Below are 115,343 nucleotides of genomic sequence, written 5' to 3' on the forward strand. Positions count from 1 at the left end.
ACTCTTGCAGCGCCCACTGCTCATAAAAAGGGAATTGATTTAATTCCTATAACCGATGTCAATGTACCCAAAATTATTTTAGGCGATCCTTTTAGGATCAAGCAATTTATTACTAATTTGGTGACCAATGCGGTTAAATTTACCGATCATGGTTATGTGTTAGTTCGCACAAAAGTAGAGCAAGAAACAGATAAGGATTACACTTTAAGTATCACAATTACCGATACAGGTCTGGGTATTTCTCCTGAGGATCAAAGTAAACTATTTACAGCCTTTAACCAGGCAGATACAAGCATTACGCGTCGATATGGCGGCTCGGGTCTTGGTTTGGTCATTTGCAAAAAACTTTGTGAAGAAATGCATGGCCGTATTTCTTTTACCAGTGAACTCAATAAAGGCTCAAGCTTTACTGCTCAGGTCAAAGTTGAAAAGCTGGCTGCTTATGAAATAGAAAAGAATCAAATACACCCCTTCGCTCAGTTTAAAATGTTGTGCTTTGATGATAATTCACTGCATTTAGAAGCGCTTTGTAATGGTTTAGGTTATTGGGGAATACAATGTGTCGCGGTCAACTCCTTTAATCGTCTTGCGAAGGCTCTCGAGAATAACAAAGACTGTAAAATTGCATTTCTCAATATTAACAAAGGCTATGAACAAAAAATTGGCAAACTAATCTCAGAACATAATTATTTCCCCTATGTATTGGTTTCTAAATGGCTTATTAATGATTATACCGCGCTTGGAGCTCAAGGATTTTTATATAAGCCAATTAGTATTCAAAAACTTCAAGATGTAATTGAATCGCTTACCAGCTTAGAAAATGTTGAAAAACCAACAAATCATGAATTGGATAGCCTAAGGGAGCAACTACGTTTTATGCGGCTTAATTTGCTCATTGCAGAAGATAATCCAGTGAACAAAATGCTTCTTAACTCGCTATTAGGTACTCATGCAAACATGACTGCGGTAGACGACGGTGAGATGGCTGTCTCGGCTTGTAATGACAAAAAGTATGATCTCATTTTACTTGACTTACAAATGCCTAAAATAAATGGATTAGAAGCGTCTCGGCTCATTCGTCAAAAATCACAACTTAATCGGCATACCCCCATTGTTTTAATCAGTGCAAATGGAAGAGATGTGAATAGTATTGACTTGAAAAAATCGGGCGTCGATTTTTGCTTGCAAAAACCTATTGATGAAAAACAATTACTCACCCAAATCATTCGAATCGCTGATAAAGCAAAACATGCTGCGATTGATTGGCAATTATGCGTACAGAAAGTTTCAGGAAATCAAGCGTTGGCAGAAGAGTTTCTTGCGCGTTTTGTGGAAGAATTACATCAGAACCGAGAAGAATTCATTCAATTAATGCATGATAAAAACATTAAAAAATTAGGAGAAGCGGCTCATAAACTTCATGGAGCATGTTGTTTTTCGGGCGTGCCAACATTACAGAAAAAAGTAGTTCATGTAGAAAAACTGGCTGCACATGCTGCTTCAATTGAAGAGTTGGCTACTCCTTTTGCAGAATTAATTCAAAGCATTGATGCAGTGATAAATGAATATGAAAATCAAAAAATAAGAATTTAAAAGTTTACTTGTCTCATTTGAACGTACATAGAAGTAAATGGAGATAAGCAATGACCTTTAACCAGGAGAAAGAATGACTATAAAAAATGCGATATATGCTCAATCTGGTGGTGTAACAGCTGTGATTAATGCCTCTGCATGTGGTGTGCTGCAAACTGCTCGGTTATATCCTCAACACATAGGCAAAGTATACGCCGCTAAAAATGGAATTATCGGTGCCTTACACGAAGAACTTATTGATACATCCCTTGAGAGTGATGCCGATATTGCCAAATTATTGCAAACACCTTCTGGAGCATTCGGTTCCTGTCGTTACAAACTTAAAGATGAAGGTGCAGAATATGAGCGTCTGATTGAAGTATTTAAAGCTCATAATATAGGTTATTTTTTCTATAATGGTGGTGGGGATTCACAGGATACAGCCCATAAGATATCGCAATTAGGGACAAAAATGGGATACCCAATTACGTGCATTGGAATACCCAAAACCGTTGATAATGATCTTCCTTATACCGATGCTTGCCCAGGGTTCGGTTCGGTCGCCAAATATGTAGCTATTTCAACCAAAGAGGCAGGTTTTGATGTGGCTTCTATGGCTGCCTCATCGACCAAAGTTTTTATTCTTGAAGTGATGGGACGTCATGCAGGATGGATTGCCGCAGCAAGCGGATTGGCCAGCCAACAACCTGATGAGCCTCCCCACATTATTTTATTGCCTGAAGTCCCTTTCCAACAGGCAAAATTCCTGAGTAAGGTTGATGAATGTGTCAAAACATATGGTTATTGTGTCATTGTCGTGTCAGAAGGAATTCGTAACACAGAAGGTAAATTCTTAAGTGATGCAGGACTTCGTGATGCATTCGGACATGCTCAATTAGGTGGTGTAGCACCAGTCATTGCTCAGCTCATCAAAACTGAACTCAATTATAAATACCACTGGGCCGTTGCAGATTATTTACAACGTGCTGCTCGTCATATCGCTTCAAAAGTGGATCTAGAACAAGCCTATGCGCTTGGCAAAGCTGCAGTAGAATATGCAATAAAAGGTGATAATGCCATCATGCCCATCATTATCCGTGAGCAAGATGAGCCCTACAAATGGTCTATTGGACAAGTACCATTGGCTAAGGTCGCAAACCAAGAAAAAGCGATGCCAGCAGAATATATCGGAACTGATGGTATGAGTATTACTGATGCGTGTAGAAAATACTTGTCTCCCTTAATTCAAGGAGAAGCATACCCGGACTACATTAATGGGTTACCTGATTATGTTCGTTTGAAAAATCAATTAGTCCCCAAAGTACTTAAATAAATTAAAAGAAAGCCTGGGTGTAGCGGCAGCTAAGTCCAGGTTGTCTTATGTTTGAATTGATCCGCTTTACAATCCCGTGCCCTATCTAATAATTTATTAAAAAGTCTCATTCTTAAATTAAGCAACCAACCATCACATCTGCTACAATTAAAATAAAGGCGAGTAAAGAGGACTTCCTTTTTTAGCCAGGGCAGGTTGTATTTGGCCTAAATGAGTTGTAAATTATTGATAAATGGCATTTTATTTGCATTTTTATCGTTGTACCAATCATTAGGAGCAGATAATGAAAGAAAAAGGCTTTACTTTAATTGAATTAATGATAGTGGTAGCAATAGTTGGTATTCTTGCAGCAATTGCTATCCCTGCATATCAGGATTACGTCGTTAGAGCTCGTGTGACAGAAGGATTAAGTCTCGCCTCCTCCGCAAAGACTACGATCTCTGAAAATGCTTCAACTGGTTCTGCTACCTTGGACTTAGGTTGGAGTGCACCCCCAGCTACAGCGAGTGTTGCAAGTGTTGCTGTTACACCAGCTACTGGTGTAATCACTGTCACTTATACAGCTCTAGCTAATAACGTTGTCTTAACTTTAACTCCCACAGCGAATGGGAACCCTCTGGTTGCCGGTACACCACCCACTGCACCAATTACCTGGGCTTGTGCGGTGAATAATGCCGCCAATAACCGATACGTTCCTGCAAACTGCAGAATTTAATCGTATCTTGTTTAAAAAGCCGCTTGATGGCGGCTTTTTTATTATAAATTAACTAAGAGTTGTATATGTCACGTAAGAATCGGATTGTAGAATTAGTAAATCAAGAATTCGTTCCTGTTTATTTAGATGTCGAAGATGAATCAGCGAATCATCATGTTCCTGAAGGGGCGCAAACTCATTTTAAGCTGACTGTTGTTTCTTCTCGATTTATTAATTTATCGCGAGTTGCACGACATAGAATGTTAAATCAATTGCTCAAAGAAGAATTTGATCATGGATTACATGCCTTAAGTATGCATTTATTTACTCCAGATGAATGGGAACGCAGAGGAAACATTGTTTTGATTTCCCCAGTATGTAAAGGTGGTTTAAATAAAGAAAATAAAAATCCGTAATTGTTTTAAGTACTCTTTAACGTCAAAATGAAAACGGCATATTTTTTGCTTTTTATTCATGAGGTTAGGAAACCTATTTTATAATCTAAAAGGATTGAAAATGAAAATAGAAGCATACAAAGCACAATTTTTCGAATTTACCGAACAAGCTATGAAATTACGCGATCATTGCAAATCAAAAAATGATTTACAACAAAAAATAACGAGGCTAAGCGGTAAAGCCGTGGAATTTTATAAAGAGAACAGCGATCACAGAGAATCCGATTATCAATTAAAAATAAAAATTTTTCTCGAATTCGATAATCTTTTAAAAACCATTAAAAGAGAGTGTTTATCTCCATCCAAAGAGAAAGGGAAATTCTTTGCATGTCCCAAACAAATAAAGGTGGATGAGTCTAATGAGAAAGTGTCCAGTTTGGATCACTCCATAACTCTATAATTTTAAAGATTATCGACAGGTTTTTAGCTATTGATACAACTTAAATTTTAACCGTCAAAAACCTGTCTATAGGAATATGATAAAAAAGATTCCACTTGTTCTGTGAAGATATAATATCTTCAGGAGTCGCTTACTTTACATAAAAGTAACAAAGGTTAACTCTTTATGATAAAATAAACAGTAACGTCCTTCACCAACTTCCTATATAATGCCTTGCATTTTAATAAGTCGTTTTAATTAATGAACAATTGGTCTTCTGAAAAAATATCTGTATTTGCTCTAATCTTACTCATTACGGGTGCAATTGACAGCATTAGAAATCTGCCGGGTACTGCCCTATTTGGCTCTTCATTAATTTTTTTCTTTATCTTTTCAGCAATTGTTTTTTTAATTCCTGTTGCGTTAGTAGCTGCTGAATTATCCTCTACATGGTCTGATGAAGAAGGTGGAATTTATAGTTGGGTAAAACATGCGTATGGCGAAAACTTAGCTTTTTTTACTATTTGGTTGCAATGGATCAATACATTAGTCTGGTACCCAACTATTTTATCCTTTATCGCAGGGGTGTTAGCTTATTTAATCAATCCTGAATTAGCCCAAAATAAATACTATCTCATCACAGTGATCTTAGTAATATTTTGGTCATTAACCCTAATCGCTTTATCTGGCTTACGCGCCTCAGCACACTTTGCTGGTCTTTGTGCCATATTGGGAATGATACTTCCTATGGGCTTTATTATTGTTTTAGCACTGATTTGGGTCCTTAAAGGAAATCCTATCGCAATAGATATGAGTTTTTCTCATTTAATACCGCACTGGAAAGACAGTCAATCCTGGGTATCGCTCACCGCAATTATGACTTCGTTCTTGGGTATGGAACTCGCTGCAGTCCATGTTCGTAACGTACATAAGCCACAAACTAATTTTCCGCGGGCAATGTTTTTCTCTGTGCTGCTCATTTTAACCACAATGATTTTTGGTTCTTTAGCTATCGCTTTCGTACTCCCAAAAGAAAAAATTAGTCTAATTGATGGGGTACTCCAAGCCTTTAATAACTTTTTTCAAGCTTATAATCTAGAATGGCTGTTGCCAATTCTTATCGCATTACTCCTCTTAGGAAGTTTAGGCAGTATGATTAATTGGATCATATCACCTGCTAAAGGTCTACTGATGGCAGCCAATCATAATTTTCTTCCCAAGTTTATGTGTCAATTAAATAAACGAGGCATGCCTTCGCGAATATTAATCATGCAGGCTATTTTAGTAACCCTTTTATGCAGTGGTTTTCTCCTATTTCCTAGTGTCAATGCCATCTATTGGTTATTTACTGCTCTAAGTACCGAACTCTACATCATGATGTATGTTCTCATGTTTATTGCAGCTTGGAAATTAAAAAGCAAGTACGCCCACCTTGAAAGACCTTTTGCGATCCCAGGGAAAAAATTAGGTTATTATTTGACATGTATTTTAGGCTTATGTGGATGTAGTATGACCCTAATCGTAGGTTTCATCCCGCCAATAGAATTTATGAACTTTGGTAGTGCCGCTCACTTTCGCCTGGTTTTTTCTTTAGGAATCCTCATGATGATGATCCCCGCATTTATACTGTACTGGCGTAAAAGATATCTCACTAATCATAAGACGGGCGTGGTTAAAGCGGAATCGGGTTTGAGATAGGATAAAAACCCACTCCGGTTCCGCTACGCTCCACCCATGCGACTTTATTCCTTTGTTATAGCTCATCCTTTTCTTCTAAGGGTATAACTCGAGCCTCATGCTCTAACATAACTGGAATATCATCGTGAATAGGAAAAGCCAGTCGATCAAATTTACAAATAAGTTCTTGCTTCTTTAGCAATAACTTTCCCTTACATAAAGGACACACTAATATTTCCAATAATTTTTTATCCACAAAATTTCTCCTATGAGCTTAAGTCACTTTATTCCGTACATATACAGGTTGCGCTTCAGCAGCTGAAAGCGGTTTTTGCCCAGAACTCTGAGCAAACTGAATCATGGCTGCTGCAGAAGGGTTGATGGTTATTTTATCACTGATGTGGGACTTAATTTCTGAAGTAAAATCATTCCAATATAGATCTATTCCCACTCCTGCAAGAATTACTGAGTGATTCTCAGGGAGGTGAAGCTCTTTAACTGGATTAACGTGCTCCCCTGCTTCCCACTGATTCTCAGCAAAATAAGCCCAATACACCTCATGCATACGTGCATCTAACACCGTCAATACCGATATATGGTTTGTTTGTTTTTGCTGGCGAACTGACCAAGCAATTGCGGCAAGGCTACTCACAGGAATCAATTGCAAGTCATTCGCATAAGCCAAACCTTTTGCAATACTGCATGCGATGCGTAAACCGGTAAAACTACCAGGGCCTCGACCAAATACTATGCCGTCTAGCTGATTCATTTGTAAACCAGCGTTCACCATCAACTTATCGATCATCGGTACAATAAATTGTGCATGTGTTTTTTGATTATTTTGTTCTTCACAAAATAACTCTTCCCCAGTAAACAAAGCCACGCTAGCAGTCTCTGTAGATGTATCAATCGCTAACAGTTTCATAATCCAGCTCTAATTCTTTAATAAAGTTAAGTACCTTTTGTTCATCGCGAGTTTTCGGTAATTGAGGTAAGCTGGCCAAAATACGACCACCGTAATCTCTACTGGTCAAGCGAGGGTCCGCAATCATTAGAACACCTTTATCTGTATTATCACGAATTAAACGTCCTACACCTTGCTTTAAAGCAATTACTGCTCCAGGTAAAGATAACTCGTCAAAACCCGACAGGCCTTTTTCCTTTAAATAAGCCATTCTCCCACGAACTACCGGATCCGCTGGGCTAGAAAAGGGTAATTTATCAATAATAACACATGAAAGAGCTTCACCTTTAACATCCACGCCTTCCCAAAAAGTAGCAGTCCCCAATAAAACGGCATTGCCCAATTGCCTAAAACGCTCAAGTAAAATGGGTTTTGCTTCGGTTCCCTGAATTAATAAGGGATATTTTAAAATATTGCCCATCATTTGAGCAACTTGTTTTAACGCTTTATGACTGGTAAACAGAACAAAGCAACGCCCGCCCAGAGCTTCAATTAGAGGAATAGCACGAGATACTAATAATTCATAATAAGTTGAATCCTTAGGATCAGGTAATCCTCTGGGTAAGTATAATAAGGCTTGTTGTCGATAATCAAAAGGACTCGGCAATAATAGAGTCTTGGCTTCAAACAATCCTAAAGGCTTACAAAAACAATCAAACGAATCTGCTATGGTTAAAGTTGCGGACGTAAATACATACGTACTGTCTTGGCGCTTGAGTAGCTCACTAAATGGTTCAGCCACATCATAAGGAGTAACATGAAAAACTAGCGTATGTTTAAAGCGCTCGAGCCAACGTATTTTATTATTACTATCTTGAGTAAAAAATAATAAGACCCGAGTTAACTCCAGCAAACGTTCTTTACAACGCGCAAGACCAGGGAATTCGGCAAGTGAGAGATCACTGAAGCACTCCAACACCTTGTCTTTTAATGCTAACCACTCATTCCACACACTCATAAATGATTTGTTATTTTTTAATTCTTCCCAGCTTATTCGATCATCTATTCCCGGCAAGCTAGTCAACAACTCATCCATTAACGTATCTGCTTTATGACTTAATGCTTTTAAAGGTTGATTTGCAAGATCTACAGCAGGCCATTCTTTAATAAGATCATCTAATAAATCACGAAATTGACGCGTGCCAATTCGCTCGCCATTAAAATGCGTGGCTATTTCAGCCAGCTGATGCGCCTCATCAAAAATAATTACATCCACACCCGGCAATAACTCTCCAAATCCCTCTTCTTTCAAGCGTGAATCAGCAAAAAAGAGATGATGATTTATAACGACTACATCCGCATCCAATGCACGTTTACGAGCCTTGAGCAAAAAACAGGTATCATGATTTGCGCATTCAATACCCAAACAATTATCTACAGTTGAAGTCACAAAAGGCCAAACCGGAGAGTCTTCACTTAACTCAGGTAATTCAGATCGATCACCGTTTTTCATTTGCGATAATTTACTGCGAACATGTGCGATTTCGTGGGCACATTGTGGGCTTTGAAATTGCCCTTCTTCAGAGTGCAACTCCACACGATATTGACATATATAATTCGATCGCCCTTTGAGATTTTGGATGCGCGCAGATAGGCCCAAAGCTCTTACTAAAGTGGGTAAATCTTTTTGATAGAGTTGATCTTGTAGTGTTTTGGTTGCTGTAGAAATTAGCGCTTTTTTTCCACTTAACAAACAAGGAAGTAGGTAGGCAAAAGTCTTACCAGTTCCAGTCCCTGCTTCAGCAATTAAAATTGACTTATCTTCAATTGCTGTAGCAATTGCTACAGCCAAATCGGACTGTGGCTTTCGCGCCACAAATCCAGGAATGGCAGTGGAAAGTCTTCCTTTTTCACTGAGATATTGCTGACAAGATTCAGCAAGCGAATTGATTTCTACCACTCTTTTTGTAAGTACTGAAGTTTATCCTTAACCTCTTCCCAATCCTTGGCGTCAGGCGGTCCATCTTTTTTAGCAGTAATATTAGGCCATGTTTTAGCCAGTTCCGCATTTAATTCTTTAAATTGCTGTTGTTCGGAAGTTAAATCATCTTCAGAAACAATTGCATTGACTGGACATTCAGGTTCGCACAACGCACAATCAATGCATTCATCAGGATGAATCACCAAAAAGTTCGGTCCCTCGTAAAAACAATCCACAGGACATACTTCAACACAATCAGTGTATTTGCACTTGATACAACTTTCTGTTACTACAAAAGTCATGATAACCCTTTCTTATACTGGAAATAGTCAATATTAAATCATAAAACAGACTATTTAAGATAGTAGTTTTCTTAGGAATTACATCCTCTCAAAGGCTTTTGATAAGCTAAAATACGGAACAACTTTTGTTATAAATTTTGAAAAGTCGAATTGATGCAATTATTGCCTGCCCTACTCATATTTCTTGAAAGACAAAGAGGACTATGTTGTAATTTTACGCAATTTTTCAAATTACTGGTGGGATTGATATTTAAAGTTTCAGTAATTTATTTCTGAACTTCTCAAAAAAGAAATGAATTTCTCATAGTAAAAAATATTAACTCTATCTTTTCTGATTTTTTGACGTTGGAGTACCCCCATGGGATTAAGAGTAGAACCAATTAGCGCGAAACACCGAAGGCTAAGAAGATTAATACAAGAATTTAATAAAATACCAGCCGAAGATGTAGTTCAACGTTTATTTCAATTACAGAAGATCAATTATTCCATCAATTCAACCCCTATATTTGAGGGTGAGTACAAGTGGCTCGCAGCAACCGATAAAGATAGTTGGCAAGCTCATCTGAAAGCTTTTGGAATAAATCCTGACGGCTCGTTTTTTTTTAAAGGATTTCAATTTGCAAAAGCAGTAGCACAGCAAATAGATGCATCTGAAATAAAGATGATGGAACCCCGAGAAGATCTCTATGAGCTGATGCAAAAACGTGACACATTATTAAAAAGTGGTGAACCGTTTTCTCAAGTAAAATCGCAATTTTTGGCCATAAGTTATCGTCTTAATCAATTGGCTGAAAGGGATACCATTCTGAAAAAAAGCCTGGATGAGCATAAGCAAATTTTACGCCTTGCCAAAAGAAAAATTAGTGCAATCAAAGGCGAAAGCGATCTGCAAAGCTCTGAGTATAAAACAGAACCTCTAGGCGAGAAACATGTCAATAATTACAATTTCAAATTCAAAATGAAACGTTGGAAAGATCTTGTGATTCGAGTAGAAGATAGAAACGATTTGGGTTTCGAACAAGATCTCCATTCTTTTCCTGTAGCAAAGTATTTCATCAATGATGCTGCTCTGTTTATGATGCAATTCAAAACAGAAGATAATAAAGAAATTGAATACAAACCTGTTGTAATAAGTCAATTTGCTGAACAGGGAAGTTTGGTTGACGTCGCGAAAAAATTAAAGGGACAGTCACAACAAACCATTGCGGCAATAACTAAATATTATTTCAGTCAGATTAATGACTTTTGCCTTAAACTTCAACAAGCCGGTGCTTATCATCCAGATATCAAATTAACTAATTTTTTGGTCCACAAGAACAAACTGCTGGTGAGCGATCGCAAAACTTTTGTTCGCTCTCCAAAACCACTTGCCAATGACCTGCGCAGCACTCCGCGATATGCTCCCCCGCAATATCTTGCCTGTCTCGATGATGAATGTGAAAATTACACACCTACAGCGCGGACGACACGAATTGACGTAAAACAATTAATGTCCTATCAGATAGGTAAAGCCCTCAAAGAATTTCTGATCGTGACCCAACTTGGTAGATTACCAGAGAAATCCCGTGAGGAAAAAAGTAATGTCCTTGCTCATTTTCATAAACCCTATCGTGCCATAACTAACTTGACCATCCTTGTTGACGAACTAACGCGTTTTGAAGAAGGGAAAAGGCTTACTATCGAACAGTTCCAAAGACTACTTCCCTATATTAATCATGAGACCGACTTTTTCTACCAACAACTTGAACAGGAACTGTCTGCGAAAAGTTTAGGTATTGAGCAAGAGTTACATGAGGTTAAAAAACTTCTATATTCCCATGAGTTTGAAGGTATAAACTATTTAGAACGAGCAAACGTAGTTTTTTCTGCCATTTCAGACCGTTATCCTAGCGAGCCGCGTTTAAACTATATTGCGGAAAAGTTAGCAACCAAATGTTATCAAAATTATTCGAAAAAATATTTCTCTGAAATTTCTCAAGAAATTGAAACCGCCCTTTTTACCCAGGATTGGAACTCTGCAAGTTGGTGGCGACAAATGATCCATACTCTCTCCTTTGGCTTTTTCAGGGTTGCAAGAGTAACCACAGCAGACAAGATCGAAATTTCACTCGATTTTAATGATCAAAACTTTCAAACTCATTTTATTCAATTTGAGTTCTTACCCGCAGAAGAACTCGATAGTTTGGGACTCACAGAAGCAAAAAACTTTAAAGAATACTTTAAAGTCCATTTGGATGAGATACGAGAATTAAATAACAAGGAATCAATTCGCGAGGAAGAGGAAGCTGTAGATGAAACCGAAGCAACCAAAGTTTCCCAATCCCATGTGCTTAAAAAAGAAAAGGAAGAGGCAGAGGAATCAGATGAGGATCTTTTACCCTCTGAAACTAGAATTATAAAGGATGTTGCTACGAAAAAGGATACTAAAAACTCAGAAGAAGACTCTACTTCCATACAAAGCTCTACTGCTGTACCTCCCACTGAACCCCAAAAGGTTGCGTCTCCAACTGAAGAAAAAACGCAGCATACCAGGAAGGATTCAGTTACTCTTGCAGAAAATTATAGATTTTTCCAGGCACTTGCAAAGGCCTATAAGGACGTAGACGACCCACAAAGAAAATCTGCCCACCGAGTCCCCTCCACGCTTTTTCGGGGCGAGATAGGCTCACGCCATCCAAGAGTTGAGGACATTTTTAAAACAAACAGCCAAGAACACGTAAGTGTTAATGCACGTAATTAAATAATAACAAGGGGCTCAAGGAAGAGCGCTTACTCTCCAAAACTTATTTTAAGATTTAAAACCCAATAAAAAGACCCTTCCACTAACTTATTGTAATTTAATATAGTTTTCATCTTTATTTGTATTGATTATTATACGTAAATCCCTAAAGTATTTTTTGACCAAAAATAAAAAAATTGTCTATATTATAAATAGGTCAAATTGGTTTTATAAGGATGTAACCAATGGAGTTGGAGCAAAAAAACAGGATTATTAAACGTTTTTTAAAAGAAAAAAGTGAAAATCCTGTTGCAGTAAAAATGCAAAATATGGATCGGACGCTGTATACCGATTTTGAAAAATTATTAGATCATATCGATCTTCATCATAATGGTTTATTCAACCTGCAAACCCTGGAAACAGACCCAGATCAGTGGCGTGAGTTTTGTGGCATCATTAAATATTCTACTACTTTTGAAAAAGGGGGATCCCCTCCTCTATTAAAAAGCGTGGACCTCAAAAAAGCTGAAGAAGGCATACGTTATACCCGGAATGCCCATGAAATTCTTCAATTACCCAAAGATGACTACTACGAACGCCCAACGTATATTCCTCAAAATGTAGATACTGAGTTAGAACATTTAATAGTTAGCTGTAGAGCAAATCTTTATACCTTGACCCAGACCTTTCCAGACGCTAAACCCTTTGACGCATCAAACTCAATACATATAACATCATTAATCCAACGGTATGAGGAAGAAATAGAGCGATTATCTAATGATAAATCACAAAGAGAAAAGTTAGAAAAAAAATTAAATATACTTTTGGATCTCAATAAAATAAACGAATTAAAGCGAATTAATATTCCGCAAGATAATGGAACAGAACTTTACTATTGCACCCTCCAAGAAAACGTAGGCGGTGTAACCGAAAAAATCTCATTAATTAGTCTTGGGACTGTAAAAGAACAGTTGCGTCGTCTTTGTGCGAAAGAGGACGGTTTCAGTATTGAGGATTATCACACTGAAAGAGAACTCTATAAGCTCAGCACCGAAGCCATTATAAAATTACCCAAACACGGTGATATTAAAGAAGTTCAACATGAGGCTATGGCACTAAATATTTCCCGATTACTTGAATTAGATACGACGGCCACAACTACAATTTTCCATAATGGACACCCTGCCTTATTTATCCCTTTTTCAGAGATTCGTTTACTTAGCGAGTTTTCTTTAGGAAAATCATTCTATGCATGGTTAGCAGGAAAAACTTATACACATTATTCAACGATTAAACCCCTAGGTGAAGGAATTCAATCGGATTGTTTTATTAATGATTTTGGGAACGCTCTTGGTTTGCTTTATCTATGTAGTGATACCGATACAATTGGTGGCAACTGTCAAAACAAGGCTTTAAAAACAGCAAAATCACTTTTTATTTTTGATCAATCCCTTATGGATACACACAAATTTATTCTTGATTCACGCTTGTGTTTGATACCCGTAGAATTTTTTAAAAAACATACTCGCCATGGTTTAGGACGCAATCGTACTATCATTGAAGATTCCTCAATGAGTTCCAAATTTCAAAGCATCATGCAATTACGCTCCATAGGCGAAAAACTGAGTCAATATCTCACTCATGTCGCATGGCAACATCAAAAACAACAAAACCGGATTAAACGCCAATTTAAAAAGCAATTAAGCCTCGAAAAACAAAGCCAATTAACAACTAATCTGAGCGACTTGATCGTGCTTGAAAAAGACGCAGAGATACTCCGAACTCGAATTATGGAGCGTCTTAAGTACATCGATGAAATGCTGCCGCAAACAAGCGGTAATGTAGGTATTTTAGAGATTAGACAAGTCTTAATTTTTGAAAAGTTACTGCATAATCCTATATTATTCAGTGATGATGGTCGTCCATTTAAATATCCATGGACTTACAGACAACTTAATAAAATTAAGAAAATAGAAGACCTAGGTGATAACTTAATCCAATTAACTTTTAGTGATAAGGTTTCTTCACTTCTGTTGGATTTTATTAAGCGACGTGGTGGGGGTGAATCTATTACGATTACCTCTTCTAAAACAATAACTCTAACTAAAGTTCATCTAGCAGCTTTAAGAGAGGATTTGCTTCATCCCGAACATAGACTGGTACTGGATCTTTCTACAAACTATTTGGATCCAGCGGATTTGGATCTCATCAAGGAAGCATATAAAGCCGGAAATAGAACTTACATTATGAACACGATTACAACGTATCGTGAAAAAATGAATTCTTCAATTCCTATTGATGAACAGTTGAAATGCATCACGGAGACCGAGAAACACCTCAAAGAACATATTGATAGGGCTTATGATAAAGGTTTTGGCATGCATGTCCTTAAAAAATTCTCTTTTGACGCGCAACAACAACTACAAAAGCTAATGATTGCTTCAAAAATCCCAAAAAATCTAAGTGCAGCATTTATCGCTGCATTGAAGCTGGATAGAGTATCTGAATTTAATGCTGTAGTATTAGAAGCAGTAAGGCAAGATAAAATAACAAATCAGGAATTTACTGACTTTCTGGACGAATGCATCCTTAGAGTGGAAACTGCAACCAATTACACTGAAGCACAGCATGAAAGTCGAATGCTCTCTGACTCTGCGAAAAAAGTGATATTGAAATTGGAAGCATTGTCAATGCCTTGGATGCACGTTTTAACAACAAATTTGTTTCAAAATGAATCGAATCAAACTGAATCCAATGAAATCAATGAAACAAAGGAAGAGAAGAAAGAAGATGAGTGGATAACACAATCATCATCAAACTCATCAGCATTGGATATGAGACAAGAAGAACAACTAAGTATGTCGTGTAATTGAAGTCAAGGAGACTTGTTTACTAAAATGCAGTTAATGGAGCTACTATGCCTATACATGAAAGACGTCAACATTTTCGGGTAGAAGATCATATTTATTTTAACTACCGAATTATGGAACCAGGGGAACTGTGTCCTGATCGCGCAGTTGTAGATCAACTTTTAGGAAAAAATGGACAGCGATATCTTGAGGCAGCACATTATTTTCAAGAAATTGATTATGAGTTGGCAGAGTTGACCCAAGTCATTGCCCTCAAAGAACCAACAGTAGCCCATTACCTGAACCTACTCAACGCCAAAATAGATTATTTATCACGACAAATGTTAATGACAAATACCATTCAACTGCGCAAAGTCAATATCAGTTTAGGTGGAATGGCATTTAAAACTCCAGATCTCATTAAAGAGAAAACTCTTTTAAAATTAGTCATCTATACAAAACCCAAAATGATACCCATAATCGTTGAAGGAACTGTAGTCTATAGTCAGTACCAAAACGAACATAATTATCGTACAGCAGTATGCTTTAATGGATTAACGAATGAACAGGAGCAAATTTTATCCCAACATATTTTACTGGCGCAGGCAAAACACCGGTCCGACTAAAAATATATATTTTTAACTACACAAATGCCGAATAATACGTAAACTATGCAACGTTTATATGTTGGAAATAAGAGGCAAAACATGACCAGAATAGTACATTGCTGTAAGTTAAAACAAGAATCCGAAGGTTTATTAAAACCCCCCTTCCCTGGTGCATTAGGAGAACGGATTTATAACGAAGTATCAAAACAAGCTTGGAATATGTGGTTATCCCATCAAACCATGATCATCAATGAATATCGTCTCAATTTAATGGAAGCTAAAGCCCGTGAGTTTTTAAAAGAAGAAATGCAAAAATATTTTTTTGGTGACGGCTCTGAAAAACCAGCAGGTTACACCCCTGAATAATTCAAAACGAATAAATATTAAAATCCCGTTATAAGGTCGGGCTGAATTATCCCACCAGCTACCCTGTTATTTGTTTTTTGGTTTTTGCTAATTGTTAATTCTATTCTTATTAAATTTCCTACGTCCTGCGGCTTGTCCGCGGGATCCAGAACTAAATGGATTTGTACTTTATCGATTAGCAAGCATATAAGTTTCCAAGAAAAAGCGTCAGAATAAATGATAGTGCTCTTAAAAAGTCCAAAGGCAAAAATAATTTTCAAAAACCTCCCTTTACTCCAAAACACTGAGCAAATACAACACAAATAAGAAGATCCCTCCCAACTTGATCGAGAATAATCCATAAAGCATTCATTTAGAACTTAAATAAGGACAACTATTAACCATAAATCGAACAAAAAACATAAAGTGTAAAATAAAGTATTCCTTAGTACTTAAATGTAAAACCTAATCCCAAAAAAAAATGATTTTTTTTAAAAAAAAATGCATTCAACACTTGACTCAAAACGCTTCTCGGAGTCTAATAGCAACCCTCGGGGCCAGATAGCTCAGTCGGTAGAGCAGAGGACTGAAAATCCTCGTGTCGGCAGTTCGATTCTGCCTCTGGCCACCATGAGACCCGAGTATAATCAATAAGTTATAATCGACTTACCTAATATGCAAAAATCACTTGCGTGACTATTGCGTGACCTAGTAGAAGTTTTAAAATTTTAAAGAACTATCACCTTCTCTTTATGAATGCTTCTATCTATGTTATTCCGATTTGCCTTACGAACTAAAGTGAGTACGACCCCACTTTGTTTCTTTGAGCAAACTTTATTTGCTGCTTCATATAAATTCTGCAACTCTGCTGAAGAATAGTGTGTGGTGATTCGTCCTGAACGATGGCCAAGTAAATCCTGTCTATCTTCAAAACTTACACCCTCTGCCCGCAATCTACGACCAAAAGTATGTTTCAAATCGTGTACACGAACATGCTCTAAATTAACTCTTACTCTTGCTTTTCTCCAAGCAGTTGCATTCATTCTACTTACTGGCTTACCCTGATATGTAAATACATATTGATTATGCACATTTCGTTGGCTTTCAATCACTGCCCGTGCAACATCGTTACATACAATCAATCTTTCCTCACCATTTTTTACCAACACACCAGGTATTATAAATACTAATATGTTCGGTAAGGAGGGTATTTTTACTTCCCAATCCCAACAAAGCTGACAAACTTCTTGCTCCCTACATCCTGAATTAACAGCAAATAATGCCATTCTCTCAAGATGTGTGGGCAATTCTTGAAAAAGCCGTTCCTGCTCTTCCCAATTTAAAGGACAGGGTTTTCGCAGGTCATTCTCTGGCAAAAGTTTTATCTTTGGAGCACTCGCAAGCCAGGTTAAACCAAAATCATCAATCCACTCAGTAGAAGCCAAGTTAAGAATACGTCGAACAACTTTTAAACCATGATTTATTGTTCGTGTTTTAATTCCATCTTTTCTTCTACTATCAATGAACGGTTGCAGTGTACCCGCATGAATCGCATCAATAGATATGTTACCAATATACTTAACTAAGACTCGTAAACGTCCCGCATCAGATCTCAGGCTTTTCTTATGCTGGTTTTCATTCAGAAACTTAGTAGCCGCTTCTATAAAAGAACGTTTTGGCCTAACCCCATAAACGGATGCTAAGCGTATCTCTTCAAGTCGTCTAGCTAAGTATTTTTCCGCTTCATCGAGACTGCCTGTTCCAGTGCTTTCACAAAGTCTTTTTCCAAAGATCTTTTTATCAATGTACCAGATACTCCCGCGTTTCTGCAGGCCTGGTGTTCTTTTTCGTCCCATTGTTCCAAACTCCTTTGCTTGGTTATCGCAGGACGACCACTACACTGCTTATAGTCGTCTACCCAAGCATCTAAATCAAGTCTATCGAAAGCTATTCCTTGTATCCCAATTGGTATCTCTGTTATAGTCGGTCTAACTTCTTCATTAAAGCGATGGCGATCCATTCCTAGATAAAATGGAGCATCCTTTAGACGAATAAGTCGAGGCAATACATTGACATTTAACATAAATTTACTCATGTATGGGAAATTAAAAACACGATTTGTTTTTTGAATTAAAACATTTTGTTTTATATAATGCAAGATAAACTATCCCTAATTTATCTTCAATCACAATCGCGCAATTGGAATGCGCTAGAAAACTAACTCATACAAATAATCTTAATAAACTAATAAATAGATCGTTAATTAACAAAAGAAAAAGAAATCGAGCACACCTTTCGCACAATAAATAATGCAACATATCTTTATGATTATTAAATTTTTTTAGTAAAATCTAAAGGTTTATAAGCAATAAATGACGGTGAATACAAGGTGAATTATATGGTGTAAGGAATTCATTATCTAATCATATTTTTTACCTTCTCTTCACCATATTTTCACCAACAACTCACTACAAATAATTAATTATCATATTATCTATTAGTGATTTTTTCATGATAGAGTTAAAAAATGCGGGTTTTGCGAACGTTATCGCTTTTGAGGCTAAAAAATCTATTTTCATGCATTTGTTCTATTTCGAAGTCACTACCTGCTTTAAGTCTACTATTCACAGTTATCATACTTAATAGTGAAAGTTACAAGGCGAAATTTATTATCAACCAATGAAATAGCATTGATTCAAATTCCCAAGATTTGCGATCCTGACTCTAGGAATACATATTAACCCCTGCCCTACTACTTCTGGAACAACATTATTGTCAAGAATATCAAGCAAAGTCTTTCCTAGAACTGGTTTCATTGCTGTTCTTTCTTCATTTTCCATCCAGTAAAGCTGGAGATAAACTTTTGTTGCCTTAGGATTGTCAAACCCAATGTAAGAAAAACTTTCTTGAATAACACCACTATGAGCAGTGTTTACATCCATATTAGGTACAACTAGCAGAGCTTTATGAATCTGCTCGAAAAGACTTTTGAAATTAATAAGATTAGCATTAATATTTTGAGAAATGGTGAGCGTCAACTGTGGCATTATTTAATTCTTATATTCAATCCATCCTTTCCAAATTCAGAAAATTAGCGTCTCTGTTTCACTAACAACTTGAATTTGACCTGTTTTACCTTTGTAAAGTGTGGTTTTACGATTAATCAATATATTAGATTGATCTTGCACTTGGTTGTAACTTCCTCTTCCAAGGCCTATTACAATCTATAATCACCAGTAGATGGACTAATCTAGTAATTTATTTAGTAAAGTCTCTAACTCATTTTGATTTAATCCATGATAAAGAATATTTTTAGATTTTTGATTTTGGAAACTTAGGTATGCAATAGTTTCTATCTCTTCTATTTTGTTCCTCACAATATTTAAAGAACTCATACAAATATTTCCTCGTCCCTTTTCATTAACCCTCTCTACATCTATGTAAGGCCTAATTTTACCTTTGATCAGATTTTATAATATTAGGAGTTTAATCCCAGCCCTTCCCTTTTAAAAAACCATAATATTAGTCCTCACGTAGTTAGAAAATATTTAATTCACCGTAGCTAATAGAATAAACATTACATAATATCATTCGAAGTGGCTATTGCTTTGGCAATAAAAATACCAATAACTTTTAAGGCCTTATCAATCTGATGAATTTTTATTTGTGCAGCTTTAAATGTTGTACCGGTAGTTAATACATCATCAAAAATAACAACACTTTTATTTTTAAGTTTATTGATAAAATTCTCGTCAATTCCTAAATTTAGTAGTTTTTTTTGCACATCTCTATCATTTGTCTTATGGCTTTCGTCCACCGATTTTTTAACATAAAGAGCATCAAAAAAAATAAATTCAGGAATAGCAGCACTAACCAAGTCTAATATTTTAACTAACCTATTATCATGATTTTCATCCCCAGGTGCTTTTGATGGAGGAGCAGGGATCCATAAAAAATTAGTTAATTCAGGATGTTTCTTAATTGTCTGTATTAACCACTCAGAAATAGTCGCTATACTCTTTGCTTTGTACTTTTCTCTCAGGGGACTCTTACGAATATCTTGGGGTGAAATTTTTAAATTCGAAACGATCTGCTTTTGTTCATTATCAAATATACTAGACCATGAATCGTATGTCATATAATAATAACATTTATCATTTTCTTCTAGGGCAAAGCGATTTCTCTCTAATTCCCAATTTTCTAAAGCAAGTATTTTATACATCAAAGTAAATGATTCAATATATCGTTTGTGCTTTTAACACGAATGGCGCCTAATTTCTCAAATTTTTCAGGCCATGTTAAGTTTTTATTTTCAAAATTATTGTTAAGAATAAATAATTTTCTTTTTTGTTTAATTGCTGCTGTTGCTTGTGTTAATGAGCCCGAAGTATTTCCCGCTTCTACAATGATTGTTGCCTCACTGATTGCAGACATAGTTTTATTTCTTTCTGGAAAATTAAAGCGATTACTTTTAGGATTTCCACTCTCATATCTAATAATTGGAACTTGCGAGATTAACAAATGATCCTGTGCAATCAATTGTTGAAGAGATCTATTTTCAGGGGGATAAAAATGAGTAATTGGTGTTCCTATTACAGCGATAGTTCTACCTTTTAACTCAATAGATGTTTTGTGTGCTGCAGTATCTATTCCCGAGGCCAATCCAGAAATTATTGTTAAATCCTGAGATACTAGCTCTTTAACTAATTTCTGTGTTCTTTTTATACCAGTCTCAGAGGGCTTTCTCGATCCTACAACGGCAACTCCCTTAGTATATAGATAATCAAGATTACCTTGATAATATAATAGAGGAAGAGGATATTCCGCATCATTCAATTTAGATAAATAATCTATAGTACCTCTAATAAATACGTTTAGATTAGGAATAGGGGCTTTATTAAATCTTTCCAAAACAAGATTTAAATACTTTTGTGCAATATCCTTTTCAACTAAATCACTCAAGCTAGTTGCATGTGATTTTTCAATTAAATCAACAAGTTGCTTATAGGAAGATACCTTCTCATTTAAAAGATATTCATAGGAGCCAATTTCCAGAGAAGGAGATAATGCGAACATAATTACTCTACGTTTCTTAGTATAGATATAAATATTTCCTAAATAGGAGAATCAAATTTATTGTTAAATGTATTAACATTTAATAATGAAGTGTACTAAAGAAATAGTCAAATAGCGATGAAATGAGAATTCATACTTAAATATATGACTTCGAAAATCTTTCAGTTACCTTTTATTTCTGCTTTTGGAGCAAAAGCTCGGACAAGTTTAGGACTGATTGCATTTCTGCAGCATAAGCTTTATAAATATCACTTAGTTTAGTCATTCTTTTTCCCTATGAAATTGGATAGCTTGCCAAGGTAGCTAACACATGTTCCGGATCATTCTTTATGGCTCTTAGTAAGCCCTTAGCAGGTCCTCTGCTCCCAATTTCTCAAGGTTCATGGCCCATAGCGTTAAGCATAATTAATATTTAATTTAATCATAATTAGCTAAATAATTGCCGCCCTTTTAAAGATCACAAGGTCATTCGCATAAAGACAAACCATCCTGAATAAAATTATCAGGCAGCGACATTTTAGAGCTTTCCAATCCAGGCTCCAAATTAGGTTTCCAAATTTCTTCGAGTTTTAAATATTTACGCGTGCTTTGTGCTATTCCATTTACTCCGTATTTTTTTCCATCATTGGTAATAAAAATAACTGCATTATGAGGCTCACACGCTAAGTAGCCTTCATTTACTGTAAAGGGCCATTTAGCTCCAAATTGTTCTTGAGAATAAAATTTAGTATTCTCAGCATAAGTAACAAGTGGAAAAAAACACAGAAATACGAAAGTATTTATTTTCATAATTTATTCCATTAATTTAATCTTCAAGATAAGTATATACTTAATGGGCATTATTTAAGTAGAAAAGCTACGTCATTAATCAAATGACGTACTATTTTTTATTATCACAGAAGTTATCAATCATTTATATTGGTAAATATTAATACAGATTTTATTATGCATTAATCAGGTATTTCGTGACATGGCGTTAGATAATTAGAGCTGACCTTAGTTTTAAGGATAATCAGACTTTTTAAACATTATTTACGCCTAATTTCCCTCCCCTCTTCCTATCCCTGGTTTTACGATTAATCTGAGCTACTCATTGCATTCTGAATTTCTGTTTTTATATTGTCTAAATATTTAAGTAAGAGTCTTGTTTGAAGAATAATTAAGCAATTGGGCGAACAACAACTAACCAATATTAGAGTTGAGGCTAACAGATATATATCGAACACTTTAGCGAGTATTTATAACTACTTGCAATATGGCAATAGAAGTATAAAAACAATAACAAAAAAGGATTTATTTAATGTAAAAAAAAATGAATATTTAAAAAAGCATGCAGTATTCTCTTTTATGAATGAGTTAAGACACTATACTCAACATTATGGGTTTGCTGCCCCAGCACTTGAAATATTTAGAGGAATTAAGGAGGATGATGGCAATCAATATTTGGAAACAAAACTAAAACCTTCTAGTTTAAAAGTGATTCTGACTTCTATGACCATTATAAACAGACGGGGAAGGAAAATCCCGAAATGGATAAAATTCGAAAAGATTCTATCAACAATCTTTTAGAAGAAAATGATTCAGATATGCGAGATATTACGACACTTTAGGACTTTCTTGGATCAGCTATGGAATATGCATAAACAAATCAGGGTTGAGCATCTGCAGAAAGGAAAAGAGATTCTGAATAAAGATACCCTCAGTTATTTTGATAGTTTTGAAGTGTCAAAAAGCATTGATGAAACAAATAGCTCATCAGCCATACCAGTCAGAATCATATATAAATATAGCTCTATAATTAAAAAATATAAATTATCGCATTTTCAAGAATGACCCCGTAAAAATACCTTATCCATCGCAAACTTCATTATTATTATTTGCTATCCCTGTAAATTCAATGGTAATTTTCTTTGACTTTTCTCGATACTACCCTGTAGGAGATAGATAAGGTACGTTATCTATCTCAAACAATTTTGTTTTATAAATACTAAACTCTATTAAGATATATTCCCTGCAAACTGGAAATGGTTGGAGCAGCAGTTTTTATTATTGGATCTATTATAGAATCTATGCTCATTAATTTTTAATACAGAGCATGCTACAACTAACTTGACCACGTGTCGCTTTAGATTTCATATACATTGTTACGCTACTAAAAACTGAACTCACATCACAAGACCATCCATTCATACTAATCCCAACTTGATCTCGTCCATCAATTGAAATACCTGAAAGCACACACATTTTATATTTGTCTTTAAATTGTGTTGGTAAGGGAATGTTACAATTTATTATTTTCTCGTCACCTCCGGAATTTCTGAATTCTCCTTCATATTTCTCATCATGGAATCCCTTTTTCATGAAACATAAGTGTTCTTCTTGATTGATTTCAGCATAAATAAAAAAACTATCTTGTTTATTATCACTTGAACATCCATTTAAAAACATTAGCGGAAAAATAATAGTTATTATTGCTACTTTTTTATATATCAACATAAAAATCCATTTTATGAATATTTCATTTGATTATAGCTTACAATTGAAGTCGCGCATCCATTGTCCATTTCGCACTTTTTCTTATCATCAAACGATTATCGATTGTTGGGTTAGCCTGAACCTACCTCGTCAAGAAGAAGGCCACCCTTCCATGAGAGCGTAAGATGTGCCGAGAGTTCACATTTCGACAAACAAGATTTGTTAAAAATCCAATGTACTGCTTTTCTAATATTAGTGGACGGAAATGTTCTAGTAGAAAAAGAACTTGGCTTGATATTGAAATTATAAACAAATACAAAAGGAAATCTCTTCCTCAAAACGATATCATTGATCGAAAAGTTTATTTTAATTGGGAAACACATGTTTCCTTATACTAAGGCAGATATCCAGAACTAAATTACATCTAACTAATAGAGATTTAAAATGCCTTTAGAGGCAACGAGGGACTTTTAATTTATTCCAGGATCCGACAATATCCTTGGATTTGAGAAGGCATTGGTCCAATAATTGGGGCATAGATATGACGGGAGGTGACGGCAATATAAGCTTTTTGAAAAAGAAAAGTATTTGATGGTTCAGAATTAATTCTTTTATTCCCCAAATAGAAGGGAAAGACAGTTGTATACATTAAATTTCCCACATCAGTAACTTCAGTAAATGTAATCCCACTAGGTGACCCAAAAGCTATAACATCAGTAGCACCCAAATTACCTATCATCCTAGCGTGCTTTTTATTTGAAAGATCAATATTGTCAAAATGAATCGCATTAGACATATGATCTTCCTCAAGTTTCATTGTTTTTCCCTGCCAATTTGCAATCATGCCTTGAGGAAAATAGCATTCTATAGTTTTTGCTGATTTAAGTTCATAGATAGCTGTTTCGTATTCTGGTGGACGTTTACCCAGGTCAGAGGGCTTAGATTGAGGAGATTGTGGAGGTGTATTATTAGCAGGGGTAGTTTGTATCTCCGTTATCGGCTCTTCACTATAATGAGTGACGCCAGAAGAGTCTACCCATTTATAAATTTTACCATAAGCACAATTACACAAAATAACAATAATAATAATAATGATATTCTTCATAAAAAATCCATTTAGATAAAATATCTTTTTAAAGTATAGAGTGAATACCTCATTTTTTCTTTTTTCATTATCTCGGTAGATTGTGTGCATAATCCTAAGTTTTTCCTCCCCAAATTATTAATGAATTGGAAGATTTTGCATAAAACTAATTTTAGTAGAGAAATTAATTGAAGTACTAATCCAAGCTTATACGACAACTATTGCATTGCTATAACATTAAACGACTCATAATCTTTTAATTATCCTTTTAATAGATCTTTTTCACCAGGTCGGTACAAATGATATTTATAATGTTTGATTAGGAATATGCAAATCGCTATAGTCGATAATTCAGTTATATAAATTTGTAACATGCCTAAAACCTGTCAGAATTCTGCGTTACTATTTAACCCATCAGAAAATTTTTTAAATGATCTTAAATAGCTATATATGATTGAACAATCCTTCGATACACTATCACGACATCCCGACTTTCAAGTTTTAAAGCGGGTACCTATGCAAATTAAAGAACGTGCGACTCAACCTTCATCCAAAGTATTTATGACGACCATAATTGATTTGGAAACAATGGGCATGGATGCAACCCAACATGAAATCATTGAAATAGGTATGCTTTTCATTTTTATTTTCCAATGAGGACGGAATTCTAGAAATTAAGCATTCTTATAATGAACTGAATGACCCTGGCAAACCAATACCTGCTGAAATTACAAAAATTACAGGCATTCATAATGAAGATGTAATGAACAAGGCAATTAATTGGGACTTTGTTTTCCAAGTGCTAAAAGAGAGTCACTTAATAATATGTCACAATGCTCAATTTGACCGTAATTTTCTTGAATTACAAACACCTGAAGAGATAAAGGAACGAGTTACTTCCCTCCCCTTCGGTTGCACAATAAAAGATATCGATTGGAAAGAGCGGGACTATGAAAGCTCGAAGCTTGATTATCTTAACTGGAAGTTGGGATATTTTTATGATGGCCATAGAGCGATTAACGATTGCTGGGCGACCTTGAATCTTCTGCTTCAAGAACAAGGCGCTGAAAATCATTAAATTTTAATTTAACAAAAAGAGTGTGTATTGAAGACAATGCTCCCGCACCTTTAATTCGCGGCCCAAGACGTACCATTAATTCTGGTAAAGCTGCAAAACAGGCTTGTACATCCGGTAAGTCCTGCAAATAAGTTTCTTCAACACTAATGGATTTGCGAATACGCTCAGGATTAACAGGACGCTCATCAATTCCACGTGCTAAATCATAAAGTCGCTGCCCGATAACACCAAATTCATTGGATAAATATTCCATGGAATAATGGTGTAAATCACCACATGTTTTAATATTCAAAGAGTTTAATTTTTCCTAAACCTCCATGCGTATAGGCCGTAAGACAAGGTGGCGACATAATTTCAATGCCTGTGCTGTGGGCATGGCTGAGCGAACCCCATATGCTCGTGCCGCATAATTGCACGTTGCAATAACCCCTCTTCGGTCAGCCGCTCCAGCAACCGCGATGGGTTTATTCGCAAGCTCAGGAAAATCACGCATTTCGATTGCTGCATAAAAACAATCCATATCAATATGAATGATTTTTCTTATCGGATTCCTCTTTAATTCATTCATGATAAACCCCTTTAATACAAATGAACTTGAGGAACCTCAGACCATCGCGTGGTATAGGCAGGTGATTTAAGCTCAGCACGCATTGCCCAGGGTTTTGAATAGCCTTCCGCTGCGAGTCGAATTGTGCTTCGTCCAAATTTTTGGTTGATTCGGTCAAACACACTCATCAGTTGTTCCGTATGATCTAATTGTTCATCACTCGGCTGATGAAATAGATCCAATTGTCTTGGGTTTTTAGGAATTAAATCTTCAAGACAAACGCCAGCTTTTTTATAGTAATATCCTGGTTTAAAAATACGTTGCAAACATCGTTTGGCGATTTTGGTAATCAGGCGCAAATCATCGGTTGGATTGATAAAACGAAACTCAATGGATTGAAAGTGTTGCGCCAAATCTTCCCGAAACCGATTGGTATGTACAAAAACCAAAATGCGCTGAGCCACCAATTTCTGGTTGCGCATTTTCTCAACGGCTCTGGCACAATGGCTACTCACCGATTCTGCAATAGAAGGGTATCGGGTTTGCATCTGTCCAAAACTTTTTGACGACATGATACTTTGTTTCGGTTCAATTTCTTCTAAACCATTACATTTGATTCCTTGAAGTTCCATGGCCGTACGCATTAACACGACATTAAAACTCTTCTTCAAAAGATGAGTATGGGTCATTGCCAAATCATAGGCAGTATGAATCCCTCGGGCAATTAGTTTATTTTCCCATTGCCGCCCTACTCCCCATACATCCCCTACTGAAATCTGCTTTAATAATTGCTCACGATTCGACGTGATATTAAATACCGGAATCTTAAAGACCTTTTTACATAAATGATTCGCCACTTTAGCTAATGTTTTTGTAGGTCCAATGCCTATGGAAGTAGGTATTCCTGTATGTTTTAAAATTTTCTTCTGTAATTGCTCACAAAAAGAATCATGACAGTCAACCGGTAAAGTCCTTAAATCAAGAAACGCTTCATCAATCGAGTAGATTTCAAGGTGTGGCCAGTTTTCCTCAATGGTGCACATCACTCGATGGCTGATGTTGCCATAAAGCGTATAATTTGAAGAAAAAGCTTTCACTCCATGCTGTTTACACAAGTTTTTAATTTTAAAATAAGGCTCACCCATCGCAATTCCTAAGGCTTTCGCCTCATTCGAACGCGCGATACAACATCCATCATTATTCGATAATACTACAATGGGAACATCCCTTAAGTCAGGGCGAAATAAACGTTCGCAGCTTGCATAAAAATTATTACAATCGACAAGTGCAAACATGTTAAGCAAGCTCATGAAGTACTAAAGTGACTACACCCCAAATCACCATTTCATCCTCTTCTGTAATATCAATGGGTTTAAATTTAGGATTGGCAGGGAGCAATTGCACCTTGCTTCCTTTTTTCGAAAGTTGTTTTACGGTGAGCTCACCATTGACTGCCGCAATCACAATACGACCATCGGACGGTTCTATGCTTCTGTCGACTAAAAGCCAATCCCCTGAAAAAATACCGGCGTTCACCATGGACTCCCCAGTAGCTTGTAAAACAAACGTAGCGGATGGATGCTTTATGAATTTGGTATTTAAATCGAGATACCCCTCAATGTAATCATCAGCAGGTGATGGGAATCCTGCTTGTATTTTGCTCGCGAATACCGGCAATTTGTAAGCCGCGCGATTCTTTAGTTGCTCTAATTCAGCAAGCTGAGATATGGGAAGACGAACTGCTTTGGTGGGCTCGCCCTTGGGACGCCCTGCCCCTGCTCTTTTTCCGCCTCGTGATGACATAATGGCTCTTTTTTTGATTTGTGTACAATTATCATAGACACAAGAAAACACGCTGTAAATCCCATCTCAAAGCTACATGGACTAAAATTCACCCTAAGTCTTCGAGAATATTAAGGAAAAAATTTTTTAAATTTTTTATTGAGACAATGGTTGCATTGCCAATGGATGGTCAAAATCAGCTTTATTCATTAAAGTGGTAACCCGATACCCTTCCAAATCCTCATAGGGATAGGGTTTCATTAAGGCCAATAATTGGGCTTTATCACATTGGGAGTTATTCAGCCAAATGGACTGAGCCACTTCATCTAAAATAACAGGCATCCGATGATGTACTGGCTCCATGATTCGATTGGCATCAGTGGTAATCAAACAACAGGAATAAATCACCTCATCTTCATGCTGCCAGATATCCCAAAGAGCGGCTACGGCCAGCAAATCATGATTCTTTTTTTGAAAAAAATAAGGTTGTTTTACTCCATCTTCTTGATGCCATTCATAAAAACCACTCATAGGCATTAAACAACGCTTGGATTTCATCGGCTGAAGAAAGGCCGGCTTTTCAAAAAGGGTTTCGGCACGTGCATTGATGAGGCCTCCTATTTTTTTTCGGTCTGTTGTCCAAGATGGAATAAGTCCCCAGCGCAACAATACACTTTGAACTTCATGAGCATTCGTTTCTACAAGACAGACCACATCAGCCCCTGGAGCAATATTAAATCGCGGGGTAATTTCAATGGAATTGGATAGATTAAATTGATACTTTAACTTGTCGTAAGACACCACATAAGCAAATCGACCACACATAATTTCGTTCATTTAAGGAGTTATTATCAGTATAGCTCCTTAACACTGATTAATGAGCACATCCTCGTGAAATACTTTCGTAAAGAAAAATTTATAACGTTTACTTTTGATTGAACCACTGGAACTAGAGCGCAGTTCAAAATAATTTTTAGTCAAGAGGGGGCTATGTTTGTCATTTGCACAAATAATTTTCTTCATAAAAGATGATAAAACCACCAAAGTGATTTTTCTTATCGAGAAGCCATTCTAAGCGATGCATTTTCTTGCCAATTTAGAATGTAAGGATTTTCATACCCCTCAATTGCAGCAACTTGCAATGCCCATTGTTTTTCCCAAGAACTTGGAGGAAATGTTTTATTCCAAGCAATAAACAATTGTCTTTGCGATGAGCTTAAGGATAATCCGTAATGTTCGGACATAAATAAATAAGCACGTGCCACGACTCCTTTGGCAGAATCGGGCGGCTCAGCACGTCGTAATTTTTTATCGATTTTCATTGTACATCCTAGATATTCGGATTGCTCAGGCAGCACGCTAAATCGATAGTTCGAACGAGCTTGATTTACTACCCCTACTTCAGGCCATAAGTTATAAAGTTCGGCCTCCACATGGCGAAATTGTTCATCGATTTTTTCACAACATCGTCGTCCCTTATAGGATTTACCATGTTTGTCCTCGCACAAAGGCTCACGCCAACATGCAAATTGCTGCCCAAAATGTTCGGCAGCCATAATATGTTCCCATTCAATACGATGCGCTCGCTTGATTGAATCAGCAGCTTGCATCCCACAACTGGCTAAATTTACTTCTTTCTCTTCATAACTGCATTGACAATATATAGTTTGTGGATGTTTTTGAAATAATTGTGCTGCAATTTTCTTAGATTGTGAAAAAGAGCCAGGAGATTGGGCATAACTTAGAGAGATAAAACATAGTAAAAGTATGTATCGAATCATTAGAACCACCAAAAAATAAGTAGGCGACATTATAAGGCTCTGTCACTTATTTTCTATTCTTTTAACTACTTTTACTTATCAGCAAAAAGGTTAAGTCCAATACGAACTCCCTCTACCTGTTTTCTTAAGTTTTTTCGCAATTTAAAATGAAAACTTATTCTTACTCACTTGGTTTAATTCGGCAAACTTACTCATTGCCGCTCTTTGCAGCTGCTCCAAGTCCTCCTGAGTTAACTTAAGTAACTCTACTGACATGTTTTTTATCAATGCATTCATTTGAATAATTAATTGCTGACAATGCTGCTCAACAATTGAACTTGTTTTTTGTTGTTCCTCGTACCAGTGCTGTAACCCAACATGAATTAATCGATTAATGATACTGGACATTGATTCATGATGTTGTATCCCCAGTGATGAAATACGGCTATGCAAATTTTCGGGTAATGAAATAGTTAAACGTTGCATAATTATCTCCTACTTTATAGTTCTAATTCTTTGACTAATTCTTTTGGTTTCTGAGAAAAAAGGTGGATACTTTTATTTGGGATAAAATTCATCTCCCTGAGATTCATTTGAATTGATTGAGCTTCCCATGATTGCTTCCTATTAATTATTGATTGAAGTGGTACAAAATTTTGTTGCTTATATCGCTCGTAATGGTTCACTAATTGTTTACTTGAAAAAACATCAAGAGAAGCAGGCTTTTCATCATTATTTCTTTGTATTGCCCAAATCAACTCTTCCTTATTATCTGTAACCAAGGTCATTCCATGTACTGCCCTAGAAATTTGTACATAGAAATTTTTTAGAGTGGCACTAAAACGATGATAAGACTCCATAAGTCCGATTCCATAACTTGCATCTTGTCCCTGGACTTTGTAATTGGTTAAGACATAGCTGTAATCAAGGTGTTTTAGGCAAGGATGGGTATGTTCCAGCTGCAAAGAAATACCATCCTTCGTTTTAAAATGAATCGCTTCGTTATTAATTTCGTAAATTGTGGCACATTGACCATTTCGAATACCTTCTGCTTTAAAATTCCGGGTCCACATGACTTTATCACCCTCATAAAGTTCAAGGGGCTTTGATTCATAAAGCTCAATAAGTCGTTCAAAAGGTGCTGTGTGGGTTTTATATTGGGGAAGATTTTTTAACGCGAAGGGGATGATTTTCCCTTGTGCATTAATAAGCGGTAAAACGTTCTCTCGGTAATGGTGCTTGTCCATTTTTCCAACAGTATAATAAGACCCCCGCGTTATCCGCCCATTAATAAAATCTTGGTTAAAACGGATTAAATTTCCTTTTTGGTAATAAGCACTGTGCCGCAGTTGAGATGCTTCTATAGATTTAGCCTTAAGCACTTGGTGCTCAAATTTATTTCCTCTTAAAACCGTCTCCTTCTTAAGACCTTGGCGAATAATTTCTGTAATTTCTTGCCGATTGGCATGAGTAGGAGCAAATAACAAGGTTTCTTCACGCTCCTGGGGAGGCAAAGACAACCACTTTTGCGCTATCCATTGAATTCGTTCCTCATGAGAATTTAAAGTTTGGACGTTAAGATGATTTAATGCCTCTTTAACGTTTCCTTGAGTCGCATAAATTACTGCATCTTTTGTATCTTTATTTTTTTGACGTACGATTTCATCCATAATGGAGGTTTTAATTCCATACTCTTGGGTGAGGCTAAAGATCCTGCCTGTATTAACGCTTGGAAGTTGTGCCTTATCACCAACCAACACTAAACGGGCACCCGTTCGCTCGACTTGCTTCAGCAGCTCATGACCTTGATGCGAGGAAAGCATTGATGCCTCATCGACAATAAATAGTGTTTTCGACAAAGAAGCGGTTGGCGCATCTTTTAGCTCCTGATGCACAATCGGAAAAACATCGGCTGTAATCCCTGCTTTTGTTTGTAGCTCATGCGCTGCGGAACTCGCTACAGTTATTCCACGTATGGTATATCCTCGCTCTTCGATTAGAAGTCGTGCCTCAGCGAGCATAGAGGTTTTAGCAACGCCTGCATAACCTTGAATTGCAGAGAATCGATCGGTATTGGTCAATAATGCAATCATGGCTTGTTTTTGTGAGGCAGTCATTGAATGAGCTAACATGGAGCTTCGCTCGTCTTGAAATGCCTCGACCCTCCCTTTTGTTGCAATAGGTTTTACACTCCCTTTATTTAGCTCAATTCGAGCAAGGGTTTCGGATTCCACTGTGAGTAGCCAAGGAGTTGTTAAAAGGGTTTTCTGGGTTTCTGGACATGTACCTTCATAAAGTGTTTGCTTTGTCTTCTCCTGCGCAATTGCTGCAATAATGGTTTCTTTGGTAATTGCTTCAGGGTAAATAAGACTGTGCTTCATTGCTTCGTGCAATAAAGTTCGCTCACTAAATACTGCAGTACGTTGACTTAGCGTTTCAATAGCTACTTGCACACAGGCCTTTGCCGCCTTTAATTCCGTGGGTTCTTTGGTGTGACGATTTATTGTGACGAAGCTAATAAGTTTCTCTTTTAATTCTGAAACCCAAGAGGTGGATTTGCTCTTTTGACCTCGATTCTTGATGAAACTATGCGCATCAAAATTAAGTTCTTTGGCACGCTCTTGCCAATCATTGTCGAGCACCTCCATATTCTGCTCTTCTTTATTCTGTCGCGTGAGAAGGGTTGCTGCAGAAGCACTTTTTGCCCCTGACCACCCTTTTTCTTCTAAATGCCGTTCAATGTCTTCTCGTCTTCTGGAAAATTCCTTTAATACTTCATCTGAAATTCCCTCTATTTCAAATAATCCATCGCCTGTAAGTCGTAAATTATACCCTGCGTCTTTAAGTTGATTGGCCAAATGCTGGCGATAAATTAACCCACAATAATGTGCATTATTTTGGATTTGCTCAATAACGCCACGATTTCGTGAAGGATCACTGGCTAAAGAACGCATCTTCCCTTGGTGATACGTCATATTCATGGTGACACAATGAGTATGTAGCGCTGGGTCGTTCGCTCGAGAACTGGGCTGCCTGAATGCCGCAATTAATAAATTATCCGTCTTCTCATAAAAGAGTTCGCCTTCTCGTCGGATGCGGGTTTCGGAAAACTCACTCTCTATTTGAGAAATCGCATATTTCACTGCCTCATCATGAAAACGAATCAGCTCCGGAGCCGCACCCAGACCAACTAAAAGGGAAACACTTTTAGGTGCGGAAAAAGTCATATCAAAACCAGGTCTATGCTCCCCTTTTAGGTTTTGCAATATTTGTCCGTTAGGTAATCGACCTTCCAACAAAGGTAACATCTGCTCTTTTTCAACAACGCCTTGTAATTGTAAATGAGCACATGCTTTACCCATCCAATGCATGGCTGTTGCATCACCTGCATAATAATTAAACGCTGCAGTATAATAATCTGCTGCACCTTGGGCTGATTTTAAAGGTTGTATACTGAGCATTCTTTGTTAGTCCATGTATTCTGTGAGTTGACGTTCTTTGCCTTTTGAGGAAACTGCCTCTAAATTTGGACCTGAGGAAGAATCGCTTTCTTGCTCCACTTTTAAAGAGTCCTCTGAGCTACAGGTTGGTACAGATCTTTCGACAAAACCTTGCGTTTGTGTTTGACGAGGTATTAATTGAAGCTGCAACTTAGTCACAGAATAAGGTCCTGGAAGACGTAAAAAACAAGCTAAATCTTGAAGTTCTAAAATTTCAGGATAAGCAACAATAGGCCGGGTTACCCGCTGACTTCCCAGAGAAATCCCATCCCGAATGCTATTCGCCCCGTAGGAGTAATTCTCTCGAGATTCTTCTATTTCCTCTTCACCCAATTCATTAGCAACAAGACGTGCCATATCACTACTGGGGCTGCGAAAGAAAAAACGGGTATTGAGCAAATCAAATAATTCACGTGCTCCACTTTGTCCATATACTTTGGTAAGCTGGGCAAAGCTTTGCATTCCTAATAAAAAACAACCTCCAAACTTTCGCACCTCAGCAATCGTCTCTCCAAGCAAAGGCAATTTATGCAAACTAGGTAACTCATCACAGACAAACCAAATACGGCGATTTCGATTTGGTTCTAAGCTTAAAAGTGTCAGCGATGCCATAGCCAACCACATCGACATCAAGGGCTTTAAGGTTTTGTGCTGCTCGCCATTGGATGAAATAAAAAGCCAGCCTTTTCGACTGTCATCCAAAATGTAATCACGTATTGAGAAAGCTGATTTATTGTGCGTTTCAACTCCTGATAAAGTCTGTAAGGATTTAAGATAGGTCGTAATTACGGAACGAATTGAAATCGCGGTTTTTTCAATCTTACCACTGACTAAGGTTGCAGCAGCCGTTCCTTTTAAGTACTCTTCCAATAAAGAAAATTCGCCAGTTAACAAAAGCCGAAGAAGCTTCTCAAGCGATCGGTCTGAGTCATGGCGCATGGTTGAAGCTACTGAGGAAAAAACAGTTCGGGCTGCATTGACCCAAAATGGATCTGATTCCCCGTGCATCGGGATAAGACTTTCGGCCATATTTTCAAAATCAGAATCCCGAGGTGCTTCTGCCCACATATCCCAATTAGGACAGCGTGCATCAAAGGGGTTTAACACAACATCCAATTCTTCTTGAAAATAATGGGAGATAAAGGAGCAGCCTTTATCATAAATGATAACGCGATCACCTCGTGTGCGTAATGCATCCAACATTTTCATGATGAGTTGGCTTTTACCCGTTCCTACGGTTCCATGGACTAAAAAATGTTGTACTTCGCTTCCCACAATTAATGGAAAGCCATCAATATGGATGTCTGAAGCAACATTATCTCGAATAATTAAATGCTTTACGTGTTCTGAAGTGCCAATACGACTTCCTCGAATAAATTGATGCTTGCTTTGTTCTTTACCCCGACGAATAAAATAAAAGGCAAGCCCCACTCCTATAAGAAAAGAAATACAAAAAGCACCTAAAGCAGATTGACCTAGGGTTCGAGTTATCTCACGTGCGTTTTCATCATAATAGGAATAATTTAGAACTTGCTGTACGTTTTGATGGTATTCCTTGCCATGAAAAGAAAGGGTGAAAACATGACTTTGGCCAATAAGATTTAAAAGTTTAGCCCAATAATACACAGAAGCATGCTGTAGTTTTTCAATTGAGGTAACACTCCAAATGATAAACCCGGTAACTAGCAACCAAAGAAATAAGCAAATCACCGTCAATGATTTGGTAATCTGATCCCACATTCTTAGGTTATGAAAACTGATTTGTCCGCCACGGGTATAATGTTTAAAATTAGGCTCATTTTGCATTAACGATTCATCCTTACTTTTAGGCAAAGCAGTGGCTACCACTGCTTGTATTTATGGCGATTAATAAATTACTTTGGTGAATTAATTTACAGAATCCCAGTGTCCTTTCTGGTCTTTTCGAAAGAACTCATGCATGACTGAAAAAAGGAGATTTAATCCAATGCGATTTATTTCCATACTCACAACAAAATAAGTAATAAGAAGGCTACCAAAGTAGGCAAACCCCATGAGAAAAAAGATGTCAGAAGACTCAGCAAAACTTGCACATAAGGCGCAGATTACTGTAAATACTCCAAAGAACAAAAGAGCAGATTGCTTTAATTTTTTGACCAGTAACGGCCCTGTTTTTAATTGATGCTCCAGATGAAAACGCACCAGAATACTGAAATTAAGTGTTTGAGTAAGTAACAGCATGGCACCAAGACTCAAAAATAAGCTCGAAAGTGCTGCATCTTGGATAATGTGCACTACTGTATCATGTGCCATAACATCATTAGACGGGTTACGGATACCTGTATAAACAAAGGTGGTTAAGATAATGAGCCATATTTTCCAAAAACCACTAAAAAATAATTTCAACAAGGCTCCATAATAAAATCGTGCCGGAATTATGTCAGGATTTAATCGCTTAATGCGCTGTATGTCTGCATCTAATGCACATTTCAATTCCATTGAATTCATTGTTTTTCTCCTCTCGTTTGCAGTCCTAAGACTTTGAACTTTTTCCATTTAAAATAAATTTTTGTGCGTCTCTCCCTTCATTAATGGCCTTAGTCTCTTTCTTCATTAGATCATGCTGAGCTTTATGAAGCAACTTTTCTTCTGTTTGGAGATGATGCGGTATTTGATGGATTTGCTTTTGAACATTCTGTTGTAAGTAGTCTGTCGATTTAGAGTTTATTCCTACGTTTAATGTCATCGCACTCCCTGTCAAATCTTGATTATTCTTTTGATAAGATGTGCTCAATTGATTTTCTCTTTGCTCAACATACCGGCTTCCTTGTTGACTTAAAGAATCCACATTTTTTGGGGAGGCTTGGGAGTCAATATTTGTGAGCAACTCTTCTCGTTTGTCGGCAAGGAAACTTTGACCGAGTGCCTGAAGTTGATTCAGAGAATTAATATCACCAGGCCGACCAAAGAGTTCGTCTCGTCTTGGCTCGCCAACTTTCTTAGCCACGTAGGCAGGAAATGCTTGATTCAAGTCTGTATTAATTTGGGCCGAATGGGACTCCACATAACTTTTTGCTTTAGAGATGCGCTGCGCTTTAGACGTGTTCGCATCATAATTATGACTTGCCGTTTCTGCTTGCCGAAGGTCTGCACCCAGCTGATTGGATAAGGAAGCCGCTTGTGAATGGCTGTCGTCAAAATGATGATTTTTTGCAAAGTGTTGTACGTAATTGACTGCATCATTAAAATCTTTCGCTTCTCGTGCAGAAAGACTTCCATCCATTGACTTGTGGTAGCGATTGCTGTTACTTGAGGACTGCTCGTATTTAAGATGTGTCTCTCCTCCTGCATTAAACCCAGTGCCCCATTGTGCTAACTTCCCAAAGAGACTGCGTTTGGTACTAATCCCTGCCTGCGCTCCCCACCCACCACTGGTTAAATGAGTAAGGGCTTCCTCTTTACTCACGCCCATTCGTTGGGCCGCATCTTCGGCGATGTGACTGATTGTGGAAAGGGCTTTTGAATATTGAGATGACTCGCTGGCAGAAACTCCCTCACCTAAACGCATCTCATGACCTTGTAACTGAGACAGTTGTAAGGCACGATGGGCAAACTGAGATAAAGCAGATTGATAATGGTTGGATTCATTAATGGCTGCTTGACGAGATTGTTCATAGGCTTGGTTCAGTGATGCACTTAATCCTTCAGCGGTATTAATAGAAATAGCACTGCGGGTCATACCTGGACTTACATCAAAAATACTTCCACCCTGTGCGTTTACTGTTTTTAAAACACCGCTTCCTAATTGTTCTGTATGCATTCCACGAAGATGGGTCCAGTTGGAATCATGTTTGTTGGCTGAGAAATTATTGGCAGTGGTATTGTAGAAGCTGGTTTGCCCTAGAGCAAACGAGCCACTTGCCGCTTCGCCGGCAACTGACATACTCGAGCCTTGCATGTGGCTCATCATACTTGTGGCCAGATTACTAAAAGCCCCACCCAAATTGGACACTAAACCATGGGATAAGAACGGAATAAGCATCATCAAATAGCCGCAAGCCCCAGAAATGTCGGCATGGAGCTCATCGATTTGATTCAAATTGACCATAGTAAATTGACCGAATTCTGAGGATGAAGAGGCACCATAAAGGGTCATACCTGCATTGAGTATGGCAAAAAGAACAGGCCAAAACTGCAACGACATAAAAAATTGCACGTACCCATACAGAATACGCACCCCACCAGGAAGAGAGCTTAATGCAATAATCAAAGGAAAAACTCCAAAAAGTAACAGAGTAAGGCACGTATGGGTAATCGGTAAAATCCATAGTGCCTTTTGTCCAAGAACTTCCCAGCTCCAGCGATGCTGTACTTGCGATTTAGTAAACTGTTGATTAACCACTCCTGCAGTGGCATCAGTAAATGCCTGATACTGTCCTACTCCTTCTCTCATGGCATTTATCATCATGCTTTGTAAAAACACATTACTTGCTGAGTCGGTGAGCCCTTGATAATAATTGAACGCAGATTTTAAGTGGGTGTTAAAGAGTGCTTCATAAGTGGTATTTTTGGGTTTACCAAATAAATTAACTCCGAAAAAGGTATAGGCTTTTTTAATTTCTGTCTCAAGTTTTTTGCGAAGACTGTATGGACCATCAGCTTTTGATGCTTCTTGGCAAGTCACCAGCTTTCCACTTACTTTAAGCATTCGAAGAGGAGATGCTTTCTTGGTGATTAAATCCCAGAGATTGGCAGAATGTGCCAAATCACCCACTGAATATTTATGATTCATGCGAATATCTCCAACCACACAGACTCGAAAATATTCGCTCATCTCTTCTTTAAGAACGGGGTCAATAATGCGAAAACCGGTGGATGCTTGAATAAGACGTGAACCAAATAAAGCACCCGTTTGGGTATACTGCAAATCATTGGGCATTGAGAGCAAGGCATCATAACTTTGTGCAAGCCCATAGCCGATGGTGGTGATAAGGCTTGCGCTCAAGCCAAACACTACAGGTACGTTATCGACTAATTTGGGAGTTTGGCTCGAAATATCATCAATAAGTACTGAAGTTTTAGGCAATAAAATAATATTAATTAATACGATGTATCCTAAAAACCAATGAGCAAACGCCATAGGGTTTCGGGTTTTTAAAAAACCAATGGTGCTCATTACAATACCAATCAATGCGGTAATGCGAAGTAAACCTAAAAAGCTGTCTTGCTTCATAAAAGAGGTCGTGGCATTAATGATATGTTGGACGAGTTCACCACCGGCTAGTACATGAATCGTTATCATTCTATGCTCCTACACTGTTCATGCTGGAAGCTACTTGCTTTTCAATGCGTGCCATGCGCTCCACCAACGCTAATTTCTGCTGCAGCTTATGCCCTACTTTCGGATCGATTGAAGTCACTAATATTGTTGCCTGACTGATTCGTTTCTGAATTTCTTTTAATAAATCGGAATTGAGTTCAGAACCTGCCGTAGCTTGGTTTACTTCGATGAGCAATTCGCTTAAATAATTAGTCAGCAAATCTTGAGCAATAAGCATGGAATACTCTTCAATATCCACGGCTGTGCTGCCATAATGCATGCTGTTTAGAACGGATAAAAACTTCATAACCGGTAATGAAGTCATACTTAAGAAATTGAGCTCACGCATTCCTGGCTTTTCATCATTAACTAGTTTTGAATTCATGGTGCGAATAATCTCACGTACTTTGTAAGTGAGCGTTGCCGTTTCGGGTATCGAAATATCTTGAAGACTCACTTGCAAGCATGCACTCGTGCCTCCTGCATCCTTACAACGCCATATTTTGGCTTGATGGGTGGTTCCTACCCCAATCAAAGCATTAATTAAAGTGGGGTTAGAGGCAAGTGAGGGCACATTGGTTACTTTACCTTGGCCATCGATAATAAGAGTTCCCGTAAGACTCATGACCATTTCAGCTAGTTCTCGGTCGGAATTCAAAAATGATTTGGCTTGCAAAATGGACCAAATTAAATTTTTGTTGAGTACCACCTGTTTTTTTCGTTCGGGGTCAGTTGATGCCTTACTCATTACGTTATCAAATCCAGTTCCTGAACAGGCCATACGTGCTTTGACGTAATCACTAAATAAACCTTCTTTTCCCATAGCAGCTTGGTCTTTACAAATCTTTTGTTGGCTCTCAGCAGTTTTAGGCCAAACCCCACCCACCATATTTTGTGATAGTTGGCAGGAATTGATGCTCGCTTGATTGGCCATTTGTTCAAGCTGTTGCAGATAATCTCTAACTTGTTTGAGTTCGGGCACCGTGGATGCAAGCATCACATCGACGGCATAAGCCCCTGCATTAGTCATTACTGATTTGCCTAAATCCACAAGCTTTTGTTCGCTTAGAAAACTCATGCTGCCGGTGAATAAATCAATTCCTCCGCATCCTGCGCGATAGCTTGGAAGGTCCAATTGCACCAGTTGATATTGACGAACTTGGTTGCGCGCATAGAGTGAGCCGCCACCAAAAAATCCTGCGGCTTGCGATTCAAACGCTGCAGGTGAGGTGACGTTGGATGCATAGCCTATGCCATTGAAGAAGTTATCTAAATCAGTACTCACGCTGGCATGGCCAATCGAGATAACCAACAGTAAAAGATAGCCAAGTGCTTTAGTCATGCATGTCTCCACTTCGCTCATAAGCAATAATTTTTGGGAGGAGTCGCTCTAAGCGACCACGCAACTCATCGTGTGTCATTGCCCCAAATCCTACGGGATAGAGCTTTTTTGTTTTAGGATTTACCACAAATAACGCAGGATACTGGATTGGATTTTCTTGATACGCTGCACTAATCCATTCGGTGGTAGCAGGTAAAAAGTTGGGGAATTCGCTCAAGGTTTGGTTATCAAAAGCTAAGGGAAGTACCTTTATTTTATTGTGGGTTGCCCAGGAATTAAGAATAGGGGCAAATTGTTGGCAATAAGGACAAGAGCTTGCGTAAAAGAAAATGAGCCCATGCTCTTTAAAAAAGACTTGTGTTTGCGTTTGAGGTTGGCTAAAGATTTGTGGCTTTATACCCTGCTCCTTTGCAGCAATCGTTGTTGTGAGCCAATCGGAATTTGCTGCACTAAGCGAAACACTAAGCAACATCATTAGGATAATAAGCATGCGTCCTTTCATACGGGTTCTCCTTGAAATTGGGTTGCCACCTGAACGAATCGTTCCATTAAGACATCCTGAGTAGTTAATCCATAAGCCACTGGTTCTGTTTTATTCGATTTTGGATTGACTAGAATAACTGCTGGAAAATAATGCACACCCAAATGGTTTGCCTGGCCTGAATCAATTTTTGAATGAGGTAATTGAGAGGAAATGGTTCCATCGATACTAATGGGCATTAAAGTCAAATGGAAACGATGACAAAAATCTACAAGGATAGGAATTTGTTTCATATCGTAGGGACTCTTGCCCCGATAGAAGAATAATAGTCCATGAGATTTTGCTAAATTGTTGATGACCTCTACTCGCTGCGCTTCACGCACTTCATCTGTAATTTTGGCACCAAGGTTGGACGTGGGATGGGTAACCGTATAGTCATACTCAGGATAAACCAACATTGTTTGTTGAAAAAGCTGCTTAAAATGAGTGGATTCTTTAAGCCAGTAATCTTGAAGTCTTAAAAAAACGCGCATGTCTTCAACCTTCTTTGTATGTCGTGCTTTATGTAAGGCTTCCATGGTGTAAAAGCGAAGCACTGCATCACGTTCAGTAAAGCTAAGTTGATTAAAAGCCTTACCTCGAGAACTTGGTTGCTTCGATTTTTTCTGCTCCTTTTCAATGCTATACCAAAGAAAACCGACCGGTTTCTCAGCGAATACACTAAGTGAGTTTAGGAATATCAAAAGAAAAACCCCCCATTTAATCATGAGATTGCCCCATCTGTTTTAAGCGCTCGATATGGGACTGATTGACCGCAGATACTTGCCCATCATTTGGCAGTACTTTGCGACTCATGAGCTCTTGGGAAATGGGCGATAAATCCAAAACAGAAAAATTAATACGTTCCAGTTCTTCTGGGGTGATGCCACGGCAATTGGCTTTATTGTCTTCATCTTTTGCCCAGCCAAAGTGTATACCTAACTGATAATATCGTCCTTGGATTTGTAGGATGGAGGCCAATTGTGTGGGAAAAACACACCACGATTCTTTTTCTTCCAGGCAAAGCCCTAACTTTTTTAAAGCACAAAAAGTTCCTACTTTATATGCTCTTCCTTCTTCCTTGGCTTTGGCAAGCCGCTTCTCATCATCACTGCAATGGGTCATTTGGTGACTGCCATGACAACAATTGCGTGTATTGGCAACCACTTTGCGACAGGTTGAATTTGTTCCGATAAAAATAGCAGGAATCCCACTGCGAACTTGCTTGGTTGCGACATCGGAGGCAGCACCCGCAAGAGCCCCGAGGCGGGACAATCCTTCCGCTGCATCATCACTTTCTTCCTCAAAAGATAAGTCACATGCTCCATCACTACAGGGTATTTTATCAGGACAAATGGTTTTTTCTGGAAAACACACTTGGGTCATACAGGAAAAAGTTTGGAGAAACCGGGTACACAATCCATTGGACGCATTAAGACACTGTGAACTCACTTGCGAACAGCCCGCCTGAAGCAAGGGCATGCAATAACTGTTTTCTAAATAGGAGCATTGATAGTTCGAAGCATGACCCCAGCATGGTCTGGTAATGGCAATGCCCTCAATGATTTTTGTGGCGTTTGGTTCTAGACATGAATTGCTATGGGTCAAAATACAGGAATCTGAGGTTTTCTTGTCGCAGGTTTGAGTAACCCACGACTCGTCACTCACCTTTTGGGTTAGCGTCATTTTAAGAGTAATCGGTGCTTTAATTATTTTTCCTAAGGAAATTGTCACTGTAGGGTCTTTGCAGGTAGGATTTTTGATCAGTTGTAGTACTTTCTTGTGATACATCACCACCAAATTTAATGTTTCACACGAAGACTTTATTTCTGCAAGATTAACCTGACTGCATCTTTTATTGTGTTTACCGCATTGGGCTAAATGAAAGGTTGCGCTGCCGCGAGGAAACATGACTTCGCGAGTAAACTGTTGTGAAAGCGGTTTTAGGGTCACTCTAAGGACATCACCACAGGAGATATTTTTATAGCCCAGGGTTTCTTCGCAGGTTTTGATCTCTGGGGTCGATTGACAATAACCGGGCTCTTTATAGCAGACCCCATTTACTGCATCTTCTGGATTTTCAAGTAATTGTTCGGCATAACGCATCGCTGGGCTATTCGGATTGTAGCGTCCTTTAGTGCGAGTTCCTGCCTGTTGATAAACTTCTAACGCATCCGGATTATTAGATAGTGCGTTTAAGCCTGTAGCTGGCAAAGTGTTCGTTCCTTCTTGCGGAAGAAGGCTCATTTCATTGGGATTTTGCGTATATCCTTTTAATATTCTTTCAGGATTGAATCCATTTAAAGACTGTATTGCCTCATTACGCGCTTTTATCGCATCAGATGGAGTTTGAGCCATTATCGCGGTAAAGAATGTACTCAAAAATAGCATCAAGATGAATTTACTCACCGCTTATCCTCCGAGCATCTTGGATGGTAAAGCGAGTATCTCCATGTCCTGCAATTCGCGCTAATCCTTCTTGGAGTGGCAAATGGCCATAAATCACATCAAAGCTCTGTTCATCTGCCACTACCAAAGCAGGTACTTGCTGAATACCAAAACGTTCAAATAAAGTGGGGTCAATTGCCAAATTCAAATTAGGAATATGCTTACTTAACGCCATAACTTTAAGTGCAGTGTCTCGCATTGAATCGTGATATAGTCCGTTTAAATAGGCGGGAATATGTAAACGGCTACTTTCTTTGAGTGTCTCTTCCAATAAGTTATAGGGCATGGAGAAGCTAACAAATACCGATACTGTAGAAGCAACGAGCACTGTATTTGCGAGGCATCCAAACAATAAAGTAATTCCTTTTTTTAGCATTTTATCTCCATTTAAAGGAAGGTACAGTTACGTTTTCGCCACACTAAAAATCCATACTGGTCGGCGGTATGTGGTTTAATTTTTCCTAACTCCCAAGCCAAAGTGCCTAAGCCTCCTGGATAGCAATGTTTGCCATCTGCCACTTGATTCACCATTTCATAGCGGTAGCGGGATTTAGGTGTTACGGTATAGTAATGTTCTTTGCAAATCGCACCCGACGCAGGACTTGAATCAGACACCAAAAATTCACGGTGCATTTTGTAATTCATGCGTTCTGTCAAAAGCAGCGCGGTTTGCACTGGAGAAATTGACGCATTCACATGCCCTGTCAGCGGGTAATGGGTGCCTTGTGCTCCTGCACACCAAAAAAGACTATCTATTGGTTTTTTTGTTAATGTCGAAGAAATGGCATCTGCGGCACATGCGCTTGCTGCCACCGGATTTCCAAACAGCACCGACTCAGGACTTAAGACAAAACTCATTTCAGAGTCTTGCCAGGTAGGATCAAGCTCCGTGAGGTAAGCAATGTCAAAATCACCTCCTTGCATACAACCTAGTGAGGTGATGAGATTAAGCCAACTAATCAGCGGATATTTGTACCAGTGCACGTGGAAAAAAGCGCGTTGCTGGCCATGGCCAACCACATGACGGCCGCCTCTACTGTGCTTTAAACCCAAATTGAGCTTGATGCCTCCCAGATTAACCAGGCAATAGGGTGTATCGGTAATATCTACTAATGCCATTGGCTCCCAAAACCCAATATTCAACCCGACACGTAAACCCAAGGGACCTGGGCATATGCCTATGGGGCTTGATGCATTGTCGGTATCGGGAAGAGATGAATTGACCACCTTGATGTTGCCAATCGATAAAGGAAATAAACATCGCCAACACACATCACGAATCGGATTGACGAAATGTCCCGTGCATTGTTTGCTCCATCCCGTATAAGAACAGGCGAAAGAGATTACGAAAAGAAGGACTTTAAAGGACATCGCCACTCTCCTTAATTGCTGTTTCAACAATAAGAAGCTGATTTTCTTCGCGGCTTACTCGCGCTGGTACATGCCTTATATCAAGCTTTCGTGTAATTCGGCCTCCCTGATCAAAATAAGTCACTGCCTTGAATCTCTTTTCGGTGCTGTGAATCGCCCCCCCTGTCAAAATTAATTTGGGATTGGGGCATTGATTCTTTTGTAGCTTCGCCCAACGAATCTGTGCTTCATCATCAGCATTAAAAAACAGCCAACAAGGTTTATACGTCGGCATATACTCCAGCGCATTTACAGAAGTTCCCTTAGGGTAAAGCACCTTGCTTTTGGCATCGGTTATATCCTGACTTAAGGTGATTTCTGGCGCGTAGTAATGCTGGATTGTTTGTTGAGTGCGTTTTAAATCTAATGCAGTCGGTCTGTTTGCGTGTTGAGCTGCTGCGTGAATCCATTTCTGCTTTAATGCCTCCAATTCACCACTAACAGTTAATGCACGTAACCGTTCTTCAATCAGCTCTAAAAAGCTTTTTTCGCTAACCGGAAAAACCTCCCCTACTACACCAAATGATTTGGCATGTGCATTCCAATGAATCGCCATGATAAAAGCCAGAAGCAATACGCTTTTCATGAGCTCTTCCTCATCGTCTGACTGAGCTTGTTAGCAATCTCGCTTGTAATGTTTTCACCACCTGCAAGCACTTCACGCTGGTCAAAAATTATGACGTGATGTTGCTTAGCATACTGTGTTAACAGCAGGTGCAGTTTCTGCTTGATTTGCTGGGTTGTGTGGCTCACTTGTTTCTCATTGGCTTGATGTTCTGCTAATTGACGGACTAATTGAGCTTGAATAGCTGCAGAATCAAAAAGTACAATGTTGGTTTTTGGTGAAATCCAAAATTGCAAACCAATAAAGAGTATTGTTACAACACTGACTACTACGGTATGACTCAATCGCATAATTCATCTCCATAGTGATGTTGTGCTACTTGATAAACCGCATCCGTGAGGGATATCCCTTGATTCATTAAGGACTCGATTGCTCCGAATTCATCGCCCGAAGTGGAGAACAATACTCTTGAGAATGGGTCGCAAAAATAACGATGAAACGTAGTCACATTACCGAATTGAATCATCAAATTAGAAAAGCCTTGAGTTTTTGCCTCACCAAAGGATTCAATCATGGCAATTTCTAGAGGGGTAAAGTGATCAGGATGTTTCTCAACGTACTCACGAAATGCTCCTTGGCGCATGATGATTTTGGTATCTGCTGCCGCGGCAATGGCTTGCCCCTGGAGGGTATTCATGGTGTCGGCCAGATTTTGGGTAATTACGGCAAACCCACCCGTATGTTTTCTTGCTGTACGAAATCCTTGTTCAATAAATCCTGCAGAAATTGGATTAGAACCTACAGCCAGAAAGCGCCATGCTTCATCAATAATACAGCGTTTTTGAATTCTGCGGTCGGAATGGTAAAACTGCCCTTGGATAATTACTATCATGACAAACATGACGATAGTGAGTAACCCTGGATTACTCTCTAGTTGGCCCATTTCCAGAACCACAAAATTAGAGTTATTTAAAAGTGGGGTATCACTATTAAACATCCTGCCATAGATTCCCTGGCTGCCATATTTATCCAACAGGATGAGCAAATCTTTTAATCTGCGGTCATTTCTGGATTCTGGTTTTTGTAGCAGTCCGCGAAGCGCATTCAGTACATCATCCATCTTGGCTTGCCGGCCATGTTCTTGCCAACAGGTGAGCACTGCATCCAAAAGCCATGCTTTTTGAACCTCTCCTAATGCCTCATTGGGACTTGCCATAATGGCTAATAAATCTCTAATTTGGATGGAATCATTTACCTTTTCGCCATCAATTTCGGTGACTCCATCAAAATCAAATAGCGTAAAAGGATTAAGAGTCAATGTGGAGGCATCAATGTAGCTTCCCCCAACCAACTCACATAAATGTTTGTACGAACCGCCTAAGTCGATGACAAAAATGTGCTGCCCGCGGGATAAGCCATCCAGGATTTGTGCTTGTTCAAAAAAGGATTTACCAGAGCCAGGGCTTGCTACCGTTAAGCGATTAAAATTGGTGATGGGTAAGACTCGGTCATCAAAGGTATCTAAATAAAACAACTGATGACGATAGGTTGGCACAATGAGCCCTTGCCGTGCTCCTTTAAAATCGGCCACTACGGGTAGAAGATTAGCCACATTGGTATGACTTAGTTTTTTGGTCATACCTAAAAGCGCTAGTCTTGAGAAAAGTCCTTCGGTCAGCATAAACGGAAGACTTGCCAAAAATCGCAGCCATTGTTTGCAACGGCTTTGTACTAAGGTAAATCCCATTTGTCTAAAACTTGCAATTGCTTTGGCCACATGCTCGCGTTCTTTTTCTACTGTCGTATACAACACTAAATTGTAAAAGGTAGGCAGAAGATGTAATTCACCTTTGGATGCATGCTCATGCACAAACTGCCATTCGGCAGCTTCTTCTTTAATACCCGGATTAATAAAGGATTGAATGGCATTATTATTGGCAGTTAACGATTTGGCTCTTTTTTTCGCTTGCGCTTTCATCTTTTCCTGATTCACACCGCGAATAGTAAATGAAAGCAGAAAGGAACATTGAATGCCTTGTTCCGGCTTTAAAAGGTTGGCAAACAAATCAGGAGTTTGCCATAACGCAAAAGGAGCTTTAGGAAAACTGGTTAGTTCACAATTGATTACCCTTGAGCGCTGGATAATTCCTTCCTCATCGGCGACAGAGAGATTAATCGCCTCATCACCAATCTCATATACAGTAGTAGGATTAAGAATAGACTTGGCAATAAAAGGTGATGAATTCTCGATGGTGGGCCAGGACAGCTCATTAAAGTTCGGTGACATCAGAGCCCGCATTAAAACTTTAAAATCGTGTGCATCACAGCGTGCCAAACTAAATCCTGCCACTTTGAGTTCGGATTCAAACTCTTCTCGAAGTACTCGCAGCTTGCTTTCAACTTCTTGCTCATTCGGTCTTGAAATGAACAGATATCCTCGATAATCCGACAAAGTGGCGGGGACATTGCGGCCATTTTTATAACCCTTGGCAATGGCATTAAGATGGTATTTCAAACTTTGACGAGCAAGCTCTGCATAAATGCCACCTTGCTTTAAAATAGGCGCATAATTGTGTTGCAAATTTTGGGCAAGCCAGGGATGCTTATACAGCAATACGGTACAATCTGTTCCTTCAGTGAGTTTATTTTTAAATAGTTCTGCCAGAGATTTCATTAAGGATTCATCTGCTCCTGCCGTGGGCATTAAAAGAAGTCCAAAACCTGCAGAATTACGATTGACAAAAAATCCCTCCTCACTTACTGTTTCATAAGGAAGCAAACTGGTTATGGAGGGCAAGTCTAAAGCACAGGTTTCATAGGCTTTTATGTGATGCTGCAAAGAGTCAGGCTTTATGCCTGCAGTTTCTCCCAGTTTTTGACTTGCACGATGCGCTAGTTCGCGTGCTTTATCTCGCAATTGATTGAGTTTTAAGCCCATGATTGCCCCTTAACTGTCGGTGCTAGCCAAAGTGCTTGCCCATTACTTTGTTTAACTTTTCTTCCAGATTTGATAAGAGGTGCATTTTTTGTGTTGGTTTGCTTATTTTTTAGACCATAGGGCCTCGCATAATCGGCGAATCGTGTCATGGCATCCACTTGCTCAATCGTCAAACAACTATCCCCTGCAGTCGCATTACAACTAAAGTTAGAATTGATGGGGCCACATGCCGCCAACCCAAAAGAAATTAAGGTAATTAGAATTTTTTTCCGTTGGCTCATCGCAACCCTCCGATTTGATTTGCAGCTAAGGTATTCGCATGGTCAATTTTTCCTAGGACTTCAGGCGGTACTGTAAAATTCATTTCAGTTGAACTGTCATCATTATTGGATGCGATTAATCTTTGTGACTCTTCTTCTCTCTTTACTTGACCCATGGCATGTTGGCTTTTGTCTTCATCAGGCTCTAAATAAAATCCATCTTTAAAGACAATGGTGACTACATTGCCTGAGCCTACTTGAATGACGGGATGATATTGCTCGGCTCGTTTGACGTAATAGGCCGATAAAGTATCTGCGGCTTTGGACGCACCGCCATAGGCTGCAAATGGGGCAATTTGACTTGAAGGAACAACGGAAGTCGCACCATAGGGACCAATATTTTGTACACTTTGGGCATACTGCGCCGCTTGCGCAATACCTGATAAGGCACCACTGACTCCTGCCCAAGTCATGACTTTGTTATCCCGCATTAAGGGCTTACCTTTAATTCCTACTTTGCCATTGAAAAACACCCACCCTGTTACTTCTATATCAATGATGGGCCGGCCCGGATGAGCACAAGACAGACGATAAAGGGTTGCAAAAGCACGCTCACTGGAAATATCCCCATAGGAATTAGCACTCACACGACATCCCCGAAGACGGGAGCGTGCACCATTTGGCAGTGTTCCATCTTCCAGAAATTTAAAGAGCATAACGCCATTGTTTTTAGATTGACCATTAACCGATGCATCTGCATCAGCACCACCTAAAACAACAGCGCGTACTGAAGTGTTGGAAGGTACGTAATGAGCTGGGTTTAAATAGGTGTTAGGATGAATTTTTTTATTACTACGTTTCTTATGAAATGACACCGTATGAATACGTGGCATCCCATCAGCTAAAGCCATCAAGTTTGATGTGTTTACACCATTCATGGCATAGGTCTCGGGATGATGCCAAAACTCTGAATTTTGTACCCCTTTTAATTCTTGGGATGAATTCTGTGGTGGCTCAGAATCCTTTGCTTTTTCCGTATGTGCTAAAACCATTGTGGTTATTTGCGCGGTCAATTCTTCTTTTTGTGCGCTGAATTGTTTTTGCTGTTCTTGATGCATCTTCTTGATATTGGAAGTTAACTCACTAATTTGCTTTTTGAGTGATTCAAGCTCAGTTTGTTGGATAGTAAGTGCATTATCGGATGCAGCTTCGGTGAACGATTCATCCACAATACCTGTGATATCTACTGGTTTTTGGATAGCAGAAGTACTTTTAGGACGACCCTCGACAAACAATGAAACAAGGATGGCAAGGATTAGCAAAATAACACTTCCAACTACAATCAAGGTCCGAACTTGGCGACTTTTAATTAGTAGATTGTGTTGCCAATTAGCCATGGTCTACTCCTTGAACACGGTAAAGCATGGCATGCTCTCTAGGCTTAATTATTGGCTTAGAAAATTTAATGGCTAGTGTCCCTTTCTTAGCAAACCAAGCTTCGGATAAAGCTAAGGGCTCTTTACCTGCGTTATAGAGTTCAATGGTTTCTCCTTGAAGCAATTTTCCATCCCAGGACTCTTTAGGTAAAAGAGTTAATCCTTTTGCCCAACGCTCTGCTTTGCCAAATTGATGTTTTACTGTCACATCAGTAAAGGGTTTATGCTGTTCCATAGCGTTAAGCAGTGCAAGAATTGCTTCTGGAACGGCCTCATGAGTTCTTTTTGTTGAATTTGCTCTTACTTTAGGTGAAGTTGCTTTTGCTATGTGTCTCGGTTGAGAAAGCAATTCAATGGTTTTACCTAATGACTCCTCGCTAGTTAAAGTAAGAGAAAAATGTCGACCTGCTTCAGTAGTCAAAAACAAGGTAAACGGATTCATTGTTGCCAACATAATATAAACGGAACCATCCTGCTCATCACGTTTAATTGCCATTGCCTTTTCTGGGAATATTGCTTCCATGATTTTGTCATTCTTTACTAAAATGCGGTTGTAATTTCCCTGGCTTAACGTTAATGGAATATCGCTGTTGTCTTTAATCGGGATAGTGTTACTTGCCGCAACACTTAATGATACCAGTACCAAAATGACACCCAGCCCCTTAAGCATGGTCACTCTCCTTCTTTGGTGCAAATTGAATAATTGATAAACGGCCATTGACATATTGAAATATTAATTTGTAGGTTGTTTGGATATCAGAAATTGCTTTAATTCCTACATAACGCTTTAACGTGCCACTCACCACGGCATAAAGTTCATTGGGGTTGACAAAAATTTCTGTGATGTCAAAGGTAGAGGACATTTTTTTGTTTTTAATCACTCGAGCTTCTTGGGCGAGTCGTTTTAAAAATTCGGGGTATTGTTGATGATTCACGAAAGAAAGTAAGCGCTTATGATTGGCATCTACAGTCTCAGGACTAACGTTCAAACGCTCATTGATAAAATTCTCCGTCATTAAACTTAAATAGTGACTGTCAACAAATGAAGCACTTTTTATATAACCAGGACTTCCTGAAAAGGGGGTAATCTCTACGGTATGATGTTTAAACGTTGAATAAACAAAGCACGATAAAACAAGATTAGATATCAATAAACCAAACACCAAACAAACCATCAAATTAAATCGTGCGGATAATTGGCTTAATCGGCTTTGATACATTTTAAAATCCATTTGCTTTCTCCTTATGCCACATACACACGATGATGCGACTGGGGTAATTGGGGTAAAAAGAATTGCGTCAATCCACTAGGAAGATACCAATAAGCAAGTACCAGCAATGCTTTTGGTCCATCCCCTTTTTTCAAAAAACGCAAACCGCTTAATAGCCCCATTCCAAATAGTGAGACCAAAACTTTTTGATTACTGATGATGAGCAACATAAAGCTCAATCCTACAACCACTAGCTCATCCAAGGTTAAAGTGAGTATTCTCTTGGGTGCATCAATGTGGCTCAAAAATTGATAACTCATGGTGCTCATCTTTTTTCCTCCTTAAAACACGAATGTTTTTAATAAAAATGCCGGAATAAAAGCAACCGCAGTAACACCCACAAAAACCATTGGATTCTTACTTTTAACAGCCATGGCGGTGGCTAAAATAATGTCTACTAAAATAAAAACTTTCCAAAACATTGAGCCGCTTCCTAATGAATCTTTGACATCCCCTTCCAAAGCTTTGGATAAAAGATCATTAGCCCATAGGCTTGATGAAAAAAGAAAAATACATAAAGTACTGATTACTCCTTTAAAGATCTTCATGAGGGTATTTTGTTTTTGCATTTCACTCTCCTTATGACTCATTGGTTAAGCATGATTTACTTTTAAAAACTCAGGGACTTTTAATATTTTTTTTAGAAAATCTTCCTCTCGTTCAACCCCCATATTCTCTGGTACCTTAAATCCCAATAGGAGCTTATTTCCTCGGGAGCACAAAACCTGAATCTCGATTTTCCCATTATCAATCACCACTTTTTCTCCAATTTTTCTGCCTAAAACTAACATAATGTTCTTCCTTTATTTTTTAGTTAAAATTTCTTTACACTTGTTTAAATGAGTGACAACAACCTCCTGTTTTGCAGGCACATGATTCTTCTTAACTACATAAAACTGCGTGCGTTTTTTAATCTCCCGACAGCACGCAATCATTTGTGGTAAAGAAGGCGGCAACTCATAAAACTCGCGGCATTGAAGGATGGCTTTATTAAGTGTGTTTTCGCTAAACTCACTCAAACCTTCTTGCCATTCTTTTTTTGCATATTCCAAAAATCCTTCACTCTTAAACTGGCTTCTCCAAATGTGGCCATAAAAAGCTGCAAACTTTGAAAACAAGGTTTCAATCAGTTTGCTTTTGGGATTAACCTCTCGGGAAATGGACGATGTTGGTTCTTTCGGGTTCATGGTCTTCTTCACTGGGGTTCCAAAATGGGTCTCTTGTGGATTCATGTTGATGAGGCTTCCAATGTGTTTCATGATGACTCTCCTGCTTCATTTCAGTGATTTCGTCTTCCCAACAGCGTTGTGCCAACCAATTGGCAGGATATTTCCAATGCGCCACCCATGTGCCATAGACTTTCATGGTTTCAACATGATGGATTTGTTTTTGCAAAGCGTTCATGAGTTGCTGAAATAACAAGGTATTTGGGTTAAGTTGTTCAAATGCTGCTTGTGCTTTGGTTTTGGATTTCTTCTCTGGGTATAGCGACCAGAATTTTTCGAATCGCGATAATAAACAAAAATAATAATTATCTTCTTTTAGAGGTATGGCGGCTTTTGGGGATTCAGATGTGTCGGCTTTTTTTGACCCAACTTGAAATAATCCAATATCTACAAGACTTTCCGTGTGTGGGTTTGTGACGGCTTTCTGTGGCGGGTTTATGGCGGCTTTATTTTGGACACAATAATCCATATTGACCAATAAGCATTTAAAAATAAGTTTGTGCTCTAGAGATTGTATTTCTAATAGACCCGCTCGCTCTAAACCTTTTAAAGCCCTGCGTAATTGATCTTTACTTGGCGAGCCACCTTTAATCCCTGGATGAGGTTCGATATAGAGTGTTTCAGCAAGGGATTGATAGCTAATGCCTCGCTTCAAACCTACAATAGCAGTTTTATAATCTACATAAGGCCGAAGACCACAGAGGTAAAGTAATTGTTGTAAGTGAGGCAATCCACTTATTGCAGATAGCTCTTCTAAACTAATCGTCAAATTCATGATAATGCAGGCATCCTTAACCGTAATAAACTAGGACTTGTATTTTTTTTGTGTTATTCTTAAAACAAAATCGATATTTTTAGGCATCATATAAGCGAATATGATCTCAAAAATAACAAAATAAAACGGATTGTTTTATTATGACTTTATAATACAACAATTCGTTTTATTGTCAATGCTTTATTTGAGGAATTTATGGTTATCAAGGAAAAAATTGCTGCTCGAATTACTAAGTCAAGAAAAGAATTAGGAATAACTATCAAAGAACTTGCATCAAGGACTAACAGTCTCTCAGCAGCACGAATAAGTAACTGGGAACAAGGAACTAGAAAACCAGGACCTGAGGAAGCTAAAATAATTGCCGAAGTTCTAAACGTATCTGCATCTTATCTGTTGGGACTCACTGATAACCCGCAAGGTGAATTACGATCTTCATCTCGTTTTGTACCCCTAGTCAATATCAAAGATATCCCTAGAATAGAAAATACAATTTCAGAAGGAAATAACTCGATCATCCTTGATGAGTTTAATAAATCATCAGAAAGCTCCAACTTATTTGCCACACTTGTTGAAGACAACAGTATGCATCCTGATTTAAACCAGGGTGATGTAATTATACTCGATGGAGCCAGAAAACCTTCTCCTGGGGATTTTGTTTTGGCCTACCTGGCTGAAAAAAATCAGACTGTTTTAAGAAAATACGGAGAAACAGAATCCTGTTTATTCCAACTTTTAGCAAGCAACCCCCTATGGGCTACTATCAATGTTCAAAATATTAAAGATGTCTCTATCTTAGGGGTCATCACCGAATTTAGGAGATATTTTTAAATTAACGGTTTGTTCGGATCTACTTGGTCATCACAAAACAAGATCTCTTAGTTTCCAATGTAATCTAATTCTAAAGGATTAATCACTAAATGAAATTAAAAATAACTTCCCAAGCTCCTCTGCTATATCTTGAGAAAAATAGCTCGCTCCCCTATGAACCTTAATTAACTTTTCAGAAGAAACTCCCAAAAGCATTGCTAATTGATTAATATCCAAGTGAGTAAAACATAAAAGCACTTCAATCCATATTTTTTGTTTCGATTTATTCTGAACAAAATCGAAACGAACATTTTTATTAAATTCTACGATACATCCCATTCCATAACTCCATTTAGAAAAACTTTTTACGGCGGGAATTATAAAATTTTGGAAGGGATATCCTATCCCCAAATTTGGGTATTTTTTAAAAAGTTAATTAATTTTATTAGGTTAAAAGCCCCCAACGGAACGCTTTGGATACTGCTTCAGTAATATTGGAACAATCCAACTTTTGACGAATAGATTTTGCATGGGTATTGACGGTTTCACTAGACAAATGCAATCGCTCAGAAATTTTCTTTATTGTCATGCCGTTAGAAATCATACTCAAACACTGAATTTCTCTTTGGGTAAGTTGTGCAATTTTTTTTGAATCAATCTTGCGGGTAATCACATTTTTTCTTAAATCTGCATCATTCAATATTGATAACCATTTATGGCTTCCTAAAGCGGTACTTATCTCGGGTAACATAGCATCAAGAAATGTACAAATAAATTTTTCAAACTGATCACGTACTTCAAAATAGAGTTTACTAGGATCAGATACTTTTTCGTTATTATAAGCTTCAATAATAAAGTCGCATTCATTACACTGACGAACCATTGCAAAAGTTGTGCTCAACTTGTAACGTGTTTCCAGTATTTGAATAATCGGAATCTGCATTTCGTCATATGTTATATCTCGTTGAATGAAAAATTCTTTACCGTTATAAAGCGAACGATCGTGATCTACATCTCCTCTATATAAGCCCTCAGTTCGATAAGGTATGGCCCATAGGTACAGATTGGAAAGATAATATCGTTGCCCACCATGAAACAGCATAGAAATAGAAAAATTAGAGATTTCTTTTGGACAATTTAATTTTTCAGATAAGTAATCTATTTTTTCCCGAAATTTTATGGAGTCAGATAATTCATTGTAGTCATTTAAATTAATGCAAATTGTTCCATCTTCACTGACGCTGTGCATACAATCCCTAATAAAACTTTTGCTTACAACCAATCCTTCAAAATTTGATTCAATAAATTCGGTTTTTCTAGCATAGCCATGTGGCCACATTGTTCCATGTATATTAGTTTTGAATTTTCTATGTGTTGTGCCATATGTTCAGATCGTTCAATAGGCATTACGTTATCTTGCTGAGATGCAATTAATAAAGTGGGACATTTAATATCTTGTAATAATTCTGAGTGGTCTGGCTTTGCCAGAATAGCGTTAAGTTGATTCGTGTAATTTTCTGCACCTACTGCAAATGCCATTTCCTCAACTAATGGCAGCAAAGACTTATGCTTACTCGTATCATAAATTGAATTTTTGAAAATCAATTTTATTAAAAACTCGAACTTACCTTTTTGAATCAAATCTAATGAACGTTCCCGCTCTAATTGCCCTTTTTCAGAAATGTGTCTTGCCCCTGAATTAATCAAAACAAGTTTTTCAATACGCTCTGGCATAAGACGAAAAAGTTCCAAAGCAATACATCCCCCCATTGAAAACCCAATTAAGGTAAATTGCTTAGGAGCAACAGAACAAAAACGTTCAGCCATTTGAACAATCGAATTACTATTTAAAGTATCTACATAATGAATTGGTTTCTTAAAAATTTTTTCCTGTTGAAACCATAACTTAGGGGTTGCTAAAGCTCCTGGAATAAGTACTATATCCATTTTATGACTATATTATTTACAATCGCAATTAAGATGCTCTATGATGCCAATAATTCAAGCAAAACTCCAACATTTGAGCCAAATTTATTTAAAAATTATGGAATTAGCAAAATATGAAGGGATATTAGACAAGATTAAAATCACTGAAAAAAAACTTGGGGAATTGTTGTTTTGCTCTAAACCTCATCATTTTGTTGGAGTAGCGTTGGCTAACGAAAAAGTTTGTGGCCTAGTCATGTTTAATTTCACTCAGAATAATGTTTGTTTCAATGACGCTAAAGGTATTTATATTGAGAATTTATACGTCTCACCAGGTTTTAGACGGCAGGGAATTGGAAAGGCCCTATTAAACTATGTAGCATGCGAAGCTGCTGCTAATAATTGCTCTCGTATTGAATGGTGGGTATCACAAGAAAACAAGAATGCTCAAAATTTTTATAAAAAAATTGGAGCAAATTCTTTAGCTGACTGGAAAATATTCAAGCTCTCTCAATCTGGAATAAATAGTTTAATTGGTATAGGGAGCAATAATTGAACAATTCTGCATCAAAAAAAGCGTTATTAGCTGGTGTTTCAGGCACTACACTCCAATGGTATGATTTTGCGATTTTTGGCTATTTTGCACCCATCATTGCTGCAACTTACTTCCCTGCCGATAACCAAATGGCTTCTCTTCTCAACACATTTGGTGTGTTCGCTGTAGGATATTTATTAGCACCTCTAGGCTCAATATTTTTTGGTTCCATTGGGGATAAATTTGGACGAAAACGAGCATTAACACTTAGCATTTTAGCTATGGCAATTCCTACTGCGCTGATCAGTATTGTTCCTGGTTACCAATTAATTGGTATTTCGGCTTCGATCCTAATTACATTCTTACGAATCATACAAGGTTTTGTAGCCAGCAGTGAATTTACTGGCTCAGCTATCTTTTTGGTCGAACATGCAAAACCTGAAAAAAAGGCATTTTATGGAAGCCTGACAAGTTCAGCTTACAGTTTTGGATCAATTTTAGCCGGACTAGCCGCATCTTTTTTTACAGCATCCTTTATGCCCTCTTGGGGTTGGCGCATCGCATTTGCTCTTGCATTAATAGCAGGAATACTCATTTTTTATTTACGTACTCACGTATCAGAAACACCTGAATACCAAAAAATAACCTCTCATGAAAAGAAACACTCACCTTTTCTCAAAGCGATAAAAGAAAAATCCTATGCAATTATTGGAGTTATAGGCATTGCCTGGCTAGTAGGAATTATGACATTCGGGACTTACGTTTTTACAGCTACTTATCTGCATCATTATTTTAATATTTCATTAAGTCTAGCAACACTTATCATCACTTTATCTTTGATGGTAGATGCATCGCTCGAACCATTTATAGCAATTTTGGCAGATAGAATAGGGTTTCTAAGAATTATTCAATTTGGAATGTTATCACTCTTACTCCTAAGTATTCCAATATTCCTCTTATTATCCACAGGTGATTGGGTATTAATTACTTTCGGTATGGTATTAATGTCCATACTAATTGCGATTACATATGCCCCATTAAATGCATATATGGTTTCTCTGTTCCCTCATCAATATAGGTACAGTGCTTTTGGTATTGCTTTTAATATAGGTATTTCGTTGTTTGGTGGGACTACCCCTCTAATCATGATGTGGCTAGTAAATAAAACTGGAAATTTTATCGCTCCCGCTTGGTACTATATATTGGGAGCCATAATTGGTCTAATCTCGTTGGCTGTATGTGAGTACAGCCAACGGCAAATAAATGATTCACAACCGTCTCTGGTTTATTAACTTTTGGAGATATTTGCATGTTACTTTTTAGTTCAGCCTTAATAAAACACAAACTTACTTTTACTAAGCTAAGTGAGTGCATGCAACATCTGCCTACTGCTGCAAAATGGGCTGAAGGTGAATGGGGATATATTCGTAATAAAGGAGTTGAATTTCGTATGGATGTGTTGGGATCATTAAGCAATAATACTTATATAGGTACTTTAGCTGGTGTTCCTGTCGCTATGTTTGCATTGCTAGACCATTCGTATCATGAGGATTTGTCTCAAGCTTCAGACAAATTACCCAAATCACGTGAGTTAATGTATGTGTATGTGGAAAAGGATTATCGTGGTCTTAGTTTTGGGAAGCAAATTATAGACGAGGCTAAGAAAGTAGCTGCAGAATCTGGTGCGGTTTTGATTTTACTGGATACGTTAAAGCCTAATTTAAATCGGCTATATGAAAAACATGATGCAGAAGTGATTTGTGAGGGAAGATTGTTCTCCCATCCTACGGATGTCTTAAGTATAAAAATATAAACATTATGACTTACCCATTAATTAATTAATTTATTAAGGTAATTAACCTTTCAAGTTAATGAATTATAATGATGCAATATCTTAACGATCTCATTTATATAATCCTCGATTAATAAAATAATTTCTTGACAAAGATCTTTAGTTTTATAAAAAGGTAGACTATAAAAGGCTTTTAAGCCTTCTAATACCATTACTGAAACAGAGATATATTGATTTATATGTGTGGGCGTAGTGGCATCTTTTGGTAAAACTTTTTCAGCATCTATTTGCACAAAATCTTTAACTAGGCTTGTCCACGTTCCATGTACACTATGTGCTCCCATGGTCATTAAAGTTCTATAGATAATATTATGAAAGTTTAATTTTTTAAGAATACTTGCTACATCAGGCATTTTTTTGGTTTGCTCTATTTCAACCTCGGTGAAATCACTTTGGTGTATATATCGCTCTATCGAATCGAGCATTCTTACTTCTGTTGTAGTTGCAGGAGTTTTTCTGTGATTTAAAATTTGATTTAAATCTTTTTTTAATTTTAAGTCGTTTTTGAGACCATCAGCAATATAAATATCAAAGTTTTCTTTAATTGGATTTTTGCATAACCACATTAATTTTATAGCGCTTTCATTGATACATCTATCAATTATAGAAGTAGTCTCACCATTTCTACCTTCACAAGATAAAGTCATATTGTTTAACATTAATCTCGTAATTCTACATAATAATCCTACAATTATTGCATATTGATTCACATTTAAGTCAGGAAAATTTTTTACATCAAAATGAGAAGTAAATAAACATAATTGAGCAACATATTTATACCATTCAAAGCCTAAACGATAACATTCTTTTATATCTACTAGCTGTTCATTAAATTCCAATAAAAAATCAGGAGGGCATGGGAAGTTTTGTGACATTTGGATCCTACTCCCTTTAGTTTTTATCACAGGTTATAAGATGATACTACTTGAAAAGCTCCGCATAATTAATAAAAATTATTGTTTAAATTTTTTATTAGTGAACGATTATCATAAATCAATTAAGTAACTATTTAATAGCTTTTGTTTGGTATTATCTTTATCTATATGCGGTTCAAAAAGTTTTGGGTAATAATTATAGGTTACAAATGACACCATCTGTAGAGAATTTTAGACAATGAGCTTGAGCATTTTGGAGAAAACCTATAACTTAGAATTGGCATGGTTTTCATGGTCTTTGAATAATATTTCATGAAAATTAAAAATAATGGGAGGGGTTTCTTCAATCCCACTCCACCATACTTATTTTAAATCATTCAAATGGCACCATTGCAAGCACTATAAATTAAATATCTTTAATTTTTGCCTGCCTGTCTTTGATTAATTGAATCCAATTTTTCATTGCCTCTATCTCTTTTTGTATTATTTCTGGTTTTGGCAAGGGGCGGTTTAAATGTTCACTTTCACTATGTAGAAGTTTTGAGCAACGCCCATAAGCTTCTCGCATAATCTGGCAATCTTCGATTGTTAATGTAGTCAATTTGGATAGTCCTTTAGTATCGACCTTGTTTTGAAAGCGGCGTACAACTGGCGAAACTGCATCTTCAACTGCTCTCTCCCATAATGGACGCAGTTCCTGTTGAAAATGATAAACTTGGCGCCGCCAATCATTCAATTTTCCTTTTGTATAGAATTGTTTAACATTGTCCAGATGTTTTTGTAGGCCATCTAATACATCTAGTATCTTTTGAGCTTTAGGAGGTGCATTATTTTCACAGAACCCTGTATATTCATCGTTTCTATTGATCCAGCGATAAGCTATTGAGGCCCCTTCCTGTCCACAGGCTTCTTCCAAAAGGAACATAAAAGCCAAGTCATGGGTAAAAATCACTACTTGTCGATTTTTACCTTCTTCTGCCAGGCGTTTTGCAACCTGTTCGCGGTGCATATGGTCAAGCGAACATACCGGATCGTCAAAAACTACGGTTGATTTACTTTCAGTAGTGGCCTGCTCTGCAAGAAATGTGGCTAATGCGATACATCGGAATTCGCCTTCGCTAAGTACATTGCTAACCTTAGCATCTGGTTTGCGTTCGAGTGCTACTTTAAAAAGTGGTGCGCCTTGGCGTGAAACACTATGTTTTAACTCAATAGCAAGTTTACCCAATTCTAACTTAGCTACTTCTTTTGAAAACTGTGCTCGCAAAGCGTCTGTGACCAAGTATTTTGCTAATTCGGAGCTCTTAGCTGTTATGGAGGTGGTTTTATTTTCATTTACTAATTTACGTAACTCACTTATTGTTTTTAGACGAGATATCTGCGCAATTACATCATCTTTTACGATATCCAACCATTTCCTATCTTCTAATTCCAACAGCTTTTTCTCGGCTTGCTTACGTGCTTCTGATGTTTTTTCTGCTGTAAGCGTAGCAACGCGCTTAGTCAATTCAACCTGAACCGCAGCAACCCGTTCCTCGGGATATTCTACCGGCAGTGGTATTGTATTAATATTACTGCTAATATTTCTTAGAAATGTACGGAGCCCCCATTTTGCTTGCACAGTAATTTGTCTTAGCTCATTACTCAAAGCAACCTTACCAAGTTCAATCAATATTTCCTGCAATTCCCTCAAAGTTTTTAATGATATTGATTTCTGTACCAACGTATTAATGGCAGCTTGAAGCGCACTTTTAGCTATCTCTTCTTGCTGCTTTGTTTCATCTTGCACGAAATGCTCAAAACTGTGTAAACGTTTTGCGGCTTCAGCAGAGAGTACCTGGTGGCATAATACACAATGGGCACCATCTTTGGTATATGGGTAAGCCTGGTCAGGATACGCTGTATTCTCTGAATACTTTCGGGCAGCTTCCCATAATGCACGCCAGCTTTCGGAACCAATCTGAGGTAACTTCTCACCCTGAAACAAATTTTGAGCAGCAGTATTTGCTGCGACTTGCTTTGCCACAAAATCCTCGTATAATCCTTGCACCTGCTTGAGTTCTTGATCTGTTGTAGCGGAACACAGGACTTTTATTGCCGCAGTGGTCTGTTCTAATTTCGATTTGATGCTTTTTACTTTACGACTTGTAACTTCTGGATCATTTGCAAGGTCGGATTTTAAAATTTCAAATTCCTTAACCTCTTTTTCACTTAAAGTTGCTAATGCTTGGATTTTACCAACATCGGTTTTTAATGATAACTTACTGATGATTTCAAAAACCGATGTGTCTTGGTGATATTTAGGGATTTTCAGAGAGTGTGGAGTCTGATTTTCCAATGTTTGGATTTCAAGATTTAGTCTGCCCTTTATTTCCTTTGCAGCATCAGAGAGTTGCTTTAAAAGTTCCATTGGATAAGGGTTATAGGCGACCTCATTTTCATTATCAACATGAATATTCGCGGTCGAGGAATCAAAAACACTTATTGCTGAAAGGTTAGGATCACTGGCAGTTTTGAATACCCAATTTGTACTGTGATTTTGGTCATTCACAGCAAAATCAAGCTTGGCCTTGGGAATTCCTGCACTAGGTTCATAAATATTAGGCAGGATTTTGAGTTCTTGATGTAATCTGGCACGACAAGCGCTCTTTAAGATTCTGGCATAACCGGATTTACCAGAACCATTATCGCCATAAATTACAGTGAGACCGTTCCCTTTTTCAAAACTTACAACCTGGTTGGTAGCTAGTGCATTAACGTTTTCAACATTCTTAATCCCACGCAGGTATACATGAGAGGACGCTGCATCTGGTGTAGGGGCGTGTTCACTGGCTATGGGAACTGCTGATTGTTTATTTTTACAGATTTCCATTAGTTCCCCATAATCTGCTTCATTCAATACCCCATTCTGACACAATCGACGTAAGGCATCTTGTTGCCATAGCGGTTTATCCCTAGCCCAAGAAATTATATCTTGTAATGCCTCTGCTTCTGTTGAAATAGATTGATTTTTTATATTAATTTTATTTATCCCATGTTCATTTTTTTATTGTTATTGTAATTAATTTTTAATCAATATTCACGAGGGCTAATTTTTTCTTTTTAGTAGTAGGAGACGATCAAAATATATTCAATAAAAATATGGCTTTTTGGAGTTGTGTCAAATTTACCCTTATACTTTATGATTGAAATCCTCTGTGGGGAATTTGCGTATTTGAGTACGACACTGTTATACATCGTAGGACATTTGTAGTGGATCACTGCGATATAAATTATAATAAAAACAATAACTTATTGATGAGGTAGGTGACTGAAAATCCTCGTGTCGGCAGTTCGATTCTGCCTCTGGCCACCATGAGAACCGAGTATAATCAATAAGTTGCAATCGATTTACCCTAGCCTAAAGAAAGCATAGTTTTCTTGGAGCACTAATAAAAAAGGAATTATTCCTTTATGATGCTGCTCAAAATATTAAATGTAATTGATCCTTCTGTAATGGTCATGGAAACTACCTAGAGAAATTGTGCTTGATATTGGAAGTTTCTGGTGGTGAGGAGCTAAATCAAGACATAACTAGTCCAGACGCTCCATTTTAACAGGAGCCATTATCTTTTCCATAGATTCATTTTTAGACAAAGAGTCTCGAATTACCCTGAAATTTATATGGCTCGGTTGACTAAATGCATCAATAATTTGCAAAGTATTCTTACTATGATTCCTTTCTTCTGATTTATTTATTTTATCCTTGATTTGTATAATAGCGGCGGCAATTTTTTGATCATCTGAATAATCCATACCCTCAATAATAGCGCGTATGTCTTGAATAATAGTAGGAATAGTACCATCTCGTCCTTTCATTAAATCATCATTATTTAATACTGCGTTTACAGCGAAAATGTTTTCCTCTCTCTCACTAGTAGGAATTTTAATAATATTACCCCTAACTTTTAATTGATCCGGAAGAGTATTAGTTGGAGATAACGAGGAAGTTATTCTAGTTTCTTCTATCTGAGGTACATTTAATGCAGTTGGGGTTGTAGGCTTTTCAATCTCTTTAGATAAAGGCAAGTCACTTATTACTTCACTCGCTATAAGAGTTCTTTCGAAGTTGTCAATTTCTAATTCCATTTCGTCTAATACGTCGGGAAGATTTTGTAAGGCAATTAATTCTTCTTCGCTCAATTCTCGAGTCAAATTAGGTTGGTCCATTTCTTTACAAATTTTGACAATATCTAAAAAATTAGAGTTTACTTTTTGTATATCGATTCTCAAAAGCATATCATCTGGTTTTCTAATTTCATCATTAAATTCTATAAATTCTTTAATAATTTGATCTATGACTAAAGGATTTTGATTAATGTATTGCCTAAATTCAGGGATAGCGAGTAGTGTAGTTTTTAATAAGACAGTTCTTTCAATTTTATCTGCAACAAGTTGTTCTCTCAGTGCCTCTGAACTAACAGTTGCGTTTGCTATTTCGATATAATTAAGGTCATCAATAAGAATGCGTTTCAGAAAAGTATAGTATTTTTGTGAGATAAAATGTTCATTATGAACTAATTCATCAACATCTAATAATTTTGGTGGATATTCATGGACAAAGCTTGCGGGGCCTGCGTCTTTTAATCTTGGGAAGTTAATTATATCATGTGCAGTAATAATAAATTGACTTTTAGCAGGAATATCCATTTGCTGGGATAAAACAGGATATGTACTTTCACCATGATCTATTTTAACCGAAATTATCTCACCTTCCTTATTACCTCCAAACCCAAAGTTTTCTGCGTTTAAATCGTTTTCTTCTTCGCAATAAGCTGCAACTAAAATTTGTGGAAACTTGAATTTAATAAAATCTTCGGTACTTATTCCTACCTTGTTATTCTGTTTATAATAGCTGTAAAATGATAAATAGTCAGGAATAAGTTTTGAGACGGCAGCAATGGTAACATTTGAATCATCATGAACTCCCCTCACTTTTGCAGCATGTTCTCCGAGTAGCATGCGATAACATAAGCCATTAAAAGCTTCTATTTCACTATAGTTAGAATCTAGGGCTTCTTTGTATATATAAGAACGATGTGGATGTTTTTTTTCCTCTTTTCTTTTAACAATTGAAATCTCAGAGGTAGACTTTTCTATCTCATTAGATTCCTGTTGCTTTGTGAATAAGCCTGCACTCTTACTTTTATAAGCCTTTTTTTTATGTTTCATTTTATGCGCATTATTTAGCGTATCCTTATATAATTATATTAGCTAATGCCCAAATTTCCATGTTATGTCTCAGAAGACAAAAGCCCCTTCGCTACCTTTACAGAATGTATTTGGGAGTTGAGAATATTCTACAATCTGCATCAAAAACCCCTGCAGTTTAAGGTTTCAGCGAAAGCTCAATGAATGCAGAAAACGAAATTCAAATGAATATAAAACGACCTGCTACTCATGCTTAAAGTGGAAAGAAATACTCGGTTTTTCCTTAATTTGTTCCAAAGGATCTTCTTGGGTAGTCACTTTTTTTATTGCCTGTAAGGTTTGCTTTGATAAGTGTGGTGAATTTGATAACTCATCGGAACTTTGTGGTTCCGAAGCTACACTCGGCTGTCTTCCAGGTCTTGAGTTTTTTAGTTCCAAAAGCCGTGCTTTAGATCCCTGACTAGGCCTTTCAGTTACTTCTTCATTGAACGCATCAAGAGGAACCCAAGGTTTCTCTGGTTCAAGCCTTACCTCTTCAAGTTTATCAGTTGGGAAAGCAGGTTTTTGTTTAGGGAAACCATCACGTGGAACCCAAGATTTATGGGGTTCTGACATCAGTGCCTCAGGTTTTTCTTGTGTGGGGAATGCATCCAGTGGAACCCAAGGTTTACCTGGATTAGGCGGCTCCTCAGTTTGATCCGTGGATTTCTCCGGAGGTTTGTAAGAAGAAACCAATTCCTCCATGGGTCTAAAGTCGTGTAAATTTTCTGTTAGTAATTGATAGGTAATAGATCCCTTCCCTTGTTCTTTAAGGGTTTCAGCATCGTTACCCTGTGCTGGTTTATAGGGAACTTTACCTTTAACGGGATTCACATCGCCATCTAAAATGGCTTGACGAAAGATAATATGAGGAGTTAGTGGTAAATCACTTGTTGCCCTATGTTCACCAGCTTTGGAGTGGTATAAGACATTCTCGATTTCTTTGCATACTTGGGTGATTTCAGATAAATACTGAGGATTAGTGGCTTGTTCGTCATTGAGATAGATAACAAAGGGGTTATTTTGTTGTCGAAGTGCCTCTGGACTCAAATCTTCTTTATGATTCCTCATTACATCATAGGTTTTATAGGTGATAATCGAACCTTTTTTTATCGCTCTATTTAGTATAGTATGAACTTGATCTTCAACCTCCGGAAATACCTTAGGATCAACGCTGACATGTAGCTTATATCTGTCATGTAGCTCACGTCGACGATCTGTATTTTGAAAATAATGCCAGTTATAGTTATTCTTTTGACTAGTTTGTAATAGTTTGAAATTTTCCTGGAGTAGCGCCTTTTTTGTCAAAAGCATAAAAGACAAGAAAAAAGCCTTCTGGTGAACCGGTATTTAATCTGTCATATAAACATTGACGAATTTATAAAGGCAGTTTTTTATGTCCTGAGGATCTTTTAAGTCAGAGGATTTTGCAAATTGGTATTTCCAGGTTCTTCTAATGATTAGAATCTGGAAATTTGCGCCAATATAAAATGCTTCAAAAAGTAAGCATGAAAAATTAAAATTTTTAACCAGAATGCATAATATTTTGAAGTAGAGATTCCGGACCAGTTTTTCTAAAGTGGTTTCCTTATAATAATTCTCAAAAATCCAAATCTATTGGCATTTTTTGGGGATCAAAATTAATAATTTTTTTAGTGTCACACTGTTTAAACACTATTTTTTCTTTTGCTATCCCTTTGCATATAAGGATATTTCCATATTTATCGTAGATGAGCAAAGTAAACTCGCTTGCAACGGTTTTGCTAAAATTTTCATCTTTCATCAATACATGATATCCATTAGGGTTATTTACACCTCTCATTTTCTTTAAAATACATTCCGCTAATTCAGTACCAAGCTTATTTTCATCTTCATAACAATGATTCATTATTTTTATTAGATATTCAGGCGACGATGCAGTTTCCTCTGCATGTATTGATAGGGTGAACAAGAATGACGCCAATAAGACAATAAATCTCATAGAAACAATCCTTTGTAATCCTGAAGTTTTAAACTTAATCATAAATGCCTTATTTCGTCAACTTAAGATTAATAAAAAAGGTGAGTCTGATTGGGCTCTTGCATGTAGTAAAAAGATTGAATCAGAAACCATTTAATCTATAAAATCCCTGCAGCAAACCTATTTACAAATTAGGTTTAGTAGAGCGGTTTAGTTTAATGCTTAAAATAACGACTAAATAACTCTAGCGCTAGAGGTTTAGAGAGATCATTAAATAGATCTTGTGCCGTATATTGAATGAGCATTTCTCTTCCCTCCTCGGTTCTATTAGGATAAATTCTTTTTATAGTTTCAAAATAATTTTTTAAGGAAAAATCCATATCGAGAGTTATATTGTTTTTTTGGGGAATAAAGCTACGATTTAAGCGCATAGGAGAATTGCTAAATTGTTTGAGAAGAGATTTCTTTTTTACAATCAATTTATTTTTATCGCCGCATATTTCATCGATAAGTTTGAATTTTTGAGCTTCTTGTGCATTCCATATTTTTCCTGATAAAAAGGGAAAAATTGCCAGATTCCCCATTCTAGGAATTAAATAGGGCAAACTAACAGAAGGTTTGAGACCAATTTTTCTTTCTGGATAACTAAATTTTGCATTTGGAGCCGCAATAGAATAGTCACAGAGTGCGGCAAGTGTAGCACCTGCACCGAAGGCATAACCTTTAATAAAACCTAAAATAGGTTTATTTACCGCAGCAATAGCATCGAGCATTCGTGCAAAATCGAGACAAAATTTTAAACCTTTACCAAATTCTAACCCTTGAAAAATTTCTTTAATATTGATCCCACTACAAAAATTATTTCCCTGTGCCGATAAAGAAATGACTGAAATATCCTTCCTCATTTTTAATTGATGAAATACGCTAGTTATTTCAATTTGCATCTCATTATTTAAAATATTCAGGGGAGGGGCGGCTAATTGTACCCAGGCTTTATCATTAAAAATATGAACTTTCAGAAAGTGAAAAGAGAACTGAATTGAAGATTGATGTTTTACTATTTTCGGCGCATTAGAAAGCATCATACTATCTACCATCACTAGGCCCATAACCACATGCAGGAACACTCTTTAAATTAGTATAGAAGATAATAGGAAATCTGCTGCTCATTGGATTGCCAATACTTACAATTAACCTAACATTCGCTATAAAAGGAAAACTAGGAAGCATCCTACTATTGCAACCCATGTAAGGATTCATTTATGGTTTTGTAATCAAATTCAAAGCCATTCTCGAGTAATCTTTTCGGAGATACACGTTCCGAGTCAGTTAATATAGCTGAGGATTCGCCAATGAGTAATTTTAAAACTGCTCCTGGCAGTGGTATCCCGAGTCCGGATTTAACCCATCGTAACTCCTTCAAAATCTCAGAATTAGTACAAGCTTGCGGAGCAGTTATGTTTATTGCTCCATCTCGGATTTTGTCATTGTTAGCAATAAACTCAATGGCTTTGGCAACGTCTTTAACATGCACATAAGGAACAAATTGATCACCAGAACCAAATCTCCCTGCACCAAAGAATCCTGAGTATCTATAATAGGGCAAAAGACCACCCTCATTCGATAACACATGTCCAAGTCTTAAATTAACTACAGAGCAATTTGCTTTATTTGCTCTATTTTCAATTTCCTTACAGACATCCACTCTGAATTTAGTTCCAGGATCACTACCTGGGACTGATTCACTTTCTTCAGTTAAAAGGGTATCGCCCGCATTTCCATAAAACCCCACAGCAGACGCTTGCAGATACTTTAGCGGTTTTTCGCGAGCTTTATCAATATTGCGAATTATGGTATCAATGACCCGAAAGCGTGATTCTGCTATATTTGATTTGACAGTAGAGGTCCATTTTTTTGCGCCTGGATTTTCGCCACTCAAATTTAATATGATTGTGTTTTTATCAATTAGCTCTGACCAATCCTCATCAATTTGTCTGACTTTGACCCCTTCAATATTTATTTGGGTATCTGAAGAGCGACTTAAACAATATACATCATATCCTTTTTTGATAAACTCCAAACAGGCTTCTTTTCCGATCATTCCAGAGCCACCGGCTATAATTACTCGTTTATTCTTCCCAACATCCATTCTGTTCACTTGGAAATGACCATAGTAATGCAATAAAGTGCCAATCATAGGAAAAGAAACTTTGCCATCAAACTTCCATCCTTTTTCTGTTGGCTTTTCGATCCACTCTGATTTGGGTAATAGAAAAGTAGGTAAAGGTATTTTAAATGAATCAAAAAATGTTATACCTTGAGATTCATATTTTAACGAATTATCGGGTTGTAGCTGTATTTTATAAATAAACCGAAACGCTTTATCTAGCCCTCCTCCTATGCCTTCGCTTAAATGCATTTGTCGATTAAAGCCACTGTAGAGTGAATGTGTGGTTGAATATGTTTTCTGCTGGGGCGTTTTATAGCCAAATACCCTGTTCCAACGTTGCACATCTTTAGATAAATTAATTACTTCAGCGTAAAATGGTTGCTGACACATGTCCCTAGGAAAACCTGCAACATAGCCTATTATTTTTGCTAAAGAGGTCGGCTTTTCTACAGTGACTACCCCTACCCCACTACCGCCAATGAGAGACGTTTTAAAATCTTTTATCTGATTGTCAAGTAAATGAGTCTGTGGAAAAGCTCTTCCAAAGATAGAAGAGGACTCATTATCAGTTATCGATAATGAAGGAACCTGCCAGTATGGTGACTTCGTTGATCCACCAAGGCTGTAAGATACTAAATATTCAAATATCCCCCGTTGCAATGAAGGAAAAAAGTGACTACCGGTACGCATAGCGCCGTTTCTTAACATTTTCAGAAATGAATTTTGAACTTGGCCGGTGGAAGCTACCAAATCAGCGATACTCTGAACTGTTTTAGCCCGTGGTTTTCGTTCTTGTTCGTATTCTGTGATGCCCTGTAAATAATCAACTCGATCCAATTTAGATGCCAAGCACGCTGCATCTTCGATACATAAGCCTGCCCCCTGGGCTATATTTGGTGCGGTAGCATGAGCTGAATCTCCCATAAGCACGATCCGATTATCGCGTGATGTCCAGGGAAACTGTTCCACTCCTTCAATTTTAGCTATATCAGTTCTAATTATTTCAGTGGTCGAATTGATTAATTCCTGGTAATCCACTGCGACATCACCAGAGTCCGTGCGCACAGGCCTCCATTCACTAACCAAATCTTGCAAAAATCTCTTAGTATTCTCGTCTACTAACCGAACCCCCTTAATTGGCGATAGATACTTGTGATCTTCTTGGGTTTTAACAGCGATAAACCAAAAGACGTTGGGAGATTTTAGTGGCACATAACCAAACCGAACTTCATGCTTGCCGTACTTTTTGGATTGGTAAGTTCCCCATGTTTCGAATGATGAGGACCACCATTTATGTTGGGAATCCATTGGGAGCTTCACATTTGCACGAAAATAAGTATAGCCCAGATCTGTTTCATGGACAGGGGGTAATTTTAATTCAGACATCAGACAATTTCGGATTTTTGAATGGATGCCATCACAGGCGATTAGTAAATCTCCTTTATATGATTTACCCCCATCAAGAGTAACTACCACCTCATCTTTATCTCTTTTATATCCATTGATTTTCTGTGATGTAATGATTTCAACATCGTCTCTATTTTTTAAACCTTCCAATAGCATATTGATTAAATCATCGCGATTTAAACATTGAACAGGAAATCGGTTTCCAAAATCATCGTTTGCTCTAGCCAAAATCCTTCCTTCTGAATCTCGATAGCTTGGAAAAGGCATGGGGAAACCAAATTTTTGAATGAATTGTTGATAGTTTGGTATATAGTTCAACACCAACTGACTAGGAGGCCAAAGACCAATACCGCCACCAATGTCTTGGGTGTTATCCAAATTGGGTCGTGAGTCGAATAGGGTAACGTGAAATTTTACATCTTTACCAATACGAACTAATAAATTAGCCAAGGTTAAGCCCGATATACCCCCACCTGATATTAGGACATGAACTACTTTACGCACTTTCTCTACCCCCAATACTATATGAGTTGTTAATTATACAAAATAACTTTGGAATGACCAAAAATTTACCGAAACTCATTAAGCCTCTCGCAACCTCTAAAGCAAATACATTGAGCCTAAATAACTGCGAACAGAGGTGAGGTCTGTTATTAAATAAGTAGTGGCCTTCTACACCTACCAATAGCATAAACCTGAACCAATCTTCTCAAAAATCATACTATATTTTAATTAATCACTATTTTAAATGGATTTAGTGAACCAAATGCAAAAGGAAAAGTGTGGTTCAGGTTTTGAGGCGGCGATGCAAAAATTACCTGCTATAATTCATTCTTTTCAACAAGTACAAAAGGCAATAGAGGCAAATCAAGCTTTAGAAGGTAAAGAAGACAGAGGGTATTCTCTATAAGTTTGAAATAACTCTATTGAGAACAGGCTTATTGATTTCTTACCACAACTTCTCTCGTCTCATTGGCCTTAAATACTTTTAGCAAATTATTAGCTGACGAATCATCGTGATTCGAGCGCACATATTTTCCATCGACCTGATGAAAACTCGAAACATAAATTTTGCCATTCTGCATCAGCCTCGCCAATTCTTGCGCCCGAAATTTTCGCCGGTCGTCAAGTTCAAAAATTACAAAACGTCTTAATTTGTGAGAATATTCAGCTGAACGCATCCGTGCCATCATTGAAGTGATAATTACCTGAGCAAACAAAACCATGTTGCCATTCACTACTAAGGCTGAATCTGGAGTACCATCAACAGAGAGCTCACCGGCTGGAGTTGAATCGTCTAAAGATGCAGCAAGTAAACTCAGTTGGGCCCCTAGACCGGAACCGAGGCTCTCTCGTAAGATATTAGGAGCATTATCCAATTCCACACCACCGTTCCAAACTTTCTGAACCAGTGTGAGCAACAAAAGAATACCTAGGGCAGTGAAACTCCCTACCCCAGTGAAGAGAAGTGCTGACGCACCAACTGTTATGACCCATTTCAGTGCTCCATAAAAGATCTCATCGCTATCATCAACATCTACGTCAATGCCAGAGGTATCCATTGTCATGCCTGTGGTACCACGGATTAGCACTGGAATAGCCACCCCATTAAAATCAATATCAACATCGGGAGCTACATCTATAACTGGCGTATCAATTGCTCGAATCACATGTCCCGTTATTTGAATTCCATTATCAGCCATTGACATGGACAAGGATGTTATCTTAGCCCCATCGACTTCCTGGCCTATTTTAGCTGCCGCCCCTCTATCTAAAACCAGGTTCAAGAAATTCCTGTTATATGCGATAGCAAGTCCAGTACGTGGAGCGACAAAACTTTTTGTTATTGTTAATGTTGCGGAAGCTTCTGGTGGACTGGCAGATACCACAAAGGCATCGACACTATCAGAGTCAGCCGGTGTCAAAGTAATCTCAATATTCCATTCAGAAGGGTCGGGCTTTCTACCTGGATCAATAAATCGTGTGTTATTCAGCCCTTCTACGAGGCTATCAGCAATTGGCAACCGTGTATTCGCTAATATATCCTGGACTTCTGAGCTATTCATGAAGTTGTCGATGTCACTTGCTATTTCAGCGGGTGAAGGCGTGCCGTCAATTCCATCATAACGAAAGCCTATCTCGGCAACTGGATCAGCGTCAACCAAGATAATGGTTAATTTTGCCGCTGCATCAAGAGGCACAGTCAATGGAGTGGCATTGGGGTCTGATGCTGGTCGTATCTCAATGGTTCCCAAAATATGCAATATACTTCGTGGTGTGTCAGCCCCCTGGGTTATCATTACAAACTCAAAAGGATCGAAAAGAACAGTGATATGAGAGGATTGTCCTCCAATGTCGCGGTCAAATTCCAAATGGTCCGGTAATCGCCCAATACGCGTTAGCTCACGAAGAAAATCAGTAATTACATTAAAGGAAATTCCAACCGCGGCATCTGCGCTTCCTAAATCAATATCCATGATAATCTCCCTATTTCATAATATTAGGACGCTTTTCTATTCATTAATTTGCCATTGCCTTAAAATTACAAGCAACGGTTTGATATTAGCGGACCAATATTAAGAAAGATCTGTACAATATTATTCCATATCTTATAAAGTATAGCCAAATTTTCAGAGTCGGAAATAGAAAAGAAAATGATAAATATTGGTTATTGCCAAATATTTTCTGAACAATAAACCGGAGGATTAAATTCTAAATAGTTCAAATATGAGAGCGTTCCAGTGACAAGTGTGCGATTAAATAGTCTCCGACATTTATCTAACCTTTAAAACTCAATTAAAGTTACCAGCTTAAACCTACTTTAATTTGTTCTAATGTAATATTAGATGCCCTTCTAAAGGTGGTGTAGGTATTTAAATTTGAGTCTTTAATTAGTGATTGGTTGGTAAAATTTTGCAGGCTATTCCATACCCATTCGATACGGGCATTCAGTCTTGAGTTCAACGGCATTTCCACTCCCAGTCCCAATTGTAACCCTTGACAATTCTTATCTGAGGAAAATTTCCCAGAAAACCCGCCCAAAACTCCAGTTTGGGTAATTCCGCCACTCAGTTGTATGTTGCTGATGAGATATCCCACCCGTCCATATAATTGGGCGTATTCATTAATATTAAATCCGGGTCGTGCGACAATACCGTATTGCCATCTTTGGCGAAAGGTTCCGTGAAGGTTTCGCGTGTAAAGTGTATTTGAGTCAATGAATTTGATATTTCCCTCATTGGAACTGGCGTCATAAAAACCTTCTATAGCGAGGGAAAAATTTTTTATAACCCGTTTACCATATCCAAAAAAAATCTCCCCCCCATAACCTGAGCCATACCAGTCAAAGCGATCAAAATCCAGATAAAGTGAGGAAGTGCTCGATTCAGCGCGTCGAAAATTATAGGAGGAATTATCCTTAATCCCTGACAAACCTAAATATAATCCAGGAATATTTATTAATCCTTTCTTTTCTATACACCAGCTTAAATTAGGAAAAACTAAGACTAAAACCAAAGTGGTAATTATTCTTTGTACCATGCGGCGCATCCTTGACGAATCTAGTAAACTACTTTTGCTGCGAAGAATATAAAATTACCAAGAAACTTGCAATATTCAAACAAAAAAGCAAACCTCAAAAGTCTCTTTTTGCTTTCTAGATGTATCCATTATTAGTAAATATCCCCAACTTCTTAATATTCGCTTAAGGTTTGTTAAATAAAATGCGACAAATTTTTGATTCATAACAATTCATACAAGGGGATGACTGTGGGATTTAGAATAGATCTAAAATCTAAAGAAGATGTTTTTATTTATTTAGTCGTGATAAACGATGTGATTAATGTCAATTTTGAAACTGCTGATCCAGCCAACAAACATCTAGCTGCACAGGTGAGGGAACGGTTTAATCATTTATTGTCTGAGCATGCTTCATTGGAACATCTACAAAACATGGTTCGGGGAGAGGATGCTGAACACATAAAACGGCATCATGTAGTTGTAGAAGAAACCCATACACCCCATTTTCATTATAGTTTTGATCAAGAGGTAACACCTGAATTACTAAAGCATTTTTTCGAACAATTACTGATTGCTCAGAAATCAGCTGGACATGCTAATGATCAATTTGTTACTGAGGAAGAAGTCAATACACTCTTAAAAGCGTTTGGAATTTTTTATACTGGATTTAAAGATTCCCAACTTGAAAAAGAATTTTTAAACGAACGTAAATTAACTAAGGAAGAAAAAAATAGTCTTGTCCAACATGCAAAACAAGAGAAGACAAGCCATTTATCCAAAAAAGATGTAAGTGAATTAACCGAATGTGGGTTTTCATCCTCTGAAATACCTAAACCAACGGAACAACCAGAGCAAGACTCTCTAAATCTCCCATTCAATATTTCCAGTATGGAGGAAATGTTACTAACAATAAGATTGATTGGGCTTCTTACTCAAACCTCTGGAGTCAGACCTGACCTCTTCCAAAGTCAACAACAAGCTGGTCCAATGGAAGCTGGAAGACAAAATAATACGACCAGTTTTATGGGGTTGAGACCTGGGTTTTTCCAAAGTCAACAACGTCCTGCCTCAGTTGAGACTCCAAGACAAGGTAATTCAAGTGGCATTTTTGGATTTAAACCTGGATTTTTGTTCAATAAGCCTGAGGTACAAAGAAAAGACGAACACGAGCCATCTCAAACAAAATCATTTCATCAGTAATATAACACTTCCTGCTGGGCAACAGCCCAGCTTGTCTTTCGCTGCAACCCATCTTGATCGACTTCACCAATGAAACAATTATTAAAGATTGCAAAAGTAAATGGGACAACTGGGGTGGATCTTTTCGATCAAATACGTACTACATTAATAGGTTGTTCATTAACAAAAGAAGCAATATTTTCACATACTGTATTTAGCAAACGTTTACGTGCTGCTACAGAAGCCCAAGCAATATGAGGCGTGATAATGCAATTAGATAAACCAATTAAAGGATTATCAATACTTGGAGGTTCTTGACTTAGAACGTCAAGGTAAGCAGCATTTATTTGCTTTGATTTTAACGCATTTGCCAGGGCTGTTTCATTTATCAAACCACCGCGCCCAGTATTAATGAGCACTGCTGTCGGCTTCATTTGTTTCAAAGTATTACTGTTTATAATATTTTGTGTTGACTCCGTCAGGGGACAATGCAAACTTAATACGTCGCTTTGTTTTAGAAGATCTGCAAAACTCACCCACCTTACTCGTTTATCGTAAAAAGGTGTCGGCTTGTGAGCAATAATGTTCATTCCCAAAGCATTGGCCACTAGGGCAACTTTCTTGGCTACTCTTCCAAAACCCATTAATCCTAAAGTCATTCCCGTTAATTCTGTTATGGGATTTAACCAATAGGCAAAATAAGGCTGGGTTTGCCACTCACCCTTTTGGATAGATTGATTGTGAGCTTCAACACGGTTAGTTTTAGCAAGTAATAAAGCAAGCACATGCTGTGCCACACTGTCGGTACTGTAATCAGGGACATTCGTCACAAGAATATTATGTTTTACGGCCGCCCTGAGATCAATATTGTCAACACCAGTGGCCATTTCGCCAATATAACGAAGGTATGGAAGCTTACCCAAATGCTGTTCCGTTAGTTTTACTTTATTAGTGAGGATAATTTCAGCCTTTCTCGCACGTTCTAGAATGAGTTCCGGAGGTGTTTGATCGTAAAGATGAACCTCCCCAAACTCATAAAGACTATCGAGGCATAAACCATCGCTAATTAAAGGCTTAGCATCCAAAACAACAATATTATTTTTTTTCATGATGAGTAGTTTCCTCAAGCTAAATTGGCAAGGGCGGCGGGTTTGCCAAAACTGAATCTCTACCCATCGCGAATTAATCACCCCTACGCCCCACCGCTTGTCCGCAGGATCCAGATCTATCCTAAGCGACGAACCTTCGGGGACAAGAAAAGAGGCGGTTGCTTGCACCCAAAGATAATTAAATTTTACTTGCAAGAAAGAATAGAGAGTTATATTCCTGGTTGCAAGCAACCTGACTACATTCATTCCCTGTGCAAATGGATTTTTATTCTAAAATCATAATAGGGATAGTTTATTCACAGCCAATGGAGATATTATGACGCATACTAAGATGCCCGTTTTGTTTATCGGACATGGAAGTCCTGTCAATGCGATTGAAGACAATCCCTTCACAAAAATGCTTAGGAAGTTGGCAAAAAAACTACCTCCTCCAGAGTCAATTCTTTGTATTTCTGCTCATTGGCTTACTGCACGCACATGGATTACCCACACCCCTTTTCCCAGGACAATACACGATTTTCACAAGGGTCCTACTGAATTATTTAAAGTAAACTATCCTGCGCCAGGTGCGCCGGAATTAGCAGAGAAAGTCAAAGCAGCAATTCAAACACCCCATATCCAACTGGATGAACATTGGGGATTTGATCAGGGTATTTGGATTGTATTTAATCATATGTATCCTAATGCCGATATACCCATTATTCAATTAAGTATTAATATGGCAGAACCAGCTGGGTATCATTTTGAATTAGGTAATCGCCTCAGATCATTACGTAATGAGGGAGTACTCATTGTGGGCAGTGGAAATATTGTTCATAATGACAAAATGATCATTTGGGATAATCCCAATGCGCCCCCTTATCCATGGGCAATAGAGTTTGATGAACAAGTAAAACAATGTATTAGCCAAAAAAATTATAAACCTCTGCTTGAAGAATTACTGTTTACAGAGGTCGGTCGGTTAAGTGTTCCTTCGCCGGACCACTACTTCCCTTTACTGTACACTTTAGGCGCTTCAGAAGCGGATGATTCACTAGACTTTGAATTTGAAAAAATTCAATTTGGCTCAGTTTCCATGCGCTCGTTCAGCTTAGGCCGTAACCAATAATTTTACAATGAGAGGCGGCAAGAATTAGAATACGCCAAAAATATTAAGCTAAGTTGTTTATCGCACGAAAAAACGGGTTTAGCACATGAAACTATCTGAACTACATACATTATTACAAAATTCTATTCTGACATCCGAGCCGCTGATTAATCCTCATCTTGATGTTCCACCTCATGGCTCCATTGCAGATAGAGTGGCCATCTATGCCAATGGATTTTACAGCCGGCTTGAAGAAACATTAATGAGCGACTACAGTACCTTGGCAGCGATAATGGGTGACGAAGAATTTAGCCAAATGAGTCGAAATTATACTCATTCATATCCATCATACTCCTATTCGCTCAATAATTTTGGGTCGAATCTTAATCAATTTTTGACTGAAACGTTGCCTTATAGGGAAAAACCCTATTTAGCTGAAATTGCTGCATTTGAATGGACAGAATATCAAGCTATTGTAGCGCATGATCCAAACATACTCTCCGTGGCTGATTTGCAATCTTTACCACTAAGTCAATGGCCTGAAATGAAATTTTATCTGCATCCATCCTGTAAAATTATTACTATGCAGTGGAATAGTCTTTCTCTTATTAATGCGTTACGCCGTAATAAATCCCTTCCCAAGCCTAAGAAGCTTCAAACGCCACAATGTGTGATGGTTTGGCGTCGTCAGCTTGATGTACGATACCGCAAGCTAGAACATTTAGAACTCACCATGCTCAATGCAATTATTCACGAATCGTCATTTGTAACTATTTGCGAGACTCTAAGTAATCACATGCCCGAAGATGAAGTAGCAAATTATCTTGTCAGTGAATTGCATGCATGGATCCAGGAGCATTGTTTGATAAATAAAGTGAGTAAATGACCAAACTGTACATATCCACTAGTGGAACAATGCACGAGGGACTGTCTTGAACTCTAGTTCAAGACAGCTTATCCGATATTAAAGGCGTCATTATCTTTATCTTTTCAAGAACAAATGTTTAAAACCGAACGGAATATACAGACAATCCCTTCTAAACAACGTTGAGCTTAAATACGCCCTCTCCTCATACATGCACATCACCGTATAATAATTCGCCAGTATATTCTGGTGAATGAAGACAGGCATAAGCAACCCATATAAAGAACAAGACAACCAGTGTAATAACAGCCCATCCAGGAATAGGACCCAATGAAGCATTCTCCACAACTCCGAGAAAAGACATTGCTATTTCCTGACGCCCTCCTACAACTTGGAGCTTATGAGAAGATATTTTCAGAATCCATGCCATGAGCAAAATGAGTAACATCCACACATAGTTTCTGCGTAACCTACGCGATATGGCCGCGCCGAAACTCATGAGAAAGCGCGGTTCACGCAAGTCTTGTCCAAGAGTGCGTGCCCACGGCTCTTCGATGGCCTTAGTGGACAGGAATATAGGAGCAAAATAATAGCGTTCGATCATACGGACACGAGCTCTGTAGACATCGAAAAAACGATATCGTCTCGACTCTATAAGTAGAAGCAGCAGAACGAGCAACATTGCAAACAAAAGCACCCCGTGATGAGCAGAAGGCGTTGAGAGAGACAGCGAAAGCATTGCAGCTGAAGCAGTAATCGCCCAGTTGGTTGTGCGATCAATTCGATCACGCCATCCTGCCATCCGAGCAATTTCAGCTCGATGAAAATGGGCCAGCACCGTGATGAATTCGGAGGATGTTTTAGGAAATGGAGGATTCAAACCCGCCATGAGTTGTTCACCCAATAGTTGTGTTTCGTGTTCCATACTACCTCCAAATGCGTGAAGAGTAGATTTATGCAGCATCAAATTTCATTGCTAGTTTAGTTTAACTTACAACTCATTTGATATTATAGTAAAGATATCTCCGTTCATTATTTATGAAATCATTATGTTGATTTAAATTTGGTTTTTAATCTTTTCGACTCGCGCTCTAACTAACTGGAAGATATTTTCAAAGCATTTGGGAGCTTTAGGGTATTGCCAGCCCCAAAAAGACAACAATTAAATCACTTTTATCAATAAACAACCTTTTTGACAACAAACTTCTCATTGCTATGCTAATATCTGGATAGCTCTCAACTTTAAGGAGAATGAAATGAGTAAAAAAGGACCTATTTTAGGCACACTACTTCTTTTAAGTAGTACGATTGTTTTTGCGGCCGACAACGATAATATGAATCAGTCTAATGGAGCAAGCCCAAGTACGAGTACACCACCTGACACTACTACGACATCCACTACCCCATCGACGGATCCCTCTACATCTACCCCATCGACGGATCCCTCTACATCTACCCCATCTACGGATACTTCTACAACTACCCCATCTACGGATACTTCTACGAGTACTTCACCTGGAGCAGATACAACTACTACTCCATCTAGTACAAATACATCGGTCACTCCTTCAAATGATAATTAAGGAACCAGTAGCACTACAAATGTGAACCAATCAACAAGCAACATGACTGCTACCGATGTAGACGTGGATGCAAATGTTACCGAAGTGAATAATAAAGTGAGCATTCAAGATGTTACAACCGCGCCTACTTTTACAGCTGTAGAGATGCGTAACGGTGCGTACTTTCTACCAGAAGCTGTAACTCCTGTTGGTGGCTTCTACTTTTTAAAAATTGATTCCACTGAACGTGTTTGTACTCTTAAAAAAATTACAAAAGCGAAAGTACTCTCAACACCAAAGAAAACTACAGTCATATTAGGAAAACAAAAACATATTTTATATTGCTATGATAGAAGCTATTTTAACTTCTAACATTCTATCAATACTACTCACCCTTATAAAATTTTATAAGGGTGAGTGTTAATAATCCATCCATTTAATTGCTTTATATAAATTTTATGCCGATACCTAGATTCCTCGCTACTCTCCCTCTACAGAGTACTAACCTAATAGATGCTATTTCTTTGCAGAGGCAAAAACTATTCTTTTAAATTTAAATGAGGCCCATGCAAAAAATGAACGTAACTTGTTTATTTTTTTATAGTTTAGATTCTATAATGAGTCATTATGTCACAATATGGGGCAGATACTATGGATAGTAAAATTGAGAAACAACCATTCACACTTACAATGTTAGGAACACTCACTGACTTTACCCCTGAATTAAAACAAATACCTAAACCTACCCCTTATACTAAGGGAGCTAAAGTAAAAGATTACCCTAAAGGAGAGACATTGAGTGTGGTCTCTTCGTTAATCAAAACAAAAATACCAGCGAAAATAACAAAAGTAGACGCCAAAGATCCGTACCCCTTTCAAGCGGATGAACTTACTGTAATTAATGGTCCGAAAACCGATGGTGCGAATGTCGGAGAAAAAATTGGCTTGGGGCTTGCAGCAATTCTAAAAGCAATAGCTCGCGGACAAACTACAATCAACATAATTGCGCATAGTAGAGGTGCTGTGGAATCGATTTTGATAGCCCATGAATTAGAGGCAGTACAATCGATTATTGCGTCTTGCTCTACTTTTGAAGAAGTATTGAAGCAGTTGTCTGATCAACAAGTCAAAAGACAAAAAGGTACGCCTACAAATAATACACCCGATATTATAGAGTCCCTAAAATCACAAATTAATCTGATACCTAAAGAGGAGCAAGTACAATGGTTTAGTCAACTAAAATCCTCTATACCTAATGCTTCAATAAATTTTTTTGGAATCGATCCGGTACCAGGAGATTGCTTTCCGATTACTTGGTATGACGAACGTTTTTTTACCCTACCCGAAATCATAAAAAATATTGAATTAATTTATTATGCAAATGAACGTTCTGATTGGGGGTTTACTCCGATTTTTCCTGAAGTGGTTTCCCAAGAAAAACAAAATTTTGTTCGCTATTCCATGCCTGGACATCATGGCACGGGTTCAAATGGAAATGATGGTTCTCAACAAGGAATCATTGTTTCCCCTGATGATTATAAAACTACTCATGTCCAAAAATTAATGATATACAAAATACTTAATTTCTTAAGTAAGCATGATGTAGCCTTTAATGATGCTAGCCAGATTTTTCACCAATATACCGCTTTAGGTAGAAAATATTCCACAAACTCTAAAGAATCTAAATCAATTAATGTGGTCGAACTCGATTTTCCTGATATTTTACGAAAACTTTATGGTGCGATTGCGAAAAATCAAATTGGATATGATGCCTATAATTCAACCCACTATTCCTATATGGGACTTACTAAGCAACGCAGAACTTTGCTTAAAGGACATCTCTATGGCTTCTTCAATGACATTTTTTCGACCTATTCTGGTTATGTTAATGAAGAACATGCCTTATTAATGCAAGCACATTTCTTTAAAATTTTTGGCCTAGATACTAAAAGGAAAAATCTTGCTGAGATGCTTGCTACCGCAAGAGCGGTCCTAGAAGAACACATAAAAAAAATCGCTGATAAAGAACCATCTATCCTAGACTCCGAAATAACTCGGAAGACCGTGTTGGAAACTTTTGGCATAGTCATCCAACAGGTGAGCCAGCAATATTTAACTGATGATTGGACATCCCATGAAAAACAACAAGAAAAAGAAATACTTCACCAAGCCATTATTGATATCATCAGTAAATTTCAAGAACTATCAGTATCCGATAATGTAACCATTAAACAGTTTGTGGAAGAACTTCTTAACTTAAGTTTCACCCGCATAAACCATACTTTAATGCTTCAAGCTCAGGGATTAGAAAAAGATTTTAATTGCTTACAAGAATCTATAGATCATCGTTTAAGTCATTATTTTAGTGCATTGTTAATGCAAGCAAATCACAACGAGAGTACCCCCTCAGTTATTCTGGATGAAATCATAAATTCTGAAGAATATAAAATATTACCTAACCATCCCACAGCAATTAAAATAGCTCATATCCATAAAAAATTGACTGGAAAGGGTTTAGAAAAATACGAGATCGAGGAACTTACCAAAAGCTATGAAGAACAATTTGCAAATACTCTTGAAGATTTTGCAAGACTTTATCACCAAATTCAAACTCTACTTTTTGACTTGGCTGCTATGCGTTATATAGTTCCTAAGGAAAAAATTGAACTCGATGAATTGAACTTACTGAGACAAGCTAATGGCTTAATTGCAACGGCTGCAGAACGATTTTATAAAGACAGACCCCAGGCGCTTCCTCCGCTTGCAGAAACCGATTTCATCAAATTGACAGAACAACATGCCATTAAGCATTTTGGCATAATCGATCGTAGGAAAGATAAAAATAAAGAATCTGAAAAAGTAACCACCGAGACCACCAGCATTTTTTCAAAAACACTTTCATTCTTTTGGAATCCTATGAGTTTGATATACGGTTCTCAAGTGACTTCCACCGCTAACGGAGAAATTAATCTCAAGGACGAAATCACCGCTATTCCTAAATAGGATTGACTTACATCACCAGGGGCTTGATTTGAATTAAAGCGTGATAAAAAATAGTTTAACTCTAAGCACTTCTCCACGCTACAATCTAAATAGTATTATTAAATTGTAGCGATAGTTATTTTTTAGCACATCTTAAAAATTTCTTATCCCATTTTAGTTGAACAAAAGTCAGGCACTATTCTTGCTCATTGTTTGCGCGATGAGCAAGCACTCTCTTATCCATTACCTTCCGCCATAATGGGGGAAAAAGAGCCAGAATAATCATTCCCAAATAACCTGAAGGGAGCTGGGGACTTGCGTCAAGGTGTCTTAATAATTGATAAGGACGTGCTCCATGAACATGATGATCAGAATGTCTTTGTAGATGAAAAAGAAGCATATTACTAAGCCAATGACTCGCATTCCATGAGTGTTGAATTGAAACTTTTTCATAGGATCCATCGGCAAATTTCTTGCGCTCCAAACCATAATGCTCCACATAATTAATAATTTCCAGCAAAATAATGGCGGTTAACGACTGAATCATAAAGAAGAGAAGAACCATCCATCCGCCATAATAAAGAAGAAGCAATGCCAGAATGATGGGGATGCCGATAATCCACCAAAATTGATTTTTGACATGGTACCAGGGATATCCTAAACGCTTTAAACGCTTACGCTCTAAATTTGATGCAGAACGAAAAGAACCAATAATTGTTCTAGGTAAAAATTGATATAAACTTTCTCCTAAACGAGATGTCGCCGGATCTTTGGGTGTAGCCACATGGACATGATGACCGCGTACATGTTCAATAAAAAAATGACCATAGCATACGCTAACTAATAAAATTTTACTTAAAAGTTGATCTACTTGGGAATTTTTATGCATGAGCTCATGCGCAAGGGTAATTCCAATTCCACCGGTTAAAAGCCCGATAGATAAACTAAACCCAATAAATTCTTTTGCTGTTAAAGGAACATGTGCAATGAGATACGCCGCCAAAATTATAAAACAACATTGCAAAGGCACATATATCCAAGTAAGGAGCTTAAAATATTTGGCTTTGAGCAATAAATGTTCTTCAGTAGGGTTAGGATTGCTGGGGTCTAGCAACCAAATATCCATACATGGGACCAGGGTAAATAATATAAAAAATGGGAGGAACGTATAAAAACCACCATAATAAAAACCAATAAAAGGCAATATCACCAACAAATAAGCCAACATAAAACTCAATTTTTTACTTAATTTCATTTTTTCGACTCCCACCTATAAATATAGATGAATCATTAATAATAGGCTAGCCACGCTACTTCACGAAAGAAGAACGCACATTCCTCCAAATCTTTCACGAAGTATCGATACTGTCAAACAAAACTTAGAAGTCCTATTGAATTTATGTCACTTACTTATCTCAAAGGAATTTTCGGATAAAGAACTCATTGTTATGTATTTACATGATCATTAATCTGATATATTGGGTATAATTGCATCAAATGAAATGGGTAAAAATAAATAACTGAGGATTAATCCACATTTCGATTAATTTTTTTACTTAAATAAGGTGATCCAATGAAAATATTCAAAATGAACAGATTGGGCCTTTCAATATTCGGTGTGGTATGTTTATTGACTCTAAGTGAATGTGCCTTTTCACAGAACTCATGTAAAGGAGGCGGCCTGTCCGTCCGCTTTGATTTATCAAAGACTAACAATACACGTATTGAAAATAAAAATACGTATATCGTAGTTCTAGGTATTGATCCAACCACAAAAAAACATGCTTATGTTCAATTTAATAATGGAAATCAAGTAGGTACACTTGTTGATATTAACGATGTAACTATGAATGGAAAAAACTATGGGATTCCATTATCAGAATTGATTCCTAATTCGGGAGGAATAGCGCAAGCCTGCATTCCATATCTTACTTCTGGCAGAATTTATATTTCTTTTGGAAATCCATTGGACATGCCTACCGATCATAATACCTTGACTCCAAAGCAGCCCGATGTAAATAACCCTCAAACGACTACCAATGGAACCCTTTTTGATAAGGTCGAGTTTAATTACAGCACCAGCGGAGAAACAGTGATTAACCCCACGGGAGTTGATTTTATTGCTATCCCTTATACGATTCAACAAGCAGGTCATGAGTATGGACATGCGGGTGGTATAGAAGGCGTCATTAAAAATATGAAAACCATCGTTTGCCGTAGTGCAGGTGAACCAATAAACTCTCCTGAATGTTCAATTCGATGGAAGCGTTCGGAATGGTCCAGTCTAGTAGTGTATAATTCAGAGAATATATTAATGCGAGTTGATGCTCCTGGAAGATTTGGTACTCGATTTAATGGATATTTTACTAATTACATCCATGAGCTGAGTAGGTACTATTCTTCCGCTATTAATCGCTCCATTAAAATTGATTTAAAAGAATTAAATAAAGGGATTTGGTCAGGAGCTTTTGAACCAAATAGTCAAACATTAGTTTTTTCCCCGGTTGGAGGCTCAAGCTCTGAATCGTTGTCATATAACCTAGGCTCGCCGCAAACCAGTAATTCAATCTTAATGGGAGCTCAAGCCCCTTTTTATAATAGAAATGCTATAGATTCAACCATTGCACGCGATCTCACTTCTGCTATTGTTTCTGGCATGTTAATGCGAAAGGAATCTGCTTTCGTAGGTAAGGATTTCTTTGATTCAGCAGGTAATCCAATTTTCAAAAACAAACAACAAATGCAACAACTCCTCAAATATTATTTTAACAATGTTGATAATTCAGTAGATTACGTCGCTAATCAATGTGGCGCGACTAAAGATGCCCCCTGTGTGAATGTATATTCTGAGGCCATGCATGCATTAAGTTTTGATAAAAATATTGATCATCCGCAAAACAGCTATTTAAACTCCTATGCTTTTTCCTATGATGATTTTCTAGGTATGGATGGCACTAATACGCAGACTGATGCGAAACCAGCAGTGATAGTTATTGGAGATATGAGCAATCGAAAGATCCCGCATGTAGATCTCTAATTAGCCAAGTAATTTTCATGATGAACTTTTATCCCTATCAAGTTGAAGAAAATAATCTATACTTAACGCTTAGATTCAAATAATAAAGAATGGACATCATGAAACAAACAGGGATGGTACTGCAAGGAGGCGGTGCATTAGGTGCTTATGAGTTCGGCGCCTTAAAACGCCTATATGAAGAGCCTTTATTCTCACTAGATATTGTTTCAGGAGTGTCGATAGGGGCGATTAATGCAGTAGCCTTAGTTGGAGCCAAAGATGAGCCCATTGCGACTCTTGAAGCAATGTGGGAAGAATTTACTCTTTTTTCTTCTCCTTTTTTAAATGAAAAACTAGCCTCTTATTTGGCCTTATTTGGAAATCCGTCCTTTTTCTACCCTCGTACTGATTATTGGAATTTAGCAGATTGGACAAGTTTTTATTCCACCAAACCTTTGCAAAAACTATTAGAAAAGTATATTGATTTTAAAAAAGTAAATAATACGTCGATGCGTCTAATTCTTACTGCCACAGATATTACAACAGGGAAAGTCAAAACGTTTACGAATCAGGGAAGGGATCGAACAGAAATTACACCGCTGCATGTTATAGCAAGCGGAAGTTTACCTCCTGGCTTTCCCATGACGACGATAAAAAATACCTGTTATTGGGATGGTGGTTTATTTGAAAACACTCCACTCTCCCCTGTCTTAGAGAATCTAACTCCTGATCCGGATGTGGAAAAGCAAATTATTGTAATTAATCTGTTCCCAAGCCAAGGTAAAATACCAACTAATTTAGTTGATGTTTTTGACCGGATTTTTGAAATTCAATTTTCCAATAAGATCCGTTTTAATAAAGAATTAACTGAAAAGATTAATGAATACATTGAAGTAATCAATGAAATTGAACAAATTGTACCTATAGATAGCCCTATCAAGAAATTGCCAGGGTATCAACGTCTAATCGACTACAAATACATCCAAAATATCCTTTATATCGAAAACAAAGATCCCGAAAATGTAAACGCCCCTTTTGATTTTTCTTTTAACACCCTCAAAAGAAGAATAGATGCGGGGTACCGAGATGCAGGAGAGGCATTAAAAACGGTGAATTCATAGAAACTGTCCAGGTCATTAATATTGTTTTATGCAGTCAAACACATAACTACAAGAAGTTCATTTAATGCTCACTTAATATATTTTATTATATAATATGTTCCTTTATATTCTTATTTTTTGGTGATTACATGGCTTCTTCTAAACGCTTTTTTATCAATTCGTCGCAAGTGAAGATGATAAATGTTTACGAATCGCTTAATAAAGAATTTAAGAAGGATATGTCACATATCGAATCAGCATATAATGAGATCCTCAAGGACAAGAAAATCAATGGAGTTTTAGTAAAAGAAAAAGAAGAACTACAAAATAAAATTAATACTCTTCTCACTAACTTTACTTGTGCTTTTATAAAAGATAATCAAGGTTTACTCAAAGATATTTATCAATTAAAGATAAATATCTTGCAATTGAAAACAAAATTTATGATACAACATATTTTATCGAATAGTTTTGAATTTGATCTTGAGGATTATCTACTTGTAGTAAACCTACACAATTCACTTGAACAATTCCGTAATGATGTACGCTCATTGAAATGGACTGAGGCTGAAAGTGATACATCATTCAATAGTAAATATTTTGATCAGGTGCATTCCTTAGTACGAGAACAATATAACAAATTAGCAGCAGCATTTTCTATAGGTGATCCTTGGGAAAATTGGAGTTATGACGAGGAAGAGGATTCCGATTTAGAAGATAGCAAGCTCCAATTAAATTAATATATCCTTGCCATTAAAGTTGTCCCTTTATTTTGACCAGAAACTAGAACCTTCATTAATAATCCAAGTTCTTCTAGCAGAAACTTTAATTCCTGTATCCTGCGAAAAAATCTTTTCTGTATTTCGGAGTGCCGCTTCATCAAATTTACTGTGTTCATTTAACCCATCTTCAGTCCATAAGCGCTCATAGATTAATTCCGCCGTTTTCAATGATATTTGATAGAAACTCGCCAGCTCGGAGATAGTTTTTTCTCGATTGTTTTTCATTGTATGAATTTTTTGATAATACCAATGAATAAATTTTTTAAGTGTTATCCGCTTGTTGGAATCGAAATAGTTTACGGGATTAATATTGGCAACAACCCCCTGATATACACCAGTAAATTGCACCATGGGTTCAATTCTTGGTATGCATGGATCATATGAAAATGGGGGATTAAGTAATGTTATATCGAGTACATGACGTTTTATTTGTTCATAACGAAGATTTGTAGCACCGGCAAAAACCCAATTAAATCTACCATACTCCTCAGGATAATGTTGCTTAAGGTATAATCTTAAAAGTCGCGCATATCCTGTAGATGTATCTATCCCTGTTCTAATAGTGTTTTTTTTTAAATCGATACTGCCACATAAATCTAAAATCCCCCCATGCACAGGCATTATTGCAGCTATATCAGCATACTCCTCTTCAAAAACCATCGACAAAGTATCATCATAAGACATAAAAACAATATCTGCCCTTTTATCCTTTAAATCACGATGCGCCTCGTTTGCATCCTTTACATATTTTATATGGATGAGATCATTTTTTTGAGTTTCTAAAATAAACGATAGGATGTCTTTAAAAGCAGAAATTTGAAGAGGGCTATTTATCATGGCTTTACCTCATAGAATAAACTACAGTAGCTTAGCATTTTTGACTATACGTGCACCTGATTCAAATAATTGCTCCTTTAATTTATTGAGATCCGAATACACCAATTTTCCCCGACGTTTTACACACCTTCCGTCAATAATAACCGTATCTACATTATTTCTATTTGCATAAAATACAATGGATTCATAAAGACGATGTACTGGCCAAATGTTTATCTCTTTGAGATTAATAAGTATTAGATCAGCTTTCATACCTGGAGCTAATGTACCGATAGATCGATCTAAATGAAGCGCTTTGGCTCCATTGATTGTGATCCAATCTAAAGCGTCATCGCATGTTAAATGGATGTTTTTGACTGACCCACCAGCATCAAGTTCCTTTTGATTATCCAGTGCACGCTGTGTCTGCAAAGCAAAACGCAGCTGAGTAAACAAGTCACCACTCATATTAGAGGGGATATCGGTACCTAAAACAGGCTTGCCACCAACATCTAATAGTTTTCCAGTTGCTGGAAAACCATGTCCCATTTGCATTTCAACCTCGGGAGTGATGCTCAGTGATGCACCATGATCTGCAATTAATTGATATTCTTCTTGTACTAAATTATTTCCATGCACAAAATTTATTTTGTCACTAAGCATTCCGATTTCGTATATTTTTTTTACCCCGAATTTTGCCGCACTTACCCCTACGTGCATCGTAGCTAATACATTTAATTCCCGAGCTAATTTAATATCGTGAAGCAATACCTCTTTTTGGGTGAAATCAGGACCTCGCAAAGCTAAGGCCATTTGTATTCTACTATTGGTTTGGAGCACCTGTTTCTTAAAAAACTTAACTGCATCATGCGGATGTTTTTCGGAACTCTCAAACCACCACTTTGATGAATCAATCCCAGGGGTACCATAAGCAAAAACAGCACGGATACCGGAATCTTCCAGCCCTCGTAGAGCATGCTGGGCATGCTCAAGGCTATTAATGTTATTACACCAATCGAGTACGCACGTTACTCCAGCATCCATTTGTTCTAATGCCCCATACAGATTGGCTAGATACATATCTTCCGGAGAAAATTCACGCCCTAGATCATCAAGCATTTTTTCAAAATAATTAGTTAAGCTCCAGTTTCCCGCAATACCATGCAATCCCGACTGCCATACATGAATATGGGTATTGATTAAACCTGGCATAGCCACCATATCTTGAGCATCTATAATTTCAGCATCCGTATGATCAAGATGTGGAGCAATATCTTCTATCCTGTCATTAACGATTAAAAGATCCATTTTTTCTGAAAGGAAGTTTTTCGTATTCAATAACACTGTATTTTGGATCAGAATAGGTCTTTTTTTCATCTTCCTACCTTAATACTTAGATCATGTGCAACATCGAATAGTTCAAGTGAATGGTATAAGTATAGCTTACTTAAAGAAGCCTCTCGTTTTTAGTGGGTTTAAAACAAACAACTATTTCCGGGGACGGGTATATAACAAAAGCTCAACAAAAAGGAAGGATCGGATGCAAAAATCTAATTTTCCATCCAACCTTTCATTTTACCACTAATAATTCTCTTGATAAACAAGAAATTATCAAAAAATTATACTTTTTTAAAAATTGTCTACTATAGTTATTTTAAAATAATAAAAATAAAATTAGGGGATATCATGTTACTTCGCTGGACCGCTGTAACCCTTTTGATTAGCGCCCTGAATTCTCCATGTTTTGCAGAAGAAAAAGAAATTGCAATTACAATTGATGATCTTCCTTTTGTTGGTTCTGGTGCCGCTACACCAGGAAGCTTGAAAAGAACTCAAGCCCGATTTATGGCCATAGTAAAAGCTCTTGTTGACAATCAAGTCCCCGCTACTGGATTTGCTATTGGAGGATCTATTCCGAAACCTGAATGGGAGCTTCTTGAAACATTCCGTAATCAAGGTTTTGCCATAGGAAATCATACTTATACTCATAAAAGCTTGAATAATATGAGTGCAGATAAATACATTGCTGATATTGATCACGCAGATACGGTTTTAGCGCCAGTATTGACCGAACCAAAATATTTTCGCTACCCTTACTTAGCAGAAGGAACAGGGCAGAAAAAACAAAAAGTATATGATTACCTCGCTGCTCATCAATATACGATCGCTCCAGTAACAATCGACAGTAAAGATTATGAGTTTAATGCTCGTTTCTACAAAATCCCCTATAGAAAAAGAGCTCAAATTCTTCCAGCATTTAAAAAACGCTACTTGGCGTACATTTGGAAACAGACATTACTCGCAGAGCGAAGAGCGAAAAAAGTTGATGGTCAACCCGTTAAACAAATCTTATTAATCCACGCTAATCTTATTAATAGTTTATGTTTAGAAGATATTATTGAATTATATAGAAATAATGGGTACAAATTTATAAGTTTAGCTGATGCGTTAAGAAATGACGGGGCGTCTGTCAATGGCAATACGGAAGCATTAAATAGCGTGATACCACCTGTAAAAGAGGCTCTGGGAAAAACTGCATCAATTAAGACATCGATATAGGAGTGGTTTTTCGGGCTCCCCTACCCGCCCTTTCGCACCTTTTTCCCTAGGAAAAAGAAATCGCACCGAAAGAGTACCCCCCTCTCCTGGGTTGGACAGGGGGTAAAGGAAATTATCCAGAGATTAACTTATTTTTTTCTAGGCGAGATATTGCTTGCTTGGGAAGGAGAATCCAGTAGTGACCATGGTTTTTCATATGGCCCGCAATTAAAGTTGCTTTTTCGCCGCCACCCCAAAAAACATCTCCGCGTACTTTGCCGCGTATTGCTCCGCCTGTATCTTGAGCGATCATCAAACGTTGCATAGGCTTATTTTCATTGGGATTGTTGCTATCAGGACGTGTAGTAGTTAACCAAAGAGGTGCTCCCATAGGTACCCATTGCTTATCAATAGCAAGCGAATATCCAGGGGTTAATGCCACACCTTGTGAGCCTAAAGCGACGCCATCAGACATTTTATGGAAAAAAACAAATGATTTATTTTGATTAATTACTTTATCCATCTGCTTAGGATGAGCTTCCAAATAACGCTTTATCGCCTGCATTGACGCGTTATCTTTGGTCATCACTCCTTTTTTGATCAATACTCCCGCAATTGCAGTATAAGGTTTGCCATTTTGAGAGTCATAACCTATAGAAAGATGGCTCCCATCCTCAAGTTCAATTACCCCTGAGCCTTGAATTTCTAAAAACAAACGATCTATTGGACTATTAATCCATACTAAAACGCGTGCTTTACCTTTAAGTGCTCCATTATTAATTTCTTCACGAGTATAATAAGGGACCAGTTTTTTACCCTCTAACCGACCTACAATACGGCGACTTTTTAAATCGTTAAAAAATAGACCCAAATCAGAGGTCACAAGATCCTCCGGAGTTTCGTAGAGAGGAACATGAAATTCTTTGGATTTCTTATAGCTTCCTTTAATTATAGGGACATAATAACCGGTGAATAATCCAGGTTTGCCAATATCAGTGAATTCCACAGGCGTAAACCATTTTTCAAAAAATTGCTTGGTTTCTTGTTCTGATGTAGGAGAAATTTTTAAAGCAGCATTACACGCCGGTTGCCAATCTTTTACTTTTAAATCTATATCATCCGTCCCGACCATTTCCTCGGGATTTTGTTTGATAAAAGCACGACAGGAAGTTTGGAAAGTCAGTAGAGATTTTTTCAAATCCGCTGATTTCCAACCAGGTAAACGTTCAAAATCAGCCTGTTTGAACATCTTTAAGGGCTGTTTTGCGGGCCAAAACCACCATGCCAAACTACTTACGGCAATCAAGGCTAAAAAAAGTGTAATAAAGCGTATTTTCGTTTTCATAGGCGAACAATTTTTACACGTTATGGAATATTTTGCAACGAAATATAACAAAATTTAAACATTAAGTTCTTATTAAAACCTATTGGTACGTACACAATTCATTTAATAACAAATTGATATTAAAGAATTTTTTTGAAACACTCAAATAAAAAAATTGCATCAATGCTCAATATAAAAAAAATTTAATAAATTGGTAAAATCAAAGGATAAAAACATATAAATCAATCAAAAGAACCCAAAAGTCTGGTTTAGTTATATAGAAGGTAAATACCTCCAACTGCTCACTCCAAGAGAAATCGACCGCTCCTTTGCAAGACAAGGAACAACTCTTCCTGCACTGATAACCCTTATTTGTAATAGAGAAACCGGGTTCCCATCCTCGATAGGTACTACTGTGACGCGTTGATGATGTGTTGCAAACTTCCGCCCCTTATCCCGGGCTACCAAACAGGGGAACTCCCCCAAATCTTCAATGTAATACTTGTATTGGGTTAAACCACTCATTAAAGAGCATCCTTTTTGATGGAGCAGATGATGTATCGCTTGGTTTGCAGAGTCCGAGCGGACCAAACAATCCTGATTGAATGCTTGGGGTTGATGCAACAGTTGCAAGGTTACATCCTCTAATTGATAAAAACTCTGATGTAACATTTCTTGTTTATTGATTGCCTTATAATAGAGCAAAATATGCTGCATCGAGGTCAATGCCAGGATACTGATCACGCCAATAATAAGTAGCGTTATTAATAAAATAAACCCTTTATTTGTTCCACTCATCCACGCACCAAGACCCTAAGCTCCAGTGTTTTGTTCTCCTCTAAACCCATAGTAATTTCGAGAAACTGCTTCTCCTTTATGGTTCGCTTTCGAGTATGGATGTAATGAATTAAAGGAGTTATTTCCTCTGTATGGATTAACTTATAATGTAAGGTATCCTTATGATGTGTATTGTTCTTAATGAACCATTTCTCTTCAAGATACTCACCAACATAAGTTGAAGTATTATAGGTAAAAAATAGCGGTTTTTTGAGAACAATAAGTGAATGCTCACTTTGAGATTCGATATCGAGTAGTTCGTGTATCTCAGCGTGTTCACAATCTGCAATAATTAGGGGACGCTTTTTATGAAATACCACTGAATTCTTGACCCATATTTTTGTTCGACTCTCAATTTTGATTATTTTTGCAAAATATTCACTCATACGATTGACTTGAATCAATTGCTCCGGATGGTTACCCACATGCAGAGCTTTAATTTTGTTTTGATGCGTTCGACGGTCAATAGTTTGCAGGCGCTCTATACCCAAACATGGAGTAAAACCGGCGCGTCTAATGCTATCACTTAGCAAATCACTCACCCATTGCAAATCAAAACGTATTGCTAAAACTTGTTCCGTCTCAAGATATTGATGCTTACTCTCTAGAAAAAGCTGGATTAGTACTGTCATAATCAAACTTGCCAGAAAAAGACTAATTAATACTTCAGTCAAACTAAGCCCCGTTTGTTTTTTCATCTATTAAGTTCTTCCTATGGGACTACGTTTACGGGTTATAGTGCCTAATTGTTCAAACCATGCAAGGTGAATCAGTATTTGGTGGTTTTGTTGTTGTTGTATTTCCAAATGATACGAAGAAGGAATTGGAGGAAGTTTGGATGTCTTAGCCGCTAAGGTTTCCTCAATTTGATCAAGAAATTGAGATCCTTGTGTTCGAAAAACTAATTGATTTAATAATTGTTTGCTCTGCCGTTGTTGTTGTAATAACACGAGAGTCAAAGTAGTTACCAGTATTAAAGATATCAATACTTCAGTAAGGGAAAATCCCTTTTGTCGATTCAAATTCCATATCCCTGTGGTTGGTTTGCCTGCACAGATTAGCGCCCTGGAAATAAAAATTCAAGCGCTATAAAACTGCGGCAGGCAGTAAGAGTTTCAATTTAAACCAAATGATTTATTTGTAATCTATTAGATTGTTATTAACCATTAATGTGTTTAAAATGGCACCGGACATAACCCATAAGAAATACCCACCAAATAACTAGGTAATTGAAGGGGATAAATGATGTATGCTTATTTCGCTAAAGGTGCAACCGTAGGACATGTATTGGCTCGCCGGGTTTTAAGAGAACTTACTAGTATTCCCGGGATAATTCTAGACTTTATGTTTGCTATATTCTGGATTCCAGATTACACCTCCTACTGGGCCTCAAATAGCGCACATATAGAATATGCAGATGGCACCCGCCACCACGGCGTCATGCGTGGCGTTTTTGGTTGGATAGGAGAACTATTAGGTTTTATAATTGGCACCCCTGTCGGAGCCATTATAGGTACCGCTTTATTTTTCCCTGACTTACTGTTCCAAGGATTTCTTTTTCTAAAGAAGAAGCTCTATGATTCACTGGATGAGTTTGCAGTTTTTATTGGCAGGACAACTTTTTTCGAAAACCTTAATGTGTATGAAGCACCCAACAGTTACGGTCAAAAAGCCTGGAATCTTGGAGTTGCTACAGTAGGCATTCTATTGACTGCCCTTCCTTATATCGCAGCAAAAGTTCTTGAATTTTTTATACCTTTCTTACCCTTATCTGCTCCTATTGCTTACATCGGTTCTGAACTGGGGGGACTGGCAGGATTGGGTCTTGGGGTGTTACTTTATATACCTGCCTATTTTTTAAACAAATGTACCGATTTGATTGAACTTTGCAGAAATGCCGTACTTAATGGGGTGGCTCTGGTTTATGGAAAATCTGGTGAGGTTCCGGTTGGTGCTCGGGGTAACCAATCCGACTGTTGTGTCCCAGATAACGCAGTGCATTCAGATGAATTTCTTGCTCAAGTGGAGCATTATAATCGCACCTCATGGGCACAACTTATTTTTGGCCCATTAAAAGGACAAGCATCCTCCGGTAAAAAAGAAAAAAATTCTAAATCAAATATGGTTCTACTTCAGGACCCTATTACTCTTGATCCTCTCGGAATAAATGGAACTCCTACAGTTATTGATCCCCATGGACATACATTTAACGACTATAAAGGAGGCGGGGTTGATAGTATTCGTTTTTGGGTACGCCAACACCACACATGTCCAATTGATCGGGCATATTTAACCGAAGCTGATTTAATTCCAAATCGTGCCTTTGATGACTTGGCTGCTCAAATGAATTTTTCTAAAAAATAATTTATACCGGATGTCCAACATCCGGTGAAAATTAAATGATTTTTAATCTCATAGGCTCGTGACAGAATGCTAAAGCTTGGATAATATGGGAAAAATTTATATTAGGGAAAATTATGACGGTTAACTTTCAGCAATTACCTCATCCAGGCATACGATCTTTAATCCCCTATAAACCGGGCAAATCTATAGAAGAATTAGCGCGTGAAAAAGGGATTAATGACCATGATATTATTAAAATGGCCAGCAACGAAAATCCTCTAGGCTGCAGTCCGTTAGCTTTGGCCGCATTGAGAGAAATGTCTCCCCACGTTCTTGCAACTTATCCCTCACCAATCAATCACCCTATAATTCCTAAACTCGCCCATAAACTAGAAATTGATACCGATCAGCTTTTTGTAAGTAACGGTTCAGATTATATATATACCATTCTACTTAACTGTTTTGCATTACATCATGACAAACATATCATCACCCACGAATACGCATTTAGCACCTATGCAATTCAAGCCCATACCTTAAATATCCCCGTTCATACTGTTGGGATAGATTCAAATTGGCAAGTCAACATAGATAAATTAATTCAAGCCTGCAACGAAAAAACAAGTATTATTTTTCTAGCGAATCCGAATAATCCTACGGGGGTCCTTATTAATCAAAAGGAAATAAAACGTCTGTTAGAAAATATTCCTGAAAGTACCTTATTGGTCATTGATGAAGCATATTATGAGTATGCTGCTTCCCAATTAAATGAGAACAGTATTGAGTGGCTCGCTCATCATCCCAATTTAATCATCACACGCACCTTTTCAAAAATATATGGATTAGCGGGCGTACGATTAGGTTATGCCATGGCTCATCCCTCAATCATTGAGCTCATGCGCCGTATACAGCTTCCTTTTACTGTCAATCAGGTCGCTCTAACCACCGCTTATGCAGCACTGGATGATGATTCATTTATCCAATTAAGTTTGCGAACCAATGCAGAAGGGATGGAACAGATGAGGGAGGGATTAGAACAATTAGATATTCCCTACCTACCCTCTGCATGCAACTTCATTACTTTTGACTCTAAGGAAGATGGGATTCGGCTCTACAACTATCTGCTCGATAGAGGTATCATCGTGCGACCTCTGCATCCGTATAAGATGAATAATTACCTACGAGTAACCATAGGAACTAAGGATCAGAACAATCGATTTCTGGATACTCTCAATAACTATTATGGTTATTCAGGGTAATAGAATTTGCCAAAAACCTGCAAGTAAGGAAAATAAAATGACCAGTGACTTAAGCAGCAAACATTGCGAATCATGTGAAGGCATAGGGGCTGCATTAAATGCAGAACAAATTAAGAATTTGATGCCACAATTAAATAAAAATTGGGAGGTTAGTGCAGATAACCGAATTATTAAACGAAGTTTATCTTTTAATAATTTTTATGAAACAATGGCCTTTGTCAATGCACTCGCATGGATAGCAAATATTGAAAACCATCATCCAGATTTAGAGGTAGGTTATAACTATTGTCACGTAAGCTTTATGACTCATGCCCTTAATGGTTTGAGTCATAATGATTTTATTTGTGCAGCCAAAATGGATAAATTGTTAGCAGACTAATAAGTGTAACCTGGCTGCAGCGAACCGGAACCTGGCTTTTTCGATAACAATCTGGGTTCCGTCTGCTGCACCCAAACTCCTAACTCCTAATATTTCATCACCACGTGCTCATCCCCCAAAAGGTTGGTCAAAAGCCCAAGTAACTCATCACTCGGAATTACTTGCCATTGTGGTGCAAGACTCAACTGCGCTTTTGCATAGTCATTACAGTAGGAAAACTGCACTGAACAACGACCCACATGAGCTTTTAACAAGGCCTGAATGGAAGCTAATATTCCTTGATTCCCAGCATGCAAACGCAACTCCAAACATCGAGCAAATTTAGTACGAGCAGTAGGAACATCGTAGAGAGAATTTGCAGTCATTTTCACGCCGCCATTATAATCATCATGCGCAACTTCTCCTTCGATAACTAACATATCTCCAGTTGCCAAATTCGCCACAGAAGACTCAAAAAGCTCTCCAAACACAACGACATCAAGTCGCGCCGTAGAATCATCCATCCCCAAAATGACCAACTTCTTCCCACGCTTAGTCACAATTTTGCGAATTCCTATTATTTGTGCACATATGATGGCTTTTTTATGCATCGAGGGATTTAATTGACTGATAGAAACGATAAATTCACCAAATTCTCGTCGATATTGATCGGCAGGATGTCCGGTTAAATAAAACCCTAAAACTTCCCTCTCCCCTTCAAGACGTTGAGCCTCAGACCAGGGTTTGCACTGCACGTACTCATGCTCCTTGCTCTCCTCTTCCAATAAGGAAAGCAAATCAAATTGACCACTGGATTGATTTTGATGCTCTTTTTCCGCTACTTTTAACGCTTTTTCCAAAGAAGCAGTCAATATAGCGCGTTCCACATTCCAATCATCAAAAGCACCACTTTTAATAGTTGCTTCCAATACACGTCGATTTACTTTACGCAGATCAAGGCGTTGGCAAAAACTAAATAAGTCAGTATATATTCCCCCAGTCTCTCGTTCTTGGGTAATACAATCAATCGCTGATTCACCCACTCCTTTTATGGCCCCAAGACCATAAATAATGGTGGCGTCATCGGCAGTTGTAAAATGATACATTGAGTGATTGATTGAAGGGGGCAAAACCTTTAACTTCATATGAGCACATTCATCAATAAAAGTGACTACTTTATCCGTATTATCCATATCTGAAGACATAACTGCTGCCATAAATGCCGCCGGATAATGCGCCTTCAGCCAAGCAGTTTGATACGCGACCAAAGCATACGCTGCTGAATGTGATTTATTAAAACCATAACCAGCAAATTTTTCCATTAAATCAAAAATATGGGTTGCTACCTTTTCATCCACACCTCTGGCAGTGGCTCCTTGAGTAAAAATTTCTCGTTGTTTTGCCATTTCTTCTGGCTTTTTCTTTCCCATGGCACGACGTAATAAATCAGCAGCCCCAAGAGTATAATTTGCCAATACCTGAGCAATTTGCATCACTTGTTCTTGGTATAAGATAACGCCATAAGTGGGTTTTAAAATCGGTTCTAAATCAGGATGAGGATAGTCAACGGCCGCACGTCCATGCTTGCGATCAATAAAATCATCGACCATTCCAGATTGTAAAGGTCCTGGTCTGAATAAAGCCACCAACGCGATAATGTCTTCAAAACAATCTGGCTGTAAGCGATTAATTAGTTCTTTCATACCACGGGATTCCAGCTGAAACACCGCTGTGGTTTTACATGCCTTTAATAAATCAAAAGTCGCTGCATCATCTGTGGGTATTTGACTGATATCAACCGGAGGTAAGCCCTCCGCAACTTGTTTTTTGTTTACTGTGGCTAATGCCCAATCGATAATTGTTAGAGTGCGTAATCCTAAAAAGTCAAATTTGACCAAACCTGCTGCCTCAACATCATCTTTATCAAATTGGCTAACAATTTGATTTGAACCTTCTTCACAATAAATTGCAGTAAAATCTGTAAGCTTAGATGGCGCAATAACAACACCCCCAGCATGTTTTCCCGCATTACGGGTAATTCCTTCAAGTTTTAAGGCTAAATCAATTAACTCTTTGACTTCTTCTTCCTCGGTATAACGGCGTTTGAGCTCTTCCTCTTGCTCCAATGCCTTGCTTAATGTAATACCAATTTCAAAAGGAATTAATTTTGCTAATTTATCTACAAAACCATAAGGATGCCCTAATACACGACCTACATCACGGACCACTGCCTTTGCAGCCATGGTACCAAAGGTGATAATTTGTGAAACACTTTGTCTGCCGTATTTTTCCGCTACGTAATCAATGACACGATCGCGTCCTTCCATACAAAAATCGATATCAAAGTCAGGCATGGATACCCGCTCTGGATTCAAAAAACGCTCGAAAAGTAATTCATACTCTAAAGGATCCAAATCGGTGATTTTTAATGCATAAGCCACCAATGATCCGGCTCCAGATCCCCGTCCAGGCCCCACAGGCACACCATTTGCTTTGGCCCATTGAATAAAATCAGCCACAATTAGGAAGTAACCAGCAAAACCCATGTTATTAATAACGTTCAACTCTATCTGGAGTCGTTTATCGTATTCTCCTCGAGAGGTCTGTAAGACTTCAGGTTTGTTTTTAAATATTTGCAGTAAGCGCTCTTCTAATCCCACTTGTGATAAATGCGATAAATACTCCTCAACCGTAGAGCCATCTGGGATAGGGAAATTGGGGAGATAATTATTACCTAAGTCTAGTTTTACCGTGCAGCGCTTAGTGATTTCAACAGTGTTTTGAATTGCAGAGGGCAAATCAGAAAATAAAGCAATCATTTCATCGGCTGAGCGTAAGTACTGTTGCGCACTATATTTTTGCGTTCTTCTAGGGTCTGCTAATGAATAACCCTCATGAATGCAAACACGAGCTTCATGAGCTTCAAAATCCTCCTGATCAAGAAAACGAACATCATTAGTTGCAACTAACGGTAATCTCAGCTCGTCAGCTAAGGCAATTAATTTTTCATTATACCGGGATTCATCAGGCCGCCCCGTACGTTGAATTTCCAGATAAAATCGGTCAGGGAAAAGGGTTTGCCAATATAATGCCCGGCTTTTTGCCAAAGCATCATCATTGGCTAGCAGAGCCTGTCCAATATCCCCAAATCGTCCACCGGATAAAGCAATGAGTCCCTCGGAATATTCCTTGATCCATTCATTGTGTACTCTGGGTTGTCCTTGGTATTGACCTTCTTGGTACGCTTTAGAAATAAGACATGTTAGATTTTTATACCCTTCTAAGTTTAGGCACAAAAGAACTATAGACGAAACGCGTTCTGGCTGCTCAGGGTCATGGCAAGGTAAATCACTTCCAATGATAGGTTTGATTCCCGCATCAACCGCACTCTTATAGTGCTTCACTGCAGCAAACAAATTGCAATAATCAGTTACCGCAACGGCACACATTCCTCGAGATGGTAGAGCTTTCATTAAAGGTTTTACTCGAACCAAACCATCAACTAAAGAAAACTCAGTGTGAACACGTAAATGTACAAAACGTTGTTGCATAAGGAAATTAACTCATTAAGCTTAATTGAGGAACTTTAACCTAAATCAATCGTTTTGCCTACCTGCACCAGCACGATAACAAAACCATAAATACGTTTTAAAACTATTTTTATTCAAATATGGGATTGATGTGGATCAAAAGCATCGCGGACCGCATCGGCAAATAAGTTAATTGCTAAAACTAACATAAACATAAAGAGAAAGGCAGCCATCATAGGCCACCAGATTACTGGATTACGTGCGAGCTCAAAGCGTGCACTATTGATCATATTACCCCAACTAATTGTCATGGGTGAAACCCCTACCCCCACATAAGAAAGTAATGCCTCAGCCATGACTAGAAAACTAAAATCCAAAACCAAGGTAATTACTACAATATGCATTACATTTGGCAGTAAATGTTTGCGAATAATGGTAAACCAATTAGATCCTAAGGCACGTGCTGCTTGAACATAATCCACTTCACGCAATTTCAAAGTCTCTGCTCGCAAAAGCCGACATAAGCTCGTCCAACTCGTCACGCCTAGAATGAAACAGAGTGCTAACAAACGGGCATCTGCGCTCTGCGCCAAGGTACTAAACTGCTCTGGGTGATTGGCTATATACACTTGCAAAGATAAAACTGAGGCGGTGATCAATAAAACACCCGGAATCGAACTTAGAGTAGTATAAGCATATTGAATCAGATCATCTGCAAAACCACCAAAATACCCAGCAATAACCCCCAAAAATAAGGCCAAGGGCAACATAAATAAAGTGGTTAAAAGACCGATGACCAAACCGGTGCGGATGCTCTTAATTGTAAAATAAAAAATATCTTGGCCAATTTGTCCCGTGCCTAATACATGAAATACTCTTGAAAGCTCATATCCAAGCGCAACAAAAAACGTCAGGACACCAAAAGTAATTAGGGTACTTAAGCTGGGAGCACTTAAAACAAAAAGAGGTTTTATTCCCCGGCTAAAACGAAACAAAATCAGAACTACTCCAGTAAAAAATGCTATTAATATACTGCTTTTCAATGCACTTCTAATTGAACGTTTTATAACCTCATTTTTCTCTGATTCGGTTTTAACCCACTGTCGAGGATAAATTAATGTTGGATAAGTTTGCTTAACAACACCATTTATTAAGGTGGTTTCACTGATGAATTGCGTTAAAGCTAAAGGTGCAGAATAAGTTTTTTCGGAAATCTGATCTATAGGAGCAAGAATCCTATCCAACAAAGTTGTCGCAGTTTCTGAGTCCTTTTGTACCGAGGCAATATGAATGGAATCCAAAACCCCAATAATAATAAAAAATAATAAAATGATGCCCGCACTCACTGCAATGGGCTTATGCAAAATGAGGGAAAAAGAACGTCTAATATGTTGCTTACGCAAGCTTAACAAAATGACCACTACGCTTAAGGCCAATAAGGTGAGAAAACATTTATCAGTCCATAGAAACTCAAAAGTCATTTTTCTTCTCAAATAATCTCATCATTATATTTTTTATGATAACCTCACCCGAGGATCGACCACCATGTAGGAGATGTCGGTTAATACCAACCCAACAATGTAAAGAATTGAGCCCAAAAACACCATAGCCCTTACTATAGCAAAATCTTGTTGTTGAATCGCGTCAATCGTATAACTGCCTAGGCCGGGTACGCCAAAGAACGACTCCAAGATTAGGCTACCCATAAATAGTGAAGGAATGAGCACGACGATACCAGTTAATATGGGTAGCATTGCATTTTTTAATACATGTTTGAACATTACTTTTTGCTCAGATAACCCCTTGGCTCTTGCCGTTTTTACATAGCCTTTGTGCATTTCTTCTAAGAATAAAGTACGATACCATCGACCACCAGCCCCCAAACCACTAAGTACTGCGACTGTAACTGGCAAAATAACAAACTTCAACGCATCAACTCCCCCGTCATAGCCTGAAATGGGTACGAGACGCAATAATTTACCAAAAAGATATTGGCCACCAATAATATAAAACAAACTGGATATGGACATTAAAATAATGCACAGCACCACACCAGTTAAATCAAGGTAAGTCCCCCTAAAAAAAGCCATGGCCATAGCTACAATAATGTTAGCTACAATATCCAATAGTAAAACAGGGACTGCGATTGAAAGACTAGGCCACATCCTATAGGTAATATCCTCACTAATATCACGTCCAGAATCAGAGACACCAAAATCAAAAGTAAAAAGCTTCAGGGATTTTTGAAAAAACAAGGTGGCTTGTATTTTTTGTATGCCTGTTTTTTGTTCGTTGTAGAATAAGGGTAAATCATAACCATGCGCTGCTTTCCAATCCTCAATTACTTGCTGCTCCACATGTTTCTGTCCTAAATGCATCCGCGCAATATCATCAGGTGTATTCACCATAAAAAATAAAATAAACGTAATGAGATTAATTCCAAAAAGAATAGGTATTGAATAACTTACTCGACGAAATAAATATTTGATCATGATAGAGAGGTCCGTTCTGCTGGTTTTCTTTCTTTCTTGTAATACGCAATAACCAAAGGAAGAACTAGAATTAAAATAAGCACAAACAAGAGACCCAAGGGCCAAAAAATAGGTTGATTCCAAAGTAATCTCAATTTATTGCGTTCAGGCACATTGAGAGAAATATATTTTAAAGTTGCAAAAGACATAGTATTGGGCTTCACTCGTGTAACCCAGTTTTGTGATAAAACAAACTCTTCCGGATGTATCCCCCAGACCCATGGCGCATCATTTCGCACAATTTGCAGCATTTCATCAATATACTTCTGCCTTTGCTCATCATTTTTTCTATTTTTCATTAAATTAAAGAGGCGATCAAATTCAGGATTTTGATAGTTTGCGGCATTCTCACCACTAAATTTAACTTTTCCGTTGGCACCATACAATTGAAAGAGAAAGTTTTCAGGATCCGGATAATCTGCCACCCACCCCCAACTAAATATTTGGGCATCTCCAGTGCGCATTTTTTCTTGAAAACGATTATACATAGTCGCACGAACATTTAAATCAATGCCTATTTGGGCAAATTGTTTACGCATCCAATCAAAGAGCGACTTGTCCTGAGGGGCTCCTGTTGTGGTTACATCATAATGTAAAATCAAGTGATTTCCAGTAGCGGGATCCACTCCATCAGGATAGCCTGCCTCCACCATGAGTTTTTTGGCATCACTTATAGGACGTCGTTCTATATCGCCATTATTCCATTGATAAACATAGGGATTAATTCCTTCTTTACCTTTTTTATGACCAAAAATACCGGGTGGAATGGGTCCTTGGGCAGCAATACCTCGGCCATTATGAAAAATTGCTATATTTTCCTCATAGTTTACCGCGATTGAAATGGCCCTTCTTAACTTTCGGGCTCGTTCACTTGAACCACCTACTACTTTATCAAGCATATTAAAGCCCATATAGTAGGTTGAAGGCTGTAACTCTTCCGTGAGGTACATGTGTTTTTTTTGCATCTCAAGAGTTAGTTCTGCTTTGCCATATCGATTCGTATGAATTGCTTGATCAAAACTATCCGCACCTACAACAGAATTATCATAGTAACCTTGCAAAAATTTATTCCATCGGGGAATGGATTCCTTTTCGAGTGTAAAAACTGCCTTTTCAATAAAAGGTAAGCGTTTACCCGCATTAACCAAATATCCCAATTTTCTATCTTCATCTGAACCCATGCTTGGATAATAATCTTCGTGAAAATTTGGATTTTTTTGTAAAACCATACTTCGATTGGGATTATTTTTTACCAACATAAAAGGACCTGTGCCTACAGGAAACCAGCTCAAAGTGATGTTATTGTCCAGCATTCCTGGTTGGGAATAAAAAAAGTCCGCTTCCCAGGGTATGGGGGAAAAAAAACTCATAGCCAACCAAAATTGGAATTGAGTATATTCTCCCTTTAACGTGATCTCAAACGAGTAGTCATCTATTTTTTTAAGTCCCTTTAAAGGGTAATTACGCAGATCAATGTATTTATTATTTTTAGGTAGGCTTTGCCCATATTCCGCAAAACCCACAATATAATCATTCATTAAACCGTAAATCGGAGAGCTTAATTGAGGATTCGCCAAACGTTTTATTTGATATATATAATCATCAACAATCAATTCCCGTGTCCCAGTATGCTTAAAATCAGACAATTGATTAATTCCTTTATCATCTAAATATTCCGTTGTTATATGATGATAACGGTATATGCCCTTATCATCTTTAGCGAAAGCAGGATGAGGCTGGTAATAAATTCCTTTTTTAATATGTACCGTATAAACGCTAAAAGTAGGAATTTGCTGACTGTTTTCAGGCAATGGATTACCTTGCGCATCCAGGTACCTTAACTGGGGCATTTCAGTAGCTATTAATGGAGTTAATTGATACGGCCTTTGTAAATAATCATACTGCAACAAAGGTTCATATATTTGGGCAATAAAAATAGACTCATTCGTTGAATAAGAGAGTGCGGGATCCAGAGTTTTAGGCTGTTCGGAAAAGGATGAATAATAAATATTTTCTTTTGATTGCACTTGTGGATAGGGATTATTTAAAACCCAAGGCCAAGCATAAGCGAAGCTAAAGCTTTTTAAAAGCAGTACAATCAGAACCATTCGCCGTATACGATTCAAAAAAATATCCTTATATAAAGGCGTCTCAAGGACGACAAACCAGTGATCAAAAAATCTTTTCCCCAAAGAAGATAATGAGCGAACCTCGCCATTTACTTCAGCAGACCCAAAACCTCCTCTCATCGCAGCGATAACTTCTAACTATCCAACATTTCCAGAAATTTCTCTTCATCCAAAACAGCAATACCCAAATCATTTGCTTTATCCAATTTGGACCCAGCTTCGCTTCCAGCAATCACGTAATCTGTTTTAGCAGAGACACTACCGCTTACTTTAGCTCCTAAAGCTAACAATTTTGTTTTAGCTTCTTCGCGACCCATAGTACTTAAAGTTCCGGTTAAAACGACTGTTTTGCCAAATAAAAGATGTTCTTTATTGACTTTCTTCTTCTCCAGCTTTGGCCAATGAACTCCAAGGGCTAATAAATGTTCGATAACTTTGCGGTTGTGATCCTGAGCGAAAAAATGGACCACATTAAAAGCACCGACAGGACCCATATCTTGCAAATTCATCAACTCTTCTTCTGTTGCTTTAGAGATAGCATCAATATCTCCAAAATGCTCTGCCAACATCCGCGCACTCGCCTCACCGATTTCACGAATTCCAAGAGCATAAAGAAATCGACTAAGGGTTGTTTTCTTACTTTGCTCTAAAGCATCTAATAAATTTTTGGCCGACTTCTCTCCCATACGGGGAAGATTTGACAGGGTATTAACATCAAGCCTGTACAGATCCGGTAAATGACGGACAATTCCCTCATCCACCAACTGTTCTATAAGTACAGCTCCCAATCCCTCTATATACATGGCCTTACGAGAAGCAAAATGCCACATCATTCGTTTCAATTGAGCCTTACAGAATAACCCACCAACACAACGAGCAACCGCTTCACCTTCCTCACGCACCACTTCAGAACCACATACAGGACATGTTTTAGGTAACTCAATCTCTTTGGTATGTGCAGGGCGTTTTTCTAGAACAACAGAAACCACTTCAGGAATAACATCTCCAGCACGACGAATAATGACACTATCACCAATACGGATATCTTTTCTAATAATTTCATCCATATTATGTAATGTTGCATTACTTACAGTTACGCCTGCCACATTGACCGGTGCCAAACGTGCCACAGGAGTTAAAGCGCCAGTTCTTCCTACTTGGAAATCAACAGCTAAAAGTTGCGTCATCTCTTCTGAGGCAGGAAATTTATGGGCGCAAGCAAATCGAGGTGCTCTTGAAATAAAGCCAAGTTGTTGTTGCAAAGGAATACTGTCAATCTTATAAACAACCCCATCAATTTCAAAGGGAAGTTGATCACGTTTGGCTAATATATTATGGTAATAATCCAAACATCCTTTAATACCTATCTCTTTTTTGGTATCTAAAGAGACTCTAAAACCAAACTCTTTTAGTAATTGCAATTGCTCCCAATGCGTGTTCGGTAAGCTGTACCCTTCGCAAGCTCCTATTCCATAGCAATAAATAGCTAAAGGCCTACTTGCTGTCACTGCAGGATTCAATTGCCGTAGACTACCTGCTGCAGCATTACGAGGATTAGCAAAAACTTTTTCGCCAGCCTCTTTAGCTTTTTTATTGTATTCTTCAAAGCCTGCTTTCGGCATATACACTTCACCCCGTATTTCGATAATACGAGGTGGTGTGGACACTCTTAAAACCAAAGGAACCGCAGCGATTGTTTTGATATTGGCTGTAATATTTTCCCCAGTAGTTCCATCCCCACGTGTTGCAGCAGAAACCAATGTTCCATTTTCATAGGTGAGATTAACAGCGAGGCCATCTAATTTAGGTTCACAAGTAAAAACTAATTGCTGAATGGGTTCGTCGAGTTTTTCGGTAACTCGTTTAATAAAGGCTTGCAGTTCTTCTTCAGTAAATACGTTCGATAGAGACAACATCGGTTGCCGATGAGTAACCGGCATGAATGCATCTACAGGAGCACCCCCCACACGTTGAGTGGGGGAATCCGCCGTCAATAATGCAGGATGCTTCGTTTCTAAATCGTGTAATTCGCGAAAACATCTATCGTATTCGGCATCAGGAACCAATGGCTCATCAAGGACATAGTAATGATAATCATATTTCCTAATTTTATTTTTCAACTCAGCTATTTGTTCCTTAATCTCATCAATACTCATTCATTTCCATCCATAATTCAAACCCAGAAGCCATTGCTTCTAAAAATATGTCCCCTCACCCCCAGCTTTGCATCAATTTATAACCTTACTGAAGGGTAAGCAATGATCTTAAAACATTAGTTTATCATTAAAAAATATGCTATAGATACATATCGATTCAACAAGAACCGAGGCGTGATAAAATGGATTTTAAACGTATCTTAGTCGCAGTATTTTTATTTGCATTCTCTGCAATAACTTATGCTTTTTCTCAGTCTCATGAATATGGCAATTTGGGTATTGCTTTTATACATGGAACAAATGACCACCGAGAAGATGCCGAGGGGGGGTATTGGAAAACCGATTTTATTCAAGATATAGCCCAAGCACTTCCTAATCCTGGAAATTATTATGTAGTTCATTGTGATTACAGCAAATATATGTGGGAGGAAGATGTTGCGGGGTGTACTGCGAATCAGTTATTGGATTTTATAAATCATAAAAAAATTGACTCTCTAATTCTCTATACACATTCCAATGGCGCCAATGTAATGCGTTGGATTCTCTCTAATCCAACCTATGATAAACGATACATGCTATTAAAAAGAAAAATTAAGAAAATTATCGCATTAGCACCTTCAAGTGGAGGGACCCCGCTCGCCGATATGCTTCTCAACGGAGGAATTTTTGAAGCCAGCTTGAGTTGGTTATTAGGATATACAGGCGATGCAGTGAAACAACAACGTGTAGGTGACATGCATATCTATAATGAAGAACTCTTATTTGGCACTAAAAAACGTCCCTCCTTGCCCGTACCTTTTGATTCAGTGATAGGAACTAACGTTATCTCCTCCCCTTTTTCTTCAGCCAGTTATTGTAACGGTTATTTACTCAATAGCGGTTTAAGGCTTGCTAAAATCTATTTGGATTCTTGTGCAGATGGTTTTTTAAATTGCAGTTCCCAAATTGCTGCGGGATCCGTTTGGTTTTACGATAAAGAACAAACGGAAGATCAAACGACACTGAGTCATAACCAAAGTCGTCATTCATGTTTTGGACTCGATAAAATATTGATTTCTGTCTTAGATTCAAAAGGAGCTGCAAAATGAGAACTACTCTTACTTTTCTGTCTTTATTTTGTTGCGCACAGGTCAACGCATACAACTTACCACAAATTCCAGTTAAATCGTATGATTGTGATATTTGCGATAGCTTACCTCATGAAAGCCTACAAGATCATTGGAAGATTGCGGCCAGTCCTTTAAATAAAGCAGAAAGCAACATTCAAAAAAGTTACAGTTATCAGCAGCGAGTTACCGCTGCTCAATTGCAAAAGGGTGTCAACTTACCGGTTCAAGCTGCCGAGGCTGTAATACGCATTATTCCTTTGGAAAAAAACAAATCCATGCCTGAATTGGAGTTAAAAAGTGGCTCCGGTTCATTCATTAGTTTAAAAGAGGCTTCTTCCCTCTACAGTCAAGATGAAGCTATAGATGAGTCGCTAAAAATCGGTTCACATCAGACCATGCTCCAAATCAAACCTGATTTAGGTGCGGGAAATTTCATAATCAAAAGCAAATCAGCAGACTCTGAAAATGAAGCACATACTTATCTGATTGATGTTTTTGAAAAATATTCATTGATTTATCTCCAAATTGAACCATCGGCCTTACAATATCAATATGGAGCTCAATTTAACGCACTTATTACCCTAAAAGATAATGTAACCACTTATCCAGTAGAGGATATAGATGCTACGCTAGTAGGTCCTGACAACCAAACTATACCTCTCAAAATAAAAGAGGTAAAACGTAATCAATTCCAAGCCAGCGCTGTCTTATCTTCTGATGTGAATCCTCATGGAGTGAATTGGTACATCGATGTGGATGTATTATGCGAACTTAGTGATAATAGCCCTCTTCATCGCACTGGCCGAGCTGCGTTTTCCTATGCAATACCTTCTGCCAGTCTAGTTAGTATAAAAAAAATTTCCTCTAACCCCTTAACTTTAGCCGCAACGGTAGAAGTAGCGACAGGAAGTCGTTATGCATTACAAAGCGTTTTATACAAGAAAAACTCAAAAGGAATAGATATTCCTATTGAAACAGCACAAAGTGCACAATGGCTCGAACCAGGAAAACAAATAATTAAATTTAGCTTTGACAATCCTGCACATTTAGCAGAGGATCAGCTTTCTGTTGGTTATTTACACCTGACTGATTACGGGCAATTAAAACCAGTTTATCAATACGATCAAACGATTAAACTAAGTCAACTTTTGGACTAATGAATGCAATTTTTATCTTCAATGACCTTACTTGAGGGCATAGCATGTGCTTTAGCCCTGCAATTTTTAATTTTGATTTGGCTTTTGATTACCCAAAGCCAGCAAAAAAAACTGAGCCGGCAGTGTAATGAAAAGACTATGGAATCTTTTACCATGCAGCTGCACCAGGTTCACTTGGATGTAAGTCAGAAAATTGCCCAAGGACAATTAATGACCCAACAGCTAATCCATGATACCGTCCAAAAACAAATGACGGATGTTCGTGAGCAAATTAGCCATAGCTTTAAACAACATGCCAGTTCGCTCACCTCTCACTTACAGTTACTCACTGAAGAAATTCGCACTCATCTCCATACCTTAACGCAACAAGTTAACCATAAATTAACTGAAGGCTTTGAAAAAACTTCGTCCACTTTTATTGACGTAGTAAAACGATTAACGATCATTGATGAAGCACAAAAGAAAATCACTGAATTATCAAGCCATGTGGTTAGTTTACAAGATGTACTAGTAGACAAAAAAGCACGAGGAGCTTTTGGTGAAGTACAACTGGCGACACTCATAAGTAACATGATTCCACCCAACCATTTTGCGATGCAACATACATTAAGTAATCAGAAACGAGCTGATTGTATTTTATTTTTGCCTGAGCCAACGGGTAATGTAGTAATAGATGCTAAATTTCCTTTGGAAACCTACCAACGGTTAATTAATACTGAGACGGGTTCAGTCGAAAAAAAATCATTACAACAGCAATTTCGACAAGACATTCAGAAACATATTAAAGACATTGCAGATAAATACATCATTCCAAATGAAACTACCGATGGTGCCATGATGTTTATTCCTGCGGAATCCATTTTTGCAGAAATACATGCCAATTACCCAGACTTAATTTCATTATCTCAAAGATTAAAAGTATGGCTTGTTTCCCCAAGCACGTTAATGGCCGTACTTACGACAGCTAAAGCGGTACTCAAAGATGACGCTACTCGTAAACAAGTTCACATTATTCAAAAACATCTCCAAGCTTTGGCAGATGATTTTCAACGTTTTGAAAAAAGAATGGACAAACTCTCCAAACATATCAATTTGGCACATCAAGATGTCAGTGAAGTAAATACGTCCGCCAAAAAAATTACATCGCGTTTCCAAAAAATTGAGTCAGTTGATATCGAATTAGATGAGTTGGAACTCATTGAAACCGATACAACAAATGAAGCATAAATTGATCTAGAATTTTGTAGCCTTGGTGAAGGCAGCTTAACCCGAAGATACGATCTAAATAAACTCTCAATCCAGGGATCGCTTCACTTCACACAAGTATAATCCAACATTAGCTTAAAAAAGAAAAGTTATATGACGTCTCCATTTACTGAAAAAAATTATCTTAATCAAACATTCACCCAATTTAGTATTGAAAAAACACGAATTGAACAGATTAAATTTGAAAACTGTCAGTTCAAGCAGTGCAAATTTACTGACGTTATTTTCACTACTGTAACCTTCACTGATTGTGATTTTGAATCTTGCGATCTTACATTGGCAAAATTTCCAGGATGTAAATTTTCAGAGGTTTCATTTAAAAACTCAAAAATCATTGGAGTAAACTGGACGGAATTAAGCTGGCCCTTAGTCAAACTGACTAGTCCACTTTATTTTTATAGGAGCAACTTAAGCCATTCCAGTTTTTATGGGCTTGAACTTTCTAATTTGATTATTGAAGAATGTAAAGCGCATGATATTGATTTCAGGGAAGCAAATTTATGTCATGCAAATTTTGTAGATTCCGACCTACTGAACAGTCTGTTTCTCCACACAAATTTAAATTCTGCTGATTTCACAAATGCCATCAACTATCTAATCAATCCCAACGAAAATAGAATTAAACATGCACGTTTTTCATTTCCTGAAGTCATCTCTTTATTAAATCATTTTGATATTAAAATAAATGATTGGACTTAAAACCATTAAACGATACTAAGAAAACACTGGCATTTTAATAAACTGTAATTTTAAGATGAACCAAAAACACACATAAGGTATAATTGCTAACTTTTAAATTTGATTTGCCTAAGCTATGTCCAACAATACCCTGCTCTATCAACCTACCCAAGCCAAGCAAATATGGGGACAACTCCATGGAAGCAGTTTGGCATTGGCATTGGCTGAATACTGCCAACAAACTCCTGGTATTAAGTTATTGATTGCTCAGGATAATCTCAGCGCAAATCAGTTACAGGCAGAATTGAATTTTTTTCTAGGCGCCAATACCTCCCAAGAGTTATTGTTTTTTCCTGATTGGGAAACACTTCCTTACGATCAATTCTCGCCGCATCAAGACATTATTTCCGAACGGTTATATACCTTAAGCCGAATTCAACAAGTCACTAATGCAATTGTTATCACTTCGGCAAGCACATTAATGCATAGGCTCTGCCCACCTGAGTTTTTAAATCAATATGCCTTGATGCTTAAGGAAGGACAAAAACTGGATTTAACTGCCTTTCGTAACCAGTTACAACAATCCGGTTATCATTGTGTTAATAAAGTTCTTGAACATGGTGAGTTTGCCCTACGCGGTTCAATTATCGACGTTTATCCTATGGGTTCTGGTTTACCATTCCGAATTGAACTCTTCGATGATGAGATTGACAGTCTGCGGGAGTTCGATACTGAAACGCAACGTACAATAGAAAAAATTAAAGAAATTAATGTACTACCTGCACGAGAATTTCCTTTAAATGAACAAAGTCAACTGCTCTTTCGACGGGCTTTTAGAGAGTTATTTCCCGTAAATCCTAGCCAGTGTCCCATTTATGAAGCGATCAGTGAAGGTCAGTTCCCTTCTGGAATCGAATATTATCTACCTTTATTCTTTGACAAAACCGTTACCTTTTTTGATTATCTACCAGAGGATGCCAAGGTTTGTTTGATTGAAAACATTCAAAATAATGCAGAACAATTCTGGCAAGAATTGAATGAGCGCTTTGAGCAACGACGATATGATATCAGCAGGCCTATTTTACCACCTACAGCCTGTTTCATTAATCCAATTGAATTATTAACTAAAGCCAATACGTATAAACAACTTCGATTATTCCAAAATCCCTCGGAAAAGAAAGGTGCTGTGGTTAATTTTGATATCGTACCCGGCCCACAATTACCAATTGATAGGAAAACCCAAGAACCTTTAAGTCAACTTCGTGCATATTGTGCGGATTCCACCCGGCGTTATTTAATTGTGGTCGAAAGTGCCGGCCGACGAGAAGTGCTACTTGATTTGTTAAAACCAAGTGGTATTTCCGCTAAAGTACAATCTTCATGGCAGGATTTTCTTAACGATACAGCCCCGCTTAACATCACCACTGGAGATCTAATTTATGGATGCGAATTAAATCAAAGCCATATCGCAATCATTGTTGAATCTCAATTATTTGGAGAGCAAAGTACACCACAAAGACGGGGTACACAAAAGACGATTGATCCCGATTTAATTATCCGTGATATGGCAGAACTACGTGTTGGCGCTCCAGTAGTCCATTTGCAGTTTGGAGTAGGACGTTATCAGGGACTGCAACATATCGAATCCAACGGATTTGCTAGTGAATTTTTAGTTCTTACTTATGCGGGTGAGGACAAAATTTATGTCCCGGTTACTTCACTCCACCTTATTAGCCGCTACACAGGTGTAGATAGTGAACATGCACCCTTGCACAAATTAGGTTCGGATCAATGGCAAAAGGAAAAGAAAAAGGCGGTCGAAAAAATCCATGATGTAGCGATCGAATTATTAGATCTCTACGCCAAAAGAGAGGCACAACCAGGATATCAATATCAAATAGATCATAATGAATATGTAAAATTTGCCAGCGCCTTCCCCTTTACAGAGACACCTGATCAATTACGCGCAATTGAGCAAATTATAAAAGACATGGAATCCCCAAGACCTATGGATCGTTTAATTTGTGGGGATGTAGGTTTTGGTAAAACTGAAGTAGCGATGAGAGCTGCTTTTGTTGCAGTACAAAGTAATAAACAAGTCTGCATTCTAGCGCCAACAACTCTTTTGGCCGGGCAACATTTCGAATCATTCCGCGATCGATTTGCTGATTTCCCCATCAATATCGAATTACTTTCACGTTTTCGTTCCAATAAAGAAACGGAAGCAGTTCTTACTGGCTTGAAATCAGGAACAGTTGATATAGTCATAGGAACCCATAAATTATTCCAAAGTAATATTTCTTTTAAAAATTTAGGACTTTTGATTATTGATGAGGAACATCGTTTTGGAGTCAAACAAAAAGAACACATTAAAGCGTTGCGGACTCATGTGGATATTTTATCCATGACTGCTACTCCAATTCCAAGAACGCTGAATATGGCTATGGCTGGAATTAGAGATATTTCTCTGATGACAACCCCTCCGGCCAAACGCCTTGCAATTAAAACGTTCTGGCAGGAGAAAAAAGATCCAACCATTCGTGAAGCCATTTTAAGAGAAATTCTTAGAGGCGGTCAGGTTTTTTTCCTGCATAACAATGTAGAAACAATCGAACGTGTGTGTCAGGATTTGCAAACTCTAGTTCCAGAAGCCAAAATCCGCAGCGCACATGGACAAATGCGAGAACGTGAGTTAGAACGGGTAATGTCTGATTTTTATCACCATCGTTTTAATGTATTAGTCTGCACCACAATCATTGAAACGGGTATTGATATTCCTACAGCCAATACAATTATTATTGATCGTGCTGATAAGTTTGGTTTAGCCCAATTACATCAGTTACGTGGACGAGTTGGTCGATCGCATCATCAGGCCTATGCCTACTTACTTACTCCCCATGAAAAAGTATTAACTGCTGATGCAGTCAAACGTTTAGAAGCGATTGTATCATTAGAAGATTTAGGCGCAGGATTCACCCTGGCAACCCATGATATGGAAATTCGCGGAGCAGGTGAGCTTTTAGGAGAAGAACAAAGTGGGAACATGCAAGCAATTGGATTTAATTTATTTATGGAGCTGCTTGATAAAGCAGTCCATGATTTAAAAGAAGGAAAAACACCCGAGTTATCTGCGCCAATGCACCAAGGACCTGAGATCGATTTACGAATCAGCGCTATTATTCCTGAGGAATACATTCCTGATATTCACAACCGCCTCATTATGTATAAACGGATTGCAAATGCAAAAACTAAAGAGCAATTGCATGATTTACAAATCGAATTGATTGACCGATTTGGATTATTACCACCACAAGTTAAACACTTATTATTGATTACCGAATTAAAATTAAAAGCTGCACAAATGGGTATTCAAAAAATCAGTGCGGGAGCCCAGCAAGGTAAGCTGGAATTTAGCGAAAAACCTTCTATTGATCCAGGCATATTGATTCATTTAATTCAAGTACATGCCAAAAGATATCAAATGGAAGGACCCCAGCGCTTACGTTTTAACCTAGACAGTACTTCTTCAGAGGAACGTATTTTCGAGATAAACTCTCTGCTTAATAAATTAGCTGGCGAGAACAAGGCCTAAGGCGTGTAATAAACGGTAAAAAAGATAATCTTTTGAGACCTCGTAGAATAACCGCAAAAAATTGGATTTTCGATTTTTGAATGACTTTGAAAGAAACTTTTGATCTTTTCATTGACAAATACAACTCAATTAATTAACAATCTAATCGCCTGTCATCGCTTTTAATTAAATAGAAGGAACTATTATGATTAAGAATTTCTCTTTAAGCTCATTATTATTGATTTCTAGTTTTATTCCTGGAATCGCAATGGCGGATCCCACTGCCTATGATATTAATGTCTATTGTCCGGCGACTCAAGGACCCACTGCTGTAACCCATTTTGGAAACTATATTGGTGGTTATGGTGTGGAATCTGTATTATCTCAAACACTACAAGTATACTTCCGTTCTAATGGATCGGTTCAAGATGTTCCCGCTAATTTAATAAACTATTTTAATGATTCAGTGACTTATAACAGTGCCTCAGGAAACATCATTTGTAGTTATCAAAGCAATAATCCTGCGGATCCAAGATTTACCGTAGCTTATACTGTGACTAATGGTATGGGTGGCACAGTACAAGCCCAATCGAACAATTCCATCAGTGTTAGAATTCCAGCTGGTTTAAGAGGTTAAGTTTTAGATCTTTAAATCCTGGGTGAAAGCATAGCTGAACCCAGGAGCCCTTCTCTAAGACAAAACCAGGTTCGGTTTCGATTCACCCAGGTTACCCTATCCAAATTAACTTGTTCCACCGACTGTCAAAGCATCGATTTTCAAAGTAGGTTGACCTACTCCAACCGGAACAGATTGCCCTTCTTTACCGCAAACCCCTATTCCTCGATCCAACCCCAAATCATTACCAATCATACTGATTTTTTTCATCACATCTGGACCATTACCAATAAGTGTGGCTCCCTTAACTGGCGCAGTGATTTTTCCATTCTCAATGAGATATGCTTCGCTGGCAGAAAATACAAATTGGCCTGAGGTAATATCAACTTGTCCCCCCCCAAAATTGACCGCGTATAAACCACGTTTTACTGAACGAATAATTTCTTCAGGATCATGGTGTCCTGCCAACATGTAAGTATTCGTCATCCTAGGCATAGGTACATGGGCATAAGATTCACGACGGCAATTACCTGTAGACTTCATACCCATCAAT

At 37.8% G+C, this 115,343-nt stretch carries 102 protein-coding genes, 2 tRNA genes and 1 pseudogene (2 of these 105 cut by a window edge); 39 read left to right on the forward strand and 66 right to left on the reverse strand.

Going from position 1 to position 115,343, the window contains the following annotated elements; genetic code table 11:
* The 6 genes from letS to ACWTE2_RS19580 all read left to right on the forward strand — a co-directional run.
* On the forward strand, positions 1 to 1,593 hold the 3' portion of the coding sequence (gene letS / locus ACWTE2_RS19555; RefSeq protein ID WP_454784430.1) for a two-component system sensor histidine kinase LetS. It extends 1,143 nt beyond the left edge of the window; 1,593 of the gene's 2,736 nt are visible here — the last part of the coding sequence; its start codon lies beyond the left edge, outside the window; the stop codon is at positions 1,591 to 1,593.
* A gap of 73 nt (positions 1,594 to 1,666) precedes the next feature.
* Complete coding sequence (locus ACWTE2_RS19560) at positions 1,667 to 2,905, forward strand: 6-phosphofructokinase (protein ID WP_182390959.1); 1,239 nt, start codon at positions 1,667 to 1,669, stop codon at positions 2,903 to 2,905.
* 283 nt (positions 2,906 to 3,188) lie between these two features.
* A complete protein-coding gene (locus ACWTE2_RS19565; protein WP_454783977.1) occupies positions 3,189 to 3,620 on the forward strand; it encodes a pilin in 432 nt (143 codons plus the stop codon).
* A gap of 65 nt (positions 3,621 to 3,685) precedes the next feature.
* Positions 3,686 to 4,015: a BolA family protein gene (locus tag ACWTE2_RS19570; RefSeq protein WP_454783978.1), complete on the forward strand. Its 330-nt coding sequence runs from the start codon at positions 3,686 to 3,688 to the stop codon at positions 4,013 to 4,015.
* Between the two features lie 100 nt (positions 4,016 to 4,115).
* The gene (locus ACWTE2_RS19575) at positions 4,116 to 4,454 is read left to right on the forward strand and encodes a hypothetical protein (protein WP_454783979.1); all 339 of its coding nucleotides are present in this window, start codon (positions 4,116 to 4,118) and stop codon (positions 4,452 to 4,454) included.
* Between the two features lie 240 nt (positions 4,455 to 4,694).
* Positions 4,695 to 6,131, forward strand: a complete 1,437-nt coding sequence (locus tag ACWTE2_RS19580) for an APC family permease (RefSeq protein WP_454783980.1) — start codon at positions 4,695 to 4,697, stop codon at positions 6,129 to 6,131.
* A gap of 55 nt (positions 6,132 to 6,186) precedes the next feature.
* On the opposite strand, the gene ACWTE2_RS19585 is transcribed toward ACWTE2_RS19580, so the two are convergent.
* Genes ACWTE2_RS19585 through fdxA form a run of 4 tightly spaced genes read right to left on the reverse strand, consistent with a single transcriptional unit; the run spans position 6,187 to position 9,297 of the window.
* Positions 6,187 to 6,366, reverse strand: a complete 180-nt coding sequence (locus tag ACWTE2_RS19585; RefSeq protein ID WP_182390963.1) for a Trm112 family protein — start codon at positions 6,364 to 6,366, stop codon at positions 6,187 to 6,189.
* A gap of 18 nt (positions 6,367 to 6,384) precedes the next feature.
* Complete coding sequence (gene tsaB, locus ACWTE2_RS19590; RefSeq protein WP_454783981.1) at positions 6,385 to 7,035, reverse strand: tRNA (adenosine(37)-N6)-threonylcarbamoyltransferase complex dimerization subunit type 1 TsaB; 651 nt, start codon at positions 7,033 to 7,035, stop codon at positions 6,385 to 6,387.
* Positions 7,016 to 8,974: a DNA repair helicase YoaA gene (gene yoaA / locus ACWTE2_RS19595; protein ID WP_454783982.1), complete on the reverse strand. Its 1,959-nt coding sequence runs from the start codon at positions 8,972 to 8,974 to the stop codon at positions 7,016 to 7,018. The genes tsaB and yoaA overlap by 20 nt, the downstream gene beginning before the upstream one ends.
* Positions 8,968 to 9,297: a ferredoxin FdxA gene (fdxA, locus tag ACWTE2_RS19600; protein WP_182390966.1), complete on the reverse strand. Its 330-nt coding sequence runs from the start codon at positions 9,295 to 9,297 to the stop codon at positions 8,968 to 8,970. Before fdxA ends, yoaA begins: the two co-directional genes overlap by 7 nt.
* 358 nt (positions 9,298 to 9,655) lie before the next feature.
* On the opposite strand from fdxA, the gene legK7 reads away from it, so the two are divergent.
* The 5 genes from legK7 (at position 9,656) to ACWTE2_RS19625 (ending at position 16,449) form a co-directional block, all read left to right on the forward strand.
* Positions 9,656 to 12,037 (forward strand): LegK7 family Dot/Icm T4SS effector kinase, encoded by a 2,382-nt coding sequence (gene legK7 / locus ACWTE2_RS19605; protein ID WP_454783983.1) that lies wholly within the window; start codon positions 9,656 to 9,658, stop codon positions 12,035 to 12,037.
* Between the two features lie 224 nt (positions 12,038 to 12,261).
* A complete protein-coding gene (locus ACWTE2_RS19610; RefSeq protein ID WP_454783984.1) occupies positions 12,262 to 14,889 on the forward strand; it encodes a hypothetical protein in 2,628 nt (875 codons plus the stop codon).
* 44 nt (positions 14,890 to 14,933) lie between these two features.
* The gene (locus tag ACWTE2_RS19615; RefSeq protein ID WP_182390969.1) at positions 14,934 to 15,491 is read left to right on the forward strand and encodes a PilZ domain-containing protein; all 558 of its coding nucleotides are present in this window, start codon (positions 14,934 to 14,936) and stop codon (positions 15,489 to 15,491) included.
* An 81-nt stretch (positions 15,492 to 15,572) separates the two neighbouring features.
* Positions 15,573 to 15,839, forward strand: a complete 267-nt coding sequence (locus ACWTE2_RS19620; RefSeq protein WP_182390970.1) for an oxidative damage protection protein — start codon at positions 15,573 to 15,575, stop codon at positions 15,837 to 15,839.
* Positions 15,840 to 16,373: 534 nt separating this feature from the next.
* Positions 16,374 to 16,449: transfer RNA gene (locus ACWTE2_RS19625), tRNA-Phe, on the forward strand.
* A 97-nt stretch (positions 16,450 to 16,546) separates the two neighbouring features.
* On the opposite strand, the gene ACWTE2_RS19630 is transcribed toward ACWTE2_RS19625, so the two are convergent.
* The 5 genes from ACWTE2_RS19630 to ACWTE2_RS19650 form a co-directional block, all read right to left on the reverse strand.
* A complete protein-coding gene (locus tag ACWTE2_RS19630) occupies positions 16,547 to 17,674 on the reverse strand; it encodes a tyrosine-type recombinase/integrase (protein ID WP_454783985.1) in 1,128 nt (375 codons plus the stop codon).
* An 816-nt stretch (positions 17,675 to 18,490) separates the two neighbouring features.
* Positions 18,491 to 18,865: a hypothetical protein gene (locus ACWTE2_RS19635; protein ID WP_454783986.1), complete on the reverse strand. Its 375-nt coding sequence runs from the start codon at positions 18,863 to 18,865 to the stop codon at positions 18,491 to 18,493.
* Positions 18,866 to 19,395: 530 nt separating this feature from the next.
* Positions 19,396 to 20,040 carry a phosphoribosyltransferase gene (locus tag ACWTE2_RS19640; RefSeq protein WP_454783987.1) on the reverse strand — a complete coding sequence of 215 codons (645 nt, stop codon included), beginning with the start codon at positions 20,038 to 20,040 and terminating at the stop codon, positions 19,396 to 19,398.
* Positions 20,040 to 20,894 carry a DNA-processing protein DprA gene (locus ACWTE2_RS19645; RefSeq protein WP_454783988.1) on the reverse strand — a complete coding sequence of 285 codons (855 nt, stop codon included), beginning with the start codon at positions 20,892 to 20,894 and terminating at the stop codon, positions 20,040 to 20,042. The genes ACWTE2_RS19640 and ACWTE2_RS19645 overlap by 1 nt, the downstream gene beginning before the upstream one ends.
* A 465-nt stretch (positions 20,895 to 21,359) precedes the next feature.
* Positions 21,360 to 21,683: a DUF2511 domain-containing protein gene (locus ACWTE2_RS19650; protein ID WP_454783989.1), complete on the reverse strand. Its 324-nt coding sequence runs from the start codon at positions 21,681 to 21,683 to the stop codon at positions 21,360 to 21,362.
* Positions 21,684 to 22,061: 378 nt separating this feature from the next.
* Here ACWTE2_RS19650 and ACWTE2_RS19655 point away from each other — a divergent pair, with 378 nt between their 5' ends.
* Positions 22,062 to 22,463: a hypothetical protein gene (locus tag ACWTE2_RS19655; protein WP_454783990.1), complete on the forward strand. Its 402-nt coding sequence runs from the start codon at positions 22,062 to 22,064 to the stop codon at positions 22,461 to 22,463.
* 507 nt (positions 22,464 to 22,970) lie between these two features.
* Here ACWTE2_RS19655 and ACWTE2_RS19660 read toward each other — a convergent pair.
* Together ACWTE2_RS19660 and ACWTE2_RS19665 are read right to left on the reverse strand one after the other, a co-directional pair.
* Positions 22,971 to 23,390, reverse strand: coding sequence for a hypothetical protein (locus ACWTE2_RS19660; RefSeq protein ID WP_454783991.1), 420 nt, complete (start codon positions 23,388 to 23,390; stop codon positions 22,971 to 22,973).
* A gap of 454 nt (positions 23,391 to 23,844) precedes the next feature.
* The gene (locus ACWTE2_RS19665) at positions 23,845 to 24,474 is read right to left on the reverse strand and encodes a DUF4124 domain-containing protein (RefSeq protein ID WP_454783992.1); all 630 of its coding nucleotides are present in this window, start codon (positions 24,472 to 24,474) and stop codon (positions 23,845 to 23,847) included.
* A 429-nt stretch (positions 24,475 to 24,903) separates the two neighbouring features.
* On the opposite strand from ACWTE2_RS19665, the gene ACWTE2_RS19670 reads away from it, so the two are divergent.
* Both ACWTE2_RS19670 and ACWTE2_RS19675 read left to right on the forward strand, forming a co-directional pair.
* The gene (locus ACWTE2_RS19670) at positions 24,904 to 25,110 is read left to right on the forward strand and encodes a hypothetical protein (RefSeq protein WP_454783993.1); all 207 of its coding nucleotides are present in this window, start codon (positions 24,904 to 24,906) and stop codon (positions 25,108 to 25,110) included.
* 70 nt (positions 25,111 to 25,180) lie between these two features.
* On the forward strand, positions 25,181 to 25,531 hold the full coding sequence (locus tag ACWTE2_RS19675; RefSeq protein WP_454784431.1) for an exonuclease domain-containing protein: 351 nt from the start codon (positions 25,181 to 25,183) through the stop codon (positions 25,529 to 25,531).
* Here the strand turns inward: ACWTE2_RS19675 and ACWTE2_RS19680 are convergent.
* From ACWTE2_RS19680 to ACWTE2_RS19815, 28 genes and pseudogenes are all read right to left on the reverse strand, one after another.
* Positions 25,503 to 26,099: pseudogene (locus tag ACWTE2_RS19680) on the reverse strand (Y-family DNA polymerase); the annotation flags it as partial. The gene ACWTE2_RS19675 and the pseudogene ACWTE2_RS19680 sit on opposite strands and share 29 nt — an antisense overlap.
* Positions 26,100 to 26,110: 11 nt before the next feature.
* Complete coding sequence (locus ACWTE2_RS19685) at positions 26,111 to 27,388, reverse strand: Y-family DNA polymerase (RefSeq protein ID WP_454783994.1); 1,278 nt, start codon at positions 27,386 to 27,388, stop codon at positions 26,111 to 26,113.
* Complete coding sequence (locus tag ACWTE2_RS19690) at positions 27,375 to 27,881, reverse strand: LexA family protein (RefSeq protein ID WP_454783995.1); 507 nt, start codon at positions 27,879 to 27,881, stop codon at positions 27,375 to 27,377. Before ACWTE2_RS19690 ends, ACWTE2_RS19685 begins: the two co-directional genes overlap by 14 nt.
* 135 nt (positions 27,882 to 28,016) lie before the next feature.
* Positions 28,017 to 28,685, reverse strand: coding sequence for an SOS response-associated peptidase (locus ACWTE2_RS19695; RefSeq protein ID WP_454784432.1), 669 nt, complete (start codon positions 28,683 to 28,685; stop codon positions 28,017 to 28,019).
* A gap of 230 nt (positions 28,686 to 28,915) precedes the next feature.
* Complete coding sequence (locus ACWTE2_RS19700) at positions 28,916 to 29,641, reverse strand: endonuclease (RefSeq protein WP_454783996.1); 726 nt, start codon at positions 29,639 to 29,641, stop codon at positions 28,916 to 28,918.
* Positions 29,642 to 29,782: 141 nt separating this feature from the next.
* Complete coding sequence (locus tag ACWTE2_RS19705; RefSeq protein WP_454783997.1) at positions 29,783 to 30,106, reverse strand: hypothetical protein; 324 nt, start codon at positions 30,104 to 30,106, stop codon at positions 29,783 to 29,785.
* A 14-nt stretch (positions 30,107 to 30,120) separates the two neighbouring features.
* Positions 30,121 to 33,081, reverse strand: a complete 2,961-nt coding sequence (gene mobF, locus ACWTE2_RS19710; RefSeq protein ID WP_454783998.1) for a MobF family relaxase — start codon at positions 33,079 to 33,081, stop codon at positions 30,121 to 30,123.
* 6 nt (positions 33,082 to 33,087) lie between these two features.
* Positions 33,088 to 34,926: a type IV conjugative transfer system coupling protein TraD gene (gene traD / locus ACWTE2_RS19715; RefSeq protein WP_454783999.1), complete on the reverse strand. Its 1,839-nt coding sequence runs from the start codon at positions 34,924 to 34,926 to the stop codon at positions 33,088 to 33,090.
* An 81-nt stretch (positions 34,927 to 35,007) separates the two neighbouring features.
* On the reverse strand, positions 35,008 to 35,607 hold the full coding sequence (locus ACWTE2_RS19720) for a hypothetical protein (protein ID WP_454784000.1): 600 nt from the start codon (positions 35,605 to 35,607) through the stop codon (positions 35,008 to 35,010).
* Positions 35,608 to 35,632: 25 nt separating this feature from the next.
* Positions 35,633 to 38,401, reverse strand: a complete 2,769-nt coding sequence (gene traG, locus ACWTE2_RS19725) for a conjugal transfer mating-pair stabilization protein TraG (protein ID WP_454784001.1) — start codon at positions 38,399 to 38,401, stop codon at positions 35,633 to 35,635.
* A 1-nt stretch (position 38,402) separates the two neighbouring features.
* Positions 38,403 to 39,761, reverse strand: a complete 1,359-nt coding sequence (locus tag ACWTE2_RS19730; protein WP_454784002.1) for a conjugal transfer protein TraH — start codon at positions 39,759 to 39,761, stop codon at positions 38,403 to 38,405.
* On the reverse strand, positions 39,754 to 40,263 hold the full coding sequence (gene trbB / locus ACWTE2_RS19735; RefSeq protein WP_454784003.1) for a type-F conjugative transfer system pilin assembly thiol-disulfide isomerase TrbB: 510 nt from the start codon (positions 40,261 to 40,263) through the stop codon (positions 39,754 to 39,756). Before trbB ends, ACWTE2_RS19730 begins: the two co-directional genes overlap by 8 nt.
* Entirely contained in the window at positions 40,260 to 41,009 is a 750-nt protein-coding gene (gene traF, locus ACWTE2_RS19740) for a type-F conjugative transfer system pilin assembly protein TraF (RefSeq protein WP_454784004.1), read from the reverse strand. The genes trbB and traF overlap by 4 nt, the downstream gene beginning before the upstream one ends.
* Positions 41,002 to 42,690 (reverse strand): conjugal transfer protein TraN, encoded by a 1,689-nt coding sequence (traN, locus tag ACWTE2_RS19745; protein WP_454784005.1) that lies wholly within the window; start codon positions 42,688 to 42,690, stop codon positions 41,002 to 41,004. The genes traF and traN overlap by 8 nt, the downstream gene beginning before the upstream one ends.
* Complete coding sequence (gene trbC, locus ACWTE2_RS19750) at positions 42,683 to 43,105, reverse strand: type-F conjugative transfer system pilin assembly protein TrbC (RefSeq protein WP_454784006.1); 423 nt, start codon at positions 43,103 to 43,105, stop codon at positions 42,683 to 42,685. The genes traN and trbC overlap by 8 nt, the downstream gene beginning before the upstream one ends.
* 11 nt (positions 43,106 to 43,116) lie before the next feature.
* Complete coding sequence (gene traU, locus ACWTE2_RS19755; RefSeq protein WP_454784007.1) at positions 43,117 to 44,100, reverse strand: conjugal transfer pilus assembly protein TraU; 984 nt, start codon at positions 44,098 to 44,100, stop codon at positions 43,117 to 43,119.
* On the reverse strand, positions 44,090 to 44,725 hold the full coding sequence (gene traW / locus ACWTE2_RS19760; RefSeq protein ID WP_454784008.1) for a type-F conjugative transfer system protein TraW: 636 nt from the start codon (positions 44,723 to 44,725) through the stop codon (positions 44,090 to 44,092). Before traW ends, traU begins: the two co-directional genes overlap by 11 nt.
* A complete protein-coding gene (locus ACWTE2_RS19765; protein ID WP_454784009.1) occupies positions 44,722 to 45,054 on the reverse strand; it encodes a TrbI F-type domain-containing protein in 333 nt (110 codons plus the stop codon). The genes traW and ACWTE2_RS19765 overlap by 4 nt, the downstream gene beginning before the upstream one ends.
* Positions 45,045 to 47,642 (reverse strand): type IV secretion system protein TraC, encoded by a 2,598-nt coding sequence (gene traC, locus ACWTE2_RS19770; protein ID WP_454784010.1) that lies wholly within the window; start codon positions 47,640 to 47,642, stop codon positions 45,045 to 45,047. Before traC ends, ACWTE2_RS19765 begins: the two co-directional genes overlap by 10 nt.
* Complete coding sequence (locus ACWTE2_RS19775) at positions 47,633 to 47,923, reverse strand: conjugal transfer protein (RefSeq protein WP_454784011.1); 291 nt, start codon at positions 47,921 to 47,923, stop codon at positions 47,633 to 47,635. Before ACWTE2_RS19775 ends, traC begins: the two co-directional genes overlap by 10 nt.
* Entirely contained in the window at positions 47,920 to 49,299 is a 1,380-nt protein-coding gene (locus tag ACWTE2_RS19780; protein ID WP_454784012.1) for a TrbI/VirB10 family protein, read from the reverse strand. Before ACWTE2_RS19780 ends, ACWTE2_RS19775 begins: the two co-directional genes overlap by 4 nt.
* Positions 49,292 to 50,008, reverse strand: a complete 717-nt coding sequence (traK, locus tag ACWTE2_RS19785) for a type-F conjugative transfer system secretin TraK (RefSeq protein ID WP_454784013.1) — start codon at positions 50,006 to 50,008, stop codon at positions 49,292 to 49,294. The genes ACWTE2_RS19780 and traK overlap by 8 nt, the downstream gene beginning before the upstream one ends.
* Positions 50,001 to 50,570, reverse strand: coding sequence for a type IV conjugative transfer system protein TraE (gene traE, locus ACWTE2_RS19790; protein WP_454784014.1), 570 nt, complete (start codon positions 50,568 to 50,570; stop codon positions 50,001 to 50,003). Before traE ends, traK begins: the two co-directional genes overlap by 8 nt.
* A gap of 11 nt (positions 50,571 to 50,581) precedes the next feature.
* Positions 50,582 to 50,878, reverse strand: coding sequence for a type IV conjugative transfer system protein TraL (gene traL / locus ACWTE2_RS19795; protein ID WP_454784015.1), 297 nt, complete (start codon positions 50,876 to 50,878; stop codon positions 50,582 to 50,584).
* 12 nt (positions 50,879 to 50,890) lie between these two features.
* Positions 50,891 to 51,178 (reverse strand): hypothetical protein, encoded by a 288-nt coding sequence (locus tag ACWTE2_RS19800; RefSeq protein WP_454784016.1) that lies wholly within the window; start codon positions 51,176 to 51,178, stop codon positions 50,891 to 50,893.
* Between the two features lie 24 nt (positions 51,179 to 51,202).
* Complete coding sequence (locus tag ACWTE2_RS19805; protein WP_454784017.1) at positions 51,203 to 51,400, reverse strand: carbon storage regulator; 198 nt, start codon at positions 51,398 to 51,400, stop codon at positions 51,203 to 51,205.
* Between the two features lie 12 nt (positions 51,401 to 51,412).
* Positions 51,413 to 51,796, reverse strand: a complete 384-nt coding sequence (locus ACWTE2_RS19810; RefSeq protein WP_454784018.1) for a Vir protein — start codon at positions 51,794 to 51,796, stop codon at positions 51,413 to 51,415.
* Positions 51,753 to 52,610, reverse strand: a complete 858-nt coding sequence (locus ACWTE2_RS19815; protein ID WP_454784019.1) for a hypothetical protein — start codon at positions 52,608 to 52,610, stop codon at positions 51,753 to 51,755. Before ACWTE2_RS19815 ends, ACWTE2_RS19810 begins: the two co-directional genes overlap by 44 nt.
* 195 nt (positions 52,611 to 52,805) lie before the next feature.
* On the opposite strand from ACWTE2_RS19815, the gene ACWTE2_RS19820 reads away from it, so the two are divergent.
* Positions 52,806 to 53,438, forward strand: coding sequence for a helix-turn-helix domain-containing protein (locus ACWTE2_RS19820; RefSeq protein ID WP_454784020.1), 633 nt, complete (start codon positions 52,806 to 52,808; stop codon positions 53,436 to 53,438).
* Positions 53,439 to 53,516: 78 nt separating this feature from the next.
* Here ACWTE2_RS19820 and ACWTE2_RS19825 read toward each other — a convergent pair whose 3' ends face one another.
* The 3 genes from ACWTE2_RS19825 to ACWTE2_RS19835 all read right to left on the reverse strand — a co-directional run bounded on the left by ACWTE2_RS19825 (position 53,517) and on the right by ACWTE2_RS19835 (position 55,364).
* Positions 53,517 to 53,756: a hypothetical protein gene (locus ACWTE2_RS19825; protein WP_454784021.1), complete on the reverse strand. Its 240-nt coding sequence runs from the start codon at positions 53,754 to 53,756 to the stop codon at positions 53,517 to 53,519.
* Between the two features lie 106 nt (positions 53,757 to 53,862).
* Positions 53,863 to 54,666, reverse strand: coding sequence for a helix-turn-helix transcriptional regulator (locus ACWTE2_RS19830; RefSeq protein ID WP_454784022.1), 804 nt, complete (start codon positions 54,664 to 54,666; stop codon positions 53,863 to 53,865).
* A 23-nt stretch (positions 54,667 to 54,689) separates the two neighbouring features.
* A complete protein-coding gene (locus tag ACWTE2_RS19835) occupies positions 54,690 to 55,364 on the reverse strand; it encodes an alpha/beta fold hydrolase (RefSeq protein ID WP_454784023.1) in 675 nt (224 codons plus the stop codon).
* A gap of 40 nt (positions 55,365 to 55,404) precedes the next feature.
* Here ACWTE2_RS19835 and ACWTE2_RS19840 point away from each other — a divergent pair, with 40 nt between their 5' ends.
* From ACWTE2_RS19840 to ACWTE2_RS19850, 3 genes are read left to right on the forward strand one after another with little or no spacing between them, the layout of a single operon-like run.
* The gene (locus ACWTE2_RS19840; protein ID WP_454784024.1) at positions 55,405 to 55,899 is read left to right on the forward strand and encodes a GNAT family N-acetyltransferase; all 495 of its coding nucleotides are present in this window, start codon (positions 55,405 to 55,407) and stop codon (positions 55,897 to 55,899) included.
* Entirely contained in the window at positions 55,896 to 57,170 is a 1,275-nt protein-coding gene (locus tag ACWTE2_RS19845) for an MFS transporter (protein WP_454784025.1), read from the forward strand. Before ACWTE2_RS19840 ends, ACWTE2_RS19845 begins: the two co-directional genes overlap by 4 nt.
* A gap of 17 nt (positions 57,171 to 57,187) precedes the next feature.
* A complete protein-coding gene (locus ACWTE2_RS19850; RefSeq protein WP_454784026.1) occupies positions 57,188 to 57,691 on the forward strand; it encodes a GNAT family N-acetyltransferase in 504 nt (167 codons plus the stop codon).
* Between the two features lie 50 nt (positions 57,692 to 57,741).
* Here the strand turns inward: ACWTE2_RS19850 and ACWTE2_RS19855 are convergent, their stop codons facing one another.
* Together ACWTE2_RS19855 and ACWTE2_RS19860 are read right to left on the reverse strand one after the other, a co-directional pair.
* Complete coding sequence (locus ACWTE2_RS19855; protein ID WP_454784027.1) at positions 57,742 to 58,605, reverse strand: DUF5677 domain-containing protein; 864 nt, start codon at positions 58,603 to 58,605, stop codon at positions 57,742 to 57,744.
* A gap of 406 nt (positions 58,606 to 59,011) precedes the next feature.
* Positions 59,012 to 61,504: an AAA family ATPase gene (locus ACWTE2_RS19860; RefSeq protein WP_454784028.1), complete on the reverse strand. Its 2,493-nt coding sequence runs from the start codon at positions 61,502 to 61,504 to the stop codon at positions 59,012 to 59,014.
* Between the two features lie 387 nt (positions 61,505 to 61,891).
* Between ACWTE2_RS19860 and ACWTE2_RS19865 the strand changes: the two genes are divergently transcribed.
* A tRNA-Phe gene (locus ACWTE2_RS19865) sits at positions 61,892 to 61,960 on the forward strand.
* A 218-nt stretch (positions 61,961 to 62,178) separates the two neighbouring features.
* Here ACWTE2_RS19865 and ACWTE2_RS19870 read toward each other — a convergent pair.
* The 5 genes from ACWTE2_RS19870 to ACWTE2_RS19890 form a co-directional block, all read right to left on the reverse strand.
* Positions 62,179 to 63,816, reverse strand: coding sequence for a hypothetical protein (locus ACWTE2_RS19870; protein WP_454784029.1), 1,638 nt, complete (start codon positions 63,814 to 63,816; stop codon positions 62,179 to 62,181).
* A gap of 222 nt (positions 63,817 to 64,038) precedes the next feature.
* Positions 64,039 to 65,157: a hypothetical protein gene (locus ACWTE2_RS19875; protein WP_454784030.1), complete on the reverse strand. Its 1,119-nt coding sequence runs from the start codon at positions 65,155 to 65,157 to the stop codon at positions 64,039 to 64,041.
* 277 nt (positions 65,158 to 65,434) lie between these two features.
* Entirely contained in the window at positions 65,435 to 65,857 is a 423-nt protein-coding gene (locus ACWTE2_RS19880; RefSeq protein ID WP_454784031.1) for a hypothetical protein, read from the reverse strand.
* Between the two features lie 152 nt (positions 65,858 to 66,009).
* Positions 66,010 to 66,879, reverse strand: coding sequence for an enoyl-CoA hydratase/isomerase family protein (locus ACWTE2_RS19885; RefSeq protein WP_454784032.1), 870 nt, complete (start codon positions 66,877 to 66,879; stop codon positions 66,010 to 66,012).
* Between the two features lie 149 nt (positions 66,880 to 67,028).
* Positions 67,029 to 69,875 (reverse strand): TIGR01777 family oxidoreductase, encoded by a 2,847-nt coding sequence (locus ACWTE2_RS19890; protein WP_454784033.1) that lies wholly within the window; start codon positions 69,873 to 69,875, stop codon positions 67,029 to 67,031.
* A gap of 262 nt (positions 69,876 to 70,137) precedes the next feature.
* Here ACWTE2_RS19890 and ACWTE2_RS19895 point away from each other — a divergent pair, with 262 nt between their 5' ends.
* Positions 70,138 to 70,281, forward strand: a complete 144-nt coding sequence (locus ACWTE2_RS19895; protein ID WP_454784034.1) for a hypothetical protein — start codon at positions 70,138 to 70,140, stop codon at positions 70,279 to 70,281.
* Positions 70,282 to 70,309: 28 nt separating this feature from the next.
* On the opposite strand, the gene ACWTE2_RS19900 is transcribed toward ACWTE2_RS19895, so the two are convergent.
* Complete coding sequence (locus ACWTE2_RS19900) at positions 70,310 to 71,848, reverse strand: hypothetical protein (protein ID WP_454784035.1); 1,539 nt, start codon at positions 71,846 to 71,848, stop codon at positions 70,310 to 70,312.
* A 325-nt stretch (positions 71,849 to 72,173) separates the two neighbouring features.
* Positions 72,174 to 72,911 carry an outer membrane protein gene (locus ACWTE2_RS19905; protein WP_454784036.1) on the reverse strand — a complete coding sequence of 246 codons (738 nt, stop codon included), beginning with the start codon at positions 72,909 to 72,911 and terminating at the stop codon, positions 72,174 to 72,176.
* 228 nt (positions 72,912 to 73,139) lie between these two features.
* Between ACWTE2_RS19905 and ACWTE2_RS19910 the strand changes: the two genes are divergently transcribed.
* Positions 73,140 to 74,090: a hypothetical protein gene (locus tag ACWTE2_RS19910; protein WP_454784037.1), complete on the forward strand. Its 951-nt coding sequence runs from the start codon at positions 73,140 to 73,142 to the stop codon at positions 74,088 to 74,090.
* A 128-nt stretch (positions 74,091 to 74,218) separates the two neighbouring features.
* Here the strand turns inward: ACWTE2_RS19910 and ACWTE2_RS19915 are convergent, their stop codons facing one another.
* A complete protein-coding gene (locus ACWTE2_RS19915) occupies positions 74,219 to 75,178 on the reverse strand; it encodes a D-2-hydroxyacid dehydrogenase (protein WP_454784038.1) in 960 nt (319 codons plus the stop codon).
* Between the two features lie 316 nt (positions 75,179 to 75,494).
* Between ACWTE2_RS19915 and ygiD the strand changes: the two genes are divergently transcribed.
* Together ygiD and ACWTE2_RS19925 are read left to right on the forward strand one after the other, a co-directional pair.
* Positions 75,495 to 76,286: a 4,5-DOPA-extradiol-dioxygenase gene (gene ygiD / locus ACWTE2_RS19920; protein WP_454784039.1), complete on the forward strand. Its 792-nt coding sequence runs from the start codon at positions 75,495 to 75,497 to the stop codon at positions 76,284 to 76,286.
* Positions 76,287 to 76,371: 85 nt separating this feature from the next.
* A complete protein-coding gene (locus tag ACWTE2_RS19925; protein WP_454784040.1) occupies positions 76,372 to 77,151 on the forward strand; it encodes an HvfC/BufC family peptide modification chaperone in 780 nt (259 codons plus the stop codon).
* A gap of 184 nt (positions 77,152 to 77,335) precedes the next feature.
* On the opposite strand, the gene ACWTE2_RS19930 is transcribed toward ACWTE2_RS19925, so the two are convergent.
* Positions 77,336 to 78,094 (reverse strand): DUF2270 domain-containing protein, encoded by a 759-nt coding sequence (locus ACWTE2_RS19930; RefSeq protein ID WP_454784041.1) that lies wholly within the window; start codon positions 78,092 to 78,094, stop codon positions 77,336 to 77,338.
* A 292-nt stretch (positions 78,095 to 78,386) separates the two neighbouring features.
* On the opposite strand from ACWTE2_RS19930, the gene ACWTE2_RS19935 reads away from it, so the two are divergent.
* The 3 genes from ACWTE2_RS19935 (at position 78,387) to ACWTE2_RS19945 (ending at position 81,695) form a co-directional block, all read left to right on the forward strand.
* Positions 78,387 to 78,713 carry a hypothetical protein gene (locus ACWTE2_RS19935; protein ID WP_454784042.1) on the forward strand — a complete coding sequence of 109 codons (327 nt, stop codon included), beginning with the start codon at positions 78,387 to 78,389 and terminating at the stop codon, positions 78,711 to 78,713.
* A 42-nt stretch (positions 78,714 to 78,755) separates the two neighbouring features.
* Positions 78,756 to 79,064 carry a hypothetical protein gene (locus ACWTE2_RS19940; RefSeq protein WP_454784043.1) on the forward strand — a complete coding sequence of 103 codons (309 nt, stop codon included), beginning with the start codon at positions 78,756 to 78,758 and terminating at the stop codon, positions 79,062 to 79,064.
* Between the two features lie 255 nt (positions 79,065 to 79,319).
* On the forward strand, positions 79,320 to 81,695 hold the full coding sequence (locus ACWTE2_RS19945) for a hypothetical protein (RefSeq protein WP_454784044.1): 2,376 nt from the start codon (positions 79,320 to 79,322) through the stop codon (positions 81,693 to 81,695).
* Positions 81,696 to 81,870: 175 nt separating this feature from the next.
* Here ACWTE2_RS19945 and ACWTE2_RS19950 read toward each other — a convergent pair whose 3' ends face one another.
* Positions 81,871 to 82,929 carry an alkane 1-monooxygenase gene (locus ACWTE2_RS19950; RefSeq protein WP_454784045.1) on the reverse strand — a complete coding sequence of 353 codons (1,059 nt, stop codon included), beginning with the start codon at positions 82,927 to 82,929 and terminating at the stop codon, positions 81,871 to 81,873.
* A 318-nt stretch (positions 82,930 to 83,247) separates the two neighbouring features.
* Here ACWTE2_RS19950 and ACWTE2_RS19955 point away from each other — a divergent pair, with 318 nt between their 5' ends.
* From ACWTE2_RS19955 to ACWTE2_RS19965, 3 genes are all read left to right on the forward strand, one after another.
* Positions 83,248 to 84,711 carry a beta-1,3-glucanase family protein gene (locus ACWTE2_RS19955; RefSeq protein ID WP_454784046.1) on the forward strand — a complete coding sequence of 488 codons (1,464 nt, stop codon included), beginning with the start codon at positions 83,248 to 83,250 and terminating at the stop codon, positions 84,709 to 84,711.
* Between the two features lie 98 nt (positions 84,712 to 84,809).
* On the forward strand, positions 84,810 to 85,811 hold the full coding sequence (locus tag ACWTE2_RS19960; RefSeq protein ID WP_454784047.1) for a patatin-like phospholipase family protein: 1,002 nt from the start codon (positions 84,810 to 84,812) through the stop codon (positions 85,809 to 85,811).
* Between the two features lie 128 nt (positions 85,812 to 85,939).
* Complete coding sequence (locus ACWTE2_RS19965) at positions 85,940 to 86,530, forward strand: hypothetical protein (protein ID WP_454784048.1); 591 nt, start codon at positions 85,940 to 85,942, stop codon at positions 86,528 to 86,530.
* Positions 86,531 to 86,557: 27 nt separating this feature from the next.
* Here ACWTE2_RS19965 and ACWTE2_RS19970 read toward each other — a convergent pair whose 3' ends face one another.
* Both ACWTE2_RS19970 and ACWTE2_RS19975 read right to left on the reverse strand, forming a co-directional pair.
* Positions 86,558 to 87,409 (reverse strand): hypothetical protein, encoded by an 852-nt coding sequence (locus tag ACWTE2_RS19970; RefSeq protein WP_454784049.1) that lies wholly within the window; start codon positions 87,407 to 87,409, stop codon positions 86,558 to 86,560.
* Positions 87,410 to 87,430: 21 nt separating this feature from the next.
* Positions 87,431 to 88,765 carry an amidohydrolase family protein gene (locus tag ACWTE2_RS19975; RefSeq protein ID WP_454784050.1) on the reverse strand — a complete coding sequence of 445 codons (1,335 nt, stop codon included), beginning with the start codon at positions 88,763 to 88,765 and terminating at the stop codon, positions 87,431 to 87,433.
* A 309-nt stretch (positions 88,766 to 89,074) separates the two neighbouring features.
* Between ACWTE2_RS19975 and ACWTE2_RS19980 the strand changes: the two genes are divergently transcribed.
* A complete protein-coding gene (locus tag ACWTE2_RS19980) occupies positions 89,075 to 89,947 on the forward strand; it encodes a polysaccharide deacetylase family protein (protein WP_454784051.1) in 873 nt (290 codons plus the stop codon).
* A 112-nt stretch (positions 89,948 to 90,059) separates the two neighbouring features.
* On the opposite strand, the gene mltA is transcribed toward ACWTE2_RS19980, so the two are convergent.
* The 4 genes from mltA to ACWTE2_RS20000 all read right to left on the reverse strand — a co-directional run bounded on the left by mltA (position 90,060) and on the right by ACWTE2_RS20000 (position 93,109).
* Positions 90,060 to 91,271, reverse strand: coding sequence for a murein transglycosylase A (mltA, locus tag ACWTE2_RS19985; protein WP_454784052.1), 1,212 nt, complete (start codon positions 91,269 to 91,271; stop codon positions 90,060 to 90,062).
* Positions 91,272 to 91,523: 252 nt separating this feature from the next.
* Entirely contained in the window at positions 91,524 to 92,048 is a 525-nt protein-coding gene (locus ACWTE2_RS19990; RefSeq protein WP_454784053.1) for a type II secretion system protein, read from the reverse strand.
* Positions 92,045 to 92,785: a PilW family protein gene (locus tag ACWTE2_RS19995; RefSeq protein WP_454784054.1), complete on the reverse strand. Its 741-nt coding sequence runs from the start codon at positions 92,783 to 92,785 to the stop codon at positions 92,045 to 92,047. The genes ACWTE2_RS19990 and ACWTE2_RS19995 overlap by 4 nt, the downstream gene beginning before the upstream one ends.
* Positions 92,786 to 92,788: 3 nt before the next feature.
* Positions 92,789 to 93,109, reverse strand: a complete 321-nt coding sequence (locus tag ACWTE2_RS20000) for a prepilin-type N-terminal cleavage/methylation domain-containing protein (protein WP_454784055.1) — start codon at positions 93,107 to 93,109, stop codon at positions 92,789 to 92,791.
* 220 nt (positions 93,110 to 93,329) lie between these two features.
* Between ACWTE2_RS20000 and ACWTE2_RS20005 the strand changes: the two genes are divergently transcribed.
* The 3 genes from ACWTE2_RS20005 (at position 93,330) to ACWTE2_RS20015 (ending at position 96,068) form a co-directional block, all read left to right on the forward strand.
* Entirely contained in the window at positions 93,330 to 94,451 is a 1,122-nt protein-coding gene (locus ACWTE2_RS20005; RefSeq protein ID WP_454784056.1) for an RING finger protein, read from the forward strand.
* Positions 94,452 to 94,564: 113 nt separating this feature from the next.
* The gene (gene hisC / locus ACWTE2_RS20010) at positions 94,565 to 95,689 is read left to right on the forward strand and encodes a histidinol-phosphate transaminase (protein WP_454784057.1); all 1,125 of its coding nucleotides are present in this window, start codon (positions 94,565 to 94,567) and stop codon (positions 95,687 to 95,689) included.
* 37 nt (positions 95,690 to 95,726) lie between these two features.
* Positions 95,727 to 96,068, forward strand: coding sequence for a 4a-hydroxytetrahydrobiopterin dehydratase (locus ACWTE2_RS20015; protein WP_182390998.1), 342 nt, complete (start codon positions 95,727 to 95,729; stop codon positions 96,066 to 96,068).
* Between the two features lie 86 nt (positions 96,069 to 96,154).
* On the opposite strand, the gene dnaE is transcribed toward ACWTE2_RS20015, so the two are convergent.
* The 5 genes from dnaE to ligA all read right to left on the reverse strand — a co-directional run bounded on the left by dnaE (position 96,155) and on the right by ligA (position 106,393).
* Positions 96,155 to 99,598: a DNA polymerase III subunit alpha gene (gene dnaE, locus ACWTE2_RS20020; protein ID WP_454784058.1), complete on the reverse strand. Its 3,444-nt coding sequence runs from the start codon at positions 99,596 to 99,598 to the stop codon at positions 96,155 to 96,157.
* A gap of 113 nt (positions 99,599 to 99,711) precedes the next feature.
* A complete protein-coding gene (locus tag ACWTE2_RS20025; RefSeq protein WP_454784059.1) occupies positions 99,712 to 101,058 on the reverse strand; it encodes an ABC transporter permease in 1,347 nt (448 codons plus the stop codon).
* Positions 101,059 to 101,091: 33 nt separating this feature from the next.
* Positions 101,092 to 102,069, reverse strand: a complete 978-nt coding sequence (locus ACWTE2_RS20030; RefSeq protein ID WP_454784060.1) for an ABC transporter permease — start codon at positions 102,067 to 102,069, stop codon at positions 101,092 to 101,094.
* Positions 102,066 to 104,216 carry an ABC transporter substrate-binding protein gene (locus ACWTE2_RS20035; RefSeq protein ID WP_454784433.1) on the reverse strand — a complete coding sequence of 717 codons (2,151 nt, stop codon included), beginning with the start codon at positions 104,214 to 104,216 and terminating at the stop codon, positions 102,066 to 102,068. The genes ACWTE2_RS20030 and ACWTE2_RS20035 overlap by 4 nt, the downstream gene beginning before the upstream one ends.
* 155 nt (positions 104,217 to 104,371) lie before the next feature.
* Positions 104,372 to 106,393, reverse strand: a complete 2,022-nt coding sequence (ligA, locus tag ACWTE2_RS20040) for an NAD-dependent DNA ligase LigA (RefSeq protein WP_454784061.1) — start codon at positions 106,391 to 106,393, stop codon at positions 104,372 to 104,374.
* Between the two features lie 182 nt (positions 106,394 to 106,575).
* Here ligA and ACWTE2_RS20045 point away from each other — a divergent pair, with 182 nt between their 5' ends.
* The 6 genes from ACWTE2_RS20045 (at position 106,576) to ACWTE2_RS20070 (ending at position 114,811) form a co-directional block, all read left to right on the forward strand.
* Positions 106,576 to 107,481, forward strand: a complete 906-nt coding sequence (locus ACWTE2_RS20045; RefSeq protein ID WP_454784062.1) for a hypothetical protein — start codon at positions 106,576 to 106,578, stop codon at positions 107,479 to 107,481.
* Positions 107,478 to 108,659 (forward strand): DUF4785 domain-containing protein, encoded by a 1,182-nt coding sequence (locus tag ACWTE2_RS20050; protein WP_454784063.1) that lies wholly within the window; start codon positions 107,478 to 107,480, stop codon positions 108,657 to 108,659. The genes ACWTE2_RS20045 and ACWTE2_RS20050 overlap by 4 nt, the downstream gene beginning before the upstream one ends.
* A gap of 3 nt (positions 108,660 to 108,662) precedes the next feature.
* Complete coding sequence (locus tag ACWTE2_RS20055) at positions 108,663 to 109,886, forward strand: DNA recombination protein RmuC (RefSeq protein WP_454784064.1); 1,224 nt, start codon at positions 108,663 to 108,665, stop codon at positions 109,884 to 109,886.
* A 132-nt stretch (positions 109,887 to 110,018) separates the two neighbouring features.
* A complete protein-coding gene (locus ACWTE2_RS20060) occupies positions 110,019 to 110,624 on the forward strand; it encodes a pentapeptide repeat-containing protein (RefSeq protein WP_182391006.1) in 606 nt (201 codons plus the stop codon).
* Between the two features lie 115 nt (positions 110,625 to 110,739).
* Positions 110,740 to 114,195: a transcription-repair coupling factor gene (gene mfd / locus ACWTE2_RS20065; protein WP_454784065.1), complete on the forward strand. Its 3,456-nt coding sequence runs from the start codon at positions 110,740 to 110,742 to the stop codon at positions 114,193 to 114,195.
* Positions 114,196 to 114,379: 184 nt separating this feature from the next.
* A complete protein-coding gene (locus tag ACWTE2_RS20070) occupies positions 114,380 to 114,811 on the forward strand; it encodes a hypothetical protein (protein WP_454784066.1) in 432 nt (143 codons plus the stop codon).
* Positions 114,812 to 114,916: 105 nt separating this feature from the next.
* On the opposite strand, the gene tldD is transcribed toward ACWTE2_RS20070, so the two are convergent.
* Positions 114,917 to 115,343, reverse strand: the 3' end of a protein-coding gene (gene tldD, locus ACWTE2_RS20075) for a metalloprotease TldD (RefSeq protein ID WP_182391009.1). It continues 1,016 nt past the right edge of the window; only the last 427 of its 1,443 coding nucleotides appear in the window; the start codon falls outside the window, past its right edge — the gene reads right to left on this strand; it ends in the stop codon at positions 114,917 to 114,919.

This window comes from Legionella nigrisilvae, from assembly GCF_977063395.2.

Excerpts from the sequence above, each read along its gene's own strand:
- ACWTE2_RS19560 (WP_182390959.1), top strand. The coding sequence starts at position 1,667 with ATGACTATAAAAAATGCGATATATGCTCAATCTGGTGGTGTAACAGCT.
- ACWTE2_RS19565 (WP_454783977.1), top strand. The coding sequence starts at position 3,189 with ATGAAAGAAAAAGGCTTTACTTTAATTGAATTAATGATAGTGGTAGCA.
- ACWTE2_RS19570 (WP_454783978.1), top strand. The coding sequence starts at position 3,686 with ATGTCACGTAAGAATCGGATTGTAGAATTAGTAAATCAAGAATTCGTT.
- ACWTE2_RS19575 (WP_454783979.1), top strand. The coding sequence starts at position 4,116 with ATGAAAATAGAAGCATACAAAGCACAATTTTTCGAATTTACCGAACAA.
- ACWTE2_RS19580 (WP_454783980.1), top strand. The coding sequence starts at position 4,695 with ATGAACAATTGGTCTTCTGAAAAAATATCTGTATTTGCTCTAATCTTA.
- tsaB (WP_454783981.1), bottom strand. The coding sequence starts at position 7,035 with ATGAAACTGTTAGCGATTGATACATCTACAGAGACTGCTAGCGTGGCT.
- fdxA (WP_182390966.1), bottom strand. The coding sequence starts at position 9,297 with ATGACTTTTGTAGTAACAGAAAGTTGTATCAAGTGCAAATACACTGAT.
- legK7 (WP_454783983.1), top strand. The coding sequence starts at position 9,656 with ATGGGATTAAGAGTAGAACCAATTAGCGCGAAACACCGAAGGCTAAGA.
- ACWTE2_RS19610 (WP_454783984.1), top strand. The coding sequence starts at position 12,262 with ATGGAGTTGGAGCAAAAAAACAGGATTATTAAACGTTTTTTAAAAGAA.
- ACWTE2_RS19615 (WP_182390969.1), top strand. The coding sequence starts at position 14,934 with ATGCCTATACATGAAAGACGTCAACATTTTCGGGTAGAAGATCATATT.
- ACWTE2_RS19620 (WP_182390970.1), top strand. The coding sequence starts at position 15,573 with ATGACCAGAATAGTACATTGCTGTAAGTTAAAACAAGAATCCGAAGGT.
- ACWTE2_RS19630 (WP_454783985.1), bottom strand. The coding sequence starts at position 17,674 with ATGGGACGAAAAAGAACACCAGGCCTGCAGAAACGCGGGAGTATCTGG.
- ACWTE2_RS19635 (WP_454783986.1), bottom strand. The coding sequence starts at position 18,865 with ATGCCACAGTTGACGCTCACCATTTCTCAAAATATTAATGCTAATCTT.
- ACWTE2_RS19640 (WP_454783987.1), bottom strand. The coding sequence starts at position 20,040 with ATGTATAAAATACTTGCTTTAGAAAATTGGGAATTAGAGAGAAATCGC.
- ACWTE2_RS19645 (WP_454783988.1), bottom strand. The coding sequence starts at position 20,894 with ATGTTCGCATTATCTCCTTCTCTGGAAATTGGCTCCTATGAATATCTT.
- ACWTE2_RS19650 (WP_454783989.1), bottom strand. The coding sequence starts at position 21,683 with ATGAAAATAAATACTTTCGTATTTCTGTGTTTTTTTCCACTTGTTACT.
- ACWTE2_RS19660 (WP_454783991.1), bottom strand. The coding sequence starts at position 23,390 with ATGTTGATATATAAAAAAGTAGCAATAATAACTATTATTTTTCCGCTA.
- ACWTE2_RS19665 (WP_454783992.1), bottom strand. The coding sequence starts at position 24,474 with ATGAAGAATATCATTATTATTATTATTGTTATTTTGTGTAATTGTGCT.
- ACWTE2_RS19670 (WP_454783993.1), top strand. The coding sequence starts at position 24,904 with ATGATTGAACAATCCTTCGATACACTATCACGACATCCCGACTTTCAA.
- ACWTE2_RS19685 (WP_454783994.1), bottom strand. The coding sequence starts at position 27,388 with ATGAGCTTGCTTAACATGTTTGCACTTGTCGATTGTAATAATTTTTAT.
- ACWTE2_RS19690 (WP_454783995.1), bottom strand. The coding sequence starts at position 27,881 with ATGTCATCACGAGGCGGAAAAAGAGCAGGGGCAGGGCGTCCCAAGGGC.
- ACWTE2_RS19695 (WP_454784432.1), bottom strand. The coding sequence starts at position 28,685 with ATGTGTGGTCGATTTGCTTATGTGGTGTCTTACGACAAGTTAAAGTAT.
- ACWTE2_RS19700 (WP_454783996.1), bottom strand. The coding sequence starts at position 29,641 with ATGATTCGATACATACTTTTACTATGTTTTATCTCTCTAAGTTATGCC.
- ACWTE2_RS19705 (WP_454783997.1), bottom strand. The coding sequence starts at position 30,106 with ATGCAACGTTTAACTATTTCATTACCCGAAAATTTGCATAGCCGTATT.
- mobF (WP_454783998.1), bottom strand. The coding sequence starts at position 33,081 with ATGCTCAGTATACAACCTTTAAAATCAGCCCAAGGTGCAGCAGATTAT.
- traD (WP_454783999.1), bottom strand. The coding sequence starts at position 34,926 with ATGCAAAATGAGCCTAATTTTAAACATTATACCCGTGGCGGACAAATC.
- ACWTE2_RS19720 (WP_454784000.1), bottom strand. The coding sequence starts at position 35,607 with ATGAATTCAATGGAATTGAAATGTGCATTAGATGCAGACATACAGCGC.
- traG (WP_454784001.1), bottom strand. The coding sequence starts at position 38,401 with ATGATAACGATTCATGTACTAGCCGGTGGTGAACTCGTCCAACATATC.
- ACWTE2_RS19730 (WP_454784002.1), bottom strand. The coding sequence starts at position 39,761 with ATGACTAAAGCACTTGGCTATCTTTTACTGTTGGTTATCTCGATTGGC.
- trbB (WP_454784003.1), bottom strand. The coding sequence starts at position 40,263 with ATGAAAGGACGCATGCTTATTATCCTAATGATGTTGCTTAGTGTTTCG.
- traF (WP_454784004.1), bottom strand. The coding sequence starts at position 41,009 with ATGATTAAATGGGGGGTTTTTCTTTTGATATTCCTAAACTCACTTAGT.
- trbC (WP_454784006.1), bottom strand. The coding sequence starts at position 43,105 with ATGCTAAAAAAAGGAATTACTTTATTGTTTGGATGCCTCGCAAATACA.
- traU (WP_454784007.1), bottom strand. The coding sequence starts at position 44,100 with ATGTCCTTTAAAGTCCTTCTTTTCGTAATCTCTTTCGCCTGTTCTTAT.
- traW (WP_454784008.1), bottom strand. The coding sequence starts at position 44,725 with ATGAAAAGCGTATTGCTTCTGGCTTTTATCATGGCGATTCATTGGAAT.
- ACWTE2_RS19765 (WP_454784009.1), bottom strand. The coding sequence starts at position 45,054 with ATGCGATTGAGTCATACCGTAGTAGTCAGTGTTGTAACAATACTCTTT.
- traC (WP_454784010.1), bottom strand. The coding sequence starts at position 47,642 with ATGGGCTTAAAACTCAATCAATTGCGAGATAAAGCACGCGAACTAGCG.
- ACWTE2_RS19775 (WP_454784011.1), bottom strand. The coding sequence starts at position 47,923 with ATGAGCCAACGGAAAAAAATTCTAATTACCTTAATTTCTTTTGGGTTG.
- ACWTE2_RS19780 (WP_454784012.1), bottom strand. The coding sequence starts at position 49,299 with ATGGCTAATTGGCAACACAATCTACTAATTAAAAGTCGCCAAGTTCGG.
- traK (WP_454784013.1), bottom strand. The coding sequence starts at position 50,008 with ATGCTTAAGGGGCTGGGTGTCATTTTGGTACTGGTATCATTAAGTGTT.
- traE (WP_454784014.1), bottom strand. The coding sequence starts at position 50,570 with ATGGATTTTAAAATGTATCAAAGCCGATTAAGCCAATTATCCGCACGA.
- traL (WP_454784015.1), bottom strand. The coding sequence starts at position 50,878 with ATGAGCACCATGAGTTATCAATTTTTGAGCCACATTGATGCACCCAAG.
- ACWTE2_RS19800 (WP_454784016.1), bottom strand. The coding sequence starts at position 51,178 with ATGCAAAAACAAAATACCCTCATGAAGATCTTTAAAGGAGTAATCAGT.
- ACWTE2_RS19805 (WP_454784017.1), bottom strand. The coding sequence starts at position 51,400 with ATGTTAGTTTTAGGCAGAAAAATTGGAGAAAAAGTGGTGATTGATAAT.
- ACWTE2_RS19810 (WP_454784018.1), bottom strand. The coding sequence starts at position 51,796 with ATGAACCCGAAAGAACCAACATCGTCCATTTCCCGAGAGGTTAATCCC.
- ACWTE2_RS19815 (WP_454784019.1), bottom strand. The coding sequence starts at position 52,610 with ATGAATTTGACGATTAGTTTAGAAGAGCTATCTGCAATAAGTGGATTG.
- ACWTE2_RS19820 (WP_454784020.1), top strand. The coding sequence starts at position 52,806 with ATGGTTATCAAGGAAAAAATTGCTGCTCGAATTACTAAGTCAAGAAAA.
- ACWTE2_RS19825 (WP_454784021.1), bottom strand. The coding sequence starts at position 53,756 with ATGGGATGTATCGTAGAATTTAATAAAAATGTTCGTTTCGATTTTGTT.
- ACWTE2_RS19830 (WP_454784022.1), bottom strand. The coding sequence starts at position 54,666 with ATGCACAGCGTCAGTGAAGATGGAACAATTTGCATTAATTTAAATGAC.
- ACWTE2_RS19835 (WP_454784023.1), bottom strand. The coding sequence starts at position 55,364 with ATGGATATAGTACTTATTCCAGGAGCTTTAGCAACCCCTAAGTTATGG.
- ACWTE2_RS19840 (WP_454784024.1), top strand. The coding sequence starts at position 55,405 with ATGATGCCAATAATTCAAGCAAAACTCCAACATTTGAGCCAAATTTAT.
- ACWTE2_RS19850 (WP_454784026.1), top strand. The coding sequence starts at position 57,188 with ATGTTACTTTTTAGTTCAGCCTTAATAAAACACAAACTTACTTTTACT.
- ACWTE2_RS19855 (WP_454784027.1), bottom strand. The coding sequence starts at position 58,605 with ATGTCACAAAACTTCCCATGCCCTCCTGATTTTTTATTGGAATTTAAT.
- ACWTE2_RS19870 (WP_454784029.1), bottom strand. The coding sequence starts at position 63,816 with ATGAAACATAAAAAAAAGGCTTATAAAAGTAAGAGTGCAGGCTTATTC.
- ACWTE2_RS19880 (WP_454784031.1), bottom strand. The coding sequence starts at position 65,857 with ATGATTAAGTTTAAAACTTCAGGATTACAAAGGATTGTTTCTATGAGA.
- ACWTE2_RS19885 (WP_454784032.1), bottom strand. The coding sequence starts at position 66,879 with ATGATGCTTTCTAATGCGCCGAAAATAGTAAAACATCAATCTTCAATT.
- ACWTE2_RS19895 (WP_454784034.1), top strand. The coding sequence starts at position 70,138 with ATGCAAAAGGAAAAGTGTGGTTCAGGTTTTGAGGCGGCGATGCAAAAA.
- ACWTE2_RS19900 (WP_454784035.1), bottom strand. The coding sequence starts at position 71,848 with ATGGATATTGATTTAGGAAGCGCAGATGCCGCGGTTGGAATTTCCTTT.
- ACWTE2_RS19905 (WP_454784036.1), bottom strand. The coding sequence starts at position 72,911 with ATGGTACAAAGAATAATTACCACTTTGGTTTTAGTCTTAGTTTTTCCT.
- ACWTE2_RS19915 (WP_454784038.1), bottom strand. The coding sequence starts at position 75,178 with ATGAAAAAAAATAATATTGTTGTTTTGGATGCTAAGCCTTTAATTAGC.
- ygiD (WP_454784039.1), top strand. The coding sequence starts at position 75,495 with ATGACGCATACTAAGATGCCCGTTTTGTTTATCGGACATGGAAGTCCT.
- ACWTE2_RS19925 (WP_454784040.1), top strand. The coding sequence starts at position 76,372 with ATGAAACTATCTGAACTACATACATTATTACAAAATTCTATTCTGACA.
- ACWTE2_RS19930 (WP_454784041.1), bottom strand. The coding sequence starts at position 78,094 with ATGCTGCATAAATCTACTCTTCACGCATTTGGAGGTAGTATGGAACAC.
- ACWTE2_RS19935 (WP_454784042.1), top strand. The coding sequence starts at position 78,387 with ATGAGTAAAAAAGGACCTATTTTAGGCACACTACTTCTTTTAAGTAGT.
- ACWTE2_RS19940 (WP_454784043.1), top strand. The coding sequence starts at position 78,756 with ATGACTGCTACCGATGTAGACGTGGATGCAAATGTTACCGAAGTGAAT.
- ACWTE2_RS19945 (WP_454784044.1), top strand. The coding sequence starts at position 79,320 with ATGTCACAATATGGGGCAGATACTATGGATAGTAAAATTGAGAAACAA.
- ACWTE2_RS19950 (WP_454784045.1), bottom strand. The coding sequence starts at position 82,929 with ATGAAATTAAGTAAAAAATTGAGTTTTATGTTGGCTTATTTGTTGGTG.
- ACWTE2_RS19955 (WP_454784046.1), top strand. The coding sequence starts at position 83,248 with ATGAAAATATTCAAAATGAACAGATTGGGCCTTTCAATATTCGGTGTG.
- ACWTE2_RS19960 (WP_454784047.1), top strand. The coding sequence starts at position 84,810 with ATGAAACAAACAGGGATGGTACTGCAAGGAGGCGGTGCATTAGGTGCT.
- ACWTE2_RS19965 (WP_454784048.1), top strand. The coding sequence starts at position 85,940 with ATGGCTTCTTCTAAACGCTTTTTTATCAATTCGTCGCAAGTGAAGATG.
- ACWTE2_RS19970 (WP_454784049.1), bottom strand. The coding sequence starts at position 87,409 with ATGATAAATAGCCCTCTTCAAATTTCTGCTTTTAAAGACATCCTATCG.
- ACWTE2_RS19975 (WP_454784050.1), bottom strand. The coding sequence starts at position 88,765 with ATGAAAAAAAGACCTATTCTGATCCAAAATACAGTGTTATTGAATACG.
- ACWTE2_RS19980 (WP_454784051.1), top strand. The coding sequence starts at position 89,075 with ATGTTACTTCGCTGGACCGCTGTAACCCTTTTGATTAGCGCCCTGAAT.
- mltA (WP_454784052.1), bottom strand. The coding sequence starts at position 91,271 with ATGAAAACGAAAATACGCTTTATTACACTTTTTTTAGCCTTGATTGCC.
- ACWTE2_RS19990 (WP_454784053.1), bottom strand. The coding sequence starts at position 92,048 with ATGAGTGGAACAAATAAAGGGTTTATTTTATTAATAACGCTACTTATT.
- ACWTE2_RS19995 (WP_454784054.1), bottom strand. The coding sequence starts at position 92,785 with ATGAAAAAACAAACGGGGCTTAGTTTGACTGAAGTATTAATTAGTCTT.
- ACWTE2_RS20005 (WP_454784056.1), top strand. The coding sequence starts at position 93,330 with ATGATGTATGCTTATTTCGCTAAAGGTGCAACCGTAGGACATGTATTG.
- hisC (WP_454784057.1), top strand. The coding sequence starts at position 94,565 with ATGACGGTTAACTTTCAGCAATTACCTCATCCAGGCATACGATCTTTA.
- ACWTE2_RS20015 (WP_182390998.1), top strand. The coding sequence starts at position 95,727 with ATGACCAGTGACTTAAGCAGCAAACATTGCGAATCATGTGAAGGCATA.
- dnaE (WP_454784058.1), bottom strand. The coding sequence starts at position 99,598 with ATGCAACAACGTTTTGTACATTTACGTGTTCACACTGAGTTTTCTTTA.
- ACWTE2_RS20025 (WP_454784059.1), bottom strand. The coding sequence starts at position 101,058 with ATGACTTTTGAGTTTCTATGGACTGATAAATGTTTTCTCACCTTATTG.
- ACWTE2_RS20030 (WP_454784060.1), bottom strand. The coding sequence starts at position 102,069 with ATGATCAAATATTTATTTCGTCGAGTAAGTTATTCAATACCTATTCTT.
- ACWTE2_RS20035 (WP_454784433.1), bottom strand. The coding sequence starts at position 104,216 with ATGGTTCTGATTGTACTGCTTTTAAAAAGCTTTAGCTTCGCTTATGCT.
- ligA (WP_454784061.1), bottom strand. The coding sequence starts at position 106,393 with ATGAGTATTGATGAGATTAAGGAACAAATAGCTGAGTTGAAAAATAAA.
- ACWTE2_RS20045 (WP_454784062.1), top strand. The coding sequence starts at position 106,576 with ATGGATTTTAAACGTATCTTAGTCGCAGTATTTTTATTTGCATTCTCT.
- ACWTE2_RS20050 (WP_454784063.1), top strand. The coding sequence starts at position 107,478 with ATGAGAACTACTCTTACTTTTCTGTCTTTATTTTGTTGCGCACAGGTC.
- ACWTE2_RS20055 (WP_454784064.1), top strand. The coding sequence starts at position 108,663 with ATGCAATTTTTATCTTCAATGACCTTACTTGAGGGCATAGCATGTGCT.
- ACWTE2_RS20060 (WP_182391006.1), top strand. The coding sequence starts at position 110,019 with ATGACGTCTCCATTTACTGAAAAAAATTATCTTAATCAAACATTCACC.
- mfd (WP_454784065.1), top strand. The coding sequence starts at position 110,740 with ATGTCCAACAATACCCTGCTCTATCAACCTACCCAAGCCAAGCAAATA.
- ACWTE2_RS20070 (WP_454784066.1), top strand. The coding sequence starts at position 114,380 with ATGATTAAGAATTTCTCTTTAAGCTCATTATTATTGATTTCTAGTTTT.